Raw genomic sequence first — 115,343 nt, forward strand, 5'->3', positions numbered from 1 at the left:
ACCCATTACTTGTAGTAAGTAAACTGACGTAGCGCAAGAAGCAAAAAAAATTCTTGTGCAGAATCTATTTTGGCTAATCTTTTGAGACTTTGTATAAAAATTATCCAATTTTTTGCACTCTGGTGAAAAATGGATCCAGGCTGAAAGGGCCAGCCAGCATGTGTTAAGCCTTGTAAACACAAGTCAATTTATATATCAGCGTTGACACTTTTGTTCAGATTCTCTTTGCACCCGTCGGTATCTTTTGTGCATGTTGAGGTGACTTTAAGAGCGAGTGTTCGTCTCAAGCTTCAACTGCCGGCAATGTTCAGGCCATCGACCTAAGGATGCTCGATTGGCCGTTTCTATGTCCGCCAGCGCGGGAGGATGACGAGTTTGCCTTGAGCAATTACGCGATTGGCGCCTACTATTCCTACGTGCGGGTTGTGAGTGCTGTAAGGCTTTTCTCGTTGTCGAAACCGGCACGGGGTGGCGTAGATGTTCCTTCGCCGGAAAAACATCGGTAAGGTAGGGGTCAGAAACCAAGACCCGCGAGGAGTAGTGATGAGCGAGGCGTTGTCCATCCACCATGACCAGGCTGGTCATCAGTTCGAGACCAATGTGGACGGTCATCGTGCCTACCTGACCTATATGGACCTCGGGAAGCAGACCCTGGATATCTATCGGACATTCGTGCCCAATGCCTTGCGAGGTCGCGGTATTGCCGCTGCGCTCACCGAGGAAGCACTGAAATATGCCGAAGAGGCAGGCTACACGGTGATCCCATCCTGCTCCTACGTGGAGCGCTACATGGAGCGTCACCAGCGTCATGCCGCAAAGCTCTGAGCTTCATAGAGCCGTCGTGAAGTGAGCATCCAAAAAAACGCCGGGCTAAAAGCCCGGCTTTTTTGTGTCCGCGGTCTTTATCAGCCGCGTGTGCGCTTGGGTAGCACGTCTTTGAGCTTGGCGTGCATGCTGCGCAGGGTGTTCTCGGTGGCAGACCAATCGATGCAGGCATCGGTGATCGACACGCCGTATTGCAGGTCGGCCAGGTCCTTTGGAATCGCCTGGCAACCCCAGTTCAGGTGGCTCTCGACCATCAGGCCGATGATCGACTGGTTGCCTTCAAGAATCTGGTTGGCAACGTTTTCCATCACCAGCGGTTGCAGTGCCGGGTCCTTGTTGGAGTTGGCATGGCTGCAGTCGACCATAATGTTCGGCTTGATCTTCGCCTTGTTCAGCGCCTGTTCGCACAGGGCGACACTGACCGAATCATAGTTGGGTTTGCCGTTGCCGCCGCGCAATACCACGTGACCGTAGGCGTTGCCTTTGGTGGTGACGATGGATACACCACCTTCCTGGTTGATCCCCAGGAACCGGTGAGGGCTGGAAACCGACTGCAGGGCGTTGATTGCCACAGTCAGGCCGCCGTCGGTGCCGTTCTTGAAGCCCACGGCCGAGGACAGGCCGGAGGCCATTTCCCGGTGGGTCTGGGATTCGGTGGTGCGCGCACCAATGGCCGACCAACTGATCAGGTCTTGCAGGTACTGCGGGGAGATCGGGTCCAGGGCTTCGGTGGCTGTCGGCAGGCCCATTTCCGCCAGGTCCAGCAGCAACTGACGGCCGATGTGCAGGCCGTCCTGGATTTTGAACGAGTCGTCCAGGTAGGGATCGTTGATCAAGCCTTTCCAGCCGACGGTGGTGCGCGGTTTCTCGAAATAGACACGCATGACCAGATACAAGGTGTCGGACACTTCCGCCGCCAGCACCTTGAGGCGTTCGGCGTACTCGTGGGCGGCCTTGAGGTCGTGGATCGAGCACGGCCCGATGACCACGAACAGGCGGTGGTCGGTGCCGTCGAGAATGTCACGAATGACCTCGCGGCCCTTGGTAACGGTCTGCAGGGCTGCGTCGCTCAAAGGGATTTCGCGCTTGAGCTGATCGGGTGTGATCAGGGTCTCGTTGGATTCGACGTTAAGGTCGTTGATCGGTAAATCAGCCATCGTGTTACTCGTCAGGGTCACGGGTGCCGGCCGCCAGCGATCCCCGTGCGGCGGAGCACAGCATGATTTAAGTGCAAGGGGGGAGGAACCTTAGCGCGTAACCAGCCTGCTCGACAATGGGCAAAGGCCGCTTTAATCCAGCGTTGGCTGTACAAGGGCCTGGTGGAGGGTGTCGTGGGAGAACTCGCCGGCATGGCGTGCGACCCATTCCCGGGCCAAGGCTTCAACACGCTGGGGTGTCGGTTTGGCATCTTGATGCAGGCGGCAGTAGCGTTCAATCTGGCACACCTGTTCGCCCATCCGTGCGCCGAACAAGGCTTGCTCATCGGTAAAGGCAATGCCGACCCGATAGCCGTTTCCATTTTTACGGCACCAAGCGACATAACCGGGATAGCGCGCTGCCGAGCCGAGCGAGGGGATGTGCATCTCGATGGCAGTGCCCTGGCGCCAGGCACGAGGGTAATTGCATGCGACGCCGCCCAGGCCGACAGTGTGCAGCCGTTGGCGGGTAATGCCGGGGTAGGGGCGTTGTGTCAGCTCAACAAAAACATCATCAGGGTGAGGCAAGAAACGACCCATGCACACGGACTCCGAGCACCGTCCAATTGACGGCGGTGGCAGCAGTATAGTGAAGGAACTGGAGTTGACCGATCTGGATATCGATCAGCAATTGTTAGCGTTGCCAGGGACGTCGCTGCTGGTGTTTACCAGTGCCGGTTGTTCCAGCTGTCGTTGGGCGCGTCAGCAATTGCCAGGCTGGAACCTGTCGGTGGACCGAGTGTGCTGGATTGATGCCGGCCACAATGGCGGGGCGGTTGCGCGCTACGGAATTTTTCATTTGCCGGCGTTGTTTGTGGTGTGCGAGGGTCAATTCCACGGGCAATTACAGGCACGCCTGACGGCTCATGATCTTGACGCGGGCGTGCATCAGGCGCTTACACGTACACCAGAGGAATTGCCATGAGCGGAGCAACCACGCAGTCACCACGGATCGGGATTATCGGCACTGGTGCCATCGGGGGCTTTTACGGGTTGATGCTGGCGCGTGCCGGGTTCGACGTGCACTTTTTGTTGCGCAGTGAATACGCGGCGGTGAGTGATCGAGGCCTGCAACTCAATAGTACGGTGTATGGGGCGTTGAGCCTGCATCCGGTCCAGGCTTATGCCAGTGCGGCGGACATGCCGCCGTGCGACTGGCTGCTGGTGGGCACAAAAACCACCGGTAACGTTGAGTTGGCACCCACTATTGCGCAAGTTGCGGCGCCGGATGCCAAGGTGGTGCTACTGCAAAATGGCCTGGATGTCGAAGACAGCCTACGTGAGCATCTGCCGGACTCGCTGCATTTGCTCGGTGGCCTTTGTTATATCTGTGTCCATCGCTCGGGGCCCGGTATCGTCGAGCATCAGGCGATGGGTCGGGTCAATCTCGGTTATCACAGTGGCGCCGCTGCGAATGATGAGGTCAGGCGACAAACGATCGTCGAGGAGGGCGCCGCGCTGTTTCATCAGGCGGGCATCGATTCCCAGGCCATGCCCAACCTGCATCAGGCACGCTGGCATAAACTGGTGTGGAATGTGCCGTATAACGGTCTTTCGGTCTTGCTGGGGGCAGGCACCACTGCATTGATGGCCGACGAGTCCAGCCGTGAACTGATCCAGGCGCTGATGGCCGAAGTGGTGCAAGGCGCGCGAGCGTGTGGCCATGAAATTGCCGCCAGTTATGCCGAGCAGATGTTCACCATGACCGAGAGCCTGACTGACTATTGGCCAAGCATGTACCACGATCATCTGCACAAGCGCCCGCTGGAGCTGGCCGCCATCTATGCTCGACCCTTGGCCGCTGCCAGGGCCGCGGGTTGCGAATTGCCGCGGATGCAGGCGCTCTACCAGGCCTTGAACTTTATTGATCGACGTAACAGCTGATCGGGGGAAACAACATGGCTAAGGGAATGGGCGACAAGCTGGTGCTGGCGATCTCTTCGCGTGCACTGTTTGACCTGAGCGAAAGCCACAAGGTCTACCTGGCGCAAGGTGTAGAGGCTTACCGCAAATATCAGATTGATCATGAGGAGGAAACCCTCGAACCGGGTGACGCCTTTCCTCTGGTTAAAAAACTGCTGAGCCTCAATGCCAGCCTGGGTCGTGCCCGGGTCGAGGTGGTGCTGGTGTCACGCAACAGCGCCGATACCGGTTTGCGCGTGTTCAATTCGATCCAGCACTACGGCCTGGATATTTCCCGTGCTGCGTTCGTCGGTGGGCGTAGTCCCTATCCGTATCTGGCCGCCTTTGGGTGTCATCTGTTTCTGTCCACCCACGCTGACGATGTACGCAGCGCCCTGGATGCCGGGTTTGCTGCGGCGACCATTCTGTCTGGCGGCGCGCGCCGAGCATCTAGTGCGGAATTGCGAATCGCCTTCGACGGCGACGCCGTGCTGTTTTCCGATGAGTCGGAGCGAGTCTATCAATCGGCCGGCCTGGAAGCGTTCCAGGCCAGCGAACGTGAGTCGGCCCGGGAGCCTCTGCGCGGAGGCCCGTTCAAGGGCTTCCTGGCGGCGCTGAACCTGTTGCAGCGTGAGTTTCCTGATGATGCCTGCCCGATCCGTACAGCACTGGTGACGGCGCGTTCGGCACCGTCTCACGAGCGAGTGATTCGCACATTACGCGAGTGGGATATCCGTCTGGATGAGTCTCTGTTCCTGGGTGGCCTGGAAAAGTCGGCGTTTCTTGAGGCCTTTGCCGCCGACGTTTTTTTCGATGATCAGGCCGGTCATTGCGAGAAAGCCAGGGAGGTGGTGGCCACGGGTCACGTTCCCCATGGCATCAGCAACGAGCTGAAAATACACACAGAGAGCTAAGTCCATCGAACTCCCGAAGGCGCTGCTAAGCTGAATCAATCCCCGCCATCCTGGCAGTCCAGGAGGTCCTATGATTGGTTCGATGCTGTATGCCACTGACCTGGGTCTGTATGCGCCTTATGTGATGCAGCATGCATTGGCGCTGGCGCGAACGTTCAACGCCGAGTTGTATGTGATTCATGTGGTGGAGCCCATCGGCCTGTTCGCTGAATCGGTGTTGCAGAGCTACCTTGATGAGCAGGCGTTGAGTGAATGGCAGAGCCAAGGGCTGGCGACGGTGATGGCCAACATCGAGCAGCGGGTGCTGGACAGTCTTCGCGAGGAGCTGGGGGACGGCGAGCAGGACCTCAAGTTGATCCGGTCGGTGCGAGTGATTCAAGGCGATCCTTGCGAGGTGATTCTCGACCAGTCGCAGAAACTCTCGGTGGATTTGTTGATCGTAGGTAGTCATAGCCAGGCCGTCGGGGTGGCAACGCCTCTGGGGCGAACCGCTGCACGGGTGTTGCAGCTGTCGCTGGTGCCGGTGTACCTGGTGCCGCTGTTGCAGCGTCGACGCAGTGATGACGTGTGATTGGTAGGAAAGGATAAAAAGTTCTAGATTTATCTGTTAAACCTTTAATATAGTTATATACCGTCGCTGATACCCGTGGCGTCTATCTGCTTTGAGGGACACATATGAAGCTTCAACAACTGCGCTACATCTGGGAAGTGGCGCACCACGACCTCAACGTTTCCGCTACCGCTCAAAGCCTTTACACCTCGCAACCGGGTATCAGCAAGCAGATCCGCCTGCTCGAAGATGAGTTGGGCGTCGAAGTCTTCGCCCGCAGCGGCAAGCACCTGACCCGCGTCACTCCAGCCGGCGAGCGCATCATCACCACCGCTGGCGAGATCCTGCGCAAAGTCGAAAGCATCAAGCAGATCGCCCAGGAATTTTCCAACGAGAAGAAGGGCACCCTGTCGATCGCCACCACCCACACCCAGGCTCGTTATGCGCTACCGCCGGTGATCAGCAGCTTCATCAAGCAGTACCCGGACGTTGCCCTGCACATGCATCAGGGTTCACCGATGCAGATCGCCGAGATGGCCGCTGACGGCACCGTCGATTTTGCTATCGCTACCGAGGCCCTGGAGTTGTTTGGCGACCTGGTGATGATGCCGTGCTACCGCTGGAACCGCTGCGTTGTGGTCCCGCAGGGTCACCCGCTGGCCAAGCTGTCGAAGCTGACCTTGGAAGCCCTGGCTGAATACCCGATCGTTACCTACGTGTTCGGTTTTACCGGCCGTTCGAAACTCGACGAAGCGTTCAGCCATCGTGGTCTGACACCGAAAGTAGTCTTCACCGCCGCCGACGCTGATGTGATCAAAACCTACGTGCGTCTTGGGCTGGGCGTCGGGATCGTCGCCAAGATGGCGGTTGACACTACCCTCGATAAAGACTTGGTAGTGCTCGACGCCAGCGAACTGTTCGAGTCCAGCGTGACCAAGATCGGTTTCCGTCGCGGTACCTTCCTGCGTGGATTCATGTGCGACTTCATCGAGAAGTTCGCCCCGCACCTGACCCGCGAAGTCATGGCCAAGGCCATCCAGTGCCACAACAAGCAGGAACTGGAAGAGCTGTTCGATGGCGTTGAACTACCGGTTCACTGATCGGCTCACTTGACCTCGGTAACAGTAAACTGTTGCCGAGTGCCAGCCACCAGAATCTCCACCTCATCGCCCTCGAACTTGCCCAGCAGGCTTTTGCCTAGGGGCGAGCGGGGGGTGATGACGGTCACCGGTTGCCCGACCACTTCGACCTTCAATCCGGCAGCGTCCGGCGCTAAAAACAGCCATTGCTGGCGACCGTTGTCATCCTCCAGCCCCAGCAGTGCACCCACCTCAATACCCCGTTGCTCATCGTAAGCACGCAGGTTCATGTTCTGGCAGAGTGTCAGCGCCAGCTTGATTTCCTCGACCCGACGGGCTTGACCGGCCGCCAGATAAGACGCTTCGAGCCCTAGGGTGTCGTATTTGTTCTCTGCGATGTTTTCTTCGTGGGTCGCGGTTTCGTAGGCGGTTTGTGCGGCGCGCTGGGCGATATCAAGATCGACCGCGAGCTTTTCCAGGATCAACGTGTGGACGGCGTGTTTATTCATGGGTCTGCTTGATCATCAGTCGCAAAATTGCAGGACATTGGCCCGGCTTCTGTCGCTGGGGGCGTTCTGGTCTTGTTGCAGCCAGAACTGGCATTTGGGGTTGGACAGATTGCGCGGGTTGTTGCGCGCCTGGTCCAGCGTTTGTTGTTGCTCCTGTTTGCGCAGGTTCTCCTGGTACTGCTCGAACAGGCGGTTCGGCGGTTCCGGTGCCGCCACCGCAGGTTTACCCCACTGCTGCACGGCCTGAGCTACGGGGGCTACGGCGTGCTCTGGCGCATAGCGGGACGCCAGCCACACGGTCAGCACAATGGCGATAAACCCCAGCCACAGCCCAAAGGCCACAGCGATACTGAGTTTGAACAGCGAGAGCGGACGATCAGACATGACGGCCTCCTTGCGGGCATTTGCGTTGTAGCATGGCGCCGATTGTCCCACAGCAGCACGCAGAATAATCGCGATCAACCCTTCTGCATCGGTGCATTTATGCGGACAATCTAACCTTTGAGCGTTGGAGCCCGGAATGAAAGCCCGCTGGGATATTTTTTGCAGCGTCGTCGACAACTACGGCGACATCGGCGTGACCTGGCGCCTGGCCCGGCAGTTGGTAGCGGAGCACCGCTGTGGGGTGCGCCTGTGGGTGGATGACCTGCGGGCATTCGAACGCATGTGCCCCGAGGTGGATGTGCAGTTGGACCGGCAGGTGCAAGAGGGCGTCGATGTACGTCGCTGGCCTGCGGACTGGCCGGCGACCGAGGCGGCAGACGTGGTGATCGCAGCATTCGCCTGCCAATTGCCACCTGGCTACATGGAAGAAATGGCCGGGCGGGAACGCACACCTTTGTGGATGAACCTGGACTATCTGAGCGCCGAGGACTGGGTGGTCGGCTGCCACGGCCTGCCGTCGGTGAAATTCAAGGGCGTGCAAAAGTACTTCTTCTTTCCCGGCTTTCGCGCGGGTACGGGTGGCTTGTTGCGTGAAGCTGGATTACTGGAACAGCGCCTGGCTTTTCAGCAGAACGCCGCCGGGAAGAAACAGTTCCTGCAAGGGCTCGGGGTTTTTCCGGCTGCGGGCGCGCGGCTGATGTCGCTGTTTGCCTATGAAAACGCCGGGTTGGCCAGTTGGCTCGATGCACTGGCGGCCGATGGGCGCACAACTCATCTGCTGGTTCCGGAAGGGCGGATCCTGGGTGACGTGCAGCGCTGGCTGGGTGTTGAGTCGTTGAGTGTGGGCGATGTGCAGAAGCGAGATGCCTTGACCGTGCAAGTACTGCCGTTTGTACGTCAGGAGCAATACGACCGCCTGCTGTGGTGCTGCGACTTCAACGCCGTGCGTGGCGAAGACTCGTTTGTGCGGGCGCAATGGGCCGGTCGTCCATTCTTGTGGCACATCTACCGTCAGGATGAAGACATTCACCTGGACAAGCTCGACGCCTTCCTCGAGCTGTACACCGAAGGCCTGTCACCGGCCGCAAAAACCGCGCTGGTCAGCCTTTGGCAGGCCTGGAACACTGATGGCGATATGGCACATGGCTGGAAAATGGTACTGGAGCATTGGCCAGAATTGACCGTTCATGCTGAAAACTGGTGTCTGGAACAAGGCTCGCAGCCCGATCTTGCGACGGCGCTGGTACAGTTTTATGTAAATTGGATATGATACGCGACCTTGATTTTTGTAAATCCCATCCAAATTTCGGATATACGCAATGAAAACTGGTAAAGAACTGAAACCCGGTACAGTGATCCGTCTCGAAAACGACCCTTGGCTGGTTCAGAAAGCTGAGTTCACCAAGTCTGGTCGTAACAGCGCCATCATGAAGACCAAGCTGAAGAACCTGCTGACCGGTTACAAGACCGAGATCGTCTACAGCGCCGATGACAAACTGGACGACGTGATCCTCGACCGCAAAGAAGCGACCCTGTCCTTCATCAGCGGCGACACCTACACGTTCATGGACACCACCGACTACACCATGTACGAGCTGAACGCTGAAGATATCGAAGCCGTTCTGCCGTTTGTGGAAGAAGGCATGACTGACGTCTGCGAAGCGATCTTCTTCGAAGACCGCCTGGTTTCCGTAGAGCTGCCGACCACCATCGTACGTACAATTGACTACACCGAAGGTTCCGCTCGCGGTGACACTTCGGGCAAGGTGATGAAGCCTGCCAAACTGAAAAACGGTACTGAACTGCAAGTTGCAGATTTCATCGAAATCGGTGACGACATCGAGATCGACACCCGTGAAGGTGGTTCGTACAAAGGTCGCGCCAAGAAGTAATTCTGGCGACACCGATACGAAAAAAAGCCCGACCATGAGTCGGGCTTTTTTGTGCGCGTCAGTTTTTACTTCGGGTGTGAGGGGTATCACACGATGACGTGCAGGCGTACATCGACGTTGCCACGGGTGGCGTTGGAGTAGGGGCAAACCTGGTGGGCAGCATCGACCAGGCTTTGTGCCTCATCCTGGGCCAGGCCTGGCAGGCTCACGTGCAAGTCGATGTCCAGGCCGAAACCGCCGGGGACCTGACCGATACCGACGTGGGCGGTGATCGAAGCGTCACCCGGGATTTTGCGTTTGGTCTGGCTGGCGACGAATTTCAGGGCGCCGATGAAGCAGGCGGAGTAACCGGCAGCGAACAGTTGCTCTGGGTTGGTGGCCTGGCCACCGGCACCACCCAGTTCTTTTGGGGTGGAGAGTTTGACATCAAGGATGTTGTCGCTGGAAACGGCACGACCATCACGGCCGCCGGTGGCGGTGGCTACTGCGGTATAGAGCGTTTGCATGATGTATTCCTCGTTGATTGCGCGATAAAAGTTTGCGCGCTAAGTAAGTGGCAATGTGAATGTATCGCGCAAATATTTTGCGCACAAGATAAATTGAAAAAAATTTGCATTCTGTAGGCACGAGCTTGCTCGCACCTACAGGGGCCGGGGTTACATGCTGGCCTGCAAATTGCCCCGTAACGCCAGCAAATCAATCTGCAGCTTGCGCAACTGCTCAATGTCCATCCCGCTGGCGCCGAGGATGCACTGAGGAATATCCATGGCCTTGTCCCGAAGGGCGCGCCCGGTGTCGGTCAGTTCAACCACTACCACCCGTTCATCTTCCCGGCTGCGGGTACGGCTCAACAGACCTTCCACTTCAAGTCGTTTGAGCAGCGGTGTCAGGGATCCCGGATCGGTCAGCAGGCGGCTGCTGATCTCGCCCACGGTCAAGCCGTCCTCTTCCCACAGCACCATCATCGCCAGGTACTGCGGATAGGTCAGGCCAAGGGCTTGCAGCAAGGGCTTGTACACTTTGGTCATCAATAACGACGTGGAGTGCAGGGCGAAGCACAGTTGATTGTTGAGCAGTAAGGATTCACAGGTGTCGGGGAGGGTAGTCATGGCAATGCCTTAAAACGTGTATGACCAAGAATCTAGCGGGCAAACCTTTAACGCGCCAGATAATTCTGTCCGGGTGCTCAGGCCAAGCCGCTCTGCAAGGCCAGATCCCACGGCGGGACAGGGCTGAAGCGTGCCTTGAGGTATTCCAGCAGTAACCGGCTGCGGGCGTTGGCGTGCTGTTCCAGGCGCAGCGCATAAATCCCGGCAGTTTCCGGGGTAGGCAGGCCGTTTTCGCAGAACAATGGCACCAATTCCCCACGCACCAGGTACTCACTGGCCAGCCAAGTTGGCAAGTGCGCAATACCCAGCCCTGCCAGGGCACCCGAAAGCAAAGCTTCGGCATTGTTGGCGCTCAGGCGGATACGTTGTGGTCGATAGGTGGTCTTGCGGCCGTCCAGCTCGAAGCGCCAGGCAAATAGCGGAGCCAGGCCCTCCCAATCCAGCCCGTCATGTTCGCTCAACTCTCGGGGATGAGTCGGCGTGCCGCGCTTTTTCAGATAGGCCGGGCTGGCGCAGGCGATGCGTACGATGCTGGCCAAGGGCGTGGCGATCAACCGGGTATCGACGATGTGCCCGGCACGCAAGACCAGGTCGACCTTGCCCAAATGCGCGCCCTGCATATCGACGAAGCTGTCGATCAGGTGCAGGTGCACATCCAGGCCGGGGTAGACGTTGAGGAAGTCGGCGATCACCGGCGCCAGGTGTCGTCGACCAAAAGCCGCCGGGGCGTCTACACGGATCAAGCCTTCCGGCGCATGACTCAACGACACTGCTTCTGCGCGCGCCAATTGCAACTCGCTGACGATCCGCCGCGCCCGCTCGGCAAAGGCCAACCCAGCCGGCGTTGGTACCACGGCGTGGGTGCTGCGCAAAAACAGGCGGCTGCCCACCGAAGTCTCCAGGCTGTCGATCCGGCGGGCGACGGCGGAAGGCGTCAGTGGATGACGTCGAGCCGTTGCGGAAAAGCTTCCCGTCTCAAGCACGTCAAGAAACAGGCTTAACTGATCGGTCAGGGTATTGGGATTCATGGCAGCGCTGCTTGTGCGAAATCGGCATAGCCATTGTGCGTTGCTATGCGTTTCCACGCCAGAGTGGACTGAGTAGCATGCAAGACACTGGATTGCGAAGGAGCAAGTGGTGGCGGATTTAGCAATGTATTGGCTGCTGGGCGCGCTATTAGGCACGGTCGGTGGCTTGTTTGGTATTGGGGGCGGACTGATCGCCATCCCGGTGCTGGGAGTACTGTTTGGCCTGGATCAACAAATCGCCCAAGGCACGGCGCTGGTGATGGTCGTACCCAATGTGATGCTCGCGTTGTGGCGCTACCATCAGCGCAACCGGATTGAACTGCGTCATGCGCTACCGCTGGGTGTGATGGGGTTCTGCTTTGCCTGGCTGGGGTCGATCTGGGCGGTGGGCATTGATGCGGGCGTAATGCGAGTCGGCTTTATTGCCTTCTTGCTGGCGTTGTCGGCCTACAACCTGCTGCGCATGTTCACCGGCAATGCGCCGCCGTCGGCGCAGATGCGTTATTCGTGGCCGTGGCTCGGCGTGTTGGGCGCTGCTTCCGGATCCATGGGCGGCTTGTTCGGCGTGGGTGGCGCGGTGGTTGCGACGCCGGTATTGACCAGCATCTTCGGTACCAGCCAGGTGGTTGCCCAGGGTTTGTCGCTGGCATTGGCCCTGCCCAGTACCAGTGTGACCCTGGTGACCTACGCCTACCACCATGAGGTGGACTGGGCGATCGGTATACCGTTGGCAGTTGGCGGCCTGCTCAGCATCAGTTGGGGCGTAAAGGTTGCCCATGCCATGCCCGAACGCATGCTACGCGGCCTGTTTTGCGGCTTTCTGGTGATCTGCGCGGTGATGCTGACCTTTAAAGTTTGAAGCCTTCGATGATGTACTCGGCCAGGCATTCGGTGATCGGGGAGGTCGTGCGCGCATTACGCAACAGCCGCAGATTGACTGATGGCAAAGGCGGGAATCCCTCGCTTGCGCCCAATATCCGCAGGTCTTCGGTCACCAGGCTTTCCATGGTGACCGTGACCGCCAGGCCGGCACCCACCACCGCCTGGATCGCGGCGCCGTTTGAGCTGTGATAGGCCAAGCGATATTCGCGCCCAGCTGCATCCAGCGCCGCGCGCGTCCATTGGGTGCAAAAGCCATCCATGCCGGAAACGGCTAGGGGAAGCGTGGTGTGTTCATCCACGCAGAAGCAGGGCGCGGCGACCCAGACCATGCGTTCATGGCGAAGCAATTCGCCGATTTCATTACCCGGTTCGCGGCTGACGACGGTCAGGTCCAGGTCTCGGCGTTGCATCAGTACCGTTGACGACTCGCAATGCATTTCAATCTGGATCAGTGGGTAAGCCTTGGAAAAGCGCTTGAGGATGCCCGGCAAAAACCGCATCACGTAGTCATCGGGTGTACCGATGCGCACCAGCCCGACCATGTGCGGCTCGCGCAGGGTGTTGAACACCTCGCTGTGCAATTTCAGGATCCTGCGGGCATAGCCCAGTAGCACCTGCCCCTCTGGCGTCAACCTGACCTGGCGACCATCGCGCTCGAACAGCTTGCGCTGCAGCACATCTTCCTCCAGGCGTTTCATTTGCATGCTCACCGCGGACTGGGTGCGGTTGACCTGCTCGCCCGCGCGAGTAAATCCGCCCTGATCAGCGATGGCGACGAAGGTGCGCAGCACTTCGGTGTCGATACTCGGGTAGCTGGACAATCGATCAATCTCCGAGATGTATTGCATAAGAAACATTCGTTGGATTGATCATAGACCCAAGCACAGACTTCAGTCATCCCCACTGGAGGGCGAGATGATGAAAGGTCAAAAAGGTTATGTGTTGATGGTGAAGCAGCCATTTCGTGGTCTGTTTCAGAGGATGGCGCGTTGGCAGACGCTGCGCCGCGAGCGCGTGGAATTGGCCGGCATGAGCGACGATGCGCTAAAGGATATCGGCCTGAGCCGCGCCGATGTCGAGTTGGAAAGCCACCGTCACTTCTGGGAAGACCCGCTGCGAAAATGACGTGGGTGTGCCTACACAACGCGGGATGCAGTAGGGTAGTTTGTGAGCATACAAGGAGATGCACATGCCCGCAGAACTGTCCTTTTCCCTCAAGCAAGCCCGGCGACTGGCGCTGGCGGCCCAAGGCTTTTCCGGGCGCCAGCCGCCTGCGCTGATCAAGGCTGCGCAAGTCAATCGCCTGATCGAGCGCCTGGGCGTGCTGCAGATTGACTCGGTCAATGCCGTGGTGCGTTCCCATTACCTGCCGCTGTTCTCTCGTCTGGGCAACTATTCCCCTTCCATTCTTGAGCAAGCTGCCTGGAGTCAGGGGCGACGGCGCTCGCTGTTTGAGTATTGGGGGCATGAGGCCTCACTGCTGCCGATGGCACTTTATCCATTGATGCGTTGGCGCATGGCGAGGGCTGAGCAGGGCGAAGGGATTTATCAGCAAATGGCGCGCTTTGGGCGTGAGCAACAAGCCACCATTCGCCGGGTTCTGGCCATCGTCGAGCAGCAGGGTGCTTTGGCTGCCGGCAGTTTGTCGACGCGTGAAGAGCGCGCGGGCCCGTGGTGGGACTGGAGCGATGAAAAGCACGCCTTGGAGTGGTTGTTCGCGGCGGGTTTGGTGACTGTCGCCGGGCGTCGTGGATTTGAGCGGCTTTATGATCTGCCCGAGCGTGTGATTCCTGCCCAGATTCTCCAGCAGGCGCCCTTGAGCGAGGCTGAGGCGCAACGCGGTTTGTTGTTGCAGGCGGCGAGTGCGTTGGGTGTGGGCACTGAAAAAGACCTGCGCGATTACTTTCGCCTGGAGCCTGCTGACAGCCGCGCGCGGTTGGCAGAGTTGGTGGAGGAGGGGTTATTGGTTCCGTGTCAGGTCCAGGGTTGGAAGCAATTGGCCTATTGCGCGCCTGAGCCGAAAGTCCCGCGCAAAGTGCCCGCCAGCGCATTGTTGTCACCCTTTGATTCGCTGATCTGGGAGCGCAGCCGCACCGAGCGCCTGTTCGATTTCCGTTATCGGCTGGAGATCTACACCCCACAGCACAAGCGGGTGTATGGCTATTACGTACTGCCGTTTCTGCACAATGAACGAATTGCCGCACGGGTCGACCTGCGGGCCGAGCGCGCCGCCGGGCGGTTGGCGGTGCATGCGGTGCACGAAGAGGAGCCGGGGTTGGATGAGGAAGGGATGCTGGCGTTGGCCTTGAATCTGCGGCAGATGGCCGACTGGCTGGGGCTTGAGCGGATACAGCTCAATTGCCAGCGGGTCAGTGCGGCGCGGTTGCGAGTGGCGATGGGGATTGGCGTTTAGCGCTTTCTGTGGCGAGGGGGCTTGCCCCCGTTGGGCTGCGTAGCAGCCCCAATAAGGCCGCTACATTTCTTCAGATAAAACCCAGTGTCTGTTTTTAGGGCTGCTACGCAACCCAACGGGGGCAAGCCCCCTCGCCACAGGGTATCCATCAGGCAATAAATAGCTTCAACGTTTCACTTGTTTTAACGTCTCCGCAATCAAAAACGCCAATTCCAGCGACTGATCGGCGTTCATCCGTGGGTCGCAATGGGTGTGGTAGCGGTCTGACAAACCATCTTCGGTAATCGGCCGCGCGCCACCGATGCACTCAGTCACATTCTGCCCGGTCATCTCGATGTGAATCCCACCGGCGTAGGTGCCTTCTGCTTGATGCACCTGGAAGAACTCCTTCACCTCGCTGAGGATCTGCGCGAAGTCGCGGGTCTTGTAGCCGCTGCTGGCCTTGATGGTGTTGCCGTGCATCGGGTCGGAACTCCACAGCACCTGCTTGCCTTCGCGCTGTACGGCGCGGATCAGGTTGGGCAGGTGATCGCCGACCTTGTTGGCGCCCATGCGCGCGATCAGGTTGAGACGGCCCGGATCGTTGTCCGGGTTGAGAATGTCGATCAGGCGAATCAGGTCCTCCGGCTTCATACTCGGGCCGACCTTGACCCCGATCGGGTTGTTCACCCCGCGCAGGAACTCGACGTGGGCACCCTCTAACTGACGGGTGCGATCGCCAATCCACAGCATGTGGGCCGAACAGTCGTAGTAGTCGTTGGTCAGGCTGTCACGGCGCACGAACGCTTGCTCAAAGTTGAGCAGCAAGGCTTCGTGGGCGGTGAAGAAGCTGGTCTCGCGCAGCTGCGGCGAACTGTCCATACCGCAGGCACGCATGAAAGCCAGGGTTTCATCGATGCGGTCGGCCAGTTGGCTATATTTTTCGGCCAGGGCGGAGTTGGCGATAAAGTCCAGGTTCCACTTGTGCACTTGGTGCAGGTCGGCAAAACCGCCCTGGGCAAAGGCCCGCAGCAGGTTCAGGGTGGCGGTGGACTGGTGGTAGGACTGCAACAGACGCTCAGGATCCGGCCCCCGGCTTTTTTCGTCGAAGCCAATACCGTTAACGATGTCGCCCCGGTAAGCCGGCAGGGTCACGCCGTCGATGATCTCATCATTGGCCGAACGCGGCTTGGCGAACTGCCCCGCCATGCGCCCGACTTTGACCACCGGGCAACCGGCGGCGAAGGTCATGACGACGGCCATCTGCAGCAGCACCTTGAAGGTGTCGCGGATTTTCGCCGCCGAAAACTCGGCAAAGCTCTCTGCGCAATCGCCGCCTTGCAGAAGGAAGGCGCGACCATTACTCACCTCGGCAAACTGACGGCGCAACTCGCGGGCTTCCCCGGCGAAAACCAGGGGCGGATAACTGGCCAGGGTCTGCTCGACCCGCAACAAGTGCGCAGCGTCAGGGTACTGGGGTTGCTGCTGGATCGGCAGGGCACGCCAGCTATCGGGGCTCCAGGGTTGGCTCATCATGAACTCAAGTGATTTATAGTCGGAGAGCCATGTTATCAGCAATTAGTGCGTGACCTGCTGCGGTCGGTTCGCCGACAATCGCGCCTTTCCCGCTTGGGAACAGGCGGCTGGACCTTGTTGGTGGACGTTAGGAGTAGTCATGACTGAGGAGCGCGTCGAGCGCCTGCTGGCCGAGGTCCATGATGACTTCGGCATGATCCGTGTGCTGGAAGTGGCCGATTACCGCTTTCTTGAGTTTGGCGACGCCATCGAGCAGAGCTGCGTGTTTACCGCTGATCCGAGCTGGTTGGAGTATGACTACACCCGTGCCATGCTCATTGGTGCGTTGTGCCATGAGCAGCCGGAAAGCGCGCTGTTCCTCGGGTTGGGTGCTGGTACCTTGACCCAGGCCTGCCTCAAGTTCCTGCCCCTGGAAGATGTCGAAGCCATTGAGCTGCGTCCCGATGTGCCGCGCCTGGCCATCGAGTTCCTGGGGTTGGATGATGATCCGCGTTTGTATATCCGTGTCGGCGACGCTCTGCAGTTGCTGGAAACGGCAGAGCCTGCGGACCTGATTTTTGTCGACCTTTATACCGACGTGGGTCCGGGTGTCGGTCACCTGGCCTGGACCTTCCTGGAAAACTGCCAGAAAAAGCTCAACCCTGGCGGCTGGCTGGTGATTAATCAGTGGGCGACCGATGATGGCAAACCGTTGGGCGCGGCCTTGTTACGCGGTTTGTATCACCGGCATTACTGGGAATTGCCGGTGAAGGAGGGCAATGTGATCCTGATTGTGCCGGCGGACCTGGATCAGGAACTCGATCTGGCAGCACTGTCCGCCCGGGCAGAGGACCTTGCACCACGATTGGGGTATTCGCTGCAATCGTTGATCAAGGCGATTCGGCCGGCAACTTGAGGCGCGGTGTCAAAGCCCTTTGAATACACCGGGCCGCTTTTCAATCATGGCCCGAACACCTTCCTTGGCGTCTTCACTGTTCAGCAGTTTCTCCACCAGCACTGGCAAACCGGCTGCGGCGGCTGTTTCACCTTCGATTCGGGCCTGGCGTGCCGACATCAAGGTTGCCTGCACGCCCAGCGGTGCCTGCCGGGCAATGCGGTTGGCCAGCTCCAGCGCGCGAGGTAGCAGGTCTTCACTGGCCATCACTTCTTGCACCAGGCCCAATCGCAGTGCTTCGTGAGCATCAAACTCATCACCGGTGAGCAGCCAGCGCATAGCATTGCCCCAACCGGCAATCTGATGAAAGCGCAGGGTTGCGCCGCCAAACGGAAAGATCCCGCGCTGCACTTCCATCTGCGCGAAGCGAGTATTGCTGGCGCACAGGTTGATATCCGCCGCCAGCATCAGTTCGATTCCGATGGTCAGGCAATAGCCCTGAGCCGCGACAATCACCGGTTTACTGACCCTGGGGCCTGCGAACACGCCCCAGGGATCGCAACCTCCCAGCGGCGGTTGCCAGCCCTGGGCCATCGTCTGTCCGACGCTTGCCAGGTCCAGTCCGGCGGTAAAGTGATCGCCGTGGCCAAAGACAACGGCCACCCGCGCGTCATCATTACGATCAAATTCGCCATAGGCCAGGCTCAGTTCGTTGAGCAGCTCCAGGTCAAAGGCATTGCGTTTGGCCACCCGGTCCAGCCCCAGTAACAGGACATGGCCTTGCTGTTCACGGCTGACACGGCTGCTGCTGGCTTGATTCATGGGGTGTGTCCTCGGGCGCAAAGGGGGCGTTCGGACCGAAGGGCCCGCAGCGAAAGGTGAACCGTTTAAGTGTCATGACCAACAGGGCCGGGCCTTTGAAAAATAGACGTTGCTATCAGGATGTGCAAAGCCTTTGATACAGAGCTGTTTATCGGGTCTTTCCGATAAAAAAAGCTCCCTTTTTCAGCGATTTCCGGTATAGTGCGCGCCGGCCTTTAACCGGGCCGCGTTTAGGTAGTGCAATTCCCCGAAGCCAGCTTCGGCTGCTCGTCCGCATAGCGGACTCTTCCTTGACGAATCTTTTCCATTCATTCGTTTTCGCAAATCCCCGCCGACAAAGCAGCCAGGGCGACTCTTGAGTCTCAACACGGCATGCGCAGCTTTGGAGCATGGGTCTTTGCGGATGCACTTAGAGGCAGACCCATGACCCAGGAAACCGGCGGCTTCGCCGCTTTTAATCTTAACCCGAATATTCTTGCAGCCGTCATCGCGACTGGCTACGAAGAGCCTTCGGCTATTCAGCAGCAATCGATCCCGATCATCATGGCCGGCCAAGACATGATTGGCCAGGCGCAAACCGGTACCGGTAAAACCGCCGCGTTCGCTCTGCCTATCCTGCACTGCATCGATCCTGCCAAGCGCGAGCCGCAAGCCCTGATCCTGGCGCCAACCCGTGAGTTGGCGCTGCAAGTAGCAACCGCTTTCGAAACCTACGCCAAGCAAATGCCAGGCGTTACCGTTGTGGCCGTTTACGGCGGCGCGCCTATGGGCCCACAACTGAAAGCAATCCGTAATGGCGCACAGATCGTTGTCGCCACCCCGGGCCGTCTGTGCGACCACCTGCGTCGCGACGAAAAAGTTCTGTCGACCGTGAACCACCTGGTTCTCGACGAAGCTGACGAAATGCTCAAGCTGGGCTTCATGGACGACTTGGAAGTCATCTTCAAGGCACTGCCAGCGACCCGTCAGACCGTATTGTTCTCGGCCACCCTGCCGCAGTCGATCCGTGCCATTGCTGAACGCCACCTGCGCGATCCGCAACACGTGAAGATCCAGACCAAGACTCAGACCGTTACCGCGATCGAACAGGCTCACCTGTTGGTTCACGCTGACCAGAAGACCTCGGCTGTATTGAGCCTGCTGGAAGTCGAAGACTTCGACGCCCTGATCATGTTCGTGCGCACCAAGCAAGCGACCCTGGACCTGGCCAGCGCCCTGGAAGCCAAAGGCTACAAAGCCGCTGCGCTGAACGGTGACATTGCCCAGAACCAACGTGAGCGTGTAATCGACTCCCTCAAGGATGGCCGTCTGGACATCGTTGTGGCGACCGACGTTGCTGCTCGTGGTCTGGACGTTCCACGTATCACTCACGTGTTCAACGTCGACATGCCTTACGATCCAGAGTCCTACGTTCACCGTATCGGCCGTACTGGTCGTGCCGGTCGCGAAGGTCGTGCGCTGCTGCTGGTGACTCCACGTGAGCGCCGCATGCTGCAAGTGATTGAGCGTGTTACCGGTCAGAAAGTTGCCGAAGTCCGCCTGCCGGACGCTCAGGCCGTTCTCGATGCCCGCATCAAGAAACTGACCAACAGCCTGTCGCCGCTGGTGGCTGACGCTGAATCGACCCACGGTGATCTGTTGGATCGCCTGACCGCCGATATCGGTTGCACCCCGCGTGCCCTGGCTGCAGCCCTGCTGCGCAAGGCTACCAACGGTCAAGCGCTGACCCTGGCTGCGATCGAGAAAGAACGTCCACTGGTACCGAACAACGCTCCACGCGGTGATCGTCCAGAGCGTTCCGGTGATCGTCCGGACCGTGGTGATCGTGAGCGTCGCGCTCCGGTTCCATTGGCCGAAGGTCGTGCTCGCTGCCGTACCGCGCTGGGCGCGCGTGACGGTATCGCTGCCAAGAACCTGTTGGGCGCAATCCTCAATGAGGGTGGCCTGGCACGTGAAGCGATTGGTCGTATCCAGGTCCGTGACAGCTTCTCCCTGGTGGAGCTGCCGGAAGATGGTTTGGAGAAGTTGCTGACCAAGCTGAAGGACACTCGCGTTGCCGGTAAGCAGCTCAAGCTGCGTCGCTATCGCGAAGATTGATCCGCTCTCGGGCTGATTGATCGAACATAAAAAATCCCCGACTGGTTCGGGGATTTTTTATGCCTGGAATTAACCAAATCGGTAAATGTCCATGCCCAGCGCGCCCATGGTGAATCCCTGGTGCGCCACACTGAACGTCCCACCCGCGCCCCTGGCGAAATAGAGTGGTAACAAATGCTCATCACTGGGATGGCTGCGCACCGCATGGGGTGCCTGGCGACGGTAGTCATGCAATGCGGCTTCATCCTGGGCCGCGAGTTTGTCGACGATCCAGTCTCGGAAATCCCGGGCCCAAGGCTCGATGCTTTCCGGGCCTGCGCGCCAGTCCAGCTCGCCAAGGTTGTGGGTGATGCTGCCTGAGCCGATCAGCAGTACGCCTTGTTCGCGCAGGCTGGCAAGTGCTCGCCCGACTCGGGTTTGCAGTGCTGGCCCCATGCGGCTGGGCAACGACACTTGTACCACTGGGATGTCGGCGTCCGGATACATCAGCGACAGCGGCACCCAGGTGCCATGGTCGAACGGGCGTTGGTTATCGATACGGGCATTCAAGCCGTCCACCGTCAGCAGTTCGACGATCTGTGCGGCCAGTTGCGGTTGGCCAGGGGCCGGGTATTGCACGGCAAACAGCTCCTGTGGAAAGCCACCGAAGTCGTGCCAGGTCTCTGGGGCCGGGTTGCCGGTAACCAGCAGTTCCTGGCTTTCCCAATGCGCTGACACCACCACAATGGCTTTGGGGCGCGGCATCTCGGCAGCCAATCGCTTGAGTGCCGGACCGCTGGCGCCGGGCTGCAGTGCGAGCATGGGCGAACCGTGAGAGATAAACAGGCTGGGAAGCATGAGCAGGGTCCTGAGGGGTAAGATGGCCCCATCTTCAATCAGATCATTGATCTAAATCTAATATAAGTTTTAGCGCTATTTGATCGAATTTTCAGGGGGGAATCATGGAGCCGAGGTTTTGGCATGAGCGTTGGGCGCGCAATCAGATTGGTTTTCATCTGTCCGAGGTGAATCCCTACCTGCCTCAACATTGGTCCGGCCTGGGCTTGGCGAATGGGGGCCGGGTGTTGGTGCCATTGTGCGGAAAAAGCCTGGATTTGTTGTGGCTGGCCAGCCAAGGGCACCGGGTTCTGGGTGTCGAGCTGTCGGAAAAAGCCATCGAAGAGTTCTTCAGCGAGCAGGGGCTTACGCCGCAGATCAGCAGGCAGGCCGTTTTCAAGGTCTATCAGGCTGGGTCTATCGAGCTGTGGTGCGGTGATTTCTTCGCCCTGGAGGCGGGAATGGTGGCCGATTGCACGGCGCTTTACGACCGTGCAGCGCTGATTGCCTTGCCTCCGTTGATGCGAGAGCAGTATGCCGCGCATTTGAACAGGGTCTTGGTAGCGGGTTGCCAGGGGATGTTGATCACCCTTGATTATGACCAGGCCCGCAAGGCAGGCCCGCCCTTTGCCGTGACCGATCAAGAGGTCCGGTTGCTCTTTGGAGGGCGTTGGCAAATGTCTGTAGTGGATGAACGGGATATTCTCGGCGAGAGCTGGAAGTTTGTGCAGGACGGCGTCACGAGCCTGGAAGAGCGGGTTTATCGATTGACCAAGACCTGAAATGCGCCCACAAAAAAGGGGCGATTCAATCGCCCCTTTCTGTATTGCTGCGGACTATCAGCCCCGACGACGCAGGGCGTCGATCCGCTCTTCCAGCGGCGGGTGGCTCATGAACATGCGAGCCAGGCCTTGCTTGACGCCACCGTTGATGCCGAAGGCGTTCAGGGTGTCGGGCATGTGCACTGGCAGGCCCTGTTCGGAGCGCAGGCGCTGCAGAGCACCGATCATCGCATTGGTGCCCGCCAGGCGCGCACCGGCTTCGTCAGCACGGAACTCCCGTTTGCGCGAGAACCACATCACGATCGAGCTGGCGAGGAAGCCCAATACCAGTTCGGCGAAGATCGTTGCTACATAGTAGGCAATACCCTGACCACCTTCGTTCTTGAAGATCACCTTGTCGACGAAGTTGCCGATGATTCGAGCGAAGAACATCACGAAGGTGTTCACCACGCCCTGAACCAGCGCCAGGGTGACCATGTCACCATTGGCCACGTGGCCGATTTCGTGGGCCAGCACGGCCTTGACTTCGTCGGGCGAGAAACGCTCCAGCAAGCCCTGGCTAACGGCTACAAGAGCATCGTTCTTGTTCCAGCCGGTGGCGAAGGCATTGGCTTCATAAGCCGGGAAGATCCCGACCTCGGGCATCTTGATTCCGGCTTCACGGGACAATTGTTCGACGGTTTGCAGCAACCATTGCTCATGCCGGGTACGTGGCTGAGTAATGATTTGGGTGCTGGTGCTCATCTTCGCCATCCACTTGGAGATGAACAGCGAGAAAATCGAGCCGGCGAAACCAAAGACCGCACAGAAAACCAGCAGCTGATTGAGGTTGAGATCAACCCCGTTGGCCGCCATGAACCCGTTGAAGCCGAAAAGGCTCAGGGTGATGCTGGCAATCAGCACGACCGCCAGGTTAGTGGCCAAGAACAGCAGGATGCGCATCATGGTTGTAGAGTTCTCCTCATGCTTAATATGTCGCGTACTGCGGGGTATATAAGGTGCGGCACGGGGCTATTCAACCGAGCGACTATTTCAAACTGTGTCCTACAGCCTGAATGTAGAGCCTTGAAGGGATATTCCGATCCCGGATGCTGGTCGTTATGCTCGCCCCGTTGCCTTACAGCCCTGTAATTATTGGGTGGAAGGTTACCAAGATTGAGACCAGCAGGGGTGAAGGTGTTTGTGCCCGCATCGGGCAGAGAAGTGTTGCCAGATAATCGCTGTACGACCATAGGTGGGCCGTACAGCGCAAAGGCCATTACTGGCGATAGGATTTCAGGAAGTTCCCGATGCGACCTATGGCCATGTCCAGGTCATCCACTCGTGGCAAGGTCACCACGCGGAAGTGATCAGGCCACGGCCAGTTGAACGCAGTGCCTTGGACGACCAGCAGCTTTTCCGACAGCAGCAGGTCGAGCACGAACTTTTCGTCGTTGTGGATCGGGCAGACCTTCGGGTCGATCCGCGGGAAGGCATACAGCGCACCCATGGGCTTGACGCAGCTCACGCCGGGAATGTCATTGAGCAGTTCCCAGGTCCGGTTGCGTTGCTCCAGCAGTCGGCCCTGCGGCAACACCAGGTCATTGATGCTCTGGTAGCCGCCAAGGGCGGTTTGGATCGCATGTTGGCTCGGTACGTTGGCACAGAGGCGCATGTTGGCCAGCATGTCGATGCCTTCGATGTAGCTCTGGGCATTGTGCTTGGGACCGGAGATGGCGATCCAGCCGGAGCGGAAACCCGCTACCCGATAGGATTTGGACAGGCCGTTGAAGGTCAGGCACAACAGGTCTGGCGCCAACGATGCGGTGCAGATATGCACGGCATCATCGTAGAGGATCTTGTCGTAGATCTCGTCGGAGAACACCACCAGGTTGTGTTGGCGCGCCAACTCCAGCATGCCCAGCAGCACTTCTTTGGAGTACACGGCGCCGGTAGGGTTGTTCGGGTTGATGATCACCAGGGCCTTGGTGTTCGGGGTGATCTTGGCCTTGATGTCGGCCAGGTCCGGAAACCAGTCGGCTCCCTCGTCGCAGAGGTAATGCACCGGATGGCCACCCGCCAGCGTCACGGCGGCGGTCCACAGCGGATAGTCGGGTGCCGGTACCAGCACTTCGTCGCCGTTGTTGAGCAGGGCCTGCATGGACATGACGATCAGTTCGGAAACGCCGTTGCCCAGGTAGATGTCTTCAATGCCGACACCTTCGACCTGCTTTTGCTGGTAATACTGCATCACGGCCTTGCGCGCACTGAACAGGCCTTTGGAGTCGCTGTAGCCCTGGGCGGTGGGCAGGTTGCGGATCACGTCCTGGAGGATTTCATCGGGCGCTTCGAAACCAAAGGGTGCCGGGTTGCCAATGTTCAGCTTGAGGATGCGATGGCCTTCCTCTTCCAGGCGTTTGGCGTGCTTGAGCACTGGGCCGCGAATGTCGTAGCAGACGTTGGCGAGCTTGTTCGATTTGCTGACCTGCATGGCGATGTGATCCTGAAAATGAACGATCCAGACGGTGTGAAGACAACCGTACTGTGAATCCTGCGTTGGGTGCATCCATAAATACGTTTGAATGCCGGTAACGCGGGTGCCAGACTGGCGTTTTGACGAGGCGCAATCATACGTGCCGCCTGATCCATGGAAAAGACACAGATCAGGCTTTTTCAGTTGCCGAGGTATACCGATGGAAAAGTTGCAGAAAACCGTTGATGAGTGGAAGGCGATGCTCGACCCGGAACAATACAACGTGTGCCGCCTCAAAGGCACCGAGCGGCCTTTTTCCGGCAAATACAACGGCACCAAGACCGATGGCGTTTACCACTGCATTTGTTGCAACGAACCGCTGTTCGATTCCAAGGCGAAGTTTGACTCCGGTTGCGGTTGGCCCAGCTTTTACGAGCCGATTGCCGAGCAAGCGATGGTCGAGATTCGTGATGTAAGCCACGGCATGATCCGCACCGAAGTCACCTGCGCCAAATGCGATGCGCATCTGGGGCACGTATTCCCTGATGGACCGCCGCCCACTGGTTTGCGCTATTGCATCAATTCGGTGTGCCTGGACTTGGTTGCGCGCTAGATTTGCTCCTGTAGCCGCTGCCGAGGTACGAGGCTGCGATGCGGTCCACAGGGCCGCCCAAAGGGCCGCTTGTCGCAATGCCCCACCCAGTTCATCGCAGCCTCGTACCTCGGCAGCGGCTGCAACGTTATAGGCGTTGATAAGTTCGGGTAATTAAATTGCACACAATTGAATTGAGCGCTATGTTTTGCCTTCTTCTCTACTTTTGAGGCACCGCCATGAGCGACAACTTGCTGAGTATTCCTTGCACCACCATCAAGGGTGATCAGAAGACCTTGGCCGATTTCTCTGGCAAGGCAATCCTGGTGGTCAATACGGCCAGCAAATGCGGGTTCACCCCTCAGTACAAAGGCCTGGAGCAGCTCTGGCAGCAGTACAAGGATCAGGGGTTGGTGGTGCTGGGCTTTCCGTGCAACCAGTTCGGCAAACAGGAGCCAGGTAATGAGGGTGCTATTTCCGAGTTTTGCGAGCTGAGCTACGGTGTCAGCTTCCCGCTGTTCAAGAAGATCGATGTCAACGGTGACGCCGCTCACCCATTGTTCGTGCAACTGAAAAAACAAGCGCCGGGGTTGCTGGGTTCCAAGGGTATCAAGTGGAACTTCACCAAGTTTCTCATTGGTCGCGACGGTCAGGTGGTCAAGCGCTTTGCGCCCACCACCAAGCCCCAGGACCTGACGCAAGAGATTGAAGCGCTGCTCAAATGACGGATCTGTCCATCGAGTCGCTGGCCCTTGATAACCAGTTGTGTTTCAAACTGTACGCCGCGTCACGGGCGGTGACGCGAGCCTATAAGCCGATGCTTGATCAGTTGGGCCTGACCTACCCGCAGTACCTGGCGATGCTGGTGCTGTGGGAATGGCAGGATGCTGCGCCGGCACAACCGACGGTCAAGGCTCTGGGTGAGCGTCTGTTGCTTGACTCCGGCACGTTGACGCCGCTGCTCAAGCGCCTTGAGCAGCTCGCCCTGATCAAGCGTCAGCGTAGCCATCGGGATGAGCGTGAGGTGCACTTGAGCCTGTCCGAGGAGGGCAGGCGCCTGCGCGATCAAGTCCAGCCGCTCAAGACACGCCTGTTGTGTGACACCGGCGTCGACCTGCGCCAGGCCGATGCGTTGCGTCTGGGGCTGGATCAATTGCTCAAGCAGATCAAAGACTGGTCGTAGTCGGTACCCATAGGTCGATCAGGGCCTTGAGTTCTTCCCGGCGAAAGGGTTTGGCCAGGTAATCGTTCATCCCCGCGGCCCTGCAGCGTTCCCGTTCTTCGGACAAGGCGTTGGCCGTCAGTGCGACGATCGGCAGCTCCGGCCAGCGCCCGCTGCGACGGATCTGTCGACTCGCCTCATAGCCGTCCATGACGGGCATGTTGCAGTCCATCAACACCATGTCGAAGCTTTGCTCCTCAAGCCGCTTGAGTGCCTCGCCACCATGGGCGGCGACGATGACCTCGCAACCGAGTTTGCCGAGCATGCCCTTGGCGACCAGTTGATTGACCGGGTTGTCCTCCACCAGCAAGATGCGCGCCCGGTGGGCGAGAGGGGCGGTTTCCAACTGGGCGAGATCAAGGATCAGCTCCGAGTCGGGGCGTAAGTTGCGCTGCAGAATTTGGTACAGCGCAGTGCGACTCAAAGGCCGCGCCTGCTGTTGCAGAGGGGCCAGGGCCGCTACTTCTTCGTTGGGCATGAAGCTGCCATAGGCGGTGACCAGCAGGATGGGGGCGGTAATACCTGGGCGCAGGCGGAACAGGCATTCGGGGCAGTCGGTGATCAGCAGGTCGGGGCTTATCCCGCTCAAATCGTCGTCGATGGTGTAGCAACGCAGGGTCAGCCCCCAGCTTGGCAGCAAGGTGGTCAGCAACTCCGCCAGGCCACTGCTGGTACTGGTAATGACAACCACCTCACCTGCCAGAGGCACCTGACGTGCTGCGGGTGTATGGGCAGGCAGCGGCAAGTCGGCGGTGAACTGGCTGCCGAAGCCGGTTTCCGAGCTGATGCTCAGGCGACCGTGCATGGCCTCGCAAAGGTTGCGGGTCAGGGCCAGCCCCAGCCCGGTTCCGCCGAACTGGCGCGTGATGCCAGCACCCGCTTGGGTGAACGGCTGGAAGATCTTGACCTGGGCGTCCTGTGCAATGCCGATCCCGGTGTCACAGACTTCGATCCGGATGCCACCGTTTTGCACGCGCAGCCGTACATCCACCCGGCCAAAGCGGGTGAACTTCAAGGCATTGGAGAGCAGGTTGCTGACGATTTGCCGCACCCGGGTTGGATCGCCCAGCACTTGGGCGGGAAATTGCGGCTCGATCAGGCAGGTCAATTCGACACTGGGGGCGGCGTTTTGCGATAGCAGATTGGCCGTGTCTTCCACCAGTGCACCCAGGTCAAAGGGGATGTTCTCCAGCTCTAGTTGCCCGGCATCGAACTTCGACAGGTCGAGAATATCGTTCAGTAATTCCACCAGCACTTTGCCGGAGTCATGGGCAATCGACAGTTGCTGGCGTTGTTCCGCATTCAGTGGACTGTCCAGAGACAAGGCGATCATGCCCAAGAGGCCATTGAGCGGTGTGCGGATTTCGTGGCTCATGTTGGCCAGGAACGCAGCCCGCGCCTGGGCCATGCCCAGCGCAGTCATCTTTGCCGCTTCCAGTTCTTCATTGGAGCGGCTTAACCGTTGATTGATAGTCTTGAGCTCGGTGGTGCGGGCTGAAACGATGTTTTCCAGTTGCCCGAGGTACTCGGTCAGGCGGTCCTCTGCTTGTCGGCGCTGCTGGATTTCGGTCTGCATGTTTTCGAACTGTTGGTTGGCGACGTTGACCAGCACGCCGATTTCGTCGTGCTCGTGACCCGGAGGGCAGTCCAAGTGGGGCTGCGGTATGCCGCGAGGATTGCGTGTGCTCAGTTCGCGGATAATTCGCACCAACGGTTGGGTCAGCATCACGTAGAACAAGCCCAGCAGGATGCCGGTCAGGATCAGGCTGCGGGCAAAACCATTGAGCAGGGTGATCTCTGCTCGGTGCAGGAAGCGGCTGCCAAAGGCGTAGGTGTCTACGTCAAGACGCAAGACCCCGAGAGACTCGGTGGGCATATGGGTGAGATACAGCCGGTCTTCGAACTGGCGGTTGGCGCCGAACAGGAAGTCGCTGATGGGGCGGTAGCTGCTTTCCTTGCGTGGTCGATCAACGTCAGCCAGCACGGTGCCGTTATTGTCGATCAGTTGCGCATGGATGATGGCGGGGGAGTGCAGCAGGCCCAGCGTCAACTCTTGGGCCAGCTCGGCGTCGATGTTGTAGGCGATGCGGGAGGCCGGGTTATGACTGATTTCAAGCAGCGAACGTATTTCCCGGTTGATGGACGCGTCTTCGCTGGCATAATCGATCCAGATTTGGATCAGGCTGAGCAAGGTTCCCAATACGAAACCGACCAGCACAGTCAGTCTGGCTTGTTTATAAGACAAGCGGTGGGCGAACTTGATATCCATCGGGTGCTGAACCACTTTGCGTTTCCCTTCGCCCGGCAAGCATAGCTGAATATCCGAAGCTATCGGCTTTGCCCGGCATGAATCGATTTATTCGGGTGCAGCCCTGTACGGTCTGCCTCAGGGTTGCCAATACGCCATCTTTTACAAGAACTTGCCAGAGGAATAGTCGTGGATTCTCGATTGAATGCCTTTCTTGAGCGTGCCGATGCCGTGCTTGCTCGCTTGGAACCCTTGTTACCCGCACCGCGCCAAGCCATTGACTGGAACCAGTGCCTGGCCGCCCGTTGGCAGCGTGAAGGCCGCAGCGGCTTTTTATTGCCACTGGAAGTGAGCTTGGACATGCGTCTTTCCGATTTGATCGGTGTGGACAAGCAACGTGAGCAGTTGGCCCGGAACACCCAACAGTTTCTCGATGGGCTGCCCGCTAACCATGCCTTGCTCTGGGGCTCGCGAGGCACTGGCAAATCCTCCCTGGTCCGTGCCTTGCTGGCCCAGCACGCCAAGGCCGGTCTGCGCTTGATCGAGATCGAACGCGATCACCTGGCCGATCTGCCGCGGGTGGTCGAACAACTGGTCAAGTTGCCACAGCGCTTTGTGCTGTTTTGCGATGACTTGTCTTTCGAGGCCGGTGAAAGCGATTACCGGGTCCTCAAGAGCGTTCTCGATGGCTCGCTGGAACAGGCACCGGAAAACGTCTTGCTGTATGCCACGTCCAACCGCCGCCACCTGGTTCCGGAAAACCAGAGCGACAATGAGAACTGGAAAATGGTGGATGGCGAGTTGCATCCCAATGAGGCAGTGGAAGACAAGATCGCCTTGTCCGACCGTTTCGGTTTGTGGCTCTCGTTCTATCCGTTCAATCAAGAGCACTTTCTCGATGTGGTTGAGCACTGGATCGGTGAGTTGGCGAGCAAGGCCGGTTTGCAGTGGCAGCGTGATGAAGCGCTGGACATCCTCGCGGTGCGCTGGGCAACCGGGCGCGGTAATCGTAACGGCCGTTGCGCTTATCAGTTTGCCCGTTACTGGGTGGGCCTGAAGTTACTGGAGCGTCAGTCATGATCGATTTGCAACAGGCCGGAACCGGCCTTGATGGCTACGCCATGCTCTGCGCCCAGCTTGAGTCCTTGCTGGCCGATGAGCGTGATTTCATTGCCAATGCTGCGCAGTTTTCCGCGTTTCTGTTCAACCAATTGGACGATTTGAACTGGGCGGGTTTTTACCTCAATCGCAATGAGGAGCTGGTGCTCGGGCCTTTCCAGGGCCAGATCGCCTGCGTACGCATTCCATTTGGGCGTGGGGTATGTGGTGCTGCGGCAGCCACACGGCAAACCCAGCGCGTGGAGGATGTGCATGCATTCGCGGGGCATATTGCCTGTGACAGTGCGTCGAATAGTGAGCTGGTGGTTCCGTTGGTCAAGGAGGGACGGCTGATCGGAGTGCTGGACCTGGACAGCCCTTCGTTGGCGCGGTTTACCTTGCAGGATCAGGTTGGCATTGAACAACTGGCGGCCATTTTCCTGCGGTTGACCGAGTGCTGATAGCGTGATCCCTTGCAGGAGCGAGCAATCTCGCTCCTGCAATTGCTTGTTAACGATCCTCCAGGCTGGTTAGTTGCGTCTGCAACATCCTTTCCAGCTCAAGCATGGACTTTTCCGTGGCCTTGACACCCGCTTCGATGGTTGTCGGGTTGGTGCCGTGGGCACAGACTTGCTCCAGGGCTTCGCATTGTGCGGCCAGCGCATCGGCCTGGACTATGCGGGCTGCGCCCTTGATCTTGTGAGCCAGCTCAATGAGTTCCTGAGGGGAGCCTTGTCTTGCCAGCAAGGCCATAAGCTCCTGACGATCGTGGCGACTGCTACTCAACAACTCTTCCAATAAGCGTCGACTCAACTGCGGATCGCCTCCTGTCAGGGCATCCAGGCTACCTGGATCGAAGAGTTTGCCCGTAGGGGGCGGTCCGATTTTCGCCAGCTCTCGCTCCAGCGCAGTGAGGCTGATGGGCTTGAACAGGCAGTCATTCATGCCGGCTTGCGCACAACGCTGTTTCTCCTCAGGTTGGGCATTGGCGGTGAAGCCCAGGATGATACAAGGGGGCATCTGTTCTCGTTGCTCGTACTCCCGAATCGAACGACTCAACTCGTAGCCATTCATGATGGGCATATTGCAGTCGGCAATCACGAGGTCGAAGTGTTCCTGGCGCCATGCTTGAAAACCTGCTGCGCCATGGGCGGCAGCGGTGAACTGGTGACCGAGGAAGCCCAGTTGCTGGCACATAAGCAAGCGATTGGCTGGATGATCGTCCACCACCAGCACGTTGAGTACCGGGGCGGGGGCCACTTGCGCTGGCTTGTATTCGTCCACGACTTTTACAGGGGGCAGACAGGTCATCTTCAGGGCGATATGCACCTGGGTTCCTACCATGGGAACGCTGCTCAGGCTCAGTTGGCCGCCCATCATCGCGCACAGGCTGCGGCAAATCACCAGGCCCAGGCCAGCGCCGCTTCTGGCCAGGTGGCCTGAGTTGTCTGCCTGGGCAAAGGGCTCGAATAGCCGTTGCTGATCGTCTCGACTGATCCCTATGCCCGTGTCCTCCACCACCAGTTTCATCTGGACTTGCTGCGGTAGCGCCGTGGCTTCCACATCGACCTTGACCTTCACCTGGCCGCGCTCGGTGAACTTGATGGCATTGCTCACCAGGTTGGAAAGTACCTGCTTGAAGCGCAACGGATCGATCAGCACGTCGGTGTCTTCGATGTCGGGATTGAATTCCAGTATCAGGCTGAGGGTTTTCTGTCGTGCCAGCCCGTCGAAGACGCGTACTACCGATTCGATCACTTCGCGCAGATTGACGCGCTCCGGGGCCAGGCTCAATCGGCCGGACTCGATTCGCGCGATGTCGAGGATATCGCCGATCAATTCCAGGAGGTCTTTCGCCGAGTTGTAGGCCACCTCAATGGCCGGCCGGTCCAGATGACCATGATCGGCACGCTTGAGGGTCAACTCAAGCATGCCGATGACCGCATTCATCGGTGTGCGGATTTCATGGCTCATGGTGGCGAGGAAGGTACTTTTCGCTCGGTTGGCTTCATCGGCACGTTCCTTGGCGGCGCGAAGTTCATCGAAGAGTTGGCGCCGTTCGCTGATATCGATCCAGCCACCAATGATGCCCTGGACCTCGCCGGTGGAGTCGCGGTACGGAAGAATCCAGTGATAGATCGTCAGCTTTTTCCCTTGGATATGCAGGGCACGATCAAGGATCAACGGATTGCCCTCAGCCACCACTCGCTGATAGTCGGCGTGGTATTGCGCGGCCTCTATTTCGAGGGTCTGGCTCATCTGGATGACGCTTTTGCCAATCACGTCTTCGCGCTTGGCGTTGAAAACCTGCAGGTAACTGTCATTGCAGGTCTGCAGCAAGCCGTCGCGATCGCGCACGTAAATCGGATGTGGTGTTTCATTGACCAGCGCCCGCATGAATTCGAACTGGTCGTTGAGGGCGCGCTCAGCCATTTGTCTCTGCTTGATTTGTCGGCGCATGTACGCGTTCCACGTCAAGGAGATCAATAGCAGCAGCCCGGTCCCCACGATGATCTGGCCAATCAAGTTGTGATAGTTGCGCCAGTAGCTGTCGGATGCGGCGGTGTAGCCGCGCCAGCGACTGTTGATAATCCCCAGCTCATCCGGAGCAATGCTCAGTAGTGCCTTGTCGAGAATTGAGCTCAGCTCGGTGGCGCTGCGTGATGTGGCCAGAGCAAAAGAAGCGGGCAGCGTGCCGATGCTGGAGGTGATCTGCAGTTTGTCCTGAAACATCAACGAGGAAAGAAAGTAGTTGGCGATCACCAGCGAGTTCACGGCACCTTCCACTTGGCCTTGGGCCAGCAATTCCGAGGCCTTGAATGTATCGCTGGTTTCCACCAGTTGGATCTGCGGAAACTCCTCGCGAAGGCCTTTTACCAGCGGATTGCCTTGAGTGATTGCCAGGCGCTTGCCTGCCATTTGCTCAAGGTTCAAAGGCATCCCCGGCTCTTTACGTGTCAGCAGCACGTAGGAGTTTTCCAAGTATGGGCGGCTGAAGTTCAGATAGGACTCTCGCTCGGCGCTGGGGGTGATAGCCCCAATAATGTCAGCCTTGTGGGCGTTGATCTGGTCGATCATGGCGCTGACGTCGCGAGTGCGCTGAACGTCGAAGCGCAGGCCGGTGCGCAGTCGAATCAACTCCAGAAGGTCGGCGGTGATGCCGCGGAAATTGCCGTCTGCGTCGAAGAAAGTCAGTGGTGCGAAGGTTTCATTCACCACGACTTTTACCACCGGGTTCTCTTTCAGCCAGCGCTCTTCGCGCTGGGTCAGTTGCAGCTTGTGATCGGTCAGCAATATATCGCTGCCGGCGCTCCAGCGTTTAGCGATGCTGTCCCGTTCATGGGTGGACACGCTGACAAGCACCAAGTCGACGATGCTTCGGAGCAAATGCTGATCCTTGCGCAAGGCAAAGCTGAATCCGTAAGCCTCATGTTTGCCAAAATTGGCCATGCGAATATTTTTCAGGTAGCCCTTGTTGATCATGTAGTGGGTTGAAATGGTATCGCCGAGAAAGACGTCGGCTTGGTCGAATGCAACGGCACTCAAGGCATTTTGATAGGACGGGTAGGCCTGGATGATCGCTTTTGGGTACAGCGCTTCTACTTCTTCCTGCGGCAGGTAATGGTAGACAAGGCTTAATCGCAGGCCTGCAAGCCCATCGCGAAGGCCGCGGCTTTCCCCTTCGCGAGTGACCAATACCGGTTGGTCCACAGCGTAGGGTGCCGACAGAGCCAGGTTGGGGTTTACAGCCTCAAAGCCATTGGCGGAGCCAAGAAGATCGATTTGTCCGGCTTCAAGAGCCTGGATAGCAGCCTCTCGGGTAGGGTAACGCAACACTTTGACAGGCAATGCCAGGGCCTTGGCTAACAGGCCTGCGTAATCGGCGGTCAACCCTTCGTAATCATGACCGCTGGAGGTGATATCGAAGGGCGGGTAGTCGGGTGCCGAGGTGCCTAGCACCAATTCGCGCTTGCCCTGTAGCCATTGGCGCTGAGCCTTGTCCAGTTGGCTCTCCAGTTGGATGGAACCTGCGCGGCTCAGTAGCGTGTAATATTTTGGAGTGGTTTGAGCAGCAGATACAGTAGTGCTTAAGCACAAGCCGGCACTCAATATAATTAAATAGTCCTTTAAACGCCTGGGCATCCGATCTCTCACACTAGCGCGTTGCGTTTTGCCAGCTCGATAAGCTCTACCAAGGACTTGGCTTTCAGTTTTTGCATAAGTCGTTTCTTGTAAGTACTGACAGTTTTGTTGCTGAGGAACATACCTTTGGCAATTTCCTTGTTTGTCCGGCCTTGTGCAAAAAGTTGCAAGACCATGAGTTCGCGATCGTTCACAGCCTTGAAAAGTTCCAGCTCTTCATTGATGCCGGTTTCTGCACCGTTACCATTCAGTGCCTGGCTTGGGAAGTAGTTGTAACCGGATAGGACGGCCCGGATGGCACTCAGCAGTTCACTTAAGTCGCCTTCCTTGCAAACATAGCCATCTGCACCTGACCGCATGCAGCGTGTGGCGAAGAGTGCAGGGCATTGAGCCGTCAGGACTAACGTCTTTATCGGGGTACTCATCGAGTTGAACCGGCATAGAACTTCAAGGCCGTCCAGTTTTGGAATGCTAATGTCGAGAATTATCAGGTCCGGCAGGCATTCCCTGACCATTTGGATTGCATCGCAGCCATTATCAGTTTCTCCAACTACTTTATAACCTTCGTGCTCTAACAGCATTCGCAATGCAAGTCGGATGACAGGGTGGTCGTCGATAATAAAAACTGAGTTCATGATCAAATCCCATACGAGCGTAAATAAAGCGGGCACATTAGCTCACATGGCGATGAAGGAGGATGAACTGAATGTGGAACAAGCATGAAACAGGAATTTTCCTACATTAAAAAAAGCATAGGATTACCTGTTGTTGGGGCTTTATTGGTTGGGGTGTAAGAAAATCGCGCTCACAAATTTGAAATATGAGCGACAGCTTCTGGGTGGCTTTGCGGTACTGATTTTTCGTAGTGTTTGGATGTTTAATATCCTACGTCGTTATGTAATGTGTCTGCTTCCAGTTGTTATGGTCTCAGTCTCGCAGCGGGACGATTTCCCCTTACAAGGTTTTGATTGGCTTATCAGCACTTGCAACGCCTCATTATTGAGCGGTTTTGCCAAGTAGCCCAATAGCGGGAAGTCACGTTGCAGAGCCTGGACTTTCAGGCTTTCCAGTTCGTTGGCAGGTAGGCCGCTTAATAATATGGCGGCCTTTATGAAACCTCTACGGTGGGCTATTTCTATCAGCTCAATCCCTGGTAGATCCGGCAAACATTGATCACAGAGCAGAATGTCGAATGGCATTTCGGTTTGAGTCATCAGTCTGAGGGCCTGTTCGGCGTTTTCAGCGGGCGTCAATTGGTGATAGCCAGCATTTTTCAGCAAACATTGGGTGGCCAACAGTTGAAAGGGGTGGTCCTCCACCAGCAGGATGCGTAGTTGTTTGAGCATAGGTTCGTCCATGGCAACGGGCATAGGCCCTGAAGTTGCTCCACCAAGGGGGCTTCACAGTTTATGAATGAGAAGTTGATTGGCCCATCAGAGGGTGGGCGTAGGAGTTGGCCGATAGGGTGGATAAGAGCGCGCGTGATTATTCATCGGGCGTTTGCAGAAGTTCGATCAGGCTGCTCTGTTCTCTTCGTAGGGCGATTCTTTGAGCGGTTGAAAACCCTGGTTGGAAAGCAGCAAGCCAGGGTCTTCGTCTAGAGCAATGGATTACTGAGGGCTGGAGCGCCCAGTCATTTCTCGCGCCATCTCCGTGGCGTAGCTATCGGTCATGCCGGCGATGAAGTCGATCATCCGCAGAAACGACGAGTGCAGCGGCCAGGCTGGATCGGGTGCGTTGTTACCCAGCAAGTCCAGGATGCGCCGGTTCTTGAAGGAGGGTGTGCGACCGCCGTGCTGTTCCAGGGCGGCACCGCAGAAAGCGTTCAAGAGAATTTCGAGGGTGGTGTAGGCGCCGATCTCATGCAGGGTCTTGCGTTTGTCCTGAAAGATCTTATTGCGGGCCATGTCCTTGGCGTTCAAGACGCAACGCTTGGCAGGGCCGTGCATATGTTCTACCAGGTCGCCCGGCAGGGTGCCGGCCAAGAGCGCCTCTTGTTGTTCGACGAACGCTCGCGCCGCTGCGTTGGTCAGGTGCTCGATGGCCTTGCCTCGCAGAATGGCCAGTTTACGGCGCCGGGAGTCCAGTGGGCCCAGTTGCCGATAGGTTTCCGGCAAATCGTCGCCAACTAGATCCAGTAACAGCGATTCGACTTCGGCGTACTCCAGCAGGTCCATTTCCAGGCCGTCTTCGAGGTCAATCAACGCGTAGCAGATATCGTCGGCGGCCTCCATCAGGTAAACCAGAGGATGTCGTGCCCAACGCTGTTCTTCCAGTTGTGGCAGGCCGAGTTTATGGGCGATCTGCTCAAGGATCGGCAGCTCGCTCTGGTAACAGCCGAACTTGTGTTTCTTGTAGCCCAGGGAGTCGGCGTGGCGCGCAGTCCAGGGGTACTTCAGGTACGTGCCCAGGGTGGCGAAGGTGAGGCGTGTACCGCCGTCGAACTGATGGTATTCCAGCTGTGTCAGGACCCGGAACCCCTGGGCGTTGCCTTCGAAATTGAGGAAGTCATTGCGCTCGGCGTTGCTCATGTCATCCAGCCAGCCACGGCCTGCGGCCTGTTGGAACCAGTGGCGAATGGCATCTTCACCGGAGTGGCCGAATGGCGGGTTGCCAATGTCATGGGCCAGGCAGGCCGATTGCACCACCATGCCCAGATCGCTCGGATCGCACCAGTCGGGTAGTGCGCTGCGGATAGTTTCGCCCACACGCATGCCCAGGGAGCGGCCGACACAGCTGACTTCCAGGGAGTGGGTCAGTCGGGTGTGGATATGGTCGTTGCTGGAGACTGGATGCACCTGGGTCTTGCGGCCCAGGCGGCGAAACGCCCCGGAGAAGATGATGCGGTCATGGTCTTTGTGAAAAGGGCTGCGCCCCAGTTCTTCTGGGCTGTGCAGGGGCTTTCCAAGGCGTTCGCGGGTAAGCAGGGTGGGCCAATCCAAGGCGGGTACTCTCCGTGCGGTGAATGACGTGCCCCAGCTTCCCGGTTCAGCCCCGTGGGTGCAAGAAAAACTACAAGCCGGCGGCATCGATATCGATAAGCAGCAAGCGTTGACCGTTATCGAAGAATTGCCCGGCAGTCAGGCAGTACTGGTTGGTGGTGGCGTCGCGATAGGTGGAGGACAGCGTCAGGCGACGCTCTTCCCAGCCTTCTGCCAGCAAGTAATAAAAATACGGACGCCACGACCAGTTATGGCCCAGATAGCGACTGTCGGCCTGCCAGGCGCCTTGGCGCCATTCGAAGTTGGGCGTCAGTTGGGTGCCATGCCGATCACATTGATAAAAACGCAGCAGCCAGGGAAAGGCGGGTAGTTGGGGCAGGTGGCTGAGGGGCGCCTGGGCCAGGGCCCAGGTTTGCAGGATGAGCATCAACTCGGCCAGTTGCTGGCGCAGTACCATGATGCGCCCGCGTTCAGCCAGCTTCTGGCGGACGTACGCGGTACGGAGCTGGGCGAAGCGTGCAACGAAAGCATCGGTGGCGAACCAGTCCAACTGGGCCCGGGCAAACAGATAGCCCTGGACATAGCGTGAGCCACATTCGAGGGCAAAGCTTAGTTGCGCCTCGGTTTCAACGCCTTCGGCAATGATCCAGCAACCGGTTTTTTCCGCCATTTGCGCCAGCGCCCGCACCACGTCACTGCTGGGGCCACCACGGGCGGCTGCCTGGAACAGGCGCATATCCAGCTTGAGGATATCCGGTTGCAAGGCCAGTACTCGGTCAAGCTGTGAATAGCCGGCACCAAAGTCGTCGATGGCGATTCGCACGCCGGCGTCGCGATAACGCTCCACCACGTCGGCCAGGCGCCGGCTGTCGCCCCCCAGTTCGGTGATTTCAAAGACGATGCGTCGCGGGTCAACGCCATGCGCCTGCAATTGCATCAGGCTGGGCAGTGTCTGGCCCGGACGCAGGCGGGTGATCCAGCGCGGAGAGATATTCAGGCTCAGGAACCAGTCTTCAGGCGCTTCATGCAGTCGGCTCAAGGCGTTGTCGCGGATCTGTCGATCCAGGCGACGCAGCGCCACCGCCGGGCTACGCGGGTCGGAAAACAGTGGGCCCACCGAGCGCAGTTGACCGTCGGCCTGGCGCAAGCGCCCCAAGGCTTCGACACCGGCGATGCGGCCGGTGGCGGTATCAATGAATGGCTGGAAACAGGCAAGCGGTTGCCCATCGATCACAGAGCCTCCTTAAAAACTGGAAAAGGGACGGGCATAAAAAAGGCCCGACCCTTGAGAGGGGCCGGGCCTGATCCGTTAGCAAGAATACGGCCAGTGTGGCTTAACCCTTGCGCGCAGCGCCTTGCATGGCCAGTTTGATCAGCGGTATCAGACCGGCACCGAGCCGCACGAGGCGAGTCAGGGTCCCGATGCTGCCGCCCTTGGCGCCTTTACCGGTGAGAAAGCCCAGCAGTGTCACCACACCCACGCCCCACAGCGGCGCATGTTTGATGCCGAAGCCGTCCTGCCAGCTTTGGCCCATGTTGCGGACCTTTTGCAGGGGCGCCAGCAGTTGCTGGGATTCATGCCGAATTTCCTGGCGGTGCATTTCCATGCGCAAGCGGATCAGTGCTTTGCGCATTTCCCGCCGGGACGCGGTTTGCGGAATTTCAGTCAGGCTCATGGCAACAGGCGCTCCCGGTCGTTGGCCAGCTCTTCGAGGGTGGCGTGGAAAGGAGTGGACTCATCGAAGATGGCTGCCTTCAAGCGCAAGCCACAGAATGCCGCTGCCAGCACATAAAAGGCACACAGGCTGATAATCCCGGTCAGGCGATAGGTGTCCCAGACCAGAATCATCACCAGTGCCGACAAGCCCACCAGCAACAGCAAGGCAAACACCAGCGCCAGGCCTGCGAACAACAGGAGGCTGACCGTGCGGGCTTTCTGTTCCTGCAACTCGATGCCAAACAGCTCGACATGACTGTGGAGCAAACCCAGAACAGCAGCGCCCAGGCGCCGCGAAGTAGAACTTGAGCCCGTGGACGAGCCGGATTCGCCGATAGACATGATTAGCGCCTTGTGGCCAGCAGGCCGATCAGAAAGCCCACGCCGGCGGCAATGCCGACGGACTGCCAAGGGTTGGCCTGCACATAGTCTTCGGTCGCCGTGACCGCTGCTTTGCCGCGCTCGCGCAGCGAGTCTTCGGTCAGTTGCAGGGTTTCACGGGCCTTGAGCAGGCTCTCGTGGATTTTCGAGCGCAATTCGTCAGCCTGGTCACCGGCCAGTACGGCCGTGTCGTCCAACAGTTTTTCGGTATCGCTGACCAGGGTTTGAAAGTCCTCCATCAGTATTTCTTGAGCAGTCTTTGCCGTTTTGCTGGCCATGGGTATCTCCGTGAGTGGCTATCTGATGTTTTCGAGTCACCGGCATCGGTGAAGGTTCACTGCAATTGTCTGGTACAGCTTTTGCTTTGCCTTGGTGCGCAAGCCCCTGGGTTTGCGCTGAATTTGGGCGGTAAGGCCTTGAGCCTTCAAAAACCTTACCTTAAATCACTAAAACTCGCGGAAAAACCCTGCCGGGAACTGCCTTCTTCATTGAGCGCTGCGCTAAAGCGGTTCACGCCTTCTACAGAAGGCCTGGACTGTCGGTGCCAATTTAGTGCGCAAATGAAGAGCATGAACTGCTTTGGTGCTTTTTCCTGAATATGCAGGCCTGCCAACCTCCATGGAAAATTTGCAAAGTGCAGTGGACACACTGGTCCATAGCTCCAACACCCTGTTTATTCTGATGGGTGCGGTCATGGTCCTGGCCATGCATGCCGGCTTCGCGTTTCTTGAAGTCGGCACGGTACGGCAGAAGAATCAGGTCAACGCCCTGTCGAAAATCCTCAGTGACTTCGCCATCTCGACCCTGGCCTATTTCTTTATAGGCTATTGGATCTCCTATGGGGTCAGCTTCATGCAACCGGCGGCGGTCATCAGCGCGGACCACGGTTATGGCCTGGTGAAGTTCTTTTTCCTGCTGACGTTCGCGGCCGCTATCCCGGCGATTATTTCCGGCGGCATTGCCGAGCGTGCACGTTTTGCGCCGCAACTGTGTGCCACTGCGTTGATCGTGGCGTTCATCTACCCGTTTTTCGAGGGCATGGTGTGGAACGGCAATTACGGTTTGCAAGCCTGGCTGCTCGCTACCTTCGGCGCCAGCTTCCATGACTTTGCAGGTTCTGTGGTGGTGCATGCCATGGGCGGCTGGCTGGCGCTGGCGGCGGTGCTGTTGCTGGGGCCGCGCCAGGGTCGTTATCGGGAAGGGCGCCTGGTGGCGTTTGCGCCGTCGAGCATTCCTTTTCTGGCGCTGGGCTCGTGGATCCTGATTGTCGGCTGGTTCGGGTTTAACGTCATGAGTGCGCAAACCCTGCCTGGGGTGAGCGGCCTGGTGGCGGTCAACTCGCTGATGGCCATGGTTGGCGGCACAGTGGCGGCGCTGGTGATCGGGCGCAATGACCCGGGGTTTCTGCACAATGGTCCGCTTGCCGGGTTGGTAGCGATCTGCGCGGGCTCCGATCTGATGCACCCGGTGGGGGCGCTGGTCACCGGCGCAGTGGCGGGCGGCCTGTTCGTCTGGTGCTTCATCGCGGCCCAGGATCGCTGGAAAATTGATGACGTGCTGGGTGTCTGGCCGCTTCATGGCCTGTGCGGTGTATGGGGCGGGATCGCCTGCGGGATATTCGGCCAGACGGCTTTGGGCGGGCTGGGTGGCGTCAGTTTGATCAGCCAATTGATCGGTACCGCATTGGGTGTTGTCGTGGCCCTGGCGGGCGGGTTTTTGGTGTATGGGGTGATCAAGCGCGTTTATGGCCTGCGCTTGAGTCAGGAGGAGGAGTATTACGGCGCGGACTTGTCGATACACAAGATTGGAGCCGTCAGTCAGGATTGATTGGCACCGCTGGCTCGACGATGTTTTTCCCGAGGCCTAGAATGGACGCCTATTCCTTTTAGGGTCCGTTTGCCATGCCTCCTGAATGCCAGTTGTTCGGCACCTTGGGCTGCCATCTCTGTGAGCTTGCTGAAGCTGAAGTCATGCCGTTGGTCGATCATGGGCTGCTGGTGGAGTTGGTGGACATCGCCGACTCCGAGACCCTGTACGAAGCCTACGGCCTGCGTATTCCGGTGCTGCGCCGGGTGGATACGGGGGAAGAGCTGGGCTGGCCTTTCGATACCGAACAGGTCGTGGCTTTCCTGCTCTAGGACTAATCCAATGGCGGGCTCCCGATTATTCGGTTACTGTATGTTTGTACAGCGATTGAATGAGAGGGAACGCCCGTGGTGAATGTCGAACAACTGAAAAGCAGCGTCAATCGCATGTCCGCCGACGTCGTGGGCGATGCGGTGAACGAGCTGCGCCTCGATGGCCTGGTCACGGAAGGCAAGACGCCCTTTAACAAAGTGCATTTCAATACCTGCTTTGCCGAGATCGAGGCGTTGTTCCAGCGCGCTGGGTATCACAAGCAACTGGATGTGGTGGGGTATCAGGGGCTGCTCTATGCCTTGTATGACCCGGGACGCTGGGAGGCCGTGGATGTGCTGCGCTGGCTCAAGGAGTTCACCGAGGCCGCCAGTGCGTCGCCGGTGTTGCGGGCACAATTGGCCAAGGCTTGAGATCTCTCCTAGGCCTGATCCAACGACATGCGGGATAATGCCCGCTTGTATTTTCAGGCCTTGAGCATGCCCATGTCCGCATCCGGTTTTTCCGCTTCCCAGCATCAAGCCAGCACCTTGTATTTGCCACCCGGCACCTGGGCGACGGTGCTGGACTGTCTGTGCGAGCATTTTCGCGCTATCGGCCGTGAACAATGGCTGGACCGCATTGCCCGGGGGCGCGTGCTTGATGTGAACGGTGCGCCCATCCGCCTGGACCTGGCCTACAAGGAAGGCCTGTGCATCTACTATTTTCGCGAAGTGCCGAACGAGAAACCGATCCCGGTCCAGGAAACGATCCTGTATGCCGATGAGCATCTGGTGGTGGCGGACAAGCCGCATTTCCTGCCGGTGACCCCGGCCGGCGAGTATGTCGAGCAGACCCTGTTGCGCCGGTTGATCCGTCGCCTGGACAACCCGTCGCTGGTGCCGCTGCACCGCATCGATCGCCACACGGCGGGGCTGGTACTGTTTTCGGCGAATCCACAAAGTCGCTCGGCGTATCAGCAGCTGTTTCCGACACGCAAGATCGACAAGTTCTATGAAGCCATCGCGCCAGCGTTGCCGGGACTGACCTTTCCGTTAGTGCACAAAAGCCGGCTGGTCGATGGTGAGCCGTTTTTTCGCATGCAGGAAGGTCCCGGTGCGAGCAACACCGAAACGGCGGTTGAGGTGCGGGAGGAAAATGGCGATCTGTGGCGTTACGGGCTGTTCCCGGTTACCGGCAAGAAGCACCAGTTGCGGGTTCATATGACAGCGCTGGGGGCCAGTATCTGCAATGATCCTTTCTACCCCGATGTCATCAAGGATGCCGAGGATGACTATGCCAATCCCCTCAAGCTATTGGCCCAGGGCGTACGCTTTATTGACCCGGTAAGCGGGCTGGAGCGCACCTTCAAGAGCGAGATTTCCCTCGATTGGTAATCCCCCGAAAACAACAAGGCCCGCACATGGCGGGCCTTGTTTGCAAGCGTAAGGCTTACAGGTCTTTAACGGTGCGAACCTGATCTTTGTTGATACGGGTCTGCTTGCCGTCAAGTTGTTCGAACTCGTAGAAGCCCGAAGCCTTGTCGAATTTAGGGGTGTCGACGGCCTGGATTTCGCGACCGTCATTCAGGGTGATCACTGTTGGCGAGGCGCAACCGGCAAGGGTAGCGAGGCCCAGTGCAAGCATGAGAGCGGCGATGGTCCGTTGAGTCATGAGTTTGTCTCCAAGAAAATACTTTTTTGAGTGCTGACCTTGTGACGTATACAACGCCCGCAAAGTTCCTTGTTCGAGGATCATTCTGACACGCTGGGCGGGCGGTGCAACAACTCTGGTGTATTGAGGTTGGCCAGGCGTGGGTCGTTGGCGGGGCAGTCCAGGGCCTTTGCCCCCAGCGCCAGCATGATTTGGCGCGGGCTGCGCTCACCGGCCTGCCAGGCACGTTCGATGTTGTCGCGCAAACCGGTCGGGATGACACAGAGCAGGGGCTCCCAGAAATCACCGTGGCGTACCATCAACGGCTGTTGTGGATTGTGCTGTGCTGCCGTGCGCAGATCGGCCAGCAGTTGCTCATCGATTTGCGGCACATCGCACGGTAGGACCAACAAATGCGTGTGACGAGCGACGGCCAATCCCGCCCGGATGCCGGCCAAGGGGCCCGGGAAGTCGGGGCTGTCGTCGCTAATCAACTGATCGGCGTAAGGCGCGTACTGTGGCTGGTTACGGTTGCACGAGATGATCAGGTCATCGGTCAGGGGGCGCACCAGACGGTGCAGATGGGCAATCAGCGGTTGTCCGTGCCAGTCGAGCAAGCCCTTGTCCTGGCCGCCCATGCGCTGCCCACGACCGCCGGCCAGCAGCAGGATCGAACAGGGAGGTAGGGAAGAATTCAGTGGCATGACGGCTCCGCAGCGGCAGTGAAATAGGGGCCTGTGATATAACATCAGGCTGTTTCTACGACAACCGGACCGAGCCATGAAAGCCAAGGCTGATGCGCCTTTCGTACCCCTGAATATCGCTGTATTGACCGTCAGCGACACCCGCACCCTTGAAACCGATACCTCGGGGCAGGTCTTCGTTGACCGCCTGGTCGCCGCCGGCCACCTGCTGGCTGAGCGCGTTCTGCTTAAAGATGATCTGTACAAAATCCGTGCGCAAGTGGCGCACTGGATTGCCGAAGACGTGGTGCAAGTGGTGTTGATCACCGGCGGCACCGGCTTCACCGGTCGAGACAGTACGCCGGAAGCCGTCAGTTGTTTGCTGGACAAGCAGGTCGACGGCTTTGGCGAGCTGTTCCGGCAAATTTCCGTGGCTGATATTGGCACCTCCACCGTGCAATCCCGTGCCCTGGCCGGCTTGGCCAATGGCACCTTGGTGTGCTGCCTGCCAGGTTCCACCAATGCGGTGCGTACCGGCTGGGACGGGATCCTCGCCGAGCAACTGGATAACCGTCATCGCCCGTGCAACTTTGTCCCGCACCTGAAGCAGGCCGAGCCCTGTGAATCCCGTGGATAAGCCGGGCAAGACGGGCGTGCTGATGCCTGTGGAGCAAGCACTCGAGCGCCTACTGGCAATGGCTGATGCGGCACCGATCCGCGAACAGGAGAGCCTGCCATTGGCCGAATGCGACGGTCGGGTCCTGGCTCAGGCGCTGGTTTCGACCCTTGATTTGCCGCCCTGGCCCAACAGTGCCATGGATGGATACGCACTGCGTGTGGCGGATTGGAGCGGCGAGCCTCTGGTGGTAAGCCAGCGCATTTTTGCCGGCCAGGCACCGCAGCCGTTGGTGCCCGGAACCTGCGTCCGAATCTTTACCGGAGCCCCGGTGCCTGAAGGCGCCGACTGCGTGGAAATGCAGGAAAACGCCGAGGTGCAGGCCGATCAGCGGGTGCGCTTTACCGAAACCCTGCAGGCGGGACAGAACATCCGTCCTCAGGGCCAGGAAACCACTGTCGGTGATCAAGTGCTGTCGACTGGAACGCGTCTGGGGCCGATCGAGTTGGGGCTTGCGGCCTCTCTGGGGTGTGATTGCCTGGAAGTCGTGCGGCGCCCTCGGGTGGCCGTCCTGTCCACCGGTGACGAGTTGATCGAGCCTGGCTTGCCGCTGGGCCCCGGACAGATTTACAACAGCAACCGCCGTGTGTTGTGCAGTTGGCTGGCGCGCCTGGGCTGTGAAGTGGTTGATGCCGGTATCTTGCCGGATGACCTGGAGCAAACCCGCGCACGCCTGGGCGCGTTGGGATCGGTAGACCTGATTCTCTCCACCGGCGGTGTGTCGGTGGGTGAGGCGGACTTTCTGGGCATCGCATTGCGCGAAGAAGGCGAACTGGCGCTGTGGAAGCTGGCCATCAAGCCCGGCAAGCCGCTGACCTTTGGTCATTTCCGTGGTGTGCCGGTGATCGGTTTGCCGGGTAATCCGGCCTCTACGCTGGTGACGTTTGCCTTGCTGGCACGCCCCTACTTGTTGCGTCGTCTGGGAGTCGAGGACGTGCAACCGTTGAGCTTCGAGGTGCCGGTGGGGTTCACGTGGGCCGTGGCGGGCAACCGTCGAGAGTACCTGCGCGGGCGCCTGGAGCAGGGACGCGCTGTGATCTACCGCAACCAGAGCTCTGGTGTGTTGCGCAGTGCGGCTTGGGCCGAAGGTCTGGTGGAGGTGCTTGAGGGCACGACGTTGGCAGAGGGTGATCGCGTCAACTTCATTCCGTTGAGCGAGGTGTTGAACTAATTCTGCAATCCGATGGCTTTTTTTCCATCGCTCAAGGTCCACATCCCTCAGGACCTGAACGATAGGAGCTTCATCCCATGAGCAAGCCCAAGGCGCTGCTGATCCTGCACGGCAAGCAAGCCCTCAACGAGCAGGTGCGCTCGGCGGTGCAAAGCAAACGCGAACAAGGTTGGGAGTTGGACGTGCGCGTGACGTGGGAGGGCGGCGATGCCCGGCGCCTGGTCGACGAGGCATTGGTGGCCGGCTACACTCGACTCATCGCGGGCGGTGGTGACGGTACGCTGCGGGATGTCGCCGAAGCGATGGCCCACGCCAAGACCGATGCGAGCCTGGTATTGATGCCTCTGGGCACCGCCAATGACTTTGCCCGGGCAGCCGGGGTTCCGCTGGAGCCTGAGCGAGCCCTGGATTTACTGGCGGTGCCGGCCCGTGCCATCGACCTGGGCGAGGTGGGAGGGCAAATATTTCTCAACATGGCCACCGGTGGTTTTGGTAGCCAAGTCACCGCCAATACCTCGGAGGACCTGAAGAAGGTCCTTGGCGGCGCCGCTTACTTGTTTACTGGACTTTCGCGCTTTAACGAATTGCATGCCGCCTACGGCGAATTGCAGGGGCCGGACTTTCATTGGCGCGGCGAGTTGCTGGCCTTGGGGATCGGTAACGGTCGTCAGGCCGGCGGCGGGCATGTGTTGTGTCCAGGGGCCCTGGCCGACGATGGTTTGTTGGATATCAGCATTCTGCCGGCGCCGCAGGAAGTGGTCGGTACCCTGCGGGACTTGATGACCGATGGCTGGGGTCTGGACAACCTGTTTGTCCGCGCGCGCTTGCCCTGGGTGGAAATCAAGGTCGCCGAAGGGTTGTACATCAACCTTGATGGCGAGCCAATCAAGGGCAATGACCTGCGGTTCTCGGCGCTACCCCGGGCTTTGAAGGTCCACCTGCCGGCGGATTCGCCGCTACTGGTCAGTCGTCCAGGCTGATGATCTGCTCGCGCACGGCAAACAGCACCAGGCCGGCCACGTCGAAAATCTGCAGGCGCTTCATGATTTGCGAACGGTGGGCTTCCACGGTCTTGATGCTCAAGCCCAGGCCGTTGGCGATTTCCCGGGTGGACTTGCCGCGCACGATCAGGCGCAGTATTTCCAACTGACGCGCCGTCAGGTTATGGCTGTGGCGCGCGGGGGAGGTGAGGCCGTGGTTACGGACCAGTGCCTGGTTGATGACGGTGTGGGCGATGGCTGGGCTCAGGTAACGCTCGTTATTGCGCAAGGCCAGCAGCGCATGCTCCAGCTCATTGGCGGTGGTGTCCTTGAGCAGGTAGCCATGGGCGCCGGATTCCAGGGCACGCATGATCAATTCCGGATCCGTGTGCATCGACAGGATCAGCACTTTGCTTTTGGGGTAGGCGCGCTTGAGCTGCTGCAAGGCGTCGAGCCCACCGGTGTGCTTCATCGACAGGTCCAGCAGTACGATGTCGGGTTGCAGGGCATCGAATTGTGCCAGCACCTGATCGCCATCGTTGGCTTCGCCGATCACCGCGTAGCCAGGAATATCCAGGATCAGCGCACGTACGCCAGCCCTGATCAATGCGTGGTCATCCACCAGGAGTAAGTTACAGGTCACTCTAGAACCTTATGGGAGCTGGCCCGTTCGAGGGCGCGAGGCGCCCAGGGAAAAAGAGCCTCGATCCGTGTCCCTTTGCCTGGCTGGCTGTTGATAGACAACGTGCCTCCCAGTTGATCGATTCGCTCGGACATGCCGGCCATGCCCCGTTGCCCTTCCAGGCCAGGGTTGATAGCGGGCGAGAACCCCAGGCCGTCATCGCCGATAGTGAGCGACAAGCCCTGCGGCAGGCGCTGCAGGCGTACCAGCAGATTGCGCGCCTGGGCATGGCGCAGCATGTTGGTGACCGCCTCCTGAGTGATACGAAAGGCCGCCACGGCCATCTCTTCCGGAATGCCGGTCAGGCGCTGCTGGCATTCCAGGCTCCAATTTACCTTGGTGTTTTCCAGGGTTTTGAGCAGGTGGGCTCTGAGACTGGCTTCCAGACCCAGGCTGGCCAGTTGCCGGGGATTGAGGATGGCCGATACATCACGCACCTTGGCCAGGGTTTCGTTCAAGGTGCTGCACAGCACCGAACACTGGTCTTGCAATTCTTCCGGCAGGCGGCGTTTGAGCCATTCACTTTGCAGCTTGGCGGCCGTCAGCAGTTGGCCGATATCGTCATGCAGTTCGCGGCTCAAACGATGGCGCTCGTTTTCCTGGACTTGCAGCAGGCGGTCCGCCAACTCCTGAGGCTGAAACTTGATGGACTTGCGGGCTCGCCAGTGTTGCAGGGCGGTCGCGACAAGGGTGGCCAGGTTCAGTATCAGCAGCGATAGGGGCAATCGGGCCGAATGCGCATAGACCCAAAGGCTGGCCAGGGCTGTGCAAAGGCACAGGGCGTGGGTCAGCCAGCACCCATTGCGACGGGACACGGACCTTGCGATGAGTGACTTGAGGCTGGCGTACATAGCGGATGGAGCCAATGAATGTTCGCTGCGGGTAGACCGGTCACGGCGACTGACTGGACTCTGTCTGGAAAGCGTGACCGGGCCATGATCCGGGTTCAACCCAGGGTTTACAGGGCGTTGAGGCTGACGCGGGCTTGAGGTGCTTTTCACGTTGTCAGGCATCATGAAGCCGGGTCACTTCGAGCACGGCATGGTATCACCACAATGACCGTTGGTCGCCTGGCGTTGTTCTCGGTGAGGGGTGTCAATCAAGGCATATCCTGAGCATTAGTCCCACTGTTCCAAGAATGGGAAGTTGTATTATTAGAATTGTTTTGTATTGTTATTACCATTGCTGGCCTATTGATCTCGCCAACAAACCGGCATGCGGATTAGTTGCCCTTGTCGTTCTCAGACAAGGTATTGATTGAATACGACACCCTCTCGGATTAAACGCGTAGAAGATCAGGACGCGTGTGGCAATCGTTGTTGCGCCTTATAACTCGCGCCTTTTTGCGGAATCTGTTGGCTTGCCGTCGCGATCAAGGTTGCTTGCTCGCTGTCATCGAGACCGAGTTGACCGGTTTTTGCGTCGATCAATTCCAGTTGCCAGGCCAGTAACGTCAGGCACTCCTGCAATGCGGACAGTGCCTGATCATGTAGTTGCAAAGGACAGGCAGCATTGTTGATCAGGTCCTGGATGTGCCTTGAAAACTCGCCAATGGGCTGCAAGGCCATGGCATCTGCCTTCTGGCTGAGCTTGGCCAGGCTGCTTTTCATGCAGTCGATGGCATCGTTGTCGTTACGAATCAAATGCAGGTGGCTCAAGCATTCTTCAGACTTGGCCAGCAGCATTTCAGCCTCGAGGAGAAACTCGGGAAGTGCAAGTTGCCACTCTTTACCGTCGTTCATCATGCAAGTCTCCACAACATGCGGTCGGGTGATGAGATAGCGCACTGGGTGAATAGCTTAAAACTACCGCTGAAATGTGACTGGAATCTGTAGTTCGTTTCTTGTTTTTCGGTAGGACGTTTATTTTTAAGAGGGCGGCAGCGGTCCGTGTCCCCACTTTCCGGGGGCATATGCACCACGTCGACTGCCAAGGCATAAGTGCCTGGGAGGCTCGTGGCCCGTGGGCTTGCAGTAGCAAACAAAAGCCTGACTCCATTCATGCAATGAGAATGGCGTCACATTAATGGCTATTAGATATCGCGAATATCAGGTTGGACCTGATTGCGGCTAGGGGAATCCCTTACGCAGGGGAACCTCGCGGCGATTTCAAGGTCGCGCGGCGGGGTTTGAATGCAAAGTCAGCAGACCAACTCAGTAAAGCATGATGTCAGTGTGACATCAATGGGATTGCGTGGCATTTTACCAAGGGTCAAGGTCCGGCATTTGCCGCCGATACCCTGCTTCAAGTCACCCGCAAAATTCATCAGCGCACCCCAGGAGTCTTTAATGGCCGGCATTCTCGACACGGTAGATCAACGCACACAATTGGTGGGTGAGAATCGCCTGGAGATCCTCATGTTTCGCCTGGCCGGGCGGCAATTGTTCGCGATCAATGTGTTCAAGGTGCAGGAAGTGCTGCAGATGCCCAAGCTGACCCTGATGCCCCAACGTCATCCGTTTGTCTGCGGGGTGGTCAACCTGCGTGGCCAGACCTTGCCGGTGATTGACCTGTCCCAGGCCATCGGCATGCGTGCGCTGGTGCCAGGCCCTAACAGCACCATCATCGTCACCGAATACAACCGCTCGGTGCAGGCGTTCTTGGTGGGTGGCGTGGACCGTATCGTCAACATGAACTGGGAAGCGATCCTGCCGCCGCCGGCCAGCGCCGGGCGCCAGCACTACCTCACGGCCATCAGCAAGGTCGATGAGCAACTCGTGGAAATCATCGACGTAGAAAAAGTGCTGGCCGAGATCGTGCCCTACAACGCCAAGGTTTCCCGGGAAAAACTCGATGACCCTGTGTTGGAGCGCGCTCGTGGTCGTGAGGTGCTGCTGGTGGATGACTCCAACGTGGCGCTGTCGCAGTTACGCGATACCTTGTCGCAACTGGGGGTGAAGATGCATATCGCCAGCGACGGCCTCAAGGCGCTGAACATGCTCAAGGCCTGGGCCGACAGCGGTCAGGTGATGACCGACAAACTGCTGATGATCTTCACCGACGCCGAAATGCCCGAGATGGACGGCTACCGCCTGACCACCGAGATTCGCAACGACCCGCGCCTGCGTGGTCTGTACGTGGTGCTGCACACGTCGCTGTCGGGCAGTTTCAACGATTCGATGGTGAAGAAGGTCGGTTGCGACAACTTCCTCTCCAAGTTCCAGCCGGACAAATTGGTCGACGTGGTGCGCCAGCGTCTAATGCTGGATGAAGTGCCGGCCTGACTTTGATTCCTGGGCGGCCCTCGTATAGGGTGACGTTTTTGCCCATCAGGAAAGCAGGCTCATGCTGCGTCTCAGCGCGTTGTATCGATACCCATTGAAGTCCGGCAGGGGCGAAGCCTTGCAGCAGATCGACCTGGATAAACTCGGGCTGGACGGGGATCGACGCTGGATGCTGGTGGACGAGCCCAGCGGGCGCTTCCTGACCCAGCGGGCGTTTGCGCAGATGAGCCAGTTATCGGCGACCTGGAACCACACCGGTGGCCTGACTCTGAGCGCGGCCGGCCACCCGACCCTGGACGTGCCGCTGCCCGGCAGCGATGCCGAGCTGCGCGGTGTGACCATCTGGCGCGACACCCTGCGGGTTCCGGACGCTGGTGACGAGGCCGCCGCCTGGGTCAGCGAATTCATCGGTAAACCCACGCGCCTGGTGCAGGTCCCTGTAGCGCGTGCGCGTACCACGGCGTCCGGCTACGGCAAGGATGACGACAAGGTGGCCTTTGCCGATGGGTTCCCGCTGTTGCTGATCGGCCAGGCGTCCCTGGATGACTTGTCCCAACGCATCGGCCGGCCAATGGAGATGCTGCGCTTTCGGCCCAATCTGGTGATTGAAGGCAGCGAAGCCTTTGCCGAGGACGGATGGAAAAGCGTGCGGATCGGCGATGTGGAATTTCGCGTGGTCAAGTCCTGTTCGCGCTGCATCCTCACCACTATCGACCCGCAAACCGGCGAGCGTAGCGCCGACCGTCAGCCGCTGACGGCTCTTGAGGCTTATCGCAAGGAGCCGGATGGCGTGATGTTCGGCCAGAACCTGGTCAACGATGGCGTGGGCCGCCTGGAAGTCGGTATGCCGATGACAATTCTGGAATAACGGCTCGGAACGAAAAATGCCCGTCTTGTGAGAGACGGGCTTTTTTTTCGACGTTAAAAAGCTTAGCCACGGTATTCACACAGGTAAGCGGTGTCCACGGCGACCTTCAGCTGGAACTTACTGTTGGCCGGCACATTGAACTGGCTGCCGGCTGCGAAGGTTTCCCAGTTGCTGTTGTCCGGCAGCTTGACGGTCAGCGCGCCGGAAACCACGTGCATGATTTCTCGTTGGGCAGTGCCGAATTCGTATTCACCCGGGGCCATGACGCCGATGGTCGCCGGACCTTCTGCGGTGCCGAAAGCGATCGACTTGACGGTGCCGTCGAAGTACTCGTTGACTTTAAACATGGGCGAATCCTCGAAAAGGGTCAAGAAAGGTCGGCCAGTATGCCTTCTACACGGGCAAAATCAACGGCAGCAGGCGTGCTGTATTGCGCGCATCTTCCAGTGCCCGGTGTTGTTGGCCGTTGAACTGCATCCCGGCCAATTGCAGCGCACCATTGAGCCCTAATGGCTTGTCCAGGCGCCGGGCCTTGGCGAAGCGCTGCTTGAGGTTCACATGGGGGGTCTGGCCGAGGAGGCTGGTCAAACCGTGGCGCTGCCATTCCAACTCCAGTTGCTGGCGATCATAGTCACCCCAACTGGCCCAGCCCTCCAGGCGTGCCTGATGTTGGCCCAGCCAACGTTCAAACAGCGGCCAGACCTCGTTCAGTGGCAATGCACTGTCGATACTGGGCTGGTTGATATGGGTCAGTTGGCGGCAGAAGGGCGTCAATAACGGCCGGCGCAACGGCCGCACGAAACGCTGGAAGTGATCCAGTTCGCGACCTTGGCGGTTGACCAGGCTCACGCCGATTTCGATGATTTCCATCTCCGTCACGGGCCAGCCGCCTTCATCCGTTGTGGCTTCAAGATCAATAATCAGCCAATGAGGCATCGCAGGTTCCCGTACTCTTCCCGTCCTGATGGGGATAGAGCGTAGCCAAGCCTGGTAGTTCCGCCTAGCGCTTACTCTATCTCCAGTAAAACCTGACGGCTGCGCACTTGATCCCCGGCAACCACCTGAACCCGTTTGATCACGCCGTCGATGCCAGCCTTGAGTGGATGCTCCATTTTCATCGCTTCCAGCACCAGCAACAGTTGGCCCTTGCTCACCCGATCGCCTTCGCTGACCCGTACCTCGACGATGGCGCCATCCATCGGCGCCTTCACCGTGCCGTTGCTGGCTTCGGTCTGGCGGCTGGCAACCGCCTGGGTGTGATTGGCGATACACAGCCCGCCACTGGCGGTGGCCAGCCACAGCCGCGTGCCCTCCAGGTGATAGGCGACGCGACGGCGGATGCCATTGACGACCACCGTGGCCCAGCGTCCGTCGGTATCCACAAGGTGTATCTCGATGGCCTGCTGGTCGACTTCCACTTGCAGGCAGTTGTCCGCCAGCAGGCTGATGCTGATTGCCTTGAGCTCCTCCTGCACCGCCAGGCGGTAGGTCCACGGCACGTTGGCGTTATTGCGCCAGCCTGGCAGGCCGCCGCGATGAGTGTTGGCGCTGTGCTGATAAAACAGCGCGGCGGCCAGGCCCAGTTCTTCGGGTGTTGGCGTATGGCGGGCGATGTCGTTGAAGTGTTCGCCGATAAACCCGGTGCTGAAGTTGCCCGCGACAAATCCAGGATGTTTGAGCAGGTCAGCCAGCAGTCGCTGGTTGCTGCACACCCCCAGCAGCACGCAATCCTCCACGGCGCGTAGCAGTTTGCGTCGAGCCTCTTCGCGGGTGGCGCCGTGGGCGATGATCTTGCCCAGCATAGGGTCATAGAACGGGCTGATCCGTTGCCCTTCGCACAAGCCATGGTCGATGCGCACACCGGCCGCCGGTTCCCAGCGCACGACGTCGCCGGTTTGCGGCAGGAAGCCCTGGGCTGGGTTTTCGGCGTACAGCCGTACTTCCATGGCGTGGCCGCTGAGAGTCACGTCTTCCTGGCGCAAGGGCAGGGGAAGGCCTGCGGCGATTTGCAGTTGCCAGTCCACCAGGTCCAGGCCGGTGATCAGCTCGGTCACCGGATGTTCGACTTGCAAGCGGGTGTTCATTTCCAGGAAGTAGAACTGGCCGTTGCGATCCAGCAGGAACTCCACGGTACCGGCTCCGATGTAATTCACTGCGCGACCCGCCTTCAGCGCGGCCTCACCCATGGCTTGGCGCAGCTCGACGGTCATGACCGGGCAGGGTGCTTCTTCGATGACTTTCTGGTGGCGACGCTGGATCGAGCAGTCGCGTTCTCCCAGATAGATCAGGTTGCCGTGGGTATCGCCGAACAGTTGCACCTCGACATGACGCGGTTCGATCAATGCCTGTTCCAGAATCAGCTCGGCGCTGCCAAAGGCATTCAAGGCTTCGGAGCGGGCGGTGCGCAGTTGTTCGAGCAAGGTGTCGGGGTTGTGGACCAGGCGCATGCCCCGGCCGCCACCGCCGGCGCTGGCCTTGATCATCAGTGGATAGCCGATGCGTTCGGCTTCGCGCTGGAGGGTCTGGTCGTCTTGTTCGGGGCCTTGGTAGCCAGCGATGCAGGGTACGCCGGCGTTGAGCATGGCGATTTTTGACAGGCGCTTGCTGCCCATCAGCTCGATGGCTTCGGGGCTTGGGCCGATGAAGGTCAGGCCGGCGGCTTGGCAGGCCTCGGCGAATTCGGCGTTTTCCGAGAGGAAGCCGTAGCCGGGGTGGATCGCGTCGGCGTCTGTGCGCTTTGCGGCTTCGAGGATGGCCGGGATGTTGAGGTAGGACTGTTGGACCGGGGCGGGGCCGATGTGGATGGCTTCGTCGGACATTTGGACGTGTGGGGCGTTGGTGTCGGCGTCGCTGTAGATGGCCACGGTGCGGTAGCCCAGGGTTTGGGCGGTGCGTTGGATGCGGCAGGCGATTTCGCCACGGTTGGCGATCAGGATTTTGTTGAACATGAGTGGGTCCTTGGGCTTTCGGTCGAGTACATATCCATTCCTGCGGTAACGGCGGCTTATGGTTTCGCTCTTACAGCGAGTCACTTTTGGCAAACGCCCCAAAAGTAACCAAAACGCTCTTGCCCCACCATTCGGCGCCTCGCTGTGGCTCGGCGTGCCCTCACTCCGGCATTACTCCGTGGGCCGCCGCGACGGGCCATCCATGGCCCAACGCGGCTATCCCGGCATCCATGCCGGGATGCCCACTGCGCAATGCCTGCGTTCGGCCATCATGGTTAACGGGGCCGGATAGATCAAAATCAAAAGCAGATCAAAAGCACGGCGGCCTGAAAGCCGACCTGAGTGGTAGAAGCAAAGGCAAGGGCCAGAGCGAAAACAGATCTGCTTTTCTGTGGGAGCTGGCTTGCCTGCGATGGCATCACCTCGGTGTTCCTGAAAGACCGAGTTGCCTGCATCGCAGGCAAGCCAGCTCCTACAGTAGACCGTGCCCGCTTTTGATTTTGCCTTTGCTTCACACCACTCAAGCCGGCCGGTAGGCCGCTGTGTTCTTGATCTGCTTTTGACTTTGATCTTAGGCGCCCCGTTAAACCACGCTGGCTGAATGTAGGCATTGGTCCGTGGGTAAACCGGCAGGACGCCGGTTTAGCCGCACTGGGCCAGGGATGGCCCATTGCGGCGGCCCACGGACCAATGCCGGAGTGAGGGCACACCGAGCCTAGGCGAGGTGCCGAGTGGTGGGGCAAGAGCGTTTTGCTTACTTTTGCGCTGTTCAAAAGTGAGCCGCTGTAAGAGCGGAACCATAAGCCGTCATCACCGAAGCAACGGATATGTACACCATCAAAACCCCCCATCACCCAACCCACCGAGGCTTACGCTTCTGCACAAAAGCCTGGGTCCCCTCAACCCCTTCCTCCCCCATCACCGCCTCGGCAAACCACTGCGCCGCCTGGTCCAACAATGGCCCCAAGGGCTGCTCAACACTCCCCAGCAGCAACGCCTTGGTCCGCGCATTCGCCCCAGGCGCACACCGCAGAACCTGCCCCAACACCTCATCCAACCGTTGCGCCAACGCCTGGGAATCACCCTCAACAAAGTGCACCAACCCCAAGCGCCCAGCCTCCACCCCATCAACCCGAGCCGCCGTCAGCGCCAGCCGCCGGGCCTGGGTCAACCCGATGCGCTTGACCACAAACGGTGCAATCTGCGCCGGCAACAAACCGAGGCTGGTCTCCGGCAACCCGAACTGCGCCTTGTGATCGGCAATTGCAATATCACTGACACAGGCCAAGCCAAACCCACCCCCCAGCACCGCGCCTTGCAGCACCACGATCACCACCTGTGGCAGGCCTTCAACCTCTTGCAACAACGTGCCGAATACTCGATTGAGCGCCTGCATCTGCTCCTTGCCACGCGCATTAGCCATGTCTTTCACATCGGCCCCGGCGCAGAAATGCCCACCCGCACCGCTGATCACCACGGCGCGTACCTGGCTGTCGAGTTGCGCCAGTACCTCGCGCAATTCGCCGACCATCTGCACGTTCATGGCATTGCGGTTTTCCGGCCGATTGAGGGTGACATGCAGCACCCCGTTATGGCGCTCCAGCAGCAAGGTACTCATGGCTTTTTCCCCGGCAGGGTACCCATCAGTTTGCAGATGATCCCCAGCATGATTTCGTCGGCTCCACCGCCAATCGACACCAGCCGTACATCGCGGTAAGCCCGGGCCACCGGGTTGTCCCACATGAAACCCATGCCGCCCCAGTACTGCAGGCAACTGTCGCTGACTTCCCGGCCCAGCCGCCCGGCCTTGAGCTTGGCCATGGAGGCCAGTCGGGTCACGTCCTGGCCCTTGATGTATTGCTCGGTGGCCTGATAGACCAGCGCCCGCAGGCATTCGATTTCGGTGGACAGTTCGGCCAGGCGGAAGTGGATCACCTGATTGTCGATCAGTGCCTTGCCGAAGGTCTTGCGCTCCTTGCAGTACTCGATGGTGCTGTCGACGCAGTACTCCAGGCCCTTGATCATGTTGGCGGCGCCGAACAGCCGTTCCTCCTGGAACTGCAGCATCTGCATCATGAACCCCGCGCCCTCGTGGCCGATGCGATTGCGCTGAGGCACGCGCACGTCGTCGAAAAACACCTGGGCAGTTTCTGAACTGAGCATGCCGAGCTTTTCCAGTGGTGGGCTGACGCTGACTCCCGGCGTGTTCATCGGCACCATAATCAGTGACTTGTTGATGTGCGGCTTATCGTCCGAGGTGTTGGCCAACAGGCAGATAAAGTCGGCGCTGGGGGAGTTGGTGATCCACATCTTGCTGCCGTTGATCACGTAGTCGTCGCCGTCCTTGCGCGCATGGGTTTTCAGCCCGGCCACGTCGGAGCCGGCACCGGTTTCCGAGACGCCGATGCAACCGACTTGCTCACCACTGATGGCCGGGCGCAGGAACTCGTCGCGCAGTTCATCGGAGCCGAAACGGGCCAGGGCCGGGGTGCACATGTCGGTCTGCACGCCGATGGACATCGGGATACCGCCGCAGCGAATGGTGCCGAACTCTTCGGCAGCGACAATCGAGTAGCTGTAGTCCAGGCCCATGCCACCGAACTTTTCCGGTTTGGAAATGCCCAGCAAGCCGAGGTCGCCGGCCTTGCGGAAGATGTCGTGGATCGGGAAGCGTCCGGCCTTTTCCCATTCGTCCACATGCGGGTTGATCTCGCGCTCGACAAAGCCACGGACGCTGCGACGCAGTTCTTCGTGTTCCTGGGTGAAGATCATTTTTTATCGTTCTCCTGATTCAAGTCACAACGTCCCGGATCGACTGTAGCCGCTGCCGAAGCATGAGGCTGCGAAGCGCCCCCAAAAGCGGTCCTGCGGACACGCATCGCAGCCTCGTGCCTCGGCAGCGGCTGCAGGATTAAAACCGCGCCACACCAAAACTGTTGGGCTGCAATTGCCGCACCTCGGCTTCATGGCAGATATCCAGCAAGTAGCCGAGCAGGGTGCGGGTGTCCCGTGGATCAATCAGCCCGTCGTCCCACAAATTGGCGCTGCCATACAGCGCGGTGGACTGGCTGTCGAGCTTCTGTGCGGTGACTTGTTCCAGCATGTCGAGCATTTTGGGATCGGGCACCAGTCCGTCCTTGAGCTGCTTGGCCTCGGTGACAATCCGCAGCACCTTGCCCGCCTGGGCGCCGCCCATCACGGCGGTGCGGCTGTTGGGCCAGGCGAAGATAAAACGCGGGTCCAGGCCGCGGCCGCACATCGCGTAGTTGCCGGCGCCGTAGGAGCCGCCAACGACGATAGTCAGTTTCGGTACACGCGCATTGGCCACCGCCTGGATCATCTTCGCGCCGTGCTTGATGACGCCTTGTTGTTCCGACTCGGTGCCGACCATGAACCCGGTGGTGTTGTGGAAGAACAGCAGCGGCGTCTGGCTTTGGTCGCACAGTTGAATAAACTGCGCGGCCTTGCTCGCGCCCTGCGGCGTGATCGGGCCGTTATTGCCGATAAACCCGCAAGCCCGACCCTGGATCTGCAAGTGGCCGCAGACGGTATGAGGATCGAACTCTCCTTTGAATTCGAGGAAGTTCGAAGCGTCCGCCAGCCGCGCAATGATTTCCCGAACGTCATAGGGCTTTTTCGGGTCGTCGGGGATCAGGCCCAGCAACTCTTCGATCGGGTACAGCGGTTCGGCATAGGCGCGCTTAGGCGGGGCGGGCAAACGCTCATCCCAGGGCAGCAAGCTGACAATCTCGCGCACGATCCGCACACCATCGGCGTCGTTTTCGGCCAGGTATTCGGCGGTCCCGGCGATCTGTGCGTGCATCTCGGCACCGCCCAGTGCTTCATCGGTGGCGACTTCACCGGTGGCGGCCTTGAGCAACGGCGGGCCGGCGAGAAACAGCTTGGCCTTGCCACGCACCACCACCACGTAATCCGACAACCCTGGTTGATAAGCCCCGCCTGCGGTGGCCGAACCATGAACCACGGTGATCTGCGGCAAGCCCATGGCGGACATCCGCGCCTGGTTGGCAAAACTGCGCGCACCTTCGACGAAAATCTCCGCCGCGTAATTGAGGTTGGCGCCGCCACTTTCGGCGAGTGTCACCACCGGCAATTTGTTCTCCATGGCGATCTGTTGCAGGCGCAGGGATTTTTTCAGGCCGCTGGGGGAAATGGTCCCGCCCTTGATCGCGCTGTTGTTGGCGACCACCAGCATCCGCACGCCGCTGACGTAACCGATACCGGCTATCAGCCCGCCACCGGCTGCGTTGCCGTCCTTGTCGTCGTGCAGTTTGTAGCCGGCCAGGCTTGCCAACTCGAGAAACGGTGCGCCGGGGTCCAGTAGCAAATTCAAACGTTCCCGAGGCAGCAATTGCCCGCGCTTGTCGAACTTGGCCTTGGCTTCGGCAGCCTTGCTCAGCAGGTTTTGCTCCAGTTGACGCAACTGATGGATGCCCGTGAGCATCGCTTCCCGGTTCTGGGCAAACTGCAGGCTGTGGACGTCGAGTTGCGAGTCGATCACCGGCATGGCTTATTTCTCCTCCTTGAGCACGTCCGGCAGGTACGCCCGGTGGAAACCATTGAAGGGCTCGCTGGGCGGCTGGGCCTTGTGCAATGGCCAGGCGCGGCTGCCCAGGCTGGCGGCGCCGTCGATGCGCAGGGTGCTGCCACTGACGAACGCTGCTGCTGGGCTGAGCAGAAACACAATCGCGGCGCTGACTTCCGACTCGGTACCAATGCGCTTGAGGGGCACGTGTTCACGCAAGGTGGGAATCACCGCCTTGAACGCGCCTTCGTAGGTGTCCATGCCGCTTGAGGCAATCCAGCCGGGTGCCACGGCGTTGACCCGTACACCTGCGTAACCCCATTCAAAGGCGGCGGTCTTGGTGAAGTTGTCCATCCCCGAACGCGCAGCCCCCGAATGGCCCATGCCCGGCATGCCGCCCCACATATCGGCGAGCATGTTGACGATGGCGCCGCCGTGCTTGCTCATGGACTGGTTGAACACTTCCCGCGCCATCAGGAAACCGCCCACCAGATTAGTGCGCAGCACGGTTTCAAAACCCTTTTGATTGATCGAGGCGAGCGGCGAGGGGTATTGGCCGCCGGCGTTATTCACCAGCCCGTGAATCGGGCCGTGTTCCTGGATGACCTGGCTGACCAAGGCTTTGACCGCTTCTTCATCACGGATATCGCAGGCCAGCCAGCTGGCGTGGCCACCGTCTTCGAGGATTTCTGCCGTGACGTTTTGCAGCTTTTCAGGCTTGCGACCTACGAGGATCACCTGGGCACCGAGGGCGGCCAGTTCATGGGCGGTGCAGCGGCCGATACCGCTGCCGCCACCGGTGACGATAACGGTCTGCCCTTGAAACAGGTCGGCTTTGAAGATCGAGTCGAAGGCCACGGCACGGATCCTTTAATTAGTTAAGTTGATCGGCGAGGTGTTGCGGCACGGCAATCGGGATTTCCAGCAATTGCTGGGCGAAGGCCTTGCCTTGCGGGTCGATGCGCAGGCTGGCGATCCCGCCGCCACCCAGGGCGTTTTCCAGGAGGAAGTTCAGGCTGTGGCTGCCGGGCAGGTACCAGCGCTCGACGCGGCCATGGACTGGGTCGAGCACATGACTCATCCAGTCGACAATCACTTCGGGGGTCAAGGCTTCGGCAATCCACGGCAGGTACTCGGGCTCGCGGGCTATCACGCCGATATTGCTGTGATTGCCTTTGTCGCCGGAGCGGGCCACGGCGAGTTTTACCAGCGGTACGCTGGCGTCGGCGCGGCCCTGGGGTTTCGGTGGATCGAGCGGGACGGGCAGGGCGCGGGTGTTCAGTGCCTGGCTTTTCGGCAGGTCGCAGGGATGGCGCTCGCCGAGAAAATCGACGGCCAATGTGCAGGCGGTTTTATCGATCAAAAACGAAAACAGCCGAATCAACGGGTACACCGTTGGCCGGCCACCGACGATGCCGGTCAACCCAGGTGCCATACCGGTAGCCGCCTGGGCAATCTCCCGGGCGAACAGCACCAGCGCCTGTTTGCTTGGATGACGCACAGCCAGTTTCACGACCACTTCCCGGCAATCCCGGCGCTGTGCATGGGCACCGTAGGTGGCTTCGCTGCCCAGCAGCTCGATATTCACATCGGTGTAAGGCGCCCAGCCGCGCTGGCTGAACAGTTCCGAGGTCTTGTTGATAATCGCCTGGCTGACCCGCTCGGCCTTGGCCACGGCGTCGATACCGGCGATCAGGCAACTGGCGGTGCAGCGAAAACCGTCCGGCCAGGTGGCGCTGACCTTGTACTGATCGGTCGGCGGCAGGCCCTTGGCGCCGTGCAGGCGAACACAGTTTTTGCCTTGCTGCTGGAGTTTTACCTGGCTGAAGTCGCAGATCACATCGGGCAGCAAATAGGCCCGTGGGTCGCCGATTTCATACAGCAGTTGTTCTGCGACGCTCAACTCGCTGATCAGGCCGCCGGTGCCTTCGACTTTATTGACGGTGAACTGGCCATCGGCGCTGACCTCCACAATGGGAAAACCGATGTGCTCGTAATCCGGCACCTCGCGCCAGTCGGTGAAGTTGCCGCCGGTGCACTGGGCGCCACATTCGATGATGTGCCCGGCCAAGGCAGCCTGGGCAAGGTGATCGTAGTCGTGCCACGACCAGTTGAACTCATGCACCAGCGCCGCGCTGACCACGGCGCTGTCCACCACACGCCCGGTGATCACGATGTCGGCACCTAGCTTCAGCGCATCGACGATGCCTGGTGCGCCGAGATAAGCGTTGGTCGACACGCACATTGGCGGCAAGGGCGCACCGCTGAACATATCCGTGATGCCGGTGAGCTGTTTGAATTGCGGCTGTAAGTCATCCCCCAGCAGCACGGCAATTTTCAACGGGATCTGCGCCTGATCGCAGGCGGCTTGCAAGGCGGTGGCGCAGGCTTGGGGGTTGATGCCGCCGGCGTTACTGATGACACGGATGCCCTGGCGTTGAATGTCGCCGAGCAAGGGCGTGAGGACTTCGACGAAGTCGGTGGCGTAGCCGGCCTGAGGATCTTTCATCCGCGCCCCGGCGAGGATCGACATCGTGACTTCCGCCAAATAGTCGAACACCAGGTAATCCAGCGCGCCGCCTTGCACCAACTGCGCAGCGGCGGTGCAGGTGTCGCCCCAGAAGGCGCTGGCACAGCCGATACGAACCGTCTTGTTCATGAGAAGTCCTTCTCTGAAATGGCTGGGTCGAGACTACCAAGCAAGCGCTTGGTTTGTAAACTCTGGTCACAAGTTTTACCCAAGCGCTTGCTTGGGTGGCTGTCACGGCCTAAATTGCCGGCCAAGACGTCACTAGAAGTTAAGGAGAGCGGCATGGATGAGCAAAAAGCCCTGCTGGTAATGCGCACCATGGTCGACGCCGGGCAATTGACCGACCCTGACAGCGCCCGCGGCAAGTTGCTGCAAACGGCGGCTCACCTGTTTCGCAACAAAGGCTTCGAGCGCACCACCGTGCGCGATTTGGCCGGTGCGGTGGGGATTCAGTCCGGCAGCATCTTTCACCACTTCAAGAGCAAGGACGAGATCCTGCGCGCGGTGATGGAGGAAACCATTCACTACAACACCGCGCTGATGCGCGCTTCCTTGGCGGAAGCGACCAACGTGCGCGAACGGGTGCTGGCGCTGATTCGCTGTGAATTGCAGTCGATCATGGGCGGCAGCGGCGAAGCGATGGCGGTGCTGGTGTACGAATGGCGTTCCCTGTCGGCCGAAGGACAAGCCCAGGTATTGGCCTTGCGTGATGTGTATGAAGACATCTGGTTGCAGGTGCTGGGGGAGGCCAAGGACGCCGGTTATATTAAGGGTGATGTATTTATTACTCGGCGCTTCCTCACCGGTGCCTTGTCCTGGACCACCACCTGGTTCCGCGCCCAAGGCAGCATGACCCTGGAACAACTGGCAGATGAAGCGTTGCTGATGGTGCTCAAAGCTGATTAAGCCAGTCGCGCAAGCTATTAATTGTGTAGCAGAAAGTTGTCTCTCCAGACAAAAACGCCTAGCTTAGCGGCATCAAAATTTTGAACGGTGTGTGCCTTGATGTTTTCGCCATGGCGGCTGGCTACGGGACTTGCAATTTTGGCACTTGGCGCGCTGTGGCAGACACCGGTTTGGGCGGCCCAATTGGTCCGCGTCGGCGCCGCGCATTTTCCGCCTTACACCGTGCGCCCGGAGCAGGGCGCCGACACCGGTTTGCTGCCGCAACTGCTGGAAGCCTTGAACGGTTTGCAAACCGACTATCAGTTTGTGCTGGTGCCCACCTCTATTCCTCGGCGTTTCCGTGACTTCCAGCAAGGCCGGGTCGACATGGCGATCTTCGAGAACCCAAAATGGGGTTGGCAGGATATTCCTCATGTCGCTGTCGACATGGGTCTTGAAGATGCGGAAATATTCGTCGCCCAGCGTGCGGCGGGTCGCGACCAGGCGTATTTCGCCGACCTCTCGGGCAAGCGACTGGCGGTGTTCAGCGGTTATCACTACGCCTTTGCCAACTTCAATCCTGATCCCAAATACATGGTGGAGCATTTCAACGCCACGCTGACGTATTCCCACGACAGTAATCTGCTGATGGTCGCCCGTGGCCGTGCCGACATCGCCTTGGTGACTCGCTCCTACCTCAGCGATTTTCTGGTGCGTAATGTTGATATGGCTACGCAGTTTCTGGTGTCCGAGCGGATTGATCAGGTGTATCACCACTATGCCTTGCTGCGGCCCAAGGCGCCCATCAGCGGCGAGGCCTTCGCCGAGTTGCTGGGGCGGTTGCGCGACAGTGGCGAGTTGTTGAAGATCTTCGAACCCTACCGCATCGATGTGATGCCGGTACCCGCTGCACCTCAGGGTTAAATTTTCCCGCCTGGCTCACGTCACTTCTTCAACTGTCGACGATTACCGTGAGCCTCACCCATGTCCAATCTGAATGACCTGTCTGTCCTGCCCCTGCCGGCGGGGCCTGCCTTGAATGCCGATGAAAGCGCAAGCCGCCTGAGCCTGACCCTGGAGGGCGAGGCGCTGATTCGTCTGCGACTTGAACGCGGCGATGAGTTGCAGGTGCATTTGCAAGAGGCCGGCAGCGTGCCGGCAGCGCGTGCCGTGTGGGCGGCCTGTTATTGGCTGTTCGCCAAGGAGCCGGCTCGCCAGCATCTGACCTGGCACCTGGAGCATGCCCCTGATGACGCGCTGCGTAGCGGGTTGCTGGTGGCTACGCCAACGCCGGGCCAGTTTCGTTGTGAGCGCACTTTGTTCTGGCAACTGCCGCAACCCTGGCTCGGGCAGCCCTTCAGTGGTGCTTACCCGCAGCAGATGATGATCAGTGGCGGCAAGCGTCATCCCGCCCGTGCACCGAAGCCTCGGGGCGAAGTTTATCGGCGTTTCGATGCACGCCTTGGGGCATGGGTGTCATTGCGCACCGTCGAGATTGACGTCGACCTGGCGCGCTTCAACCGTTGGCAGAACAGTGCGCGGGTGGTGCATTTCTGGCAGGAGGGCGGCAGCCTGGAGCAGCATCGCGAGTACCTGGACAAGCTGGACGCCGACCCGCACGCACTGACCCTGATAGGGTGTTTTGATGATGAGCCCTTCGCCTATTTCGAGGCCTATTGGGCCAAAGAGGATCGTATCGCACCGTTCTATGACGTCGGTGATTACGACCGCGGCATTCATATGCTGGTGGGGGAGGAGCATCACCGGGGGCCGCACAAGGTCGCCAGCTGGATGTCTGCGCTGGTGCACTATCTGTTTCTGGATGATCCACGTACCCAGCGGGTAGTGGCTGAACCGCGTGCCGATAACGCGAAGATGATCGGCCATATGCAGAACCAGTGCTTCCACTGCGAGAAGGAATTCGACTTCCCCCACAAGCGCGCGGCACTGATGATTCTGGGACGTGAGCGGTTTTTTGAGCGGTGTGGGTTGGTGTAGATAATGTAGCCGCTGACGATCACCTGTAGCCGCTGGCGCAGCCTGCGATCGGCTGCGCAGCAGTCGTCAGTGTCTTGAAACCGCTGAAGGTCCTACGGCCCTTATCGCAGCCTCGTACCTCGGCAGCGGCTACACCGTTATTGCGGTTGCGTTCAGACCCGCCGCGCAAACGTATCGCTGTGAGTTCCCGAAACCTTGCGGCAATGCACCAGCGCATCACGAATCATGAAGTTCACCAGTGTCGGTGACACCCCCAATTCCTTGGCGATGTCCTTCTGCGGCACACCGTGCAGGCGATACATCTCGAATGCGTAGCGGGTGCGCTTGGGCAGCTCGGTCAGGGCGTCCGCGATGTTTTCCAGGGTCGAGAAATTGATATGCGAGGTTTCCGGTGAAGCGCCGTGAATCACCACATTCAAGCCTTCCTCTTCGGTGCCTGAGTACTTCAGCTCCAGAGCCTGTTTGCGGTAGTGATCGATCGCCAGGTTGCGCACGATCTGAAACAGGTAACTGAGCTGGGCTTTGAACGATGAGGTGATAGTCGGCGCCGATTGCAGCCGGAAGTAGGCGTCTTGCACCACGTCTTCGGCACGGGAGCGGCAACCGGTAATGCGGGCTGCGATCTTGACCAGGATCAACCGGTTGTCGACAAAAGCCTGGAGTAACGGTGAGTCGCACCTGCTTGTGGATACTTGTTCCGTCATGGAAGTCACCTTGCTGCAAAAGAGGGTGGTGGGGGGCGTCCGTGATGAGCCTCCCTACACATCGGGCAACAAATTATGCTGAATGATAATGATTGTCAAATGAGAAGACGAACTAATCTTATGTCGGTTTGTGAGGTGTGAACCGCGTCTCGCTCGTGCCCCAGCGACTAATTATTTCCAGATGCCATCCGTTCTCATGGATGACAGGCCCGTTAGCAAACGGGCCAAGGATCAGCTCTGGGAGGAGGACAAAATGGGTTTCTATCGTGAGTGCCGGGGTGCTTCGCAATGAGCTCGCCGACACGACTGCGCCTGTTTTGCCTGCCATATTCCGGCGCCAGTGCCATGGTCTACAGCCGTTGGCGCCGCGCGTTACCTGAGTGGTTGCAGGTGTGCCCGTTGGAGCTGCCAGGCCGCGGCATGCGTATGGATGAGCCGTTGCAGCGCGACATCAAGGCCTTGGCGGCGCAACTGGCGCTTGAGATCAGCATGCAACTCGACGGCCCCTACGTGTTGTTCGGCCACAGCCTCGGCGGCCTGCTGGCATTCGAGCTGGCCCATGCCCTGCGCGAGCGCGGTTTGCCGGAGCCCCTGGCGTTATTTGCGTCTGGCACGGCGGGCCCGGCGCGACGTGATGTCAGCGAATACGCCATCGAAAAGACCGATGCGCAATTGATCACCCGCCTGCGCGAACTTAAGGGCACCGCCGAAGACGCCTTGGCCAATCACGAGCTGATGCAGTTGATGCTGCCGATCCTGCGGGCCGACTTTCTGCTTTGCGGCAGTTTTCACTACGGCGAGCGTGAGCCGCTGGCGATGCCGATCCATGTGTTTGGCGGCAAGCAAGACAGCGTGCGTGCCGAGCAACTGCTGGATTGGCAGGAAGACACCACCACCGGCTTTTCCCTGGACATGTTCGAGGGGCACCACTTTTTCCTGATGCAACAGGAAAGCTCAGTGCTGCGCTGCCTGCGCCGTTATGCCGACGAACACTTGGCTCGCTGGCGCAATGGCGCGGTGCGCCAGAGCGCGCTGAGCCACTAGGGCACACGCCCCTCGCCACAGATTTGATTCCCCCGATTTTCCCGTAAGCCGATTTCAGGCAGGAACCCCATGATGGACGCCTTCGAACTTCCCCGCACCCTGGTCCAGTCCCTTCAACGCCGTGCCGCGCAGACCCCGGATCAGGTGGCCCTGCGCTTCCTGGCCGAGAGCAGCGAGCACAGTGTTGTCCTCAGCTACCGTGACCTGGACCTGCGCGCCCGCACCATCGCCGGCGCTCTGCAGGCTTCGGCCGAGCTGGGTGATCGCGCTGTGTTGCTGTTTCCCAGCGGTCCGGATTATGTCGCGGCGTTTTTCGGTTGCCTGTACGCCGGGGTAATCGCGGTGCCGGCTTACCCGCCGGAGTCCACTCGTCGCCATCATCAGGAGCGGCTGCTGTCGATCATTGCCGACGCCGAGCCACGGCTGCTGCTGACCAGCACCGGCCTGCGCGATTCCCTGGCGCAAATCAGCGAGGCGCCGCAGTTGCTGTGTGTCGATGACCTGAGTGCCCAGAGTGCTGAAGGTTGGGTCGCACCCGACTTGCAGGACGATGACATCGCCTTCCTGCAATACACCTCCGGCTCCACCGCGTTGCCCAAAGGCGTGCAAGTCACCCACGGCAACCTGGTGGCCAACGAACTGCTGATTCGTCGCGGTTTTGGCATTGATCTGAACCCTGACGACGTGATCGTCAGCTGGCTGCCGCTGTATCACGACATGGGCCTGATCGGCGGCCTGTTGCAACCGATCTTCAGCGGCGTGCCTTGCGTGCTGATGTCCCCGGCGTACTTCCTGGGCCGGCCATTGCGCTGGCTCGAAGCAATCAGTGAATACGGCGGCACCATCAGCGGTGGGCCGGACTTCGCTTATCGGTTGTGCAGCGAGCGGGTCAGCGAATCGGCCCTGGAGCGCCTGGATTTGAGCGGCTGGCGCGTGGCCTATTCCGGCTCCGAGCCGATTCGCCTCGATACCCTGGAACGCTTCGCCGAAAAATTCGCGGTCTGCGGCTTCACCCCGAACAATTTCTTCGCCTCTTACGGCCTCGCCGAAGCAACTTTGTTTGTCGCTGGCGGCACCCGTGGCCAGGGCATTCCGGCCCTGCACCTGGACGAACAGGCGCTGGCGGCCAACCACGCTACGCCTGGGCAGGGCAGTGCGATCATGAGTTGCGGCACCAGCCAGCCGGAACACGCGGTGCTGATTGCCGATCCCCACTCCTTGGGCGCGCTTGCTGACAACGCCGTGGGTGAAATCTGGGCGACCGGGCCAAGCATCGCCCACGGTTACTGGCGCAACCCCGAGGCCACAGCGAAGACTTTCGTCCAGTATGACGGCCGTACCTGGTTACGCACCGGCGACCTGGGCTTTATCCGTGACGGCGAAGTGTTTATCACCGGTCGCCTGAAGGACCTGCTGATCGTTCGCGGGCACAACCTCTACCCGCAGGACATCGAGCAAACCATCGAGCGCGAAGTGGAAGTGGTGCGCAAGGGCCGTGTCGCGGCGTTTGCGGTCAATGACCAAGGCCTTGAAGGCATCGGCATTGCCGCCGAAATCAGCCGCAGCGTGCAGAAAATCCTGCCGCCCGAAGCGCTGATCAAGGCCATCCGCCAAGCCGTGGCCGAGGCCTATCAGGAAGCCCCGTGCGTGGTGGTGTTGCTCAACCCCAGCGCGCTGCCGAAGACCTCAAGCGGTAAGGTCCAACGTTCGGCCTGCCGCAATCGCCTGGCCGATGGCAGCCTCGACAGCTACGCACAGTTTCCGGACCTGCAGGCGCAGGGGAGTGATAACGCCGGCTTGGAATCCGAGCTGCAAAGCCAGATCGCCGCTATCTGGTGTGAACAGTTGCAGGTGGCTGAAGTGGCGGCCGACGATCACTTCTTCCTGTTGGGCGGCAACTCCATCACCGCTACTCAGGTGGTCGCCCGCCTGCGGGAAACTCTGGGCCTGGAGTTGAACCTGCGCCTACTGTTCGAAGCGCCAACCCTTGCGGCCTTCGCCGCCAATATCGCGCAATTGCAGCAGGATGGCGGTGTGGCCCAAGGCGCGATTCACACCTTGTCGCGCCAGGAAGACCTGCCGCAATCCCTGGCGCAAAACCGTCTGTGGATCACCTGGCAACTGGACCCGAACAGCAGTGCCTATACCATTCCAGGCGCCTTGCGTTTGCGCGGTGAGCTGGATGAAAAAGCTATCCGCAGCAGCTTCGAGCAACTGATCCAACGCCATGAAGCCCTGCGCACGCACTTCTTTGAGCGCGACGGCCAGGCCTTCCAGCGGGTCGACGCCCACGTCGATTTCCACCTGCACGTGATCGACCTCAGCGACCTGCCCACTGCCGAGCGTGAAGCCCGCGCCCAACAGATTCGTGAAGATGAGGCCCGCACCCAGTTCGACCTGGAAAAAGGCCCGCTGCTGTGGGTAACCCTGGTACGTCTGGATGACGAAGACCACCAACTGCTGGTGACGATGCACCACATCATCGCCGATGGCTGGTCACTGAATGTCTTGATCGACGAATTCTCGCGCCTGTATGCCGCTACGTCCCAGGGACAAACCCTGGCGTTGCCCACATTGGCTTTGCAATACGCCGACTACGGCAGTTGGCAGCGCCAGTGGCTGGCCGAAGGTGAGGGGCAGCGACAATTGGCCTACTGGAAAGCACAGTTGGGCGATGAGCATCCAACCCTGAACCTGGCCACCGATCAGCCGCGCTCGGCGCAACACGTTCGCAGCGCCTCCCGCCACAGCGTACGGTTGAGCGCCAGCCTCGGCGAAGCCATTCGCCAGACCGCCCAGGCCCACGAATCCACGCCGTTCATGCTGCTGCTGGCGGCTTTTCAGAGCCTGCTGTATCGCTACAGCGGCCAGCGCGATATCCGCATCGGCGTGCCCAGCGCCAACCGCCCACGCCAGGAAACCCAGGGCCTGATCGGCTTCTTTATCAATACTCTGGTGCTGCGTGCCGAACTGGATGCGCGCCTGCCGTTCAGCGAGCTTTTGGCAGCCACGCGAACCTCGGCCCTGGGCGCCCAAGCCCATCAGGACCTGCCTTTCGAACAACTGCTGGAAGCCTTCCCTCAAGCCCGCGAGCAAGGCCTGTTCCAGGTGATGTTCAACCACCAGCAACGTGACCTCAGCGCCTTGCGCCGCTTGCCCGGCCTGCTGGCCGACGAGTTGCCCTGGCACAGCCGCGAAGCCAAGTTCGACCTGCAGCTGCACAGCGAAGAAGACCGTAATGGCCGGCTAAGCCTGTCCTTCGACTACGCTGACGAACTGTTCGACGCCGCGACCATTCACCGCCTGGCCGAGCACTTCATCAACCTGCTGCAAGCCGTGTGCGAACAACCGCGACAAGCCCTGGGTGATCTGAAACTGCTTCAGGCCGATGAGCACGCGCAACTACGCCAATGGAGCGAAGCGCCTTGCACAGCGGCGCAGCAATGGTTGCCCGAGTTGCTTAACCAACACACCTCGGAATGCACCGCCGTGGTGTGGCAGGACGGCAAGCTGAGCTTTGCCCAGCTGCACACCCAGGCCAATCGCCTGGCTCACTACCTGCGGGACAAAGGCGTTGGCCCGGACGTGTGCGTGGCCATCGCCGCCGAGCGTTCACCGCAATTGCTGATCGGCCTGCTGGCGATCATCAAGGCCGGCGGCGCCTACGTGCCTCTGGACCCGGATTACCCGGCCGAGCGCCTGGCCTACATGCTCAAAGACAGCGGTGTGCAATTGCTGCTGACCCAAACCTCGTTGCTGGAGCAACTGCCGGCCGCCGAGGACGTCTGCGTGATCGCCATGGACAGCCTCAAGCTCGACAGTTGGCCGAGCCACGCGCCAGGCCTGCACCTTAACGGTGACAACCTGGCCTATGTGATTTACACCTCCGGCTCCACCGGCCAACCCAAAGGGGTGGGCAACACTCACGCGGCCCTGGCCGAGCGTTTGCAGTGGATGCAGGCGACCTATCAACTGGATGAAACCGATGTGCTGATGCAAAAGGCGCCCATCAGTTTCGACGTCTCGGTGTGGGAATGCTTCTGGCCGCTGATCACCGGTTGCCAACTGGTGCTGGCGGGCCCCGGCGAACATCGCGATCCGCATCGCATCGCGCAGTTGGTGCAGAAGCATGGCGTGACCACGCTGCACTTCGTACCGCCGCTGTTGCAGCTGTTTGTCGATGAGCCGCTGGCGGGCGAATGCACCAGCCTGCGTCGCCTGTTTTCCGGTGGTGAAGCCTTGCCGGCCGAGTTGCGCAACCGCGTGTTGGCCCAGTTGCCGGCGGTGCAGTTGCATAACCGCTACGGCCCGACCGAAACCGCAATCAACGTCACCCATTGGCACTGCCGCAGTAATGACGGCGAGCGTTCGCCCATTGGCCGACCGTTGGGCAATGTGATCTGCCGTGTATTGGACTGTCAGCTCAACCCATTGCCGGCGGGTGTGCCGGGCGAGCTGTGCATCGGCGGGATTGGCCTGGCCCGGGGCTACCTCGGCCGTGCCGGATTGACCGCCGAGCGTTTTGTGGCCGATCCATTGGGTGAGGAGGGCGCACGCCTGTATCGCACCGGCGACCGTGTGCGCTGGAGCGCCGACGGCGTGCTGGAATACCTTGGTCGTCTGGATCAGCAAGTCAAACTGCGGGGGTTTCGCGTCGAGCCGGAAGAAATCGAAGCCCGTCTGCTGGCCCTGGACGGCATCGCCCAGGCCGTGGTGCTGGTGCGCGAAACGGCGGCCGGTGCGCAGTTGATCGGTTACTACACCGCCAGCACTGAACTGGACGAGCAAGAGGTGAAACACGCCCTGGCTGCCGAGCTGCCGGAGTACATGGTTCCGGCGCAGCTGATGCGTCTGGACGCCATGCCGTTAAGCCCCAGCGGCAAGCTCGACCGCCGTGCGTTGCCGGAACCGGTGTGGCAAGTACGTGAACACGTCGAACCTGAAACAGAGTTGCAACAGCAGATCGCCGCCATCTGGCGCGGGGTACTGGGCTTGCCACGCGTCGGCCTGCGGGACGACTTTTTCACCCTCGGCGGCCACTCGTTGCTGGCTACGCAAATCATCTCCCGCACTCGCCAGGCATGCGATGTCGAGCTGCCCCTGCGCACCTTGTTTGAGGCCAGTGAGCTGGGCGATTTCGCCGAACAAGTACGCCAGATCCAAGCCTCGGGGCAACGCAACCAGCAGCTGGCGATTGCCAAAGTCGACCGCAGCCAACCGGTGCCGCTGTCGTACTCCCAGCAGCGCATGTGGTTCCTCTGGCAGATGGAACCGGACAGCCCGGCCTACAACGTCGGCGGCATGGCGCGTTTGCGTGGGGTGCTGGATATCGGGCGTTTCGAGGCGGCACTGCAAGCCTTGATTCTGCGTCACGAAACCCTGCGCACCACCTTCCCAAGTATCAACGGCGTGGCGCAGCAGAAGGTTGCGGCACAAACCGGCGTGCGCATGGACTGGCAGGATTTCTCGGCCCTGGCTGAAGACGTGCGTCAGCAGCGCTTGCAGCAATTGGCTGACCGCGAAGCGCATACGCCGTTTGATCTGGAAACCGGCCCGTTGCTGCGGGCTTGCCTGGTCAAGGCCGGTGATCAGGAACACTACCTGGTGCTGACCCTGCACCATATCGTCACTGAAGGCTGGGCCATGGACATCTTTGCCCGTGAGCTCAGCGCCTTGTACGAAGCTTTTATCGACGAGCGCGAATCGCCCCTGGAACCGCTGCCGGTGCAATACCTGGATTACAGCGTGTGGCAGCGCCAATGGCTGGAGGGCGGCGAGCGCCAGCGTCAACTGGATTACTGGACCGCGCAACTGGGGACTGAACATCCACTGCTGGAGTTGCCTGCCGACCGCCCACGGCCGCCGGTGCAAAGTCACCAGGGCGAGTTGTACCGCTTTGATCTGAGCGACGACCTTGCCGCTCGCGTACGGGCCTTCAACGCTGAGCGTGGCCTGACGCTGTTCATGACCATGACAGCCACCCTTGCCGTGTTGCTCTACCGCTACAGCGGCCAGACCGACCTGCGTATCGGTGCGCCGGTGGCCAACCGGATTCGTCCGGAAAGTGAAGGGCTGATTGGTGCATTCCTCAACACCCAGGTGCTGCGTTGCCAGCTCAACGGGCAGATGCGTGTGGGTGAGTTGTTTGACCAGGTCCGCCACACGGTGATTGAAGGCCAGTCCCATCAGGACCTGCCATTCGACCATCTGGTGGAAGCCCTGCAACCCACCCGCAGTGCGGCGTACAACCCGCTGTTTCAGGTGATGTGCAACGTGCAACGCTGGGAGTTCCAGCAACGCCGGCAGCTCGCCGGAATGAGCGTCGAGTACCTGGCCAACGACGCCCGCGCCACCAAGTTTGACCTCAACCTGGAAGTCACCGACCTCGACCATCGCCTGGGTTGCTGCTTGACCTACAGCACCGATTTGTTCGACGAACCGCGCATCGCGCGCATGGCCGAACATTGGCGCAATCTGCTGGAGGCGTTGATTGCCGATCCGCAGCAGCGTCTGAGCGAACTGCCGCTGCTGCAGGCCGATGAACAACGCGCGTTGCAAGACAGCTTGGGCATTGAAGCCGGCGAGCATCGCCTGGACCAGTGCATCCACCACCTGTTCAGTGAGCAAGCCCTGGCCCGTCCCGACGCTGCGGCTTTGACCTTTGCCGGACAAACCTTGAGCTACAGCGAGCTGGACAGCCGCGCCAATCGTCTGGCCTGGATGCTCCGTGAGCGCGGCGTAGGCCCGCAAGTGCGGGTTGGTCTGGCGCTGCCACGTTCCCTGGAGATGGTCATTGGCCTGCTGGCGATCCTCAAGGCCGGTGGTGCCTACGTGCCGCTGGACCCGGAATACCCGCTGGACCGCCTGCACTACATGATTGAAGACAGCGGTATCGGCCTGCTGCTCAGTGACGTCGCGATGTTCGATGCGCTGGGTGATCTACCTGCCAGCGTCAGCCGCTGGTGCCTGGAACAAGACTCGCCGGCGTTGGCCGACTACCCGGCCAGTGAACTGCCGTTTATCAGCCTCGCGCAACATCAGGCGTACCTGATCTACACCTCCGGCTCCACCGGCAAGCCCAAGGGTGTGGTGGTGTCCCACGGTGAAATCGCCATGCATTGCCAGGCGGTGATCGAACGCTTCGGCATGCGCCCGGATGACTGCGAGCTGCACTTCTACTCCATCAACTTTGACGCGGCCACCGAGCGTTTGCTGGTGCCGCTGCTCAGCGGTGCGCAAGTGGTACTGCGTGCTCAGGGCCAATGGGATGCCGAAGAGGTTTGCGGGCTGATTCGTCAGCATCGGATCAATATCCTGGGCTTCACCCCGAGCTACGGCAGCCAGCTGGCGCAATGGCTGGCGACACAGAACCAGACCTTGCCGGTGCGTATGTGCATCACTGGTGGCGAGGCGCTGACCGGTGAGCACCTGCAACGCATCCGTACGGCGTTCCAGCCGGCGCTGTTTTTCAACGCTTATGGCCCGACTGAAACCGTGGTCATGCCGCTTGCCAGCCTCGCTCCTGAGTCGCTGGAAGAGGGCGTCGGCAGCGTGCCGATCGGCAGCATCATTGGTGCGCGTGTAGCCTATATTTTCGACGCAGACCTGGCATTGGTCCCGCAGGGTGCGACCGGTGAGTTATACGTCGGCGGTGCCGGCCTGGCCCAGGGTTACCACCAGCGTCCGGGGATGACGGCAGAGCGTTTTGTGGCTGACCCGTTCGCTGATAACGGTGGTCGCCTGTATCGCACCGGCGACTTGGTACGCCAGCGTGCCGATGGCCTGGTGGAATACCTGGGGCGTATCGACCATCAAGTGAAGATTCGCGGTTTCCGTATCGAACTGGGAGAAATCGAGAGCCGTCTGCTGGAGCATCCGTCGGTGGCCGAAGCGGTGGTGTTGGCCCTCGACAGCCCGAGCGGCAAGCAGCTTGTGGCGTATTTGGTCAGTGACGACGCGGATCACAGCGCTTTGCGCGACGCCCTCAAGGCGCATCTGAAAGCGCAACTGCCAGACTACATGGTGCCCACGCACCTGATGGTGCTGGACAACATGCCGCTGACCGCCAACGGTAAACTCGACCGCCGCGCCTTGCCGCAGCCGGACCCTGAGGCGAACCGTCAGCACTACGTGGCGCCCCGCAATGAGCTGGAGCAAACCCTGGCAGCGATCTGGTGTGCGGTGCTGAACGTGCAACAGGTCGGCCTGGACGATAACTTCTTCGAGCTGGGTGGCGACTCAATCCTGTCGATCCAGGTGGTGAGCCGGGCGCGGCAGGCGGGGATTCATTTCAGCCCACGGGATCTGTTCCAGCACCAGACCGTGCAGACCCTGGCAGCGGTGGCGACCCGCAGCGAGCAAGTTACCGCCGAGCAAGGGCTGCTGACCGGCGCGTCGGGGCTGACTCCGATCCAGCACTGGTTCTTCGACACCGACATTGCGGCGCGTCAGCACTGGAACCAGGCCTTGTTGCTGGAGCCGGTGCAGGTCCTCGAACCCCACCGCCTGGAGCAAGCGCTGTTGGCGGTGATGGAACATCACGATGCCCTGCGCCTGAGCTTCACCCGCCGCGACGCTCAATGGCACGCCGAACACCTGGCCGTGCCCGAAGGTGGCGTGCTGTTGCAGGCCCAGGTTGCGGATATGGCGCAGTGTGCCGCGCTGTTCACCGATACTCAGCGCAGTCTCGACCTGGAACACGGCCCCTTGCTGCGCGCCTTGCTGGTGGACGGCCCCGATGGCCGGCAACGGTTGATGATCGCGATCCATCACCTGGTGGTGGACGGCGTGTCCTGGCGTGTACTGCTGGAGGATCTGCAAAACGTCTATCGTCAGTTGAGCGACGGCCAGTCGGTAAACCTGCCGGCCAAGACCAGCGCGTTGCGCGACTGGGCTGCACGCTTGCAGGCCTATGCCAGCAGCGAATCCCTGCGCGAAGAGTTGAGCCTTTGGCAAGACCAGTTGGCCGGGCCGGCTGTTGAATTGCCGGTGGACCGTCCGCTGGGCTCGCTGCGCAACCGTGATGCTGAAACCGTCAGCGTGTGCCTGGACGCCGAGCGCACCCGCCAACTGTTGCAACAAGCCCCGAGCGCCTACCGCACCCAGGTCAATGACTTGCTGCTGACCGCTTTGGCCCGTGTGCTATGCCGCTGGAGCGGTCATGAGTCGGCCTTGATCCAACTGGAAGGCCACGGCCGCGAAACCTTGTTCGACGACATCGACCTGACCCGCAGCGTTGGCTGGTTCACCAGCGCTTACCCGCTGCGCCTGACTCCGCTGCACATTGAAGAAGCCGCAGGGCAGGGCGCCTCGATCAAGGCGATCAAAGAACAACTGCGTGCCGTGCCCCACAAGGGCCTGGGTTATGGCGTGCTGCGCTACCTGGCAGATGACCCGTGCCGCCAGACCATGGCCGCGTTGCCGGCAGCCGGGATCACCTTCAACTACCTCGGCCAGTTCGACCAGAGCTTCGGTGATGACGCACTGTTCCACCCGCTGGATGAGTCAGTGGGCTTGGCCCATGACCTGGACGCACCATTGCCCAACGCGCTGAGCGTCGACAGTCAGGTGTACGGTGGAGAATTGGTGCTGCGCTGGACCTTCAGCCGCGAGCGCCATGACAGCCAGACCATCAGCGACCTGGCCCACGCCTATCTGGCGGAGCTGCAAAGCCTGATCGAGCATTGCCTCAAGGACGAGGCGGGTGGCCTCACACCGTCGGACTTCCCGTTGGCAGGCCTGACCCAACCACAGCTCGATGCACTGCCGGTACCGGCCAGCGCCATCGAAGATGTCTACCCGCTGACGCCGATGCAGGAAGGCTTGCTGCTGCACACCCTGCTGGAACCGGGCACCGGCCTGTATTACATGCAGGACCGCTACCGCATCAACAGCGCGTTGGATCCCGAGCGTTTCGCCCAGGCCTGGCAGGCGGTGATCGCCCGTCACGAAGCCTTGCGCGCCTCGTTCTGCTGGAACGTTGGCGAAGACATGTTGCAAGTGATCCACAAGCCCGGCAGCACGCCGATCGAATACCTCGACTGGAGCGCTGACCCGGAAACCGAACAGGAACCGCGCCTGCAAGCGCTGCTCAAACAGGAGCGCGAAGCCGGTTTCGATCTGCTCAACCAGGCGCCGTTCCACCTGCGCCTGATCCGCGTCGGCGAGGCTCGCTATTGGTTCATGATGAGCAACCACCACATCCTGATCGATGCCTGGTGCCGCTCACTGTTGATGAACGACTTCTTTGATATCTACATGGCCCTGGGCGAAGGTCGTGAGGCGCAACTGGCCATGCCGCCGCGCTATCGCGACTACATTGCCTGGCTGCAACGCCAGAACCTGGCCGAGGCGCGGCAGTGGTGGCAGCGGAACCTGCAAGGCTTCGAACGCACCACGCCGATCCCCAGCGACCGACCGTTCCTGCGCGAACACGCGGGCCACAGCGGCGGGATGGTGGTGGGCGATTGCTACACCCGGCTCGATGTCCAGGACGGTGCGCAATTGCGTGAGCTGGCCCAGGCTCATCAACTGACCGTCAACACCTTTGCCCAGGCGGCGTGGGCGTTGGTGCTGCGGCGCTTGAGCGGTGACCGTGATGTGCTGTTCGGTGTCACGGTTGCCGGGCGTCCGGTGGATATGCCGCAGATGCAGCGCACCATCGGTTTGTTCATCAACAGCATTGCCCTGCGGGTCAAGCTGCCCGAGGACGACCAGAAGTGCAGCGTGCGCCAGTGGCTCAGCGGTTTGCTCGACAGCAACATGCAACTGCGCGAGTACGAATACCTGCCGTTGGTGACCATTCAGGAGCACAGCGAATTGCCCAAGGGCCAGCCGCTGTTCGACAGCCTGTTCGTATTTGAAAACGCCCCGGTGGAAGTCTCGGTGCTGGACCGTGCGCAAAGCCTGAATGCCACTTCGGATTCCGGCCGTACCCACACCAACTTCCCGCTGACGGCTGTGTGTTATCCGGGCGACGATCTGGGTTTGCACCTGTCCTATGACCAGCGCTACTTCGATGAAACCACCGTGCAAGGCATGCTGGGTGAGTTCAAACGTCTGTTGCTGGCGCTGGTGCAGGGCTTCCATGGTGACATGGCCGACTTGCCACTGATTGGCGAGCAGGAGCGTGAGTTCCTGGTGGAGGGCTGCAACCAGAGTGAGCATGACTACCCGCTGGAACAGAGCTATATCGAGCTGTTCGAGGCCCAGGTGGCGCAGCATCCACAACGGATTGCCGCCAGTTGCCTGGATCAGCGTTGGACCTACACCGAACTGAACCGGCGCAGTAACCGTCTCGGTCATGCGCTGATCGCTGCGGGTGTCGGGCTGGATCAGCCGGTGGCATTGTTGGCTGAACGTAACCTCGACCTGTTGGGCATGATCATCGGCAGCTTCAAGGCCGGTGCCGGTTACCTGCCGCTGGATCCGGGGCTGCCGACGCAGCGCCTGAGCCGGATCATTGACTTGAGCCGCACACCGCTGCTGGTGTGTACCGAGGCTTGCCGGGAACAGGCGTTGGCGCTGCTGGAAGAGTTTGCCTGTGTCGGTCGTCCGAAGTTGTTGGTGTGGGACGAGGTTGCAGGATCGGAGGAGAACCCTGGAATCTACAGTGCCCCGGATAACCTTGCGTATGTGATCTACACCTCGGGCTCCACCGGCCTGCCTAAAGGCGTGATGGTGGAGCAGCGCGGCATGCTCAATAACCAGTTGAGCAAGGTGCCGTATCTGCAACTGAGCGAAACCGACGTGATCGCCCAGACCGCCTCGCAAAGCTTCGACATTTCAGTTTGGCAGTTCCTCGCTGCGCCGCTGTTTGGCGCGCGGGTAGACATCGTGCCGAACAGCATTGCCCATGATCCCCAAGGCTTGCTGGACCATGTCCAGGCCCAGGGCATCACCGTGCTGGAAAGCGTGCCGTCGCTGATCCAGGGCATGCTGGCCCAGGAGCGCATAAGCCTCGACGGCTTGCGCTGGATGTTGCCTACCGGTGAGGCGATGCCGCCGGAGTTAGCGCATCAGTGGTTGCTGCGTTATCCGCAAATTGGGCTGGTCAACGCCTATGGCCCGGCGGAATGCTCGGATGACGTGGCGTTCTTCCGTGTCGACCTGGCGTCGACCCGGGGCACTTATCTGCCGATTGGCACACCGACGGACAACAACCGGTTGTACCTGCTGGACGGTACGCTGGAGTTGGTGCCGCAAGGGGCTGTCGGCGAGTTGTGCGTGGCGGGCACCGGGGTGGGGCGTGGTTATGTCAGTGATCCTTTGCGTACTGCCCAAGTGTTTGTGCCGAACCCGTTCGGCGGGGCGGGCGAACGTCTGTATCGCACCGGCGATCTGGCCCGCCGTCGTAGCGATGGCGTGTTGGAGTACGTCGGTCGTATCGACCATCAAGTGAAGATTCGTGGCTACCGTATCGAGCTGGGGGAAATCGAAGCGCGTCTGCACGAACAACCGGAAGTCCGTGATGCGGCTGTTGGTGTGCAGGAAGGCGTAAACGGCAAGCATCTGGTTGGTTACCTGGTCGCAGCCGATGAGACCCTTAACCCTGGCGAGCGCCTGGACCGTATCAAGCAACGCCTGCGGGCCGAGCTGCCGGAATACATGGTGCCGCTGCATTGGTTGTGGCTCGACCGTTTGCCGCTGAATGCCAACGGCAAGCTCGATCGTAAGGCTTTGCCGGCCCTGGAGATCGGCCAGTTGCACAGCCAGGATTATCTGGCGCCGCGCAACGCACTGGAACAGACCCTGGCCGATATCTGGGCTGAGGTGCTGAAAGTCGAGCAGGTGGGTGTGCAGGACAACTTCTTTGAACTGGGCGGGCATTCGTTGCTGGCCACGCAGATTGCCTCCCGGGTGCAGAAGACCTTGCAGCGGGATGTGCCGTTGCGGGCGATGTTCGAGTGCAGCACGGTGGCGCAGTTGGCCGAGTACATCGATGGGCTGGCCGCCAATGACATCAGTGCCGAGAAGGTGGATCGGTTGAGTGATTTGATGGCGGAGTTGGAGGGATTGTAAACCTGTAGCCGCTGCCGAGGTATGAGGCTGCGATGCGGTCCGCAGGACCTGGGGGTCGCTACGCAGCCTATCGCAACCTCGTGCCTCGGCAGCGGCTACAACGAGGGTGTCAGCTTAGGCGACGGTTATTTCGGCCCGAGAATCTTCGCCAACTTATCCGGCGACGGCGCGCCTTGCTGTTGCTGCAACTGACCCTTGTCGTCCATATAGAAAATCGCCGGCGTCGCCGACAATTCCAGCTCCTCCATCAACTTCATATTGGCATCGAGCTTGGCCTGGATATCCGCAGGGATCTTCTCCAGCGGCTGCAACTTGCTGCCTTTACCCGCGCCTTCGTGGGCTTCCAGGGCTTTTTGTGGGTCTTTGCTGGCCAGCAACGCGGCCGACTTGCCCGGGCTGTCCTCACGAATAATCCCGACCATGACGTGCCGCAACTGCACCTTGCCAGCCTTCACCCACGGCCGTGCCTGTTCCCAGAACATGTTGCAGTACGGGCAGTTGGGGTCGCTGAACAGGTAGACGGTGCGTGGTGCGTCCTTGTTGCCGTCCTGGATCCAGTTGCTCTGTTCCATCTTGGCCCAGACTTCTTTGGACATCGGCGCATACACCAGTTTTTCCAGGGGCGCGGCGCTCAGGTCGTTGCCTTGAGCGTCGTACAGGTTGCCGGCGATGACACTTTTGCCATCGGCAGTCAGGTACAGCGCCATGCCCCGGTTCTGGTATTGCGCGGCATAACCCTTGAGGCCGCTGGGGGCGTCGAAGCTGCCGATGATCTTGGCGCCCTTGGCTTCGATCTGTTTGATCGGCGCCGGCCAGTCTTCGGCCAAGGCCTGTGTGGCGACGAGGGTCAGGGGCAGCAGGGTCAGCAGGTGGCGGAGGCGGGGCATAAGGGTTTCCTTGTTGGAGCCGGCTTGGCGGTGGTGGCGTCGGTCTCGAAACGTTCCATGGCACGGGCGAGGCTGGCCTGGGACAGTTCGCCCAGATGGCTGTTGATCAGGCGTCCGTCAGGTTCGTAAAACAGTGTAGTCGGCAAGGCCATGGAGCCCACGGCCTGGCCGAGGCGGCCGCTGGCGTCGAACAGCACGTTGTCCAGGTTCAGGCCTTGGGTCGCCAGGTAAGTACTGACGCTCTGCATGCTTTCGGCCTGGTTGACGAACAGGAAGGTCACGTCGGGCCGTTGTTTCTGGGCATTTTCCAGCACCGGCATTTCCCGGCGGCACGGTGGGCACCAAGTGGCCCAGAGGTTGATCACCAAGGGGCCGCCCTGGTAATCGGTCAGTTGCACGGTTTCGCCGTTGGCGTTGCGCAGGGTGATCTCGGGCAGGCGGGTGCCTTTCTCATAGATCGTCAGGGAGAAGCTGGCCAGGACCCAGAAGGCCAGACCGGTGATCACGCCCGCACTCAAGGGTTTGCGCAGGAGCGGACGGCGCCAGCCATACAGCAGGGCACCGAGGATCAGGACGATGACACCGGGCCAGGCGAGGAAACCGCCGTCGCGCAGGTCGATGATTTGCAGTAGGTCGTTACGGTAGTAGGCCCAGTACATCACCACGAAACCGATCCGGGCGCTGAGCATACCCAGCAAAAACAGGGTGAACAGTACCGACTCCGGGTTCTCGCCACCGCGCTTGGCCACGTGCCAGCCCACCAGGGTGGCGAGGATCAGCGCGCTGATCAGCAGCAAGTGGTTCAAGGCGATGGCGAAGGTGCCGATGGTGAAGGTCAGCATCAGAGGGCATCCCGGGTCTGGGTCCAGCGTTGCAGGAAAGCTTCGGCGTTGACTTCGCCGGTGATGCGCTGGGCGCGGCGTTCTTCACCGTTGGGGCCGATCCAGACAAAGCTGGGTGGCCCGGGTACTTTGTAGCGGCCCAACAGTTCGCGGCTGGCGGCGTTGTCGGCAGTGACGTCCAGACGCAACAGGCGCACGTCCTTGAGGGCGTCCATCACTTCAGGTTTGCCGAACACTTGTTTTTCCATGATCTTGCACGACACGCACCAGTCGGCGTAGTAGTCCAGCAGCACCCATTGGCCCTGGGCCTTGGCGCTGTCGAGTTGGCTTTGCAGCACGGCCGGGTCGCTGATCGTCGTGAAAGCGTCGTGGGCGCTTGGCGCACTGGCGACTTGCGAACCGGTGAAGACCTTGAGCGGCTGCCACAGGTCATCGCTGCCACCCGCCGCACCCACCACCAGTAGGCCGCCCCACAGGCCCAGGACCAGGGAACCGGCGCCCAGCACCTTGGCCGCGAGACCATGGTGACTGGCCAGCCGCCAGCCGCAGTAGGCCATGACCAGCGCCAACACGCCCCACAAAGCAAGCCACAGGGTTTCACCGACCACCGGACGAATCATCAGCACGGCGGTCGCGAGGAACAGGAAGCCGAAGACGCCCTTGAGCACGTTCATCCAGGTGCCTGGTTTGGGCAGGAAGCGATTGCCCACGGTCACCAGCAGCAACAGCGGCACACCGATGCCGATGCCCATGGCAAACAGGATCAAGCCACCGTGCAGTGCGTTGCCGCTCTGGGCGATATACAGCAGGGCGCCGGCCAGCGGTGCGGTCATGCACGGCCCTACCAGCAAGCCGGACAGGGCACCGAGTACACCGGCACCGATCAGGCTACCGCCGCTTTGCTGGCGGCTGACGTTGTCCAGGCGATCGCGCAGGAAGGCCGGCAGTTGCAATTCAAAGAAGCCGAACATTGGCAAGGCGAGGATCACAAACAGCGCGGCAAAGCTGCCGAGGATCCACGGGGTTTGCAGCAGGGCAGCGAGATTGCCCCCCAACAAGGCAGCCAATACGCCCAGGGCGGCATAGATGAGTGCCATGCACACCACATAGCTGGTGGCCAGGGCGAAGCCGCGTCGTGGACTGGCGCCGCTGCCCACTACCAGGCCAGCGAGGATTGGCAGCATGGGCAAGGAACAGGGCGCGAAGGCCAGCAGCAACCCCAGGCCAAAGAACACCAGCAGGCTCCAGCCCAGGCTGCGTTGTTGCAGACCGCTGGCCAGGCTCTGGTCCTGGGCCTCAGCGGTGGCCGCGACGGCGGGGTTGCCGCCCAGATCCACGGTGATCGACTGCGGCGGATAACACAGTCCGGCATCCGCGCAGCCCTGCCAGCCCAGCTTGACCTGACCGGTGGCACCCGCTGGAATCTTCACCTCCAGGCCTTGGCGGTACACTTGCTGCTCGCCGAAGAACTCGTCGCTATGGGCTTCGCCTTGCGGAAGTGCTGGTTTTTCGGCCAGGCCATCGAACTTCATGCGTTGCTGGTACAGGTAATAACCGTCGGCAATCTGCCAATACAGTTGGGTTTCGCCAGAGGCCAGGCGCTCGGAGGTAAAGGTGAAGGCTTTGCCCACCGGGAGGAAATCGGGTTTGGTCTCGAAAGGATTATTACCCGGCGCAGCCTGGGCGAATCCCGCGAATAACACCAGCAAGAAGAGAAACAGATGCCGCATGGTCAAGCCTTAGTTCGATGCAAGTGGGCACACAATGTGTGGTGTTGATTAACCGATGATTAACCGGGCTATTCTAACGCGTAAGACTTGTCTGAATATGAACGACGGCACCGCATAATGCGCACTTAATCCGTTCGCCTTCTAATCATCATTTTTCCAAAGGGTTCACCATGCACGTACTGGTCTGTGAAGACGATGAGCTGATCGCCAGCGGCATTGTTGCCGGCCTTGGCGCCCAGGGCTTTACGGTCGAACGCGTCGCGACGGCTGCTGCCGCGCGGGCAATGCTCAAGGCGGCTGAGTTCGACATCATGGTGCTGGACCTCGGCTTGCCGGATGAAGACGGCCTGAAACTGCTGCAACAACAGCGTAGCCAAGGCCTGGAAATCCCGGTGCTGATCCTCACCGCCCGGGATTCGGTGACCAACCGGGTCGATGGCCTGCAAGCCGGCGCCGACGATTACCTACTCAAACCCTTCGATTTGCGGGAGCTGGCTGCGCGCTTGCAGACCTTGTTACGTCGGGTGGCCGGGCGCAGCGTCAACCTGATCGAGCACGGGCGCCTGACCTATAACCCCAGCAGCCGCGAAACCTTGCTGGGCGGTCAATCGGTGGACCTGTCCCGCCGCGAGCAGGCGCTGTTGCAGGCCTTGTTGCATAACCGTGGGCGGGTGCTGTCCAGCGAGCAGTTGAAAGACAGCGTCTACGGCTTCAACGACGAACTGGAAAGCAACGCCTTGAACGTCCATATCCACCACCTGCGGCGCAAACTGGGCAATGGCATCGTCGAAACCGTGCGCGGCCTTGGCTATCGCCTGGGCCCGGCTGATGGTGGAGAGGACGCTTCGTGATGAGCCTGCGCCTGCGCCTGACGTTCAAGTTGGGCGCCGCCTTTGTGCTGATCTGGGCGCTGGCGGCGGCCTGGATGCTCAGTGACCTGCGCAACCAGATGATGTTTTCCCTGGATCAGCGACTGGTGGCGTCAGCGCGCATGGTCGCCGGCTTGATGGAGCAGTTGCCGGCCTTGCCTACCAAAGGCGAAGGTACCCATTTCAGCGCCGAACAGTTGAATATCCCTGGCGGCATGGCGTGTCAGGTCAGTTCTTTGCGCGGGGAAATTCTCGCCCGCAGCCACACCACCCCGGACCAGGGCCTGGAGTCGCACCAGAGTGGTTTTCGCGATCAGATGATCGACGGCACGAGCTGGCGCAGTTTCACCCTGGCCCGCGGCGACCTGTTCATCACCACCGCCGACCGCCAGGTGGAGCGTGAGGCGTTGAACCTGTCGATCCTGCTGGCGGCATCGGTACCGGTAGGCGTTGCCTTGCTGGGTTGCCTATGCCTGCTGTGGCTGGGCATCGGCCAGAGCCTGGTGCCGCTTAATCGCATGCGTGATGCCTTGATGCGCCGCAGCGCCGACTCCCTGGAGCCGTTGCAGATTCATCCGCTGCCCAGCGAGCTCAAACCGCTGCTCGACACCCAGAACCAACTGCTGCAGCGTATCGCCAAGACCATCGAACGCGAACGCCGCCTGACCGGTGATGCCGCCCACGAACTGCGCAGCCCGCTGACGGCAATCAAGACCCACCTGCAAGTGGCGCGCATGACCGAAGGCGCCGCACGTGACCGGTCCCTGGCCCATGCCGAGGAGGGCGCCGACCGCCTGCACCGCACCCTTGAACAGTTGCTGTTGTTGGCCCGGGTCGAGGGCAGCCTGTCGTTCGACGACGGTTTGCAATCGAGCGCCGAACAAGTGGCACGCCTGGCAATCCAGGACGCCAACGCCGGGGACAACTCGCGCATCGACCTGATCCTGCCGGCCAATTTGCCTGAGACACCGGTGGAAATGCCGGTGGGCCTGGCCGTCGCCGCCTTGCGCAACCTGCTGGATAACGCCTTGCGTCATACGCCGGCGGATACCCGAGTGGAACTGAGCATCTTCACCGTCGCCGATAACGTGGTGTTCCAGGTGCGGGACCATGGTGCGCCGATCTCCAGCGAAGACCTGCAACACCTGACCCAACGCTTCTGGCGCAACGGCAACAGCGACGGGTGCGGCCTGGGCTTGGCCATCGTGCAAGCCATCGTGCAACGCTGCTCATGTTCCTTGAAATTCGACAGCCAGCCTGATGGCCTGCGGGTTGAACTGGGCATGCCGCTGCGCCGCTGACCGGTCCTTCAAGAAGCCAAATAGTTACCGCCATCTTAAAGCCCAGCGCTTCAGGATGACGGTAAACGGCTTACAGGCTGAATGATTCAGCCTGTCTTGAAAAGGACAGCTCCCATGTTGGTCATCGATACCACATACCCCGCAAAAAACTTCAACCAACGCGATGGCGAAACCGTGCGCCAGGTCATCGTGCATTACACCGCTGCGCCATTTGCCAGTTCCTTGCGCGCGCTGACTCAGGATGGGGTCAGCGCTCACTATTTGCTGGCCGATCCCCATGACTGCAGTTACCGCGCTGCCGGCTATGACGAGTTGCGGGTGTTCCGCCTGGTGGACGAGCAGCACCGCGCCTGGCATGCCGGCGTCAGCCAATGGGCCGGGCGCGACAACCTCAACAGCCGCTCCATCGGCATCGAAATCGTCAACCTGGCCCGTGATGACGCGGGCGTCTTTACCTTTCCCGCCTATGACCCTGAGCAGATTGAGTTGTTGATCGCCTTGATCCGCGACATTCAGGGACGTTATCCGGGCATCGGTCCCACCGACATTCTTGGCCACAGCGACGTGGCGTACTGGCGCAAAAGCGATCCTGGCCCGCGCTTGCCCTGGCGCCAACTGTTCGAGGCAGGGGTGGGTGCCTGGTTCGATGGGGTTACCCAAGAGGTCTACCAGCGCAGGTTTTCCATGGGCCTGCCGCCGGAAGTGGAGATCGAAAGGGCATTCCAGCGCTACGGTTACGCGGCGGCAAAAAATCGCCAGGCCTTCCAGCAGCGGGTGCGGGCGTTCCAGATGCATTTTCGTCCCGATAAATTTGACGGACGGTTGGATGCTGAAACCTGCGGGATCCTTTATGCATTGAATGACAAATACACCGGTGTTGCCGGCTGAACCTGCGGCATTTTTAATGCCCAAGGTGTAAATCCTCGAGCCCCTGACGCGTTTCCAAAACAGGAAATCCGTGCGCGTGCCCTTGGGCCAGACGCCAACGGATTGGCAGTTTGGTCACCATCATCAGCGTATTGAGGGATCGAGAGATGTCAGTCGCTACCAGCCGTATCGAAGATTTGCAGGTTCGGGTCAGTCCGGTCCCGGCGGAAACGCTGTACCAGTTTGACGAAACACCGCTGCTGGCCCGCCAGCGCCAGCAGGAATCCAACGCCCGTAGCTATCCGCGACGCATTCCCCTGGCCCTTAAGCGGGCGCGGGGGATTTATGTCGAAGACGTTGAAGGCCGCAGCTTTATCGATTGCCTGGCCGGCGCGGGCACCTTGGCGTTGGGGCATAACCATCCGGTGGTGATCGACGCGATCCGCCAGGTGTTGAGCGATGAGCTGCCGCTGCACACGCTGGACCTGACGACACCGGTCAAGGACCAATTCGTCCAGGACCTGTTCGGCTTGCTACCGGCGGAACTGGCCCGTGAAGCGAAGATTCAATTCTGCGGCCCCACTGGTACCGATGCGGTGGAAGCCGCGCTGAAACTGGTGCGCACCGCTACCGGGCGCAGCACGGTGCTGTCGTTCCAGGGTGGTTATCACGGCATGAGCCAGGGTGCGTTGAGCCTGATGGGCAGCCTGGGGCCGAAAAAGCCGTTGGGTGCACTGTTGAGCAATGGTGTGCAGTTCCTGCCGTTTCCTTATGACTACCGTTGTCCGTTTGGCCTGGGTGGGGCGGAGGGGGTCAGGGTCAACCTGCACTACCTGGAAAACCTGCTGAACGATCCCGAGGCGGGCGTGTTGCTGCCAGCAGCGGTGATCGTTGAAGTGGTCCAGGGCGAGGGCGGCGTAATTCCGGCGGACCTCGACTGGCTGCGCGGCCTGCGGCGGATCACCGAGCAAGCCGGCGTGGCGCTGATCGTCGATGAAATCCAGAGTGGCTTCGGTCGCACCGGCAAGATGTTTGCCTTTGAGCACGCCGGCATCGTCCCGGACGTGGTGGTGCTGTCCAAGGCCATTGGCGGCAGCCTGCCGTTGGCGGTGGTGGTGTATCGCGACTGGCTCGATACCTGGCTGCCGGGTGCTCACGCCGGGACCTTCCGCGGTAATCAGATGGCCATGGCGGCGGGGTCAGCCGTGATGCGTTACCTCAAGGACCATGACATTCCTGCCCATGCGGCGGCGATGGGCGAGCGCCTGGGTGAGCACCTGCGCATCCTGCAGCGGGACTTCCCGCAATTGGGGGACATTCGCGGGCGTGGCCTGATGTTGGGCGTGGAATTGGTGGACCCCAGTGGTACGCCGGACGTTCAGGGGCATCCTCCGGTGCATCGTCAGTTGGCCCCGTTGGTACAGCGTGAGTGTCTCAAGCGTGGATTGATTCTTGAGCTGGGCGGACGGCATGGGAGCGTGGTGCGGTTCTTGCCGCCGCTGGTGATTACGGCGGCGGAGATTGACCGGGTGGCGCAGATATTTGGTCGTGCCTTGGCGGCAGCGGTGGGCAGCCTTTAATTTTTGCCGGGCGCGGTACGTTCTTATCTACATCACCGCTGCGCGTGGAGCGCGGCGAGCCTTATAGCGACGGAGAACAGCAATGACCTCAGTATTTGACCGCGAAGATATTCTCTTTCAGGTGGTGGTCAACCATGAAGAGCAGTATTCCATCTGGCCGGATTACAAGGCTGTGCCACAGGGTTGGAAGACCGTGGGCAAGAGTGGGATGAAGAAGGAGTGTCTGGCTTATATCGAAGAGGTTTGGACGGATATGCGGCCTTTGAGTTTGCGGCAGAAGATGGAAGCTGTGGCTGGTTGAGCATCGGCGACCACTACGGAGTACATATCCGTTTTTTTGGTAACGGCTGCTATTGGTTTCGCTTTTACAGCGACTCACTTTGCAAAAGCGGCAAAGTAAGCAAAACGCTCTTGCCCCACCACTCGGTGCCTCGCTGTGGCTCGGCATGCCTTCTCTCCGGCATTGCTCCGTGGGCCGCCGCAATGGGCCATCCCTGGCCCAGTGCGGCTAAACCGGCGTCCTGCCGGTTTACCCACGGACCAATGCCTACGTTCAGCCATCGTGGTTTAACGGGGCGCCTAAGATCAAAGTCAAAGCAGATCAAAAGCACAGCGGCCTACCGGCCGGCTTGAGTGGTGTGAAGCAAAAGCAAAAGCAAAATCAAAAGCGGGCACGGTCTACTGTGGGAGCTGGCTTGTCTGCGATGCAGGCAACTCGGTATTTCAGGAACACCGAGGTGATGGCATCGCAGGCAAGCCAGCTCCCACAGAAAAGCAGATCTGCTTTCGCTCTGGCCCTTGCTGGCCCTTGCCTTTGCTTCTACCACTCAGGTCGGCTTTCAGGCCGCCGTGTTTTTGATTGTGATCTTAGGCGCCCCGTTAAACCACGCTGGCCGAACGCAGGTATTACGCAGTGGGTAAACCGGCAGGACGCCGGTTTAGCCGCGTTGGGCCATGGATGGCCCGTCGCGGCGGCCCACGGAGTAATGCCTGCGTTCGGGCATGCCGAGCCACAGCGAGGCACCGAGTGGTGGGGCAAGAGCCCTTTGGTTACTTTGGGGCTTTTCCAAAGTGACCCGCCGTAAGGGCGGAACCTTAAGCAGCCGTTACCCAAAAAACGGATATGCACTCAGTCAACCACCCCAAAAGAACAACAGAACACTTGCGACCCTCAATTTTCTTTGCTAGCTTCTCACAAAATGTTAACGATAACATTTGCTCTAAAAATAAAAACAAAACAGAGATCCTAGCCATGAAAACGCTTCCGAAAACCCTGTGTTTGCTGGCCCTGAGTATCACCCTAGGCACCGCTACCCTGGCGCAGGCCGACACCAAACCCGCGCCCATCCGCATCGGCGCGTCCTTCCAGGAAATCAACAACCCTTACTTCGTCACCATGAAAGACGCCCTGCAGGAAGCCGGGGCGACGATCGGTGCGCAGTTGATCATCACCGACGCCCGCCACGACGTCTCCAAGCAGGTCAGCGACGTCGAAGACATGCTGCAAAAAGGCATCGACATCCTCCTGATCAACCCCACCGACTCGGTGGGCGTGCAATCTGCCGTCAAGTCCGCCCACGCCGCCGGTGTAGTGGTGGTCGCGGTGGACGCCCAAGCCGAAGGCCCGCTCGACTCCTTTGTCGGCTCGAAGAACTTCGACGCCGGGTTCCAGGCCTGTGAATACCTGGCCAAGAACATCGGCAACAAAGGCAATATCGCGATCCTCGACGGCATCGCCGTGGTGCCGATCCTGGAGCGGGTGCGCGGTTGCAAGGAGGCGGTGGCTAAGCACCCTGACATCAAGATCGTGAGCATTCAGAACGGCAAGCAGGAACGTGACCAGGCGCTGACCGTCACCGAAAACATGCTCCAGGCCCAACCCACTCTCAAGGGTATCTTCAGCGTCAATGACAACGGCTCCCTCGGTGCGCTTTCGGCCATTGAAGCCAGTGGCCTGGACGTCAAGTTGGTGAGCGTTGACGGTGCGCCGGAAGCGATCAAGGCGATCCTGAAACCGGGTAGCAAGTTCATCGCTACTTCGGCGCAGTTCCCTCGGGATCAGATCCGCCTGGCGCTGGGTATTGCCCTGGCCAAGAAGTGGGGCTCGCAAGTGCCCGCCAGTATTCCGGTCGACATTGCCCTGATCGACCAGGCCAAGGCCAAGGATTTCAGCTGGTAAACCGTCCAGGCCCCACGCAAGCCGTGGGGCGCAGGGCACCCTTCTGAACGAGAGGTCGGTGGCATGAGCAGTCTTCTGCAGTTGGAAAATATCTGTAAGCGCTACCCGGGGGTGCAAGCCCTCAAGTCCATCAACCTGCAAGTGGAGCGGGGCGAGATTCATGCCTTGCTCGGGGAAAATGGCGCGGGTAAATCGACCTTGATGAAGATCCTCGGCGGCGTTGAGCATCAGGATGAAGGGCGGATTCTGATCGACGGCCAGGCGCAGCAGTTCGCGACGTATCGCGATGCGATTGCGGCCGGGATCGGCATCGTGTTCCAGGAGTTCAGCCTGATTCCCTACCTCACGGCGGTGGAAAATATCTTCCTCGGCCATGAGTTGAGCAACCGCTTCGGCCTGTTGCGCAAGCGCGAGATGGTTGAGGCGTCCGAAGCCTTGTTCAAGCGCCTTGGGGTAACCATCGACCTGCAATGCGCGGTCAAGCATTTGAGTGTGGCTGAGCAGCAGTTTGTCGAGATCGCCAAGGCCCTGGCCCTGGATGCGCGGTTGCTGGTGCTCGATGAGCCCACCGCGACACTCACACCGAGCGAAGCCGAGCTGCTGTTCGAGATCATGCGTGAGCTCAAGCGTCAGGGCGTAGCGGTGATTTTTATCTCTCATCACCTGGAGGAGATTTTCCAGGTCTGTGATCGCATCAGCGTGTTGCGCGACGGCGGCAATGTCGGTGTCACCGATGTGGCTGACAGTGATATCGACCGGCTGGTGGAAATGATGGTGGGCCGGCGCCTGGAGTGCAATTTCCCTCCCAAACCGACCACCGAACGCGGGCCGTTGTTGCTGGAGGTCAAGGACATCCAACTGGTACGCAACGGGCCGCATAACCAGTTCCAGTTGCACAAGGGCGAGATCCTCGGCTTTGCCGGCTTGGTGGGCTCCGGCCGCACCGAACTGGCCCTGGGCATGATGGGCGCGCTGCCGTCGGTGAGCAAAGACGTGTGGCTGCGGGGCGAACACGTCACGTTGGACGACCCGGCCCAGGCCTTGGCCCACGGCATCGGCCTGCTACCGGAAAGCCGCAAGAGTGAAGGGCTGATCACCGATTTCAGCATTCGCGAAAACATCTCTTTGAATAATCTGAGCAAGTACCAGGGCGCCAGCGGCCTGATCGACAAGGGCAAGGAGAGCGCCAGTGTCGAAGACCTGATGCGGCAACTGTCGATCAAGGCTCCCAGCGGTGAGAGCCGGGTGTTCAACCTCAGCGGCGGTAACCAGCAGAAAGTGGTGATTGCCCGCTGGATCAACCACCACTGCGACGTGCTGGTGTTCGACGAACCCACCCGTGGCATCGACGTGGGTGCCAAGGCGCAGATCTACGCGCTGATGCGCAACCTCACCGAACAAGGCTACGCAATCATCATGATTTCCTCGGAACTGCCGGAAATCATCGGCATGTGCGACCGGGTCGCCGTGTTCCACAAGGGCGCCATCGTCAAGGTACTGGAAGCGTCCGCCGTTAACCCACAAGAGGTCATGCGCCATGCAACAGGGGGCTCAAGTGAATACGTCCATTAATGCCGCCGACACGAGCCGACTGCGCCTGAACCTGGCGCGGCTGATTCGCTCGCCGGCGTTTTATCCCTTTGTCGGGCTACTGGTGGTCACGCTGGTGATGATCTTTGCCAGTGACAACTTCCTTACCGCCAGCAACCTGTCGAATATCGCCCGCCAGGTGTCGATCAACGCGATTATCGCGGTTGGCATGACCTGCGTGATCCTCACCGGCGGTATCGATTTGTCGGTGGGACCGGTGATGGCCTTGTCCGGCACCTTGACCGCCGGGTTGATGGTCGCAGGCTTGCCGCCAGGGCTGGCGATTGGTGCCGGGATGCTGATTGGCGTGGCATTCGGTATCGGCAATGGCTTGTTTGTGGCGTACCTGCACATGCCACCGATCATCGTCACCCTGGCGACCATGGGCATCGCCCGTGGCTTCGGCTTGATGTACACCGATGGCTACCCGATTTCGGGCCTGCCGGAGTGGTTCGGATTCTTCGGCCGCGAAAGCCTGTTCGGCATCGAGGTGCCGATCCTGATCATGCTGGTGACCTACCTGGCGGCCTATGTGCTACTGCAGCACACGCGCATTGGCCGTTATATCTACGCTATCGGTGGCAACGAGGAGGCCGTGCGTTTGTCCGGGGTGCGGGCGGCGCGGTTCAAGTTGCTGGTGTATGGCATCAGCGGCCTGACGGCGGCGATTGCCGGGTTGGTGCTGACCTCACGCCTGATGAGCGGCCAGCCGAATGCCGGGGTCTCGTTTGAACTGGACGCGATTGCGGCCGTGGTCCTGGGCGGCGCCTCGATTGCCGGTGGGCGCGGGGTAATTGTCGGCACCTTGCTCGGGGCGATGCTGCTGGGAGTGCTGAACAACGGCTTGAACATGCTTGGGGTGTCGCCGTACGTCCAGAGCGTGATCAAGGGCGGGATCATTTTGCTGGCGATCTTTATCAGCCGTCAGCGCCACAAGTAAGCGAATAACGTTTTCTCGACGCGGCCCGCTGGCCGCGACGGGTTCCTTCATGCTCAAGAAAGGTCAGAACACCATGGATAAGCACAGCGAAATGCAAGCCGTCGTCTGCCACGGCCCGAAAGACTACCGCCTGGAGCGCATCAGCAAACCCCAGGCTCGCCCCAATGAATTGGTGATTCGCATTGCCGCCTGCGGGATTTGCGCCAGTGACTGCAAATGCCATTCGGGCGCGGCGATGTTCTGGGGCGGCGACAACCCGTGGGTCAAGGCGCCGGTGGTGCCGGGTCATGAGTTCTTCGGCTACGTGGTGGAAGCGGGCGAGGGTGCTGAGGAGCACTTCGAGGTCAAGGTCGGTGACAAGGTGATCGCCGAGCAGATTGTGCCGTGTGGCAAGTGCCGCTTTTGCAAGTCGGGCAAGTATTGGATGTGCGAAGTGCACAACATCTTCGGCTTTCAGAAGGAGGTGGCCGAAGGCGGCATGGCCCAGTACATGCGCATTCCCAAGACCGCCATCGTGCACAAGATTCCGGAGTCGGTGTCGCTTGAGGATTCGGCGTTGATCGAGCCGATGTCCTGCGCGATCCACACGGTCAACCGTGGCGAAATCCAGCTCGACGACGTGCTGGTGATTGCCGGCGCCGGCACCCTGGGGCTGTGCATGGTCCAGGTGGCTGCGCTTAAGACGCCGAAGAAACTGGTGGTGATCGACATGGTCGACGAGCGCCTGGAGCTGGCGAAAAAATTTGGTGCCGACGTGGTGATCAACCCGTCCCGGGATAACGCCCGCGAGATCATCAACGGCCTGACCGACAACTACGGTTGCGACGTGTACATCGAAACCACCGGCGTGCCGGTGGGCGTGACCCAGGGCCTGGAGTTGATCCGCAAGCTGGGGCGGTTTGTCGAGTTCAGTGTGTTTGGCGCCGAGACCAGCGCTGACTGGTCGATTATCGGCGACCGCAAGGAGTTGGACGTACGCGGTGCGCACCTGGGGCCGTATTGCTACCCGGTGGCCATCGACCTGTTCGAACGCGGCCTGGTGACCTCAAAGGGCATCGTTACCCATGATTTCCCGCTGGATAATTGGGCCGAAGCGTTCGACCTGGCCAACTCGGTGAAGTCGATCAAAGTGCTGTTGAAACCGGCGCAGTGACCATGGACTACGTCATCGGTGTGGACATCGGTACCCAGAGTACCAAGGCACTCTTGGTGGATGGCCAGGGCGCGATCATCGCCCAGCACAGCCAGGGATATCGCGTGGATACCCCGAAAGTGCGCTGGGCCGAGCAATGGCCGCAGGTCTGGCTGGAGGCGGTGGAAGCTTGCGTCGCTCAGTGCATGGCCAAGGCCGGCGTGGCATCGGTGCAGGTCAAAGCGTTGTGCATCAGCAGCCTTTATGGCGGTTCGGGCATTGCCGTGGATGCAGCGATCAAACCGTTGCATCCGTGCCTGATCTGGATGGATCGGCGTGCAGGTGAGCAAGTGGAATGGGTGCGTGAGCATGTGGACCTGGAGCGCCTGTTTCAGATCACCGGCAACTCGGTGGACAGCTATTACGGGTTCACCAAGATGCTCTGGCTCAAGCAGCACCAGCCCGAAGTCTGGGCCAATACCCGTTACCTGCTGCCGCCCAACAGCTACATCAACTATTGCCTGACCGGTGAGTTGGCGGTGGATCACAGCAGTGCCGGCAATATCGGCGGGGTTTACGACGTGGCACAGCGCGGCTGGTCCGCCGAGATGCTGGCGGCGTTGGAGATTCCCCTGGCGATGATGCCTGAGCGGTTGCTGTATTCCGGTGAAGTGGTGGGCGGTTTGCTGCCGCAATGGGCGCAGCGCCTGGGCTTGCAGGCGGGGATGCCGATTTTGGCCGGTGGCGTCGACGCGGCCATGGCCACCTTGGCGGCCGGAGTGACGCGGCCGGGCAATCATGTGGCGATGATCGGCACCAGCATGTGCTGGGGTTATCTCAACCAGCAGGTGGATGCCCGCCATGGTCTGGTGAGCATGCCCCATGTCTATAACGGGCATCAGGACCTGTACATCTTCGGTGGGGCAATTACCGCCGGGGCGTCGGTCAGTTGGTTTCGCGAGCAGTTTTGCCAGGCAGAAGAACAGCAGGCGCAACAGACCGGTCAAGACAGTTTGTGGCTGCTGGAACAGAGCGCAGCGAAGATCCCGGCGGGCAGTGAAGGGCTGTTGTTCCTGCCGTACCTGATGGGGGAGCGCAGCCCGGTGTGGGATGACCGCGCCAGCGGCAGTTTTGTTGGGTTAAACCTCTATCACAGCCGTATTCACCTGTATCGCGCGGTGCTGGAGGGGGTGAGTTTTGCCTTGCGTCACAACATCGAGGCGGGCACGCGTGGGGCGCACTCCCTTGATCCGCGATTGATTGTGGTGGGTGGGGCGAGCCATTCGGATTTGTGGATGCAGATTATTGCGGATGTCACCCACTACCTGGTTTACACCATCGTTCAGGAGGTGGAAGCAGCATTGGGGGCGGCGTTGTTGGCGGCGCATTCGGTGGGGTTGGTGGATGAGGCCGAGATGGATAAGGGCTGGGTGCAGTTGGAATTGAGGGCGCAGCCCAAGGCGGAAAATGTTCAGGCGTATGACCGAGCATTTGCTGATTATTTAGCCTTATATCCAGCGTTGAAACCGGTGATGCATAGCTTGCAAAGCAGCTAAGTGAACATGGTCTTGGAGAACATCAGTAATGAACGCCACTTTTGATTTCACCCACCACCGCATCCTAGTCACCGGCGCCAGCAGCGGCATCGGCCGGGAAATCGCCCTGCAACTGATCGCCAGCGGCGCCCAGGTATTCGCCCTCGGCCGTGACGCCCTGGCGCTGTCCCAACTGGGCTGCGAAACCCTGTGCCTGGACATCGCCAACAGCGCCGCCCTCGACCAGGCCCTGCAAGGCCTGCCGCCCATGCACGGCCTGGTCAATTGCGCCGGCATCTCGCGCCTGGAGCCCGCCGCCGCTATCAGCAGCGAGGCGTTCGATCAGGTAATGAACGTCAATGCCCGCGCCGCCGCTCAAGTCGCCAGCCGGGTGGCCGCCGCGATGATCGAGGCGGAAATTTCCGGCAGCATCGTCAACGTCTCCAGCCAGGCCTCACTGGTCGCGCTGGAGGATCACCTCGGCTATTGCGCCTCCAAGGCGGCACTGGATGCGATCACTCGCGTGCAATGTGCTGAATGGGGGCGTTTCGGGATTCGGGTCAACAGCGTCAACCCCACTGTGACCTTGACGCCCATGGCGCAAATGGCCTGGTCGGATCCGGCCAAGCGCGATCCGGCGTTGGCAGCGATTCCCCTGGGGCGTTTTGCCGAAACGATAGAGGTGGCACTACCGGTGCTGTTTCTGCTGAGCAATGCCGCGAGCATGATCAGTGGTGTAAGCCTGCCGATCGACGGTGGCTACACCAGCCTATAGCTCCATAACCCCACAATCCTGTAACCGCTGCCGAGGCAGCGGCTACAGGATTGCAGGGGTTGCAGGGATTGCAGGGATTACAGACAGTATTCAGCCGTTCTCCAACTTGCCGGCAATCACCACCTTGTCCCGAGGCTTGTGCGGGTCGTCAAGGCGGTCCAGCAGCAGCCGTACCGCGCTGCTGCCGGCCAGCGAGGCGTCGTGGGCCACGCAGGCAATCGGCACGCCGAAGATATCGGCAAAGGGTAGGCGGTCGATGCCGCAGATGGTCAGGCTGTCGTGGGGGATGTTGTGCATGCGTAAAGCGCGTAAGGCGCCGAGGGTGATCAACTGGTTGAAGCCCATGATCGCGTCCGGCGCCGAGTGTTCGGCCAGGTAGTCGAGGGTGTGCAGGTAGGAGGGCATTAGCGTGTAGTCGCCGGCCTGCACTTCGACGTGCACCTGAGGGTATTCGGCCAGTACTTCTTGCAGGCCTTTGAGGCGCTCCACGGTGATGCGCGAATGTTCTGGCCCGGTCAGCACCAGCAGGCGCTTGAGATCTGGCGTCTGGCGCAGCAGGTACTGCGCGGCCTCGATACCGCTGTGGTAGTTGTCCAGCACCACGCGGCTGAACGGGCTGTCGTGGATCGTGCGATCAAGCAACACAACCGGGGTCTTGCCGTTGCTCAGGCGTTCCAGATAGTCGGGCTGGTAGCTGGGCTCATCGGAGACCGGCGACAGGATAATCCCCGCCACGCGGTACCCGAGCAGCGTATCGACGGCTTTGCTTTCCAGCTCTTCCAGCTCGTCGGTGTCCACCAGCATGATGGTGTAGCCGTGTTTTTTCGCTTCCCGGGAAATAGCCTTGATCATCTCGCTGTAGAACGGGTTGTCCACCGAGGCGGTGATCACCCCGATGATCAGGCTTTCGCTGCGTTTGAGCCCACGGGCGAAGGCGTTTGGCACGTAGTCCAGCTCCCGCGCGACCTCAAGGATCCGCGCCAGGGTGGCGGGCTTGACCAGATCAGGTTTGCTCAACGCACGGGACACCGTGATGGTGGTCATGTTGACCCGTTTGGCGATGTCGCTGATGGTGACGGATTTTTTCTTGTTCATCGCAAGGTGGGACCAGAAGAAAACAGTAGGAGGCTAACATGTGCGCCGGTTCAAATCACCGGATCCCAGCGTTGTGACCAGTCACCCTCTGCCTTGACGACCCCTCGCAATAATTCCAGTGCCTGTTGCAGCACTGCGCAATCCCGTTCCCGGGAATACACCAGGTAGGTGGGGAAGCTGAACTCCGGCGCCTTGGGCACCCGCTCCATCACACCGTTGTCGAGGTAGTGTTGCACCACCCGCGTGCGGAAATAGCCGGCACCGCCGTTTTCCAGGATGTACTGCAACGCCAATGGCCCGAGGTTGAAAGCCAGGGCAGCACGGGCCTTGTCCGGCAGGGCGGCGTCGTGTTGCTGGCGAAAGCCCTGGCCCCAGTCGATGTACACATAGGGTTCCGGTTTGGCCACCAGGCGCACCATGATCAGTTTTTCTTCCAGCACTTGCTCCACCTGCAACCCCGGCCAGTACTGCGGCTGGAACACCAGTGCGGCGTCCAGCACCCCGAGTTCCAGCTGGCGCAATAGGTATTCGCCTTCGCGGATTTCGGTACGCAGGGCATGCCCGGGAATGTGTTCGCGCAGGGCCTGGGCCCAGCCGAGCATCAGCGGGTTGCACAGGCTGACTTCCCCGCCGATATGCAGCACGTTGCGATAGCCGTCCGGCAGTGGCAGGTCGCGACGGGCGGCTTCCCAGGTTTGTACCAGTTGGTTGGCGTAGACCACGAAGGCCTCGCCGTCCGGCGTCAGGCGGGCGCCGGCACGGTTGCGTACGAACAGGGTACTGCCCAGTTGGTTTTCCAGGTTTTTGACCCGGGCGGTGATGGCGGTCTGGGTGACGTGCAGTTTCTCGGCGGCTGCGGCCAGGCTGCCGCAGCGGGTGATTTCGAGGAAGGTGCGTGCCAGTTCGATGTCCATGAGAGCCCCAGGTTTGAATGGGGGCATTGTAGAGCGATGCGCGATTGGAATGCGATCTGTGTGGGAGCTGGCTTGCCTGCGATGGCGGTGGAACATTCAAAATGGCTATCGCAGGCAAGCCAGCTCCCACATTTGATTGCATTTCAGGTTGGGGTTTTTGGGGCTTGTAGATGCTTGGTCGGAAACGCCTTGGCATATACCTGGCACACCCGCAGCACCTGCTCATCAGCAAACCGCGCGCCCACCACATGCAGCCCCACCGGCAACCCGTTCGCCGCCAGCCCGCACGGCACCGAGGCCGCCGGTTGCTGGGTCAGGTTGAAGGGGTAGCTGAATGGCGTCCATTCCATCCACTCCCCCAGCCCGGAGCCTGGCGGCACATTGTGCCCGGCCTCAAACGCCGTGATCGGCATCATCGGCGAAACCAGCACATCGTAATGTTCATGGAACGCGGCCATGCGCGCGACGAGGGCGGCCCGTGCTTCCAGCGCGGCGTTGTAGTCGCGCAGGCTGATCTGCTCGCCCAGTCGGGCGATGCGCAGCAGGCCGGGGTCAAGCAGCTCACGCTGGGCGTCGGTCAGCTGCCCGGCCAGCCGCGCCGCGCCGGCAAACCACAGGGTATTGAACACCTCCAGCGGGTCACTGAATCCTGGATCAATCTGTTCAACCTGCGCACCCAACTGCGTCAGCCCCTCGACCGCCTGAGCGACCACCCTGGCCACCTGCGGGTCAACCTCTACATAACCAAAATTCGGGCTATAGGCGACACGCAGTCCCTTCAAATCAGCCCCGGCCTGCAACCATGGCGTGGTCCGTGGCGCGCCGATCAAACCGTCACGGGAGTCCGGCTGCGCGATGGTCTGCAACATCAGCACCGCGTCTTCCACCGTCCGTGTCATCGGCCCCAGATGCGACAGGATCGTCATGGAACTGGCCGGCCACTGGGGCACGTAACCAAAGGTTGGCTTGATGCCAAACGTGCCGGTAAATGCGCAAGGAATCCGGATCGAACCACCCGCATCGCTACCCTGGTGCAGCACACCAAGATTCAACGCAGCGGCCGCACCCGCGCCACCGGACGAACCGCCTGCCGTCATGCGTGTGTCCCAAGGGTTGCGAGTGATGCCATACAGCGGGTTGTCGGTGACACCTTTCCAGCCGAATTCCGGGGTGGCGGTTTTGCCCAGCAACACCGCCCCCGCCTTGCGCATAAAAGCCGAGAAGGGCGCATCCACCTCCCACGGGCCGTCGGCCGAGGTGGTACGCGAGCCCTTGCGGGTGGGCATGCCAATGGTCGGTGTCAGGTCCTTGATGGATGATGGCACGCCGTCCAGAGCACCACAGGGCTCACCCTTGAGCCAGCGCTGTTCCGAGGCCCGTGCCGCGTGCAGTGCACCCTGCGGGTCGACATGGCAGTAAGCGTTGACCACCGGGTTATAACGCTCGATCCGCAGCAGTGCATCTTCGGTGACTTCCACCGGCGACAGGGTTTTGTCGCGATAGTGAGCCAGCAGTTCAACCGCCGTAAGCTTGGCGATATCCGTCACAGGGCACCTCCTTGCGCCGCATTGACCATAGCCCGCAGCAATACCGCACAGCCCGCGGCCAGATCATCCGGCGCGGCGTTTTCGATTTCGTTGTGGCTGATGCCGCCTTCACACGGCACGAAGATCATCCCCGCGGGCCCCAACTCTGCGACAAAGATCGCGTCATGCCCGGCGCCGCTGACGATGTCCATATGGCTCAGACCCAGGCTGCTTGCGCCGTCGCGCACGGCGTTGACGCATGCGTGGTTGAAGTCCAGCGGCGGGAAGTCGGCCGTGGGTGTCAGTTCAAAGGTCAGGCCGTGTTGTTTGGCGGTGGTTTCGATCACTTGGCGCACTTCATCGACCATGGCTTGCAGCTTGTCGGCATGCAGGTGCCGCAGGTCAATGGTCATGTGCACCTGGCCGGGAATCACGTTGCGTGAGCCCGGATGCAAACTCAGGCAACCGACGGTGCCGCAGGCGTGGGGTTGCTGTTCATGGGCGATGCGATTCACCGCGCTGACCACTTGCGCGGCACCCACCAGGGCGTCCTTGCGCAGGTGCATGGGCGTGGGGCCGGCATGGGCTTCGACGCCGGTGAGGGTCAGGTCGAACCACTTCTGGCCGAGGCAACCCATGACCACGCCAATGGTGATGGCCTGATCTTCCAACACCGGGCCCTGTTCGATATGCGCCTCAAAATACGCCCCCACCGGATGGCCAAGCACGGCGCGGGAGCCAGCGTAGCCGATGCGCTGCAATTCGGCGCCCACCGAGAGGCCTTGCTCGTCCTGTTTGTCGAGGGTTTCCTGCAAGTCGAACTTACCGGCGAACACCCCGGAACCCATCATGCACGGTGGGAAACGCGAGCCTTCTTCGTTGGTCCACACCACCACTTCAATCGGCGCCTGGGTCTGGATATTCAAATCGTTCAGGGTACGGATCACTTCCAGGCCGGCCATCACCCCATAACAACCGTCGAACTTGCCGCCCGTGGGTTGGGTGTCGATGTGGCTGCCGGTCATCACCGGTGGCAGGTGCGGATCAAGTCCGGCGCGGCGGGCAAAGATATTGCCGATGGCATCGATGCTGACGCTGCACCCAGCCGCCTCGCACCACTGCACAAACAGGTCACGGGCCTGGCGGTCCAGGTCGGTCAGGGCCAGGCGGCACACGCCACCCTTGGGCGTGGCGCCGAGGCGGGCGAGGTCCATCAGCGATTGCCACAGGCGTTCGCGGTTGATCAGCGAGGCGTTGCTGTTGAGCGGTTGTGACAAATCCACAGACGTATTCATCAGGTGTCTCCGGTCAGGCACTCAGGGCCAAATAGCGATTCTTGATCGTCGGGTCGGCGCGAAAGGCGGCGGCGCTGCCTTCGTACACCACGCGGCCCTGTTCGAGGACGTAATGGCGGTCGGCGAGCTTGTCGCAGACCATCAGGTTCTGTTCCACCAGTAGCACGGGAAGGCCGTCCTCCTTGACCTTGCGCAGGATCTTCACCAGTTCGTCGACGATCACCGGGGCCAGGCCTTCGGTGGGTTCATCGAGGATCAGCAGCTTGGGATCGTTGAGCAGGGCACGGGCGATGGCGAGCATCTGCTGCTCGCCGCCGGACAGCGCGTGGCCGGCGTTTTTGCGGCGCTCCTTGAGGCGCGGGAACATCGCGTAGACGTCTTCCATCTGCCAGCGGCTGGTCTTGCGCACGGCGATGCGCAGGTTTTCCTCGACGGTCAGCAGGCGGAAAATCCCGCGATTTTCCGGCACCAGTGCCAGGCCCTGGCGAGCGATTTCGAAGATTTTCTGGCCCACCAGCGGCTGGCCGTTGAAGTGGATCTGGCCTTGGCGTGGGCAGATGATCCCGAGGATGCTGCGCAGTGTAGTGGTCTTGCCTGCACCGTTGCGCCCCAGCAGGGTCACCAGTTCACCGGGGTTCACGGTCAGGGACACGCCTTCGAGGACGTGGCTCTTGTCGTAATAGGAGTGGATGTTGTCGACGGTCAGCATCAGGCGGCTTCTCCCAAATAAGCAGTGCGCACGCGTTCATCGGCCCGGACGAATTCCGGTGTGCCTTCCACCAGAATCTGCCCGTGGCTCATCACGGTGATGCGTTGGCTGATGGACATGACGATGCTCATGTTGTGTTCGATCAACAGCACGGTGTGATCGCGACCGAGGTCGCTGATCAGTTGGGTCATGATCGGGATGTCATCGATGCCCATGCCCGAGGTGGGCTCGTCGAGCATCAGCAGTTTCGGTTTGGAGCAGATCGACATGCCTACTTCCAGCACCCGTTGCTGGCCGTGGGATAACTCGCCGGCCAGGGTGTCGGCGCGGGCGGTGAGTTGCAGGCGTTCCAGCACCTGGTCGGCCATCTCCAAGTGCTCGCGCTTGCTGTCGACCCGGCGCCAGAAGTTCAGCGCCTTGGCGCCGTCACGACCTTGGGCGGCCAGGCGCAGGTTTTCCCGCACGCTGAGGTTCTGGAACAGGCTGGTGAGTTGGAATGAACGCGCCATGCCCAGGCCGACGCGGCCGTGGGCCGGCTTGCGCATCAGGTTCTTGCCGTCGAAATGGATCGCCCCGGCGGTGGCCTGGCGTTCGCCGGTCAGGCAATGGAACAGGCTGGTCTTGCCAGCGCCATTCGGCCCAATGATGGTGTGGATGGTGCCGGCCTCGACCTTGAGGTTGACGCCATTCACCGCGTGGAAGGCGCCGTAGGCCAGTTCCAGGTTTTGGGTTTCCAGCAGGATGCTCATAGCAGCGTCTCCTTGGTCACGACGTTGGCCTTGCGGCTGCTGCGAAGGCGTTCGAACAGCGCCGACAATCCGCCCCACAATCCGCCGCGCATAAAGATCACCACCATGATCAGGATCACCCCCAGCAACATCAGCCAGCGCGGCCACAGGTCGGAGAGAAAATCCCCCAGCAGCACGATGGAGCCAGCACCCAGCAACGAGCCGAACAGCGAGCCGGTGCCGCCGACGATGGTCATGATCAGGATGTTTTCGGACATCGCCAGGTCGATATTCGACAACGGCACAAAGTGCAGCAGCATGGCGTACAGCGCGCCGGCAATCCCGGTGACGGCACCGGACAGCACGAACACCAGGATCTTGAAATGGCGGGTGTCGTAGCCGATGGCCGAGGCGCGGGTTTCGTTTTCGCGGATCGCCATCAGCGTGCTGCCGAACGGCGAGGCAATCACCCGGCGGGCGCCAATGAAGATCAACAGGAACAGCACCGCGACAAAACCGTAGAAGGCGCGGGCATCGGTCAGAGACAGCAGCACGGTGTCACCGATACGGATCTCGGGGCGTGGCACGCTGAGCAGGCCGTTGTCGCCGCCGGTCCAGTCGCTCAGGGTGTAGGCGACGAAGTAAGCCATCTGACTGAAAGCCAAAGTCAGCATCACGAAGTAGATGCCGGTGCGCCGGATTGCCAGGGCGCCCACTAAAAAGGCCAGGAACCCGCCAACCACCGCAGCGCCCAACAGCGCACTGAACAGACCCAGTTGCAGATGGATCATCAGCAGCGCCGCACAATACGCACCGGCGCCGAAGAAGATGCCTTGGCCGAAGGACAAGAGCCCGGTGTAGCCCAGCAGCAGATTGCAGGCCAGGGCCGCCATGGCAAAGATCAGGATTTCGGTGGCCAGGGTCGCAGAGGGCAAAATCAACGGCAGGCCGATCAATACCGCAAGCACCAACAGCAGCATGTAGCGCGACTGGGTCTTGGCGAACGGCAGGGGATTTTTCTCGCTCATGTCAGGCTCTCCCGAACAGGCCGTAAGGGCGTACCAGAATCACCACGGCCATTGCGCCGTAGATCATCAGGCTCGCACCCTGGGGCCAGAGTGTGGTCATCAGGCTTTGCACCACGCCCACCAGCAGGCCACCGACGAGGGCGCCGCTGAACGAACCCATGCCGCCGATTACCACCACCACGAAGGCAACGCCGAGAATTTCCGGGCCGACAAAGGGCTGGGCGCCGCGCAATGGCGCGAACAGCACGCCGGCGACACCGGCCAGGGCTACGCCGAGGGCGAAGGTCATGGAAAACAGGCGGAAAATATTGGTACCCAGCAGCGACACGGTTTCGGTGCTTTCACTGCCGGCCCGCACCAGGGCGCCGAAACGTGTGCGTTCCAGCAGCAGCCACAGGCCCAGGCCCACCAGGCCGGAGAAGGCGATCAGGAACAGACGGTAGTAGGGGTAGACGAAATCGCCGATCACCAATACGCCGCGCAACAGTTCCGGTACGGCGACGCTTTTGCCCACCGGGCCCCAGATCATCACGCTGGCTTCCTGGATGATCAGCGCGATCCCCAGGGTCACCAGAATCTGGAACATATGCGGTAAGTGGTAGATCCGCTGGATCAATAATCGCTCGATGGCCCAGGCCAGGGCGGCCACCACCAACGGCGCGATCAGCAGTGCCAGCCAGAAGCTGCCGGTGAGGCTGACAGCGGTGTAACAGATGTAGGCGCCCAACAGGAAAAACGCACCATGGGCGAAGTTAACGAAGTTCAGCAGGCCGAAAATAATCGTCAGCCCGACCGCAATCAGGAAGTAGATCATCCCGAGGCCCAGGCCATTGAGAATCTGGAACAGGTAAAGATTGAGCATGCAGGAGTCCTCAAACAGGAGGTCGCTGGCGCGACCCTGCCGTGTGTAACCGATAGTTTTTAGCGGATCAGCCGAGCACGCAGCCCGTGGTTTCCACCGGCGGGAATGACTGGCCGGCGCTGAGCACCTTGGCCAGGTCATCCTTGTCGGCCATGTCGCCGGCTGCCTTGCCCACCAACAGGTAGTAATCCTTGATCACCTGGTGGTCGCCGGCGCGGATAGATTCCTTGCCGGTCGGGCCTTCATAGCTCAGGCCCTGCATGGCCTTGGCCACGGTCGATCCGTCGAAGCTGCCGGTCGCGATGATGGTGTCGAGCATGACCTTGGTGCTGATGTAGTCGGCAGCCAACGGGTAGGTGGGATTGATGCCGTATTTGGCCTGGGTCAGCTTCACCAGCTCGCGGTTGAGCGGCGTGTCGACCTGATGCCAGTACTGTGCGCCGAGGTACACGCCTTCCAGCACATCGCTGCCCAGTTCCTGAAATTGGTCGAGACCGGCGGACCACACCAGCAGCACCTTCATGCGCTCCTTGATGCCGAAGTTCACCGCCTGGCGCAGGGTGTTGGATGACTGGCTGCCGAAGTTAAGCAGCACCAGCACGTCGGGTTTGGCAGCGATGGCATTGGTCAGGTAACCGGAGAATTCCTGTTCCTGCAATGAGTGGTAGCTATTACCGACATGCTCCAGGCCGTTCTCTTTGAGCACGGTCTTGGCACCTTCCAACAGCGCTTCGCCAAACACGTATTGCGGCGTGATGGTGTACCAGCGCTTGGCGTTCGGTAGCAGTTTGATCAGCGGGATCAGGGTTTCGCGGATTGCACCGTAGGTCGGTACCGACCAGCGAAAGGTCGCACTGTTGCAGTCCTTGCCGGTGACTTCATCGGCGCCCACCGGGGTCATGAATACACCGCCGACCTTGGCCACTTCCTTGGCCACCGCCAGCGCCGAGGAGGACAGGGTGCAGCCCTGGAAGAAGCGTGCGCCATCCTGTTGAATCGCTTCCTGGACCTTGCGCACCGCCTTGCCGGCGTTGCCTTCGGTGTCGATCACCTTGTAATTCAGCGGCCGGCCCAATAGCTCGGGATACTGTTCCACCGCCAGGCGCGAACCCATGTCGGCAAATTTGCCATAGCTGGCAAAGGCGCCAGACATGGACTTGAGGCCGTAAAAGGTAAAGGGCTCGGCGGCGAATGCGCAGCGCACACTCAGCGGAAGGCTGAGGGCGGCTGCAGCGGTAAGACTGGCTTTCAACAACGTACGACGCTGCATGGGGTGACTCCCTGGTTTAATTATTGGCAGGAGTGGCAATGGCAAAACGGCGCATCACGGCCTGTGGGCAGGCCTTTTATTGGGTGAAACGGTCTTTTTTTCGCCGCCTTCGTAGCAGCTGTCGAGCTCAAGCGAGGCTGCGTGGGCGGTGCATGACGTGATGATTAGGGTGCGTCCTACGCAGCCTCGCGTGAGCTCGACAGCTGCTACGGTTGTTGTCAGTGGCTGTGATCAAACTCCAGTAGAAAATGTGGGCTGACTTGGCCTTCCAGCGCGGTCATGTGGTGTTCGGCGTCGCACATGTGCTCATGCATCAAGCTGCGGATGGCCGTTTCATTCTCGGCGCGAAAGGCGATCAACAGTTGCTTGTGGTAATCGAGGTTGGCTGCGTCGAACTGCTTGCGCTTGGGCTTGTAGGCTTTCTTCAACACCACCAGGTCGCGCAGCAGGTCATTGAGAAACTGCGCCATGAAACTCAGCAGCGGGTTGGGGCAGGCCTTGGCCAGCAGGTTATGGAACTCAAGCTCTGCCAGACGTTGCTCACGCTGACCAGCCTCGCTGTCTTCCGGGGCGCTGCAAAAGTCCACGTTGTCTTGCAGGGCGCGGTAGTCGTCTTCGCTCAAGCGGCCTAGCACCGACACGGCCAGTTCTACCTCAATGACTTTGCGTAGTTGGTACACCTGCTCGCCGTCCAGGTGCTGGAAGTGCAGGTAATTACGCAAGGCGCGGCTGGCCGGTTCGGTCCCGGCCTGGTTCAGGTAGGCACCGCCACTGGGGCCGGTACGGGTGTTGACCAGTCCTTCAACTTCCAAGGCCTTGAGTGCTTCGCGGGCCGAACCCTTGGAGCACTGGAAGCTTTCCATCAGCTCACGTTCAGTGGGCAGACGGTCTCCGGGCTTCAAAGCATCGGTGACGATGGAGCGCTTGACTGACTCGACAATCACGTCGGAAAGCTTCTGGCGTTTGCGTCGCAGGGGGCGGCTGAGCATGTTTTCTATTTATCGTATTAATGCGGATAAATAGTACTTAATAGGGCTTGGAGCGAGGCGTCAACGGAGGGTGTCGTTTTCAGTAAAAAAGGGTCGTAATCGAGGCTGGCACAATCATGACCGTTCCTTGCGCGTGTCACTGTGCAGCGGTTGCGTCACTGCACAGGGTTGATCGCGGTGGCATCGTTCCATGGACCAGGTACTCGCCGACCCATTGGTTTACACATGCACTCACCCCGCTGAACGACACGCCATGCAGGTTGACGCCCTTGAGCAGGACCCGGCTGGCCGGCAGTGTCCGTTCAAAGGCCCAGGCGGCGCCCATGGCTGGGGCCTGGTCATCGAAATCGGCTTGCACCATCAACAAGTTTTCGGCTTCGGCCAAGCGTTTGTGGGGCAGGGGATTGGCTGTGCGTTGTGGCCATGCCGTGCACTGGCGGCCTTCCAGGAAGCTCCCTGCGATGGGGTACTTCACCGCATATTCAGCTTCCGTCCGCGCCCAGAAGGTTTCGTTCGAGTAGCCCGAGCTATTGCACAAAATGGCGTGCCTCACCGAGTCGGCAGCTGACATGCGCAAGGGCCCTGGTGCCGGTAGATTGGGCTGGAATGGCTCGCGAACGCGTTGCAGCAATAGTCCAAACAGCGATTTTGCCCGGTGTTCGATGACGGCTTCGGGACTGAAGACATAAGCCCGAGCTCGTGCCAGGAGCGCCAGATCGTCGGCGCCCGGTGTTTCCTGCAACCAGCGGCTGAGCAGGTGCGCACTCATCAAGCCTGCGGGATCGCTGTAGTAAAGGTTGTTGGAGCGTAGCGCTGCGCGAACAGTGGGCTGCAACTGCAGGAACACTTGCCGCACCGCCTCCCGGGTCTCACCCAGTTGGTAGACCTGTGGGTTATTGGCGGCGGGAGTGGCCACGAAGTGATCGAAGATTCGCTCTTTCTCCCGGGCAACGATCAGGCTTGCGTGTTCGAGCGACGAGGTCCAGTCGATATTCGAGTCCAGCACCATGCGTCCGAGCTGTTCCGGGAACAGTCCGCCGTACCAGGCGCCGAGCCATGTACCGTAGCCGATCCCCAGGTAGTTGAACCGCAGTTCGCCCAGGTGCCTGCGCACAAACTCCAGGTCTCTGGTCGTCTGCTCGCTGGTGATGTAGGGCGTCAACGGGTGTTTGGCGCAGGCCTGCGCGATGACCCGAGCGTTGTGGCGCATCGCTGCCAGGTTGCCTTCGCTGCGGTCTTCGGTGACATCCCCTTGAGGCATGATCGAGGCGTCGGATCGGCACTCCAGGCGTGATCCTGGCAGGCTACTCAACCCCCGAGGGGTAATTTCGATTACGTCATAGGCGTCGGCCAGTACCCGATAGGTTTCCCCCCACGCGGGTTGCGTTGCGTAATGCTTCCAGACGGTTGCCAGATGCACGGCGAATGCGCCGCCAGTATCGACCCCGGGCCCGCCAGGATGGGTGAAAAGCGCGCCTTGGCGAGAGAGTGGTTGTTTGGCACCAACGCGTGTGATGTCGAAACTGATGGTGCCCAGGTCGGGTGTGGCGTGGTCCAGTGGCGCGGTGACGACGCCGCACTGGGTCCTTCCAAGGACCTCGGGGTCCACCCGGTCTAGGGACGGCCGGGTACATTCCAACAACCACTCGATGCCGGTTTTCGGCGATTCAGTATTGGCATGGACAATGGCGGGCGCCAGCACCGTCAGCAACAGCCCGCAGCCAATCGTGATGCCTCTTGCAGCGTCATGGGTTTTCATCAGCGGTCCTGGATTGCCATTTTTCGAGGCGACGTTTTACCAAGGACTGCAGGGGAGGAATGTAGGTGAAAATGACGCTGGATGTACGAAAGAGGACTTTTGATTTTCGGGTCGAGTTGTTTACCCCAACCCCACCCTGACCTCGGCACACAATCCACCGCCTTGCCGATTGCTAAGCGTCAGCGTTCCCCCAATTGCCACCACCAACTGCTGAGCAATCGCCAATCCCAACCCAGTCCCCCCGGTGCCCCGATTACGCGAACTCTCCACCCGATAAAACGGCTGCATCACCTGCACCAATTCATCCTCGGCAATCCCTGGCCCGCGATCCAATACCTTGATCGACAACTCACCAGCCGCCGTCCCGACCTCCAACTGCGCCGCCCCGGCAAACTTCAGGGCGTTGTCCACCAGGTTCACCAGCACCCGGCGTAAGGCATGGGGCCGAGTATTCAGCACCACCGCGCTTTTCCCGCTTAAGCTGACCTGCTTGTTCATGTCCTGATAGTCAAACATCACGCTGTCGAGAAACGCATCCATGTCGATCCGGCAACTCGCTTCGGTGGCGCCGTGGACGCTGCGGGCATACGCCACACCTTCGCGCACCAGATGCTCCATTTCTCCCAGGTCACTCCACAGTTTTTCCTTCTCGTTGGAGTCGTCCATGAACTCGGCCCGCAGCTTCATGCGGGTGATGGGCGTCTGCAAATCATGGGAGATTGCTGCGAGGATTTGCATGCGCTCCTTGAGGTATTCGGCAATACGCGCCTGCATGGCATTGAATGCGGCGGCGGCGTGGGCGACTTCGGTGGGGCCGGTTTCGTCCAGCGGTGTCGGGTGGGTGTTGGGGTCGAGAGTTTCCACGGCGCGGGCCAGGCGGGCCAGCGGGCGGATGGCGATGCGCACGGCCATCCAGGTACACCCCAGCAATAAGGCCAACTGCAGGATCAGCACCACCGGCAGCCACAACGCCAGTGGAACGGCAGCGGGGCGCACGTCGATGGTGATCGGGTGGCCATCCGCCAGGGTCAGGTCGGCCTGGAAGTGTTTTTGCAGGCCGGGGATGTCCCGAAAGGTCAGGGCGTACTGTTTACCCAGTGCGTCGGCAATGGACGTCGCAGCCATGGGCACGTTGTCAGTGCTCATGGGCACGCCGGTTTCTCCGGCACCCAACAGATAGCGGTAGTTCTGTCGGTCGAGGCGCGGTAGCCAACTGGCCCGTTCAGCGGCGGGCAGGCGGTCGAGGATGGCAATCGAGGTGGAGACGTCGTTCTCCAGGTTGCCCAGCATGGCGGTCCTGGCGCTGATATAGCGCTCATAAAACTGCGCACTGAACGACAGACCATGGGCGCAGATCAGGCTCACCAGGAAAATCAGCGACAACTGCGACGCCAGGGTGCGCGGCCAGCGAAACCCCGGCTTCATTCCTGAGCCCCGAGGATTTCCACCGGCAGTGAGAACACATAGCCTTCGCTGCGCACGGTCTTGATGTAGGCCGGCTCACGTGCATCGTCCAACAAACGCTGGCGCAGGCGGCTGACCAGCAGGTCGATGGAGCGGTCGAACAGGTCGGCATCCCGGCCCTGGGTCAGGTTGAGTAACTGGTCACGGTTGAGTACCCGTTGGGGATGGTCGAGGAACACCCGCAGCAGGCGGTATTCCGCGCCACTCAAGGCCACCAGGGTGTCATCTTCGTCCAGTAAATGGCGGGCGGTGGTGTCCAGGCGCCAGCGACCGAAGCGGATCAAACGACCGCTCTCACTGACGATCAGGTTGGGTGGCAGCATCCGGGTGCGGCGCAATACGGCGTTGATCCGTGCCAGCAGTTCCCGGGCAGCGAAGGGCTTGACCAGGTAGTCGTCGGCGCCCATTTCCAGGCCGATGATACGGTCGGTCTCGTCGCTGCGTGCGGTGAGCATCAGGACCGGCGTGGACTTGTGTTTGCCGACCCGCAGTTCGCGGCACAGCTGCAAGCCGTCGTCGCCCGGCATCATGATGTCGAGCACGATCAGGTCCACGGGGGTGGATTCCAGAAAGCTGCGCATCTGCCGGCCGTCGGCCACGACCGTGGTGCGCAAGCCGTTCTTTTTCAGGTAGTTGCCCACCAGTTCCCGGATCTCCCGATCGTCGTCGACAATCAGAATGTGATCGACATGATCCATCCGCTGCTTCCTCGTTAGTGGCCCGTAGGTGCGCAGTCTAGCTATTGGCAGCGGCCTTGCCTTGTGCCCTTTGTATTGCAGTGTATCTGGCAGGTGCGAGATACACGTCGAAGCAAAAGTCCTGCCGGGTTTCCCTCAGATTATTGAAAGCGCAGGGCACTTCAATGGGCGGACGGGATGAACGCCACACTGCCACCCGAGCGCTTGTGAAAATATCGCTCGCCATTGTCCGGCTGCGTCGTGATCACCTGGTGGTCGTTGCCCAGGAACGCCAGCGGCGTCGGATCTTCCTTGGAGTACTGGGCGACGATGATCGTGCGTCGCGGGTCCCAGCGTTTGCCGCTGGTTTTTTCCAGCCAGGCCATGAAGGCGGCGCTGTCGCCTTGGCGCGGGAAGTCCTGGCTTTCGGCGACGTAGTAGAACGGTGCGCCGTTATTTTGCAGGTACATCGGTAGTTTGTTGTCGACTTCCACCATGACGAATTTCCATTCGTCCCAAGGGGCGCTTTTAACGGCTTGGGTTTGCACATCTTCGGCGAAGCGGGTCACGCCGCCGTTGCCGTTGGTCCATGGGTAAATCACCCCGAGCACCAGCAGCATGGCCCCGGCTGCAATGCCGAACCCCCATTTCCAACCCTGCCCGCTGAGCTTTCCAGCCGCACGTTTTTGGGCAATACGTTCGCTGACCCACCACGCCGCCAATAATTGAGCGAACGGCACCAGTGGCAATACGTAGTAGCTGCGACGGCTGCCACTGGCGGTGAAAAACACAAACAACAGGCCCAGGCCCCAGACGAGCCAGCGGGTGTTGGGTTCAGTCTTGCGCCAGTGCCGCACGGCCAGCCACAAACCGAGTATCCAAAACGGTGCCCACGGCAAGGTGTAGGCTGGGAGGTAAATCAGGTAGGTGTAGATCGGCCCCATATGGTCGAAAGGGTCGAAGAAGCGCACCACGTTCTCGCGAAATACCAGTTCCAGGCCGCTTTCACCGTAAGTCGGTGCGCCGTAGAGACGAGACAGCACAAACGGAATCGCATAAAACGCCCCGGCGATTACCACCGCCAGCAGCAGGCGTGGGTTGAGGTGACGCTTGTAGCGCTGTTCGCTGAGCAGGTGCGGCAGCAGCACCAGGCCCGGTAGCACAAAACCGATCAGCCCCTTGAACAGTGAAGTGGCTGCCAGCAGCAGGAAAAACACGGTGTAGCGGCCCAGCCGCGTATCGTCCGGCCCGCGCCAATACCACCAGACCGCTGCGAGCACACCGCAGACGGTCAGCACATCCGCCGTGGCCACCCGGGCCCAGAAGATAAAGTAGAAGGTGGTCGCCAGCATCCAGCCGGCAATCAGCCCTGTACCCTTGCGGTACAGGCGTTCGCCAATCAGATAGACCAGCCAGATGCTCAGCCAGGCTGCGATCACCGAAGACAGACGCAGTGACCAGGGGCCGAGGCCGCCCATCATGTTGGCGAAGGCTGTAATCAGCCAATAAGAGGGCAGGGGTTTGTCGTAATAAGGCGCGCCCTTGAGGTAGGGGTCGAAGTAATCACCACTTTGCAGCATTTGCAGGGCGATGTTCGCCCAGCGGGTTTCCGGCCCCCACAGGTCACGACTGCCCAGGCCCAGCAGCAGGATCACAGCTGACACACCAAGGAGCAGGAGCAGCGCCCCTCGTTCGGTTTTCCAGAAGCTCATGGGGCGATTCCAATGCAGGTAAGGGTGGGGGCGGATCAAATGTGGGAGCGCAAGCGCCCCCACATTAGTGCTGCTGTGTTACAGGGATTGCGGGTAAATGATGATTTCCAGATTGCCCTTGTAATACCGCTTGCCTCCTGGCGGCAGTTGCCCGGCTTCACGCATTTCGCTGGTGCTCTTGACCCGCATGATGACTCCCACCGAACCTTGGCGGCGGGCTTCGGCCAGCCAGGACTGGACGCTATCCAGGTCGACCTTGCGGTAGGCCGAGTCGGGGTAGTTAAGGCCATAGCGCAACTCGCCGACGGTGTCATAGAACGCCACCTCGGGACGTCGCAGGCGCCAGGACAAGGCCGATGCGGAGTCCAGTTCATTGCTAAGCAGTGCGCGGGTCTGCTGCAGCTCGTCCAGGTGTTCAAGGATGAACTGGTCGGGCATTTCGTTATCCGTCACCACGGCTGGCATACCCACGGGCAGCAGGGCGACCAGCAGGCCGATGCCCAGGGCTGGCATCGCCCACAGGGTCAGTGGGCGCAGCACCTGCAACAGATTTGTCAGCATCCAGCCCATCAATACGATGTAGGCCAGGGACAGGCTGAACATCTCACTGTGACTGTTGCCATACAGCGGCCGGTCGATTTGCAGGTAGATCAGGACGACCATCGCCGTCAGGCCGATCAGGAAATTGAGCAGGCCGTTGATGAACAGGGTCCGGGGTTTGGCACGGGTCACCAGGTCGATCAGGGTATGCCCCATCAGCAACGCCAGGGGCAGCAGGCACGGCATGATGTAGGTCGGTAACTTGCCTTTGCTCAGGCTGAAAAAGGCCAGGGGCAGCAGGAACCACAGGGCCAGGAAAACCATGGCCGGCCGGCGTTTTTCCTGCCAGGTCTTGATCAGCGTCGCCGGCAGCAGTGCGGCCCACGGCAGGCAGGACACCACGATGATCGGCAGGAAGAACCACCACGGCCGGGCGTGTTGTGCGTTGTCGGCGGCAAACCGGCGGATGTGCTCATGCCAGAAAAAGAAGCGCCAGTAGTCGGGCTCCTGGGCGTGCACCGCCAATGCCCATGGCAGGCATATCACTGCGGCCACCAGCATCGCCAATGGGCCGTAACGCAGCAGTTCCCCCAGTCGGCGTTGCCAGATCATGTAGGGCAGGGCGATCAACACCGGCAACAGCCAGGCGAGAAACCCCTTGGTCAGGAAGCCCATGCCGCAGGCGACGCCCAGCAGCGCCCAGAATGCGAGTCGGCTGCGTTGGGTGCGGCTGTCGAGGGCAAACCACAGTGCGACCAGGCTCAGGTTGACCCAGAACGTGAATTGCGGGTCGAGGTTGGAGTACCCCGCTTGCCCGGCCACCAGACCAAAGCTCATGTAAAGCAGGGCACAAGCAAGGCTTTTGCGTGGGTCGTTCCACAGGCGGCGGGCGATCAGGTAGGCCAGCAATACGCTCAAGCCCGTCGTCAGCGCCGAGGCAATACGTACCCCGAACAGGTTTTCGCCAAACACGGCTTGGCCGAGCGCGATCAGCCAGTAGCCCGCGGCAGGTTTTTCAAAATAACGTACGCCCATGAAGTGTGGAGACACCCAGTTGCCACTCATGAGCATTTCCTGGCTGATCTGGGCATAGCGGCTTTCGTCTGGCGTCCATAGGCCATGCAGCCCCAGAGGCAACAGGTAGAACAGGGCAAATGCCAGTAACAGCAAGGGCAGCGGTTTGATTCGGGTCATCAATAGTGCTCCCCCAGGCAGCGTTGGCGGCAGACCGACGTGAGTGTCGAATCCGCCCAAGAGCAGGTGCCGGGGTTTCTCGGAAGGGCCAAGGGGATCAGGGATAAAAACTCAATATAAAAAACACGCACAGAGAGTCATTCCTTAAACAGTCTGTTAGTCGTCGGGGAGAACAAAGAATCACGCAGTGCAGTCAAGTCGGTGCCGGGTGCGATGTCCAACAACACACTGGAACTTTTCATCATGTCTAAACACTATTTGTTAGCTAGCTACTAAAGTACCCAGGGTGAACATGTATTCGAACAGCAAAAGATGCCATGCCGTGGCTGTCTTCTTGCTGAACAAATTGGGTGTTATTAGATGTAATCAAGTGTTTAAAGTTGTTTAAGTGCGGCCGGCCAGTCCTTTGTATTCATGATGCCCAGTGCCTTGAGTTTGCCGTTGGCACCAACCTTCACGAACAACGCGCTACCGTATTCGGCGTGAGCCGCGCGTGGGTAACCAAGTTCCTTCTCCAGGTCGCTGATGCAGGCACTGTGGGTCACCAGCAGCAGGTTGCGCCCGCCGGCTTTATGCGTAATCAACTCCTCGGCTATAGCGTTGCCACAGATGGCCAGGGGGCCGGGGGACAACTCGGTCTTGCCGAACATGAAGAGCGAAGTCTGTGCAGTGCGTGTGGCGGGGCTGCTCAGTACATCACTGTTGCCCATGCCCAGGGTTTGAAAGGCTTTACCCACGGCGGTAGCGATGACAGTACCGGCAACGGTCAGGCCGTCTGCCGGGCCCAGGCAAGGGTTACTGGAGCGGTCGCAGCGCTCCTCGTGGCGTATCAATACGATCAGGTCGCCGTCGCGCCAACTGGACACGACGCCCGAACTGAGCATGCGATGGCCCACGCTCAAGTCCGGGGGCGAAGTTGGCCAGAACATCACGCCAGTCACCAGCACGCCAATAACGGCAATACCCGCCAGGCTCAGCCAGAGCTTCTTGAGTCGTTTTACCGAAGCCCAGCGCGAGCGGGGTTTGGGCAGGATCAGGTCAACCACACTATTCACCATGGGCAGCTATCGGTAGCGTTAAATTAAACAGGCACAACTAACAGGCGCAGGTTGCAACGGAGCGAGAGCCTGTCACAGCGCTGCTGTCTTTTTGCTGAACATTCCGATGTAAAAAAATATTTAGGTACGGCAACTAGCAAGTTGCAGATAGCCGATTTGCTATCTGCTCATGGGGGGCAATTTAAAGTGCGGGAGGTTGGCGGCTAGTGAAATGAATGTGAAAAAATTGCGGCGGTTCATGGGGTCGCTCCTTTGGCCCAGTGTTGTGACATAAAAATGTGACAACCGTTATTCTCTGCCTTCAGTCCAATGGCAGGTGGGTGCTCAAATGCTGCAGGTGCAAGGTGTCTTCAAGAGCTACGGAACACCTTCGGGGCCATTGGTGGTTTTGACAGGTGTCGACCTGACCCTCAATGAGCGTAGCAGTCTTGCGTTGATGGGCGAGTCTGGAAGTGGAAAAAGTACCTTATTGCACCTGGTGGCCGGGCTCGACCAAGTGGATCAAGGCACTATTGAGGTCGGTGAGCAGCGCCTGGATCGCATGACCGAGTCGCAACTGGCCCATTGGCGCCGTACCGAAATTGGCCTGGTGTTCCAGCAGTTCAACCTGATCGGTAGCCTGCGGGTGGAGGACAACCTGGCGTTTCAAGCGCGCCTGGCGGGGCGTTTTGATCCGTTGTGGCAGGCGCAGTTGGTGGAGCGCCTGGGCCTGGGGGATTTGCTTCAGCGTTACCCCGAACAATTATCCGGTGGCCAACAACAACGGGTGGCGGTGGGGCGGGCGCTGGCGTCCCGGCCAGGGTTGCTGCTGGCGGACGAACCCACCGGCAACCTCGACGAAGCCACCAGCGATGAAGTCCTGCAGCTGATGCTGGACCTGTTGCACGACAGCGCCACCAGCTTGCTGATGGTCACCCACAGCCCCCGAATCGCCGCGTGCCTGGACCGGCAGATGGTGTTGCATCGCGGCCATGTGGTCGCGGCGCAGGCCCGCTGAGATGCGGGTCATCTATTGGACGTTGCGGGCGCTGCTCAGCCATTGGCGTCGGCACCCGGTGCAATTTTTCAGTGTGCTGACCGGGTTGTGGCTGGCCACTGCGCTGTTGATCGGCGTGCAGGCCCTCAACAGTCAGGCGCGTGACAGCTACGCCCGGGCCAGTCAGTTGATCGGTGGTGAGCCCCAGGCCAGCCTTGTCGCGCCGGACGGTTCGAGTTTTTCGCAAGCGCTGTTTGTCACGCTGCGCCGTGCCGGGTGGCCGGTGTCTCCAGTGGTCCAGGGCCGCGTGGTACTCAAGGGGCACGAAGACCTGCGTGTGCAATTGATGGGCATTGACCCGGTGTCGCTGCCGGGAGGCGGATCACTTGCCGGGCAGACCTTGGACCGTGGGCAGATGGTCGCCTTCTTCAATCCGCCGGGCCGTACCTGGGTCGCACCAAAGACGCTGCAAGCGTTGGGCCTGCAAGAGGGCGAGCAACCCCTGACAGCCAGCGGCCAGCCTTTGCCACCGCTGCACGCACAACCCGATATGGCCCCCGGTCTTTTGCTGACCGACATCGGCTTCGCTCAACCGCTGCTGGATATGCCTCAACGTCTGTCGCGGCTATTGCTGGACAAGGCCTTTGCCGCGACTCATCCCGCCTTGCCGGCAGAGATAAGCGGTCAGCTGCAACTCAAGGCCGGCGAGGAAAACAACCTTGCGCGCCTGACCGAAAGCTTCCACTTGAACCTTGATGCCCTGGGCTTTCTGTCCTTTGTGGTGGGGCTGTTCATTGTCCACGCCGCCATCGGCCTGGCCTTGGAACAACGACGCGGCCTATTGCGCACCTTGCGTGCCTGCGGAGTCAGTGCGCGGGCGCTGATCCTCAGCTTGAGTATCGAACTGGGTGGCCTGGCCTTGTTGGGCGGGCTGGCCGGGGTGGCCAGCGGGTACCTGTTGGCCAGCCTGTTGCTGCCGGATGTGGCGGCCAGCTTGCGGGGACTGTACGGCGCCGAAGTGGCCGGGCAACTGAGCCTCAGCCCACTATGGTGGGCCAGCGGCCTGGGCTTGAGCCTGCTCGGTGCATTGCTCGCCGGGGCCAGCAGCTTGTGGCGGGCGGCGCGGCTTCCGTTGTTGGCGCTGGCCAATGCCCAGGCCTGGCACCAGGCTCACGGGCGCTGGTTACGTCGTCAGGGTTGGGTGGCGGC

At 60.2% G+C, this 115,343-nt stretch carries 101 protein-coding genes (1 of these 101 only partly in view); 46 read left to right on the forward strand and 55 right to left on the reverse strand.

Annotated elements, in window-relative coordinates:
- The first annotated feature begins 543 nt into the window (after positions 1–543).
- A complete protein-coding gene (locus HKK55_RS05760; protein ID WP_155584405.1) occupies positions 544–825 on the forward strand; it encodes a GNAT family N-acetyltransferase in 282 nt (93 codons plus the stop codon).
- A gap of 80 nt (positions 826–905) precedes the next feature.
- Here HKK55_RS05760 and HKK55_RS05765 read toward each other — a convergent pair whose 3' ends face one another.
- Both HKK55_RS05765 and HKK55_RS05770 read right to left on the reverse strand, forming a co-directional pair.
- Entirely contained in the window at positions 906–1,982 is a 1,077-nt protein-coding gene (locus HKK55_RS05765; RefSeq protein WP_155584338.1) for a 3-deoxy-7-phosphoheptulonate synthase, read from the reverse strand.
- A 132-nt stretch (positions 1,983–2,114) separates the two neighbouring features.
- A complete protein-coding gene (locus tag HKK55_RS05770; protein ID WP_169353750.1) occupies positions 2,115–2,561 on the reverse strand; it encodes a PilZ domain-containing protein in 447 nt (148 codons plus the stop codon).
- Between HKK55_RS05770 and HKK55_RS05775 the strand changes: the two genes are divergently transcribed.
- From HKK55_RS05775 to cysB, 5 genes are all read left to right on the forward strand, one after another.
- The gene (locus HKK55_RS05775) at positions 2,560–2,946 is read left to right on the forward strand and encodes a thioredoxin (RefSeq protein ID WP_169353751.1); all 387 of its coding nucleotides are present in this window, start codon (positions 2,560–2,562) and stop codon (positions 2,944–2,946) included. The two genes, HKK55_RS05770 and HKK55_RS05775, sit on opposite strands and share 2 nt — an antisense overlap.
- Positions 2,943–3,905 (forward strand): putative 2-dehydropantoate 2-reductase, encoded by a 963-nt coding sequence (locus HKK55_RS05780; protein WP_169353752.1) that lies wholly within the window; start codon positions 2,943–2,945, stop codon positions 3,903–3,905. Before HKK55_RS05775 ends, HKK55_RS05780 begins: the two co-directional genes overlap by 4 nt.
- A 14-nt stretch (positions 3,906–3,919) precedes the next feature.
- Entirely contained in the window at positions 3,920–4,837 is a 918-nt protein-coding gene (locus HKK55_RS05785) for a 5'-nucleotidase (protein ID WP_155584342.1), read from the forward strand.
- 70 nt (positions 4,838–4,907) lie between these two features.
- Positions 4,908–5,408, forward strand: coding sequence for a universal stress protein (locus tag HKK55_RS05790; protein WP_169353753.1), 501 nt, complete (start codon positions 4,908–4,910; stop codon positions 5,406–5,408).
- Between the two features lie 104 nt (positions 5,409–5,512).
- Complete coding sequence (gene cysB, locus HKK55_RS05795) at positions 5,513–6,487, forward strand: HTH-type transcriptional regulator CysB (RefSeq protein WP_169353754.1); 975 nt, start codon at positions 5,513–5,515, stop codon at positions 6,485–6,487.
- 5 nt (positions 6,488–6,492) lie between these two features.
- On the opposite strand, the gene HKK55_RS05800 is transcribed toward cysB, so the two are convergent.
- On the reverse strand, positions 6,493–6,975 hold the full coding sequence (locus tag HKK55_RS05800; protein WP_169353755.1) for a GreA/GreB family elongation factor: 483 nt from the start codon (positions 6,973–6,975) through the stop codon (positions 6,493–6,495).
- 15 nt (positions 6,976–6,990) lie between these two features.
- On the reverse strand, positions 6,991–7,359 hold the full coding sequence (locus HKK55_RS05805; RefSeq protein ID WP_169353756.1) for a hypothetical protein: 369 nt from the start codon (positions 7,357–7,359) through the stop codon (positions 6,991–6,993).
- A 136-nt stretch (positions 7,360–7,495) separates the two neighbouring features.
- On the opposite strand from HKK55_RS05805, the gene earP reads away from it, so the two are divergent.
- The gene (gene earP / locus HKK55_RS05810; RefSeq protein WP_169353757.1) at positions 7,496–8,629 is read left to right on the forward strand and encodes an elongation factor P maturation arginine rhamnosyltransferase EarP; all 1,134 of its coding nucleotides are present in this window, start codon (positions 7,496–7,498) and stop codon (positions 8,627–8,629) included.
- A 49-nt stretch (positions 8,630–8,678) separates the two neighbouring features.
- Positions 8,679–9,251 carry an elongation factor P gene (locus HKK55_RS05815; protein ID WP_169353758.1) on the forward strand — a complete coding sequence of 191 codons (573 nt, stop codon included), beginning with the start codon at positions 8,679–8,681 and terminating at the stop codon, positions 9,249–9,251.
- Positions 9,252–9,337: 86 nt separating this feature from the next.
- Here HKK55_RS05815 and HKK55_RS05820 read toward each other — a convergent pair whose 3' ends face one another.
- The 3 genes from HKK55_RS05820 to HKK55_RS05830 form a co-directional block, all read right to left on the reverse strand.
- Entirely contained in the window at positions 9,338–9,757 is a 420-nt protein-coding gene (locus tag HKK55_RS05820) for an organic hydroperoxide resistance protein (protein WP_169353759.1), read from the reverse strand.
- A 150-nt stretch (positions 9,758–9,907) separates the two neighbouring features.
- Positions 9,908–10,360 (reverse strand): MarR family winged helix-turn-helix transcriptional regulator, encoded by a 453-nt coding sequence (locus HKK55_RS05825; RefSeq protein ID WP_169353760.1) that lies wholly within the window; start codon positions 10,358–10,360, stop codon positions 9,908–9,910.
- A gap of 77 nt (positions 10,361–10,437) precedes the next feature.
- Entirely contained in the window at positions 10,438–11,388 is a 951-nt protein-coding gene (locus tag HKK55_RS05830; protein WP_169353761.1) for a LysR family transcriptional regulator, read from the reverse strand.
- Positions 11,389–11,497: 109 nt separating this feature from the next.
- Here HKK55_RS05830 and HKK55_RS05835 point away from each other — a divergent pair, with 109 nt between their 5' ends.
- Positions 11,498–12,247, forward strand: a complete 750-nt coding sequence (locus HKK55_RS05835; RefSeq protein ID WP_169353762.1) for a sulfite exporter TauE/SafE family protein — start codon at positions 11,498–11,500, stop codon at positions 12,245–12,247.
- On the opposite strand, the gene HKK55_RS05840 is transcribed toward HKK55_RS05835, so the two are convergent.
- Positions 12,237–13,118 (reverse strand): LysR family transcriptional regulator, encoded by an 882-nt coding sequence (locus HKK55_RS05840; RefSeq protein ID WP_178128831.1) that lies wholly within the window; start codon positions 13,116–13,118, stop codon positions 12,237–12,239. The genes HKK55_RS05835 and HKK55_RS05840 overlap by 11 nt on opposite strands.
- Before the next feature lie 70 nt (positions 13,119–13,188).
- On the opposite strand from HKK55_RS05840, the gene HKK55_RS05845 reads away from it, so the two are divergent.
- Together HKK55_RS05845 and HKK55_RS05850 are read left to right on the forward strand one after the other, a co-directional pair.
- Positions 13,189–13,395 (forward strand): DUF1127 domain-containing protein, encoded by a 207-nt coding sequence (locus HKK55_RS05845; protein WP_336604615.1) that lies wholly within the window; start codon positions 13,189–13,191, stop codon positions 13,393–13,395.
- Between the two features lie 64 nt (positions 13,396–13,459).
- Positions 13,460–14,683 (forward strand): winged helix-turn-helix domain-containing protein, encoded by a 1,224-nt coding sequence (locus HKK55_RS05850; RefSeq protein ID WP_169353765.1) that lies wholly within the window; start codon positions 13,460–13,462, stop codon positions 14,681–14,683.
- A gap of 165 nt (positions 14,684–14,848) precedes the next feature.
- Here HKK55_RS05850 and HKK55_RS05855 read toward each other — a convergent pair whose 3' ends face one another.
- Entirely contained in the window at positions 14,849–16,195 is a 1,347-nt protein-coding gene (locus HKK55_RS05855; protein WP_169353766.1) for a class II 3-deoxy-7-phosphoheptulonate synthase, read from the reverse strand.
- A 142-nt stretch (positions 16,196–16,337) separates the two neighbouring features.
- Between HKK55_RS05855 and HKK55_RS05860 the strand changes: the two genes are divergently transcribed.
- Positions 16,338–17,093: a spermidine synthase gene (locus tag HKK55_RS05860; protein WP_169353767.1), complete on the forward strand. Its 756-nt coding sequence runs from the start codon at positions 16,338–16,340 to the stop codon at positions 17,091–17,093.
- A gap of 9 nt (positions 17,094–17,102) precedes the next feature.
- Here HKK55_RS05860 and HKK55_RS05865 read toward each other — a convergent pair whose 3' ends face one another.
- The gene (locus HKK55_RS05865) at positions 17,103–17,894 is read right to left on the reverse strand and encodes a crotonase/enoyl-CoA hydratase family protein (protein WP_169353768.1); all 792 of its coding nucleotides are present in this window, start codon (positions 17,892–17,894) and stop codon (positions 17,103–17,105) included.
- 423 nt (positions 17,895–18,317) lie between these two features.
- On the opposite strand from HKK55_RS05865, the gene HKK55_RS05870 reads away from it, so the two are divergent.
- The gene (locus HKK55_RS05870) at positions 18,318–19,991 is read left to right on the forward strand and encodes a DEAD/DEAH box helicase (RefSeq protein WP_169353769.1); all 1,674 of its coding nucleotides are present in this window, start codon (positions 18,318–18,320) and stop codon (positions 19,989–19,991) included.
- A 69-nt stretch (positions 19,992–20,060) separates the two neighbouring features.
- Here HKK55_RS05870 and HKK55_RS05875 read toward each other — a convergent pair whose 3' ends face one another.
- Positions 20,061–20,828, reverse strand: a complete 768-nt coding sequence (locus tag HKK55_RS05875; RefSeq protein WP_169353770.1) for a class III extradiol ring-cleavage dioxygenase — start codon at positions 20,826–20,828, stop codon at positions 20,061–20,063.
- Between the two features lie 104 nt (positions 20,829–20,932).
- Here HKK55_RS05875 and HKK55_RS05880 point away from each other — a divergent pair, with 104 nt between their 5' ends.
- Positions 20,933–21,589 carry a thiopurine S-methyltransferase gene (locus HKK55_RS05880; protein ID WP_169353771.1) on the forward strand — a complete coding sequence of 219 codons (657 nt, stop codon included), beginning with the start codon at positions 20,933–20,935 and terminating at the stop codon, positions 21,587–21,589.
- A gap of 57 nt (positions 21,590–21,646) precedes the next feature.
- Here HKK55_RS05880 and htpX read toward each other — a convergent pair whose 3' ends face one another.
- Both htpX and HKK55_RS05890 read right to left on the reverse strand, forming a co-directional pair.
- Positions 21,647–22,534: a protease HtpX gene (htpX, locus tag HKK55_RS05885; protein WP_154745634.1), complete on the reverse strand. Its 888-nt coding sequence runs from the start codon at positions 22,532–22,534 to the stop codon at positions 21,647–21,649.
- Positions 22,535–22,847: 313 nt separating this feature from the next.
- Positions 22,848–24,059: a pyridoxal phosphate-dependent aminotransferase gene (locus tag HKK55_RS05890; RefSeq protein WP_169353772.1), complete on the reverse strand. Its 1,212-nt coding sequence runs from the start codon at positions 24,057–24,059 to the stop codon at positions 22,848–22,850.
- Positions 24,060–24,261: 202 nt separating this feature from the next.
- On the opposite strand from HKK55_RS05890, the gene msrB reads away from it, so the two are divergent.
- The 3 genes from msrB (at position 24,262) to HKK55_RS05905 (ending at position 25,816) form a co-directional block, all read left to right on the forward strand.
- Positions 24,262–24,654, forward strand: a complete 393-nt coding sequence (gene msrB / locus HKK55_RS05895) for a peptide-methionine (R)-S-oxide reductase MsrB (protein ID WP_169353773.1) — start codon at positions 24,262–24,264, stop codon at positions 24,652–24,654.
- 218 nt (positions 24,655–24,872) lie between these two features.
- Positions 24,873–25,358 (forward strand): glutathione peroxidase, encoded by a 486-nt coding sequence (locus HKK55_RS05900; RefSeq protein ID WP_169353774.1) that lies wholly within the window; start codon positions 24,873–24,875, stop codon positions 25,356–25,358.
- Positions 25,355–25,816 (forward strand): MarR family winged helix-turn-helix transcriptional regulator, encoded by a 462-nt coding sequence (locus tag HKK55_RS05905; RefSeq protein WP_169353775.1) that lies wholly within the window; start codon positions 25,355–25,357, stop codon positions 25,814–25,816. The genes HKK55_RS05900 and HKK55_RS05905 overlap by 4 nt, the downstream gene beginning before the upstream one ends.
- Here the strand turns inward: HKK55_RS05905 and HKK55_RS05910 are convergent.
- Entirely contained in the window at positions 25,800–28,124 is a 2,325-nt protein-coding gene (locus HKK55_RS05910; RefSeq protein WP_169353776.1) for an ATP-binding protein, read from the reverse strand. The genes HKK55_RS05905 and HKK55_RS05910 overlap by 17 nt on opposite strands.
- Positions 28,125–28,292: 168 nt before the next feature.
- Between HKK55_RS05910 and HKK55_RS05915 the strand changes: the two genes are divergently transcribed.
- Positions 28,293–29,183, forward strand: a complete 891-nt coding sequence (locus tag HKK55_RS05915) for an ATP-binding protein (RefSeq protein ID WP_169353777.1) — start codon at positions 28,293–28,295, stop codon at positions 29,181–29,183.
- A complete protein-coding gene (locus HKK55_RS05920; RefSeq protein WP_169353778.1) occupies positions 29,180–29,662 on the forward strand; it encodes a GAF domain-containing protein in 483 nt (160 codons plus the stop codon). Before HKK55_RS05915 ends, HKK55_RS05920 begins: the two co-directional genes overlap by 4 nt.
- A gap of 49 nt (positions 29,663–29,711) precedes the next feature.
- Here HKK55_RS05920 and HKK55_RS05925 read toward each other — a convergent pair whose 3' ends face one another.
- The 8 genes from HKK55_RS05925 to HKK55_RS05960 form a co-directional block, all read right to left on the reverse strand.
- Positions 29,712–33,344 carry a transporter substrate-binding domain-containing protein gene (locus tag HKK55_RS05925; RefSeq protein ID WP_169353779.1) on the reverse strand — a complete coding sequence of 1,211 codons (3,633 nt, stop codon included), beginning with the start codon at positions 33,342–33,344 and terminating at the stop codon, positions 29,712–29,714.
- Between the two features lie 8 nt (positions 33,345–33,352).
- Positions 33,353–33,979 carry a response regulator transcription factor gene (locus HKK55_RS05930; RefSeq protein WP_169353780.1) on the reverse strand — a complete coding sequence of 209 codons (627 nt, stop codon included), beginning with the start codon at positions 33,977–33,979 and terminating at the stop codon, positions 33,353–33,355.
- A gap of 258 nt (positions 33,980–34,237) precedes the next feature.
- Complete coding sequence (locus HKK55_RS05935; protein WP_169353781.1) at positions 34,238–34,690, reverse strand: response regulator; 453 nt, start codon at positions 34,688–34,690, stop codon at positions 34,238–34,240.
- Between the two features lie 264 nt (positions 34,691–34,954).
- A complete protein-coding gene (locus HKK55_RS05940; RefSeq protein ID WP_169353782.1) occupies positions 34,955–36,286 on the reverse strand; it encodes a deoxyguanosinetriphosphate triphosphohydrolase in 1,332 nt (443 codons plus the stop codon).
- A 70-nt stretch (positions 36,287–36,356) separates the two neighbouring features.
- A complete protein-coding gene (locus tag HKK55_RS05945; RefSeq protein ID WP_169353783.1) occupies positions 36,357–37,520 on the reverse strand; it encodes an EAL domain-containing protein in 1,164 nt (387 codons plus the stop codon).
- Between the two features lie 100 nt (positions 37,521–37,620).
- Positions 37,621–37,962, reverse strand: coding sequence for a hypothetical protein (locus HKK55_RS05950; RefSeq protein WP_169353784.1), 342 nt, complete (start codon positions 37,960–37,962; stop codon positions 37,621–37,623).
- Complete coding sequence (locus tag HKK55_RS05955) at positions 37,959–38,345, reverse strand: phage holin family protein (RefSeq protein ID WP_169353785.1); 387 nt, start codon at positions 38,343–38,345, stop codon at positions 37,959–37,961. The genes HKK55_RS05950 and HKK55_RS05955 overlap by 4 nt, the downstream gene beginning before the upstream one ends.
- Positions 38,346–38,347: 2 nt before the next feature.
- Positions 38,348–38,662, reverse strand: a complete 315-nt coding sequence (locus HKK55_RS05960; protein ID WP_154745646.1) for a YqjD family protein — start codon at positions 38,660–38,662, stop codon at positions 38,348–38,350.
- Between the two features lie 340 nt (positions 38,663–39,002).
- On the opposite strand from HKK55_RS05960, the gene HKK55_RS05965 reads away from it, so the two are divergent.
- From HKK55_RS05965 to HKK55_RS05980, 4 genes are all read left to right on the forward strand, one after another.
- A complete protein-coding gene (locus HKK55_RS05965; protein ID WP_169353786.1) occupies positions 39,003–40,211 on the forward strand; it encodes an ammonium transporter in 1,209 nt (402 codons plus the stop codon).
- Positions 40,212–40,285: 74 nt separating this feature from the next.
- Positions 40,286–40,522, forward strand: a complete 237-nt coding sequence (locus HKK55_RS05970) for a glutaredoxin family protein (protein WP_169353787.1) — start codon at positions 40,286–40,288, stop codon at positions 40,520–40,522.
- Between the two features lie 75 nt (positions 40,523–40,597).
- Entirely contained in the window at positions 40,598–40,933 is a 336-nt protein-coding gene (locus HKK55_RS05975; RefSeq protein WP_169353788.1) for a transcriptional regulator, read from the forward strand.
- A gap of 72 nt (positions 40,934–41,005) precedes the next feature.
- Complete coding sequence (locus HKK55_RS05980) at positions 41,006–41,896, forward strand: pseudouridine synthase (RefSeq protein WP_169353789.1); 891 nt, start codon at positions 41,006–41,008, stop codon at positions 41,894–41,896.
- 55 nt (positions 41,897–41,951) lie between these two features.
- On the opposite strand, the gene HKK55_RS05985 is transcribed toward HKK55_RS05980, so the two are convergent.
- Together HKK55_RS05985 and mobA are read right to left on the reverse strand one after the other, a co-directional pair.
- Positions 41,952–42,173: a YgdI/YgdR family lipoprotein gene (locus tag HKK55_RS05985; RefSeq protein WP_065901933.1), complete on the reverse strand. Its 222-nt coding sequence runs from the start codon at positions 42,171–42,173 to the stop codon at positions 41,952–41,954.
- A gap of 80 nt (positions 42,174–42,253) precedes the next feature.
- Entirely contained in the window at positions 42,254–42,856 is a 603-nt protein-coding gene (gene mobA, locus HKK55_RS05990; RefSeq protein WP_169353790.1) for a molybdenum cofactor guanylyltransferase MobA, read from the reverse strand.
- A gap of 76 nt (positions 42,857–42,932) precedes the next feature.
- Between mobA and moaB the strand changes: the two genes are divergently transcribed.
- The 3 genes from moaB to yegS all read left to right on the forward strand — a co-directional run bounded on the left by moaB (position 42,933) and on the right by yegS (position 45,662).
- The gene (moaB, locus tag HKK55_RS05995) at positions 42,933–43,472 is read left to right on the forward strand and encodes a molybdenum cofactor biosynthesis protein B (protein ID WP_169353791.1); all 540 of its coding nucleotides are present in this window, start codon (positions 42,933–42,935) and stop codon (positions 43,470–43,472) included.
- Positions 43,456–44,682 carry a gephyrin-like molybdotransferase Glp gene (gene glp, locus HKK55_RS06000; RefSeq protein WP_169353792.1) on the forward strand — a complete coding sequence of 409 codons (1,227 nt, stop codon included), beginning with the start codon at positions 43,456–43,458 and terminating at the stop codon, positions 44,680–44,682. Before moaB ends, glp begins: the two co-directional genes overlap by 17 nt.
- A gap of 77 nt (positions 44,683–44,759) precedes the next feature.
- Positions 44,760–45,662 (forward strand): lipid kinase YegS, encoded by a 903-nt coding sequence (yegS, locus tag HKK55_RS06005; RefSeq protein ID WP_169353793.1) that lies wholly within the window; start codon positions 44,760–44,762, stop codon positions 45,660–45,662.
- Here yegS and HKK55_RS06010 read toward each other — a convergent pair.
- The 3 genes from HKK55_RS06010 to HKK55_RS06020 form a co-directional block, all read right to left on the reverse strand.
- Positions 45,646–46,305: a response regulator transcription factor gene (locus HKK55_RS06010; protein WP_169353794.1), complete on the reverse strand. Its 660-nt coding sequence runs from the start codon at positions 46,303–46,305 to the stop codon at positions 45,646–45,648. The two genes, yegS and HKK55_RS06010, sit on opposite strands and share 17 nt — an antisense overlap.
- Positions 46,302–47,195, reverse strand: a complete 894-nt coding sequence (locus HKK55_RS06015; RefSeq protein WP_169357790.1) for a sensor histidine kinase — start codon at positions 47,193–47,195, stop codon at positions 46,302–46,304. The genes HKK55_RS06010 and HKK55_RS06015 overlap by 4 nt, the downstream gene beginning before the upstream one ends.
- Before the next feature lie 444 nt (positions 47,196–47,639).
- The gene (locus HKK55_RS06020; protein WP_169357791.1) at positions 47,640–48,086 is read right to left on the reverse strand and encodes a hypothetical protein; all 447 of its coding nucleotides are present in this window, start codon (positions 48,084–48,086) and stop codon (positions 47,640–47,642) included.
- 546 nt (positions 48,087–48,632) lie between these two features.
- On the opposite strand from HKK55_RS06020, the gene HKK55_RS06025 reads away from it, so the two are divergent.
- Entirely contained in the window at positions 48,633–49,568 is a 936-nt protein-coding gene (locus HKK55_RS06025) for a chemotaxis protein CheV (protein ID WP_169353795.1), read from the forward strand.
- 61 nt (positions 49,569–49,629) lie between these two features.
- Complete coding sequence (locus tag HKK55_RS06030) at positions 49,630–50,436, forward strand: MOSC domain-containing protein (RefSeq protein WP_169353796.1); 807 nt, start codon at positions 49,630–49,632, stop codon at positions 50,434–50,436.
- Between the two features lie 62 nt (positions 50,437–50,498).
- On the opposite strand, the gene HKK55_RS06035 is transcribed toward HKK55_RS06030, so the two are convergent.
- The 8 genes from HKK55_RS06035 to HKK55_RS06070 all read right to left on the reverse strand — a co-directional run bounded on the left by HKK55_RS06035 (position 50,499) and on the right by HKK55_RS06070 (position 60,589).
- Positions 50,499–50,783 (reverse strand): pyrimidine/purine nucleoside phosphorylase, encoded by a 285-nt coding sequence (locus tag HKK55_RS06035; RefSeq protein ID WP_169353797.1) that lies wholly within the window; start codon positions 50,781–50,783, stop codon positions 50,499–50,501.
- Positions 50,784–50,829: 46 nt separating this feature from the next.
- Positions 50,830–51,372: an exonuclease domain-containing protein gene (locus tag HKK55_RS06040; RefSeq protein ID WP_169353798.1), complete on the reverse strand. Its 543-nt coding sequence runs from the start codon at positions 51,370–51,372 to the stop codon at positions 50,830–50,832.
- A 71-nt stretch (positions 51,373–51,443) separates the two neighbouring features.
- Positions 51,444–53,384, reverse strand: a complete 1,941-nt coding sequence (locus HKK55_RS06045; protein WP_169353799.1) for an acetyl/propionyl/methylcrotonyl-CoA carboxylase subunit alpha — start codon at positions 53,382–53,384, stop codon at positions 51,444–51,446.
- Positions 53,385–54,234: 850 nt separating this feature from the next.
- On the reverse strand, positions 54,235–55,002 hold the full coding sequence (locus tag HKK55_RS06050; RefSeq protein WP_169353800.1) for an enoyl-CoA hydratase/isomerase family protein: 768 nt from the start codon (positions 55,000–55,002) through the stop codon (positions 54,235–54,237).
- Positions 54,999–56,156 (reverse strand): citronellyl-CoA dehydrogenase, encoded by a 1,158-nt coding sequence (gene atuD, locus HKK55_RS06055; RefSeq protein ID WP_169353801.1) that lies wholly within the window; start codon positions 56,154–56,156, stop codon positions 54,999–55,001. Before atuD ends, HKK55_RS06050 begins: the two co-directional genes overlap by 4 nt.
- Positions 56,157–56,295: 139 nt before the next feature.
- Positions 56,296–57,912, reverse strand: coding sequence for a geranyl-CoA carboxylase subunit beta (atuC, locus tag HKK55_RS06060; RefSeq protein WP_169353802.1), 1,617 nt, complete (start codon positions 57,910–57,912; stop codon positions 56,296–56,298).
- A 3-nt stretch (positions 57,913–57,915) separates the two neighbouring features.
- Complete coding sequence (locus tag HKK55_RS06065) at positions 57,916–58,788, reverse strand: SDR family oxidoreductase (RefSeq protein ID WP_169353803.1); 873 nt, start codon at positions 58,786–58,788, stop codon at positions 57,916–57,918.
- 16 nt (positions 58,789–58,804) lie between these two features.
- A complete protein-coding gene (locus HKK55_RS06070) occupies positions 58,805–60,589 on the reverse strand; it encodes an acyclic terpene utilization AtuA family protein (RefSeq protein ID WP_169353804.1) in 1,785 nt (594 codons plus the stop codon).
- 153 nt (positions 60,590–60,742) lie between these two features.
- Between HKK55_RS06070 and HKK55_RS06075 the strand changes: the two genes are divergently transcribed.
- From HKK55_RS06075 to HKK55_RS06085, 3 genes are all read left to right on the forward strand, one after another.
- A complete protein-coding gene (locus HKK55_RS06075; RefSeq protein ID WP_169353805.1) occupies positions 60,743–61,366 on the forward strand; it encodes a TetR/AcrR family transcriptional regulator in 624 nt (207 codons plus the stop codon).
- 99 nt (positions 61,367–61,465) lie between these two features.
- Positions 61,466–62,269, forward strand: a complete 804-nt coding sequence (locus HKK55_RS06080; RefSeq protein ID WP_169353806.1) for an ABC transporter substrate-binding protein — start codon at positions 61,466–61,468, stop codon at positions 62,267–62,269.
- A 60-nt stretch (positions 62,270–62,329) separates the two neighbouring features.
- Positions 62,330–63,343: a GNAT family N-acetyltransferase gene (locus HKK55_RS06085; protein WP_169353807.1), complete on the forward strand. Its 1,014-nt coding sequence runs from the start codon at positions 62,330–62,332 to the stop codon at positions 63,341–63,343.
- A 152-nt stretch (positions 63,344–63,495) separates the two neighbouring features.
- Here the strand turns inward: HKK55_RS06085 and HKK55_RS06090 are convergent, their stop codons facing one another.
- Entirely contained in the window at positions 63,496–64,047 is a 552-nt protein-coding gene (locus tag HKK55_RS06090) for an RNA polymerase factor sigma-70 (protein WP_155584393.1), read from the reverse strand.
- 288 nt (positions 64,048–64,335) lie between these two features.
- Between HKK55_RS06090 and HKK55_RS06095 the strand changes: the two genes are divergently transcribed.
- Complete coding sequence (locus tag HKK55_RS06095; protein WP_169353808.1) at positions 64,336–65,091, forward strand: thioesterase II family protein; 756 nt, start codon at positions 64,336–64,338, stop codon at positions 65,089–65,091.
- Positions 65,092–65,160: 69 nt separating this feature from the next.
- Positions 65,161–78,111, forward strand: a complete 12,951-nt coding sequence (locus HKK55_RS06100) for a non-ribosomal peptide synthetase (RefSeq protein WP_169353809.1) — start codon at positions 65,161–65,163, stop codon at positions 78,109–78,111.
- 125 nt (positions 78,112–78,236) lie between these two features.
- Here HKK55_RS06100 and dsbG read toward each other — a convergent pair whose 3' ends face one another.
- From dsbG to dsbD, 3 genes are read right to left on the reverse strand one after another with little or no spacing between them, the layout of a single operon-like run.
- Positions 78,237–78,998 (reverse strand): thiol:disulfide interchange protein DsbG, encoded by a 762-nt coding sequence (gene dsbG / locus HKK55_RS06105; protein WP_169353810.1) that lies wholly within the window; start codon positions 78,996–78,998, stop codon positions 78,237–78,239.
- The gene (locus HKK55_RS06110; protein ID WP_169353811.1) at positions 78,974–79,840 is read right to left on the reverse strand and encodes a TlpA disulfide reductase family protein; all 867 of its coding nucleotides are present in this window, start codon (positions 79,838–79,840) and stop codon (positions 78,974–78,976) included. Before HKK55_RS06110 ends, dsbG begins: the two co-directional genes overlap by 25 nt.
- Positions 79,840–81,570, reverse strand: coding sequence for a protein-disulfide reductase DsbD (gene dsbD / locus HKK55_RS06115; RefSeq protein WP_169353812.1), 1,731 nt, complete (start codon positions 81,568–81,570; stop codon positions 79,840–79,842). The genes HKK55_RS06110 and dsbD overlap by 1 nt, the downstream gene beginning before the upstream one ends.
- 170 nt (positions 81,571–81,740) lie before the next feature.
- Here dsbD and HKK55_RS06120 point away from each other — a divergent pair, with 170 nt between their 5' ends.
- The 11 genes from HKK55_RS06120 to HKK55_RS06170 all read left to right on the forward strand — a co-directional run bounded on the left by HKK55_RS06120 (position 81,741) and on the right by HKK55_RS06170 (position 94,338).
- The gene (locus tag HKK55_RS06120; protein ID WP_169353813.1) at positions 81,741–82,421 is read left to right on the forward strand and encodes a response regulator; all 681 of its coding nucleotides are present in this window, start codon (positions 81,741–81,743) and stop codon (positions 82,419–82,421) included.
- Positions 82,421–83,740 (forward strand): ATP-binding protein, encoded by a 1,320-nt coding sequence (locus HKK55_RS06125; protein ID WP_169353814.1) that lies wholly within the window; start codon positions 82,421–82,423, stop codon positions 83,738–83,740. Before HKK55_RS06120 ends, HKK55_RS06125 begins: the two co-directional genes overlap by 1 nt.
- A 114-nt stretch (positions 83,741–83,854) precedes the next feature.
- The gene (locus tag HKK55_RS06130) at positions 83,855–84,628 is read left to right on the forward strand and encodes an N-acetylmuramoyl-L-alanine amidase (RefSeq protein WP_169353815.1); all 774 of its coding nucleotides are present in this window, start codon (positions 83,855–83,857) and stop codon (positions 84,626–84,628) included.
- Between the two features lie 146 nt (positions 84,629–84,774).
- Positions 84,775–86,187, forward strand: coding sequence for an aspartate aminotransferase family protein (locus HKK55_RS06135; RefSeq protein WP_169353816.1), 1,413 nt, complete (start codon positions 84,775–84,777; stop codon positions 86,185–86,187).
- 82 nt (positions 86,188–86,269) lie between these two features.
- Positions 86,270–86,488 (forward strand): MbtH family protein, encoded by a 219-nt coding sequence (locus tag HKK55_RS06140; RefSeq protein WP_169353817.1) that lies wholly within the window; start codon positions 86,270–86,272, stop codon positions 86,486–86,488.
- Between the two features lie 951 nt (positions 86,489–87,439).
- Positions 87,440–88,366 carry a substrate-binding domain-containing protein gene (locus HKK55_RS06145; RefSeq protein ID WP_169353818.1) on the forward strand — a complete coding sequence of 309 codons (927 nt, stop codon included), beginning with the start codon at positions 87,440–87,442 and terminating at the stop codon, positions 88,364–88,366.
- A gap of 63 nt (positions 88,367–88,429) precedes the next feature.
- Entirely contained in the window at positions 88,430–89,938 is a 1,509-nt protein-coding gene (locus tag HKK55_RS06150; RefSeq protein WP_169353819.1) for a sugar ABC transporter ATP-binding protein, read from the forward strand.
- Positions 89,904–90,896 (forward strand): ABC transporter permease, encoded by a 993-nt coding sequence (locus tag HKK55_RS06155; RefSeq protein ID WP_169353820.1) that lies wholly within the window; start codon positions 89,904–89,906, stop codon positions 90,894–90,896. The genes HKK55_RS06150 and HKK55_RS06155 overlap by 35 nt, the downstream gene beginning before the upstream one ends.
- 73 nt (positions 90,897–90,969) lie before the next feature.
- Positions 90,970–92,049: an alcohol dehydrogenase catalytic domain-containing protein gene (locus HKK55_RS06160; protein ID WP_169357792.1), complete on the forward strand. Its 1,080-nt coding sequence runs from the start codon at positions 90,970–90,972 to the stop codon at positions 92,047–92,049.
- Positions 92,050–92,051: 2 nt separating this feature from the next.
- Positions 92,052–93,584, forward strand: a complete 1,533-nt coding sequence (locus tag HKK55_RS06165; protein WP_169353821.1) for an FGGY-family carbohydrate kinase — start codon at positions 92,052–92,054, stop codon at positions 93,582–93,584.
- Positions 93,585–93,612: 28 nt separating this feature from the next.
- On the forward strand, positions 93,613–94,338 hold the full coding sequence (locus HKK55_RS06170) for an SDR family oxidoreductase (protein WP_169353822.1): 726 nt from the start codon (positions 93,613–93,615) through the stop codon (positions 94,336–94,338).
- 90 nt (positions 94,339–94,428) lie between these two features.
- Here HKK55_RS06170 and HKK55_RS06175 read toward each other — a convergent pair whose 3' ends face one another.
- From HKK55_RS06175 to HKK55_RS06250, 16 genes are all read right to left on the reverse strand, one after another.
- Positions 94,429–95,433 carry a LacI family DNA-binding transcriptional regulator gene (locus HKK55_RS06175; protein WP_169353823.1) on the reverse strand — a complete coding sequence of 335 codons (1,005 nt, stop codon included), beginning with the start codon at positions 95,431–95,433 and terminating at the stop codon, positions 94,429–94,431.
- Between the two features lie 50 nt (positions 95,434–95,483).
- The gene (locus tag HKK55_RS06180; protein WP_169353824.1) at positions 95,484–96,347 is read right to left on the reverse strand and encodes a LysR family transcriptional regulator; all 864 of its coding nucleotides are present in this window, start codon (positions 96,345–96,347) and stop codon (positions 95,484–95,486) included.
- Positions 96,348–96,490: 143 nt separating this feature from the next.
- Positions 96,491–97,894, reverse strand: coding sequence for an amidase (locus tag HKK55_RS06185; protein ID WP_169353825.1), 1,404 nt, complete (start codon positions 97,892–97,894; stop codon positions 96,491–96,493).
- A complete protein-coding gene (locus tag HKK55_RS06190; protein WP_169353826.1) occupies positions 97,891–99,168 on the reverse strand; it encodes a Zn-dependent hydrolase in 1,278 nt (425 codons plus the stop codon). The genes HKK55_RS06185 and HKK55_RS06190 overlap by 4 nt, the downstream gene beginning before the upstream one ends.
- 13 nt (positions 99,169–99,181) lie before the next feature.
- On the reverse strand, positions 99,182–99,877 hold the full coding sequence (locus HKK55_RS06195; RefSeq protein ID WP_169353827.1) for an ABC transporter ATP-binding protein: 696 nt from the start codon (positions 99,875–99,877) through the stop codon (positions 99,182–99,184).
- Complete coding sequence (locus HKK55_RS06200; RefSeq protein WP_169353828.1) at positions 99,877–100,626, reverse strand: ABC transporter ATP-binding protein; 750 nt, start codon at positions 100,624–100,626, stop codon at positions 99,877–99,879. Before HKK55_RS06200 ends, HKK55_RS06195 begins: the two co-directional genes overlap by 1 nt.
- Complete coding sequence (locus tag HKK55_RS06205) at positions 100,623–101,633, reverse strand: branched-chain amino acid ABC transporter permease (RefSeq protein WP_169353829.1); 1,011 nt, start codon at positions 101,631–101,633, stop codon at positions 100,623–100,625. Before HKK55_RS06205 ends, HKK55_RS06200 begins: the two co-directional genes overlap by 4 nt.
- 1 nt (position 101,634) lies before the next feature.
- Complete coding sequence (locus HKK55_RS06210) at positions 101,635–102,495, reverse strand: branched-chain amino acid ABC transporter permease (protein ID WP_169353830.1); 861 nt, start codon at positions 102,493–102,495, stop codon at positions 101,635–101,637.
- A gap of 67 nt (positions 102,496–102,562) precedes the next feature.
- Positions 102,563–103,765 carry an ABC transporter substrate-binding protein gene (locus HKK55_RS06215; RefSeq protein ID WP_169353831.1) on the reverse strand — a complete coding sequence of 401 codons (1,203 nt, stop codon included), beginning with the start codon at positions 103,763–103,765 and terminating at the stop codon, positions 102,563–102,565.
- Between the two features lie 218 nt (positions 103,766–103,983).
- The gene (locus HKK55_RS06220; protein WP_169353832.1) at positions 103,984–104,754 is read right to left on the reverse strand and encodes a FadR/GntR family transcriptional regulator; all 771 of its coding nucleotides are present in this window, start codon (positions 104,752–104,754) and stop codon (positions 103,984–103,986) included.
- Positions 104,755–104,890: 136 nt separating this feature from the next.
- Positions 104,891–106,513, reverse strand: a complete 1,623-nt coding sequence (locus HKK55_RS06225) for an alpha/beta hydrolase (RefSeq protein ID WP_169353833.1) — start codon at positions 106,511–106,513, stop codon at positions 104,891–104,893.
- Positions 106,514–106,633: 120 nt separating this feature from the next.
- The gene (locus tag HKK55_RS06230) at positions 106,634–107,938 is read right to left on the reverse strand and encodes a HAMP domain-containing sensor histidine kinase (RefSeq protein ID WP_169353834.1); all 1,305 of its coding nucleotides are present in this window, start codon (positions 107,936–107,938) and stop codon (positions 106,634–106,636) included.
- Positions 107,935–108,675, reverse strand: a complete 741-nt coding sequence (locus HKK55_RS06235) for a response regulator (RefSeq protein ID WP_169353835.1) — start codon at positions 108,673–108,675, stop codon at positions 107,935–107,937. Before HKK55_RS06235 ends, HKK55_RS06230 begins: the two co-directional genes overlap by 4 nt.
- Positions 108,676–108,836: 161 nt before the next feature.
- Positions 108,837–110,366 (reverse strand): glycosyltransferase family 39 protein, encoded by a 1,530-nt coding sequence (locus HKK55_RS06240; protein ID WP_169353836.1) that lies wholly within the window; start codon positions 110,364–110,366, stop codon positions 108,837–108,839.
- Between the two features lie 78 nt (positions 110,367–110,444).
- Positions 110,445–112,100 (reverse strand): lipid IV(A) 4-amino-4-deoxy-L-arabinosyltransferase, encoded by a 1,656-nt coding sequence (gene arnT, locus HKK55_RS06245; protein WP_169353837.1) that lies wholly within the window; start codon positions 112,098–112,100, stop codon positions 110,445–110,447.
- A gap of 374 nt (positions 112,101–112,474) precedes the next feature.
- A complete protein-coding gene (locus HKK55_RS06250) occupies positions 112,475–113,158 on the reverse strand; it encodes a histidine phosphatase family protein (RefSeq protein ID WP_169353838.1) in 684 nt (227 codons plus the stop codon).
- Positions 113,159–113,486: 328 nt separating this feature from the next.
- Here HKK55_RS06250 and HKK55_RS06255 point away from each other — a divergent pair, with 328 nt between their 5' ends.
- Positions 113,487–114,155, forward strand: a complete 669-nt coding sequence (locus tag HKK55_RS06255; protein WP_169353839.1) for an ABC transporter ATP-binding protein — start codon at positions 113,487–113,489, stop codon at positions 114,153–114,155.
- Position 114,156: 1 nt separating this feature from the next.
- On the forward strand, positions 114,157–115,343 hold the 5' portion of the coding sequence (locus tag HKK55_RS06260) for an FtsX-like permease family protein (RefSeq protein ID WP_169353840.1). The gene runs 1,291 nt beyond the window's last position; only the first 1,187 of its 2,478 coding nucleotides appear in the window; it begins with the start codon at positions 114,157–114,159; its stop codon lies beyond the right edge, outside the window.

This window comes from Pseudomonas sp. ADAK18, assembly GCF_012935695.1.
In the GTDB taxonomy this organism is placed as follows: Bacteria; Pseudomonadota; Gammaproteobacteria; order Pseudomonadales; family Pseudomonadaceae; genus Aquipseudomonas.

Bases quoted from the DNA above. Each gene is read 5' to 3' on its own strand.
- HKK55_RS05760 (WP_155584405.1), top strand. From the start codon at position 544: ATGAGCGAGGCGTTGTCCATCCACCATGACCAGGCTGGTCATCAGTTC.
- HKK55_RS05765 (WP_155584338.1), bottom strand. From the start codon at position 1,982: ATGGCTGATTTACCGATCAACGACCTTAACGTCGAATCCAACGAGACC.
- HKK55_RS05775 (WP_169353751.1), top strand. From the start codon at position 2,560: ATGCACACGGACTCCGAGCACCGTCCAATTGACGGCGGTGGCAGCAGT.
- HKK55_RS05770 (WP_169353750.1), bottom strand. From the start codon at position 2,561: ATGGGTCGTTTCTTGCCTCACCCTGATGATGTTTTTGTTGAGCTGACA.
- HKK55_RS05780 (WP_169353752.1), top strand. From the start codon at position 2,943: ATGAGCGGAGCAACCACGCAGTCACCACGGATCGGGATTATCGGCACT.
- HKK55_RS05785 (WP_155584342.1), top strand. From the start codon at position 3,920: ATGGCTAAGGGAATGGGCGACAAGCTGGTGCTGGCGATCTCTTCGCGT.
- HKK55_RS05790 (WP_169353753.1), top strand. From the start codon at position 4,908: ATGATTGGTTCGATGCTGTATGCCACTGACCTGGGTCTGTATGCGCCT.
- cysB (WP_169353754.1), top strand. From the start codon at position 5,513: ATGAAGCTTCAACAACTGCGCTACATCTGGGAAGTGGCGCACCACGAC.
- HKK55_RS05800 (WP_169353755.1), bottom strand. From the start codon at position 6,975: ATGAATAAACACGCCGTCCACACGTTGATCCTGGAAAAGCTCGCGGTC.
- HKK55_RS05805 (WP_169353756.1), bottom strand. From the start codon at position 7,359: ATGTCTGATCGTCCGCTCTCGCTGTTCAAACTCAGTATCGCTGTGGCC.
- earP (WP_169353757.1), top strand. From the start codon at position 7,496: ATGAAAGCCCGCTGGGATATTTTTTGCAGCGTCGTCGACAACTACGGC.
- HKK55_RS05815 (WP_169353758.1), top strand. From the start codon at position 8,679: ATGAAAACTGGTAAAGAACTGAAACCCGGTACAGTGATCCGTCTCGAA.
- HKK55_RS05820 (WP_169353759.1), bottom strand. From the start codon at position 9,757: ATGCAAACGCTCTATACCGCAGTAGCCACCGCCACCGGCGGCCGTGAT.
- HKK55_RS05825 (WP_169353760.1), bottom strand. From the start codon at position 10,360: ATGACTACCCTCCCCGACACCTGTGAATCCTTACTGCTCAACAATCAA.
- HKK55_RS05830 (WP_169353761.1), bottom strand. From the start codon at position 11,388: ATGAATCCCAATACCCTGACCGATCAGTTAAGCCTGTTTCTTGACGTG.
- HKK55_RS05840 (WP_178128831.1), bottom strand. From the start codon at position 13,118: ATGCAATACATCTCGGAGATTGATCGATTGTCCAGCTACCCGAGTATC.
- HKK55_RS05845 (WP_336604615.1), top strand. From the start codon at position 13,189: ATGAAAGGTCAAAAAGGTTATGTGTTGATGGTGAAGCAGCCATTTCGT.
- HKK55_RS05850 (WP_169353765.1), top strand. From the start codon at position 13,460: ATGCCCGCAGAACTGTCCTTTTCCCTCAAGCAAGCCCGGCGACTGGCG.
- HKK55_RS05855 (WP_169353766.1), bottom strand. From the start codon at position 16,195: ATGAGCCAACCCTGGAGCCCCGATAGCTGGCGTGCCCTGCCGATCCAG.
- HKK55_RS05860 (WP_169353767.1), top strand. From the start codon at position 16,338: ATGACTGAGGAGCGCGTCGAGCGCCTGCTGGCCGAGGTCCATGATGAC.
- HKK55_RS05865 (WP_169353768.1), bottom strand. From the start codon at position 17,894: ATGAATCAAGCCAGCAGCAGCCGTGTCAGCCGTGAACAGCAAGGCCAT.
- HKK55_RS05870 (WP_169353769.1), top strand. From the start codon at position 18,318: ATGACCCAGGAAACCGGCGGCTTCGCCGCTTTTAATCTTAACCCGAAT.
- HKK55_RS05875 (WP_169353770.1), bottom strand. From the start codon at position 20,828: ATGCTTCCCAGCCTGTTTATCTCTCACGGTTCGCCCATGCTCGCACTG.
- HKK55_RS05880 (WP_169353771.1), top strand. From the start codon at position 20,933: ATGGAGCCGAGGTTTTGGCATGAGCGTTGGGCGCGCAATCAGATTGGT.
- htpX (WP_154745634.1), bottom strand. From the start codon at position 22,534: ATGATGCGCATCCTGCTGTTCTTGGCCACTAACCTGGCGGTCGTGCTG.
- HKK55_RS05890 (WP_169353772.1), bottom strand. From the start codon at position 24,059: ATGCAGGTCAGCAAATCGAACAAGCTCGCCAACGTCTGCTACGACATT.
- msrB (WP_169353773.1), top strand. From the start codon at position 24,262: ATGGAAAAGTTGCAGAAAACCGTTGATGAGTGGAAGGCGATGCTCGAC.
- HKK55_RS05900 (WP_169353774.1), top strand. From the start codon at position 24,873: ATGAGCGACAACTTGCTGAGTATTCCTTGCACCACCATCAAGGGTGAT.
- HKK55_RS05905 (WP_169353775.1), top strand. From the start codon at position 25,355: ATGACGGATCTGTCCATCGAGTCGCTGGCCCTTGATAACCAGTTGTGT.
- HKK55_RS05910 (WP_169353776.1), bottom strand. From the start codon at position 28,124: ATGGATATCAAGTTCGCCCACCGCTTGTCTTATAAACAAGCCAGACTG.
- HKK55_RS05920 (WP_169353778.1), top strand. From the start codon at position 29,180: ATGATCGATTTGCAACAGGCCGGAACCGGCCTTGATGGCTACGCCATG.
- HKK55_RS05925 (WP_169353779.1), bottom strand. From the start codon at position 33,344: ATGCCCAGGCGTTTAAAGGACTATTTAATTATATTGAGTGCCGGCTTG.
- HKK55_RS05930 (WP_169353780.1), bottom strand. From the start codon at position 33,979: ATGAACTCAGTTTTTATTATCGACGACCACCCTGTCATCCGACTTGCA.
- HKK55_RS05935 (WP_169353781.1), bottom strand. From the start codon at position 34,690: ATGCTCAAACAACTACGCATCCTGCTGGTGGAGGACCACCCCTTTCAA.
- HKK55_RS05950 (WP_169353784.1), bottom strand. From the start codon at position 37,962: ATGAGCCTGACTGAAATTCCGCAAACCGCGTCCCGGCGGGAAATGCGC.
- HKK55_RS05955 (WP_169353785.1), bottom strand. From the start codon at position 38,345: ATGTCTATCGGCGAATCCGGCTCGTCCACGGGCTCAAGTTCTACTTCG.
- HKK55_RS05960 (WP_154745646.1), bottom strand. From the start codon at position 38,662: ATGGCCAGCAAAACGGCAAAGACTGCTCAAGAAATACTGATGGAGGAC.
- HKK55_RS05965 (WP_169353786.1), top strand. From the start codon at position 39,003: ATGGAAAATTTGCAAAGTGCAGTGGACACACTGGTCCATAGCTCCAAC.
- HKK55_RS05970 (WP_169353787.1), top strand. From the start codon at position 40,286: ATGCCTCCTGAATGCCAGTTGTTCGGCACCTTGGGCTGCCATCTCTGT.
- HKK55_RS05980 (WP_169353789.1), top strand. From the start codon at position 41,006: ATGTCCGCATCCGGTTTTTCCGCTTCCCAGCATCAAGCCAGCACCTTG.
- HKK55_RS05985 (WP_065901933.1), bottom strand. From the start codon at position 42,173: ATGACTCAACGGACCATCGCCGCTCTCATGCTTGCACTGGGCCTCGCT.
- mobA (WP_169353790.1), bottom strand. From the start codon at position 42,856: ATGCCACTGAATTCTTCCCTACCTCCCTGTTCGATCCTGCTGCTGGCC.
- moaB (WP_169353791.1), top strand. From the start codon at position 42,933: ATGAAAGCCAAGGCTGATGCGCCTTTCGTACCCCTGAATATCGCTGTA.
- yegS (WP_169353793.1), top strand. From the start codon at position 44,760: ATGAGCAAGCCCAAGGCGCTGCTGATCCTGCACGGCAAGCAAGCCCTC.
- HKK55_RS06015 (WP_169357790.1), bottom strand. From the start codon at position 47,195: ATGTACGCCAGCCTCAAGTCACTCATCGCAAGGTCCGTGTCCCGTCGC.
- HKK55_RS06020 (WP_169357791.1), bottom strand. From the start codon at position 48,086: ATGAACGACGGTAAAGAGTGGCAACTTGCACTTCCCGAGTTTCTCCTC.
- HKK55_RS06025 (WP_169353795.1), top strand. From the start codon at position 48,633: ATGGCCGGCATTCTCGACACGGTAGATCAACGCACACAATTGGTGGGT.
- HKK55_RS06030 (WP_169353796.1), top strand. From the start codon at position 49,630: ATGCTGCGTCTCAGCGCGTTGTATCGATACCCATTGAAGTCCGGCAGG.
- HKK55_RS06035 (WP_169353797.1), bottom strand. From the start codon at position 50,783: ATGTTTAAAGTCAACGAGTACTTCGACGGCACCGTCAAGTCGATCGCT.
- HKK55_RS06040 (WP_169353798.1), bottom strand. From the start codon at position 51,372: ATGCCTCATTGGCTGATTATTGATCTTGAAGCCACAACGGATGAAGGC.
- HKK55_RS06045 (WP_169353799.1), bottom strand. From the start codon at position 53,384: ATGTTCAACAAAATCCTGATCGCCAACCGTGGCGAAATCGCCTGCCGC.
- HKK55_RS06050 (WP_169353800.1), bottom strand. From the start codon at position 55,002: ATGAGTACCTTGCTGCTGGAGCGCCATAACGGGGTGCTGCATGTCACC.
- atuD (WP_169353801.1), bottom strand. From the start codon at position 56,156: ATGATCTTCACCCAGGAACACGAAGAACTGCGTCGCAGCGTCCGTGGC.
- atuC (WP_169353802.1), bottom strand. From the start codon at position 57,912: ATGCCGGTGATCGACTCGCAACTCGACGTCCACAGCCTGCAGTTTGCC.
- HKK55_RS06070 (WP_169353804.1), bottom strand. From the start codon at position 60,589: ATGAACAAGACGGTTCGTATCGGCTGTGCCAGCGCCTTCTGGGGCGAC.
- HKK55_RS06075 (WP_169353805.1), top strand. From the start codon at position 60,743: ATGGATGAGCAAAAAGCCCTGCTGGTAATGCGCACCATGGTCGACGCC.
- HKK55_RS06080 (WP_169353806.1), top strand. From the start codon at position 61,466: ATGTTTTCGCCATGGCGGCTGGCTACGGGACTTGCAATTTTGGCACTT.
- HKK55_RS06085 (WP_169353807.1), top strand. From the start codon at position 62,330: ATGTCCAATCTGAATGACCTGTCTGTCCTGCCCCTGCCGGCGGGGCCT.
- HKK55_RS06090 (WP_155584393.1), bottom strand. From the start codon at position 64,047: ATGACGGAACAAGTATCCACAAGCAGGTGCGACTCACCGTTACTCCAG.
- HKK55_RS06095 (WP_169353808.1), top strand. From the start codon at position 64,336: ATGAGCTCGCCGACACGACTGCGCCTGTTTTGCCTGCCATATTCCGGC.
- HKK55_RS06100 (WP_169353809.1), top strand. From the start codon at position 65,161: ATGATGGACGCCTTCGAACTTCCCCGCACCCTGGTCCAGTCCCTTCAA.
- dsbG (WP_169353810.1), bottom strand. From the start codon at position 78,998: ATGCCCCGCCTCCGCCACCTGCTGACCCTGCTGCCCCTGACCCTCGTC.
- HKK55_RS06110 (WP_169353811.1), bottom strand. From the start codon at position 79,840: ATGCTGACCTTCACCATCGGCACCTTCGCCATCGCCTTGAACCACTTG.
- dsbD (WP_169353812.1), bottom strand. From the start codon at position 81,570: ATGCGGCATCTGTTTCTCTTCTTGCTGGTGTTATTCGCGGGATTCGCC.
- HKK55_RS06120 (WP_169353813.1), top strand. From the start codon at position 81,741: ATGCACGTACTGGTCTGTGAAGACGATGAGCTGATCGCCAGCGGCATT.
- HKK55_RS06125 (WP_169353814.1), top strand. From the start codon at position 82,421: ATGAGCCTGCGCCTGCGCCTGACGTTCAAGTTGGGCGCCGCCTTTGTG.
- HKK55_RS06130 (WP_169353815.1), top strand. From the start codon at position 83,855: ATGTTGGTCATCGATACCACATACCCCGCAAAAAACTTCAACCAACGC.
- HKK55_RS06135 (WP_169353816.1), top strand. From the start codon at position 84,775: ATGTCAGTCGCTACCAGCCGTATCGAAGATTTGCAGGTTCGGGTCAGT.
- HKK55_RS06140 (WP_169353817.1), top strand. From the start codon at position 86,270: ATGACCTCAGTATTTGACCGCGAAGATATTCTCTTTCAGGTGGTGGTC.
- HKK55_RS06145 (WP_169353818.1), top strand. From the start codon at position 87,440: ATGAAAACGCTTCCGAAAACCCTGTGTTTGCTGGCCCTGAGTATCACC.
- HKK55_RS06150 (WP_169353819.1), top strand. From the start codon at position 88,430: ATGAGCAGTCTTCTGCAGTTGGAAAATATCTGTAAGCGCTACCCGGGG.
- HKK55_RS06155 (WP_169353820.1), top strand. From the start codon at position 89,904: ATGCAACAGGGGGCTCAAGTGAATACGTCCATTAATGCCGCCGACACG.
- HKK55_RS06160 (WP_169357792.1), top strand. From the start codon at position 90,970: ATGGATAAGCACAGCGAAATGCAAGCCGTCGTCTGCCACGGCCCGAAA.
- HKK55_RS06165 (WP_169353821.1), top strand. From the start codon at position 92,052: ATGGACTACGTCATCGGTGTGGACATCGGTACCCAGAGTACCAAGGCA.
- HKK55_RS06170 (WP_169353822.1), top strand. From the start codon at position 93,613: ATGAACGCCACTTTTGATTTCACCCACCACCGCATCCTAGTCACCGGC.
- HKK55_RS06175 (WP_169353823.1), bottom strand. From the start codon at position 95,433: ATGAACAAGAAAAAATCCGTCACCATCAGCGACATCGCCAAACGGGTC.
- HKK55_RS06180 (WP_169353824.1), bottom strand. From the start codon at position 96,347: ATGGACATCGAACTGGCACGCACCTTCCTCGAAATCACCCGCTGCGGC.
- HKK55_RS06190 (WP_169353826.1), bottom strand. From the start codon at position 99,168: ATGAATACGTCTGTGGATTTGTCACAACCGCTCAACAGCAACGCCTCG.
- HKK55_RS06195 (WP_169353827.1), bottom strand. From the start codon at position 99,877: ATGCTGACCGTCGACAACATCCACTCCTATTACGACAAGAGCCACGTC.
- HKK55_RS06200 (WP_169353828.1), bottom strand. From the start codon at position 100,626: ATGAGCATCCTGCTGGAAACCCAAAACCTGGAACTGGCCTACGGCGCC.
- HKK55_RS06205 (WP_169353829.1), bottom strand. From the start codon at position 101,633: ATGAGCGAGAAAAATCCCCTGCCGTTCGCCAAGACCCAGTCGCGCTAC.
- HKK55_RS06210 (WP_169353830.1), bottom strand. From the start codon at position 102,495: ATGCTCAATCTTTACCTGTTCCAGATTCTCAATGGCCTGGGCCTCGGG.
- HKK55_RS06215 (WP_169353831.1), bottom strand. From the start codon at position 103,765: ATGCAGCGTCGTACGTTGTTGAAAGCCAGTCTTACCGCTGCAGCCGCC.
- HKK55_RS06220 (WP_169353832.1), bottom strand. From the start codon at position 104,754: ATGCTCAGCCGCCCCCTGCGACGCAAACGCCAGAAGCTTTCCGACGTG.
- HKK55_RS06225 (WP_169353833.1), bottom strand. From the start codon at position 106,513: ATGAAAACCCATGACGCTGCAAGAGGCATCACGATTGGCTGCGGGCTG.
- HKK55_RS06230 (WP_169353834.1), bottom strand. From the start codon at position 107,938: ATGAAGCCGGGGTTTCGCTGGCCGCGCACCCTGGCGTCGCAGTTGTCG.
- HKK55_RS06235 (WP_169353835.1), bottom strand. From the start codon at position 108,675: ATGGATCATGTCGATCACATTCTGATTGTCGACGACGATCGGGAGATC.
- HKK55_RS06240 (WP_169353836.1), bottom strand. From the start codon at position 110,366: ATGAGCTTCTGGAAAACCGAACGAGGGGCGCTGCTCCTGCTCCTTGGT.
- arnT (WP_169353837.1), bottom strand. From the start codon at position 112,100: ATGACCCGAATCAAACCGCTGCCCTTGCTGTTACTGGCATTTGCCCTG.
- HKK55_RS06250 (WP_169353838.1), bottom strand. From the start codon at position 113,158: ATGGTGAATAGTGTGGTTGACCTGATCCTGCCCAAACCCCGCTCGCGC.
- HKK55_RS06255 (WP_169353839.1), top strand. From the start codon at position 113,487: ATGCTGCAGGTGCAAGGTGTCTTCAAGAGCTACGGAACACCTTCGGGG.